Consider the following 111,390-nt stretch of genomic DNA (forward strand, 5'->3'; position numbering starts at 1 on the left):
CCACCGGGAGCCGGTCCGGTCGGGGGCGTGGGGCAGGGGCCGGCGCCGTTCCCCGGCCCGGGGGGACGGCGGCACGGGCGCGGGCGGGGGGTGGTGCCGCTGGCCGCCGGGTTGTCGGTGGTCGTGGCCGCGGCGCTCGTGGGCGGGGTCGTCTGGCTCGCCCCCTGGTCGCACCTCCCCGGCCTGTCCGCGCTCACGGCCCCCTCCGCCACCCCGACGCCTCCCACCCCCACCCCCCGGAAGTCGCAGCGGAAGAGCACCCCGAAACCCGCCACCACCAAGAAACCGACCTCCCGCCCCACCACCCGCCGCCCTACGGAGTCAGCCACCCCCCGCCCCACCGTCACCCGCACCACGACACGTCCGACTCCCACCCCCACCCGCACCACCAAGAAGCCGGTCACCACCGCCAGGGCCAGCGTCGGGGAGATCACCCTGTCCGGCGGCCCCGGACAGTCCGCCGGAAGCGGCTGCTACATGCCCCCCTTGCACTTCCAGGGCCGCGTGGAGTCCACCAAGCGCGAGATCTGGGTCTCCTACGCCTGGCTGATCGACGGCAGGAGCGTCGAGCGCAGCAGATCCTGGGTCTCCGAGGACGACTACAGCGCCTACATCACCGCCGGCCAGTACATGCTGAAGGCCGGCCCCCACACCGTCACCCTCCGGGTCACCGCCCCCAGCGCCGCGACCAAGAGCGTGTCCCTGACCATCTGCACGATGGACGACTGATGACGATGCCGCCGGCCATCGGCCCGTACCGGCTGGTCAGGCAGCTCGGCGAGGGCGGCCAGGGCGCCGTGTACCTGGCCGAGGCCCCCGACGGCGCCCAGGTCGCGATCAAGGTCCTGCACGAGGGCGCGACCGGCGACGGCCGCTTCGCCAAGGAGGTCGCCGCCGCGCGGCGGGTGGAGCCGTTCTGCGTCGCGCAGGTGCTGGACGCCTCGCTGGGCGGGCGGCCGTACATCGTGACCGAGTACGTCGAAGGGCCCTCGTTGCAGCAGGCGGGCCGCCATGCGGGGGCCGACCTGCAACGGCTCGCCGTCGCGACCGCGACCGCGCTGGCCGCGATCCACCGGGCGGGCGTCGTCCATCGCGACTTCAAGCCCGCCAACGTCCTGCTGGGACGCGACGGGCCGCGGGTCATCGACTTCGGCATCGCCCGCGCCGCCGACGCCTCCGCCACGGTCACCAGCAGCATCCTGGGCACGCCGTCGTACATGGCTCCCGAGCAGTTCGCGGGCGCCACCGTCGGCCCCGCAACCGACGTCTTCGCCTGGGCCTGCGTCATGGTGTACGCCGCCACCGGCGTCCCGCCGTTCGGCAACGACTCGGTGCCCGCCGTACTCGGCCGCATCCAGTACGGCGAGCCGCACCTCGCCGGCGTGCCCGAGCCGCTGCGCTCCATCGTGGCCGCCTGCCTGGCCAAGCACCCCGACGCCCGCCCCACCATGCAGGACGTGCTCTTCCAGCTCATAGGCGGCCCCCGCCCCGCGCCGCCGCCCTCCCCCGGCCACCCGGCCCTCCCCCAGGTCTGGACCGGCCCCTCCGGCCGTCCGCCCGGCGGCCCCACGCACCCCTCCGCCCACGGGCACCCCCGCCACCCGCCGGGCGGACGTCCCCGGGCCGGGCTCGCGCTGCTGGCAGGCGGCGTGGCGCTCGTCCTCACGGCCGCCACCGCGACGGCCGCCTGGGTGTGGTGGCCCACCGCCCCGGGCCGGAACACCACGAACACCACGAACGCCGCCGCACCCCCCACCACGCACGTCCCCGACAGCCGCAGGTCCGGCACCCGCCGATCGACCACCCGCAAGCCCGCGAAACCCACCAGGTCCCCGCACCCCCACACCACCAGGCCGACGCCCACCACCAAGCCGACGACCGCCAGGCCGACCTCCACCACCAGGCCGACGACCTCCACCAGGCCGACGACCCCCGCCGAGGGCGGCGTGACCTCGGCGGCCCTGACCTACCAGGGCATCCGCGTGGGCGACTGCTGGCGCTACGACCTCAACGTCTACGCCGACGTGACCGCCACCGTCGGCTACGACTACCAGTGGCTCGTCAACGGCCAGAGCCAGGGCAGAAAGGTGGCCACCGCCTCGACCAGGCCCGTCCTGCCCTCGATCACCTGGAAGGGCAAGGGCAGCTACACCGTGGTGTTCCGCGTCCTCACCCCCACCAGCCTCCGCCGCAGCGCCACCGTGAACATCTGCGACGTCGACAAAGGCTGGTAGCGGCCCCCGTCTGGTGGCCGGCCGGTCAGCCGAGTTGCGCGGCCGTGCGGAGTGAGCGGTAGAGCAGGCGCGGGTCGCCCAGGTGGTGGCGCAGCAGTTTCTCCAGGCCACCGATCGGGACCAGGTTCTGGGGGGCGCGCGGGTCCTTGTAGTCGACCCCGGCCAGCGCCGGCAGGGCCAGCGTGACCGCGTCGGCCAGCTCCACGACCTGCGCCGGGTCGAGGTCGGCGCTGGCCTCGCAGCGGGCGATCCCGGCCCACGGCGCCGACGACTGCACCGGGAGCCGCAGGTACCAGGCGTGCCTGCGCCAGCTCGTGCCCATGAGGAACACCGGCGTACGCTGCCCCGGCGTGAGCGCGGCGACCACGGCCGACTGCGGCGGCGGCAGGTACGCCGCGTGGTGCGTCTTGATGTAGCCGATCGTGCGCGGCAGATGGGTACGCCCCCGCAGCGGCCCGTCGACCAGCAGCAGGTCGTCGCCCAGCGACCGGTGGCGGACCGCGAGGTCCACCTCCAGCTGGGTGACCTGGCGTTGCAGGGCGAGCGACAGCTCCTCGAAGCTGGAGTCGGCGGCCTTGTGCGGCCGGTAGGAGGCGTGCGCGGTCTTGACCTCGGGCGCGTACGGCGAGGCCGAGATGAGCGCCCTGTCGACCTCGATCGCGGCCAGCTCGGCCCCCTCGCGCCCGCAGCGCACGATCCCGGCGGCGTAGGAGGCGGCGATCCCGGGGACGGGCATCGGCAGGTCGGAGTCGTGCACCCACACGCGGGCGTCGATCCGGCGCACGCCGTCGGCCACCAGCAGCGTCTCGGGGACGGCGGCGCCGGGGCCCGGCGTGACCGGCTTCCAGTCGGCGGCCGGCCGCTCGACGTCGAGGACCAGCTCGGCACTGGTGGCGCCCAGCTCGGACAGGGCCTCGACGGCGACCGCGGCGGCGTAGCCCGGGTCCCAGGGGTCGACGGTGAAGCCCGACGCCCCCTGGACCCCCGACGTCATTGCCCCACCTTCCGGACGTGCGAGCCCTTGGCGTCGCGCAGCACCTCGAACCGGGCGGGCACCCGGTCGGCCAGCGCCGGGACGTGGGTGACGACGCCGATCATGCGTTCCTGCCCGGCGGCCAGACGTTCGAGGGTGGTGGCGACGGTGTCGAGGGTGGCGGGGTCGAGCGTGCCGAAGCCCTCGTCCAGGAAGATCGAGTCGAGCCCTCTGGCGACGGCCCCCGACAGCGCCAGGGCCAGGGACAGCGCGGCCTGGAAGGTCTCGCCGCCGGACAGCGTGCGGGCGCTGCGCCGCAGGCCCGCCTCGCCGTGGTCGATGACCTCGATGTCGCCGGTGCGTTCGCCGAGCGCCAGCTCGTACTGGCCGTCGGACAGCTCCATCAGCGTCTCGGACGCCGTGGCGACCAGCACGGCCAGGGCCTCGGCGCACAACCACCGCTCGAAGGCGTTGGCCCGCAGGCGCAGCGCCAGCTCGTGGGCGACCTTGGCCTCGTGCTCCTTCTCCGCGACGGCGGTCTCCAGCTCGGCGGCCCGCCTGCGTTCCTCGCGGACCCGTTCGAGGGCGCCGTCGGCCCGCGCGACCGCGCCGGCGACGGCCGCGCCGAGCTGGTCGGGGGTGGCGTTGCGCGGGACGGTGACGCCGTGCTCGGCCAGGCGTTCGGTCAGCTTGTGGCGTTCGGCGGCGAGCCTGGCGGTGGCCTGGGCGAGCTCCTGCTCGCGCTCGGTCAGGGCGGCGCGGGCGGCCTCGGCGGCCCGGTCGCGCCAGCCGAGCAGCTCGGTCCAGGCGCGGTGGAGGTCGTCGCGGGTGAGCGGCGGCGGCGCGTCGCCGGAGGGCGCGAGCACGAGCAGCCGGTCGCGGGTGGCCCCGAGGGTCTGCCAGGCGCTCTCGGCCTGCCGTTCGACCTGCTCGGCGGTGGTACGGGCGCGTTCGAGCTTCTTGCGCGCGTTGCGCACGGCCGTACGGGCCTCGGTGGCCAGGGCCTCGGCCTTGGCGATGGCGGCCAGGCGGCCTTCGATCTCGTTGCGGTCGCCGGGGGCGGGCAGCCCGGCCAGCTCGGCGTCGATCCTGCCGGACTGGGTGGCCAGCATCGACGCCGACGTCTCGGCCTTGGCCAGGGCGGCCCGGCCACGGCTCGCGTGGTCGCGGGCGGCGGCCAGGGCGCGGTCGGCGGCGCCGAGATCGGCGGGCGTCTCGTGGCGGGGCAGCTCGGCGAGCGGACGCAGGCAGACCGGGCACGGCTCCCCCACGGCCAGCCGGTGGGTCAGGCCGGCCGCGGTGTGGGCGTCGCGCAGCCGCTCGCGTTCGTGTTCTGCGTCGGTCAGCGCGCGTTCGGCGTCGGCGACCGCGGGCGTGAGGCGGTCGAGTTCCGTGGCGGCCTCGGCCGCCGCCTTCCGGGCGTCGGCGGCCTGGGCGGTGAGGCGTTCGCGGGCGTCGAGCGCGGCCAGCGCCGCCACCGGCTCGGCGCGGTCGCCGAGCGCGGCCAGCGCCTCGAACGCCTCGTGCTCGTCGGTCTCCGCGGCCGCCGCCTCGACTTCCAGCGCGGTGATGGCGTCGGCGGCCTCGCGGCGGGCCGAGGCCAGCGTCGGCACCGCGGGCGGCATGCGCAGCGCGGCCAGCGCCGACTGCCGCTCGGCCACCGACGCGCGTTCCTGCTCGGCCCGGCCGATGTCGGACTCGCGGGAGCGCAGCAGGTCGAGGTCGGTGTCGATGGTGCCGGCCAGCCGGTGCAGCGCGGCCAGCCGGTCGGCCAGCTCGCGTTCGGCCTCGTCGGACGCGCCGGCCAGCTTGGCGAGCTGGTCGCGGGCGAAGGCGGCGGCGTTGCGCGCGGCCTCCTCGTCGCGGGCGGCCCGCTGCCTGATCAGCTCGTAGACGTCGGCGTCGAGGAGCTGCACCAGCAGGTCCTGGCGCTCGCGCGGCGCGGCGTGCAGGAACTCGGCGAACCGCCCCTGCGGCAGCACCACGCACTGGGTGAAGAACTTGTACTCCAGGCCGGTCACCCGCTGCACCTCGGGCGTGACGTTCTCGCCCTCGGCCAGCGGCTTCAGCACCATCTCGTACGCCTCGCCGAGCGGGGCCGCCGGGTCCAGCTCGTCGATCCTGGCCTCTTTGGTGCGCACGGTGCCCTTGGCGTCGCGGACCAGCGAGCGCACCACCCCGTAGCGCCGCCGGTCGCTCTCGAACACCAGCGCCACCTTGCCCGAGCTCGCCGACGGCGCCAGGGCGTGCGCGATGACGTTCTCCTTGCCCCAGCGCGGGACGGTGCCGTACAGGGCGAAGCAGATGGCGTCGATGATCGTGCTCTTGCCCGCCCCGGTGGGGCCGACCAGGGCGAAGTACTCGGTGTCGGAGAAGTCGACGACGGCCGGCTCGCGGAAGCTGCCGAAGTGGTCGAGGTGCAGCAGCAGGGGACGCATCAGCCGGTCACCTCGTCGTAGAGCCGGTCGAACAGGGCGGCGACCTGGTCGTCGTGGCGGCCGGTCGCGGTCAGGTACTCGCGGAACAGCTCGCGCGGGCTGCGCGCGGCCGACCCCGTACGCCGCACCGCCGGCACCGGCCGGAACCGCTCGTCCAGGACGACGTCGACCGAGCCGGGCAGCAGGTCGCGCACCTGGTCGGACAGGCCGACGCGGGGTTTCTCCTCCACGATCACCTTGAGCCAGTCGTCGCCCGCCTCCAGGCCCTCAAGCTGCTCCAGCGTGCCCCGCACCGTACGCAGCCTGCGCGCCGAGGCGAACGCCAGCTCGCGCACCACGGCGGGCCGCCCGGGCGTGACCTCCACCAGCAGCGCGCCGGGCGTGTTGCCCTCCTCGCCGAAGTCGACGGCCAGCGGCGAGCCGCTGTACCAGATCGGGCACGGGCCGGGGATCTGCTGCCTGCGGTGGAGGTGGCCGAGCGCGGCGTACTGGGTGGAGACCGGGAAGGCGTTGGGCTCGAAGTAGTAGGAGAAGATCGACTGGGCCTCGCGCTCGCCGCCGCCGAACGCGCCGCCCGGCAGGGTGCCGTGGGTGGTGATCAGGTTGACGGTGTCGCTCTGGAAGCCCGCGGTCAGCGCGCCGACCAGCTCGGAGATGCGGGTGGCGTAGTCGCGGTTGTGGTCGGCGGCGGTGCCGGTGAGCACCTCCGCGGCGCGTACGACATAGCGGTGGGACAGGAACGGCAGCACCCCCAGCCGCACCGGCTCCCCCGAGCGCGCCGTGAAGGCCAGCGTGCCGCCCGCGTCGGGACGGCGGAAGACGCCCACCACGTGCATGCCGAGCTTGCCCAGCACCGGGCGGTAGACCTCGAAGAGCTGCGGGTTGTCGTGGTTGCCGGCCAGCACCACCACGTCACGGCCGTCGCCGCGCAGCGCCATGAGCGCGTTGAGCACCAGCGACTGCGCCTCGGGCGTCGGCGCCGAGGTGTCGAACAGGTCGCCGGCCACCACGACCGCGTCGACGTCGTGGGTGCGGGCCGCCGCGACCAGCTCGCGCAGCACGGCCCGGTGCTCGTCCATGCGGGAGCGGCCCTTGAGCACCTTGCCCACGTGCCAGTCCGCGGTGTGCAGGAATTTCACCGAGCTCCCTTCAGAACGGCGGAATGTCGTCTTCGACGCCCGGCAACCCCTGGAACGGATCGGCGGCCGACGAACTCGCCCGGGACGCCGCCTCGGCCGGACGGGTCGCCCAGGCGGGGAACGGGAACGCGACGGCCAGCGGCACCGGGATCTCCGGCTGGGCGACGAACATGGTGCCCGGTTTGGCGATCGTGGCGCGTTCCCTGACGGCCGGGGGCAGCCAGCCGTACTCGGAGCGGGCGGCCTCGGCCGGGTCGAGCCGGCCCGCGACGCGTACGGCGCTGTTGGACACGATGCGGCGTTCCACCTCGGAGGCGGTCTGCTGGGCGCCGATGAGGATCACGCCGAGTGAACGGCCGCGCTCGGCCACGTCGAGCAGGATCTCCTTGATCGGGGAGTCGCCCTCGCGCGGCGCGTACTTGTTCAGCTCGTCGAGCACCACGAACAGCAGCGGCTTGGCCGTGCCCGAGGTCTCCTTGCGGTGGAACTCGCCGCGCAGCACGACGCCCACCACGAACCGCTGGGCGCGTTCGGGCAGGTTGTGCAGGTCGACGATGGTGACCTGGGCGTCGGACGTGCGCACCGAGTGGGCCCGGAAGAACGGCAGGTCGCCGCGGACGATCGGGGACAGCGGCTTGACCGCGCTGCGCAGCCTGCGCAGGAAGGCGTTGACCGTGCCGAGCGGGGTCTGGGCGCCGGTCCACTCGATGCGGGTGGCCTCGTCCTGCAACTGGTCGGACAGGAGCTCGACCAGGTCGCCGAAGGTACGGCAGGCGGTGCCCCTGATCATGACCGCGCCGCCGTCGCCCACCGGCTCGGCCCACGACTTCAGCCGGGCCGCGACCTGGCCCACCAGCAGGGAGTATCCGGCGCGCTCGTCGTCGGCGTCGGCGAAGACGAACCGCAGCAGCTCCTCCTCGCACAACTCGACCAGCGTCCAGAAGAACGAGCTGACGCCCTGGGTGCGCGCGGACACGTGCGGCACGCCGTTGGGGTCGCCGGGCCGCGGCGGCGCGAACACGTGCACGCTGCCGAACGGCTGGGCGGGCAGCCCGAGCCGGGCGTACGCGGCCCGCGCCCCGTCGTCGAGCCGGACGTTGTCGTGGTCGAGGAAGAGCAGGTCCTCGCCCTTGACGGAGAAGATCAGGGCCTTGGTGTTGGCCGACTCGGCGTCGAGCACGCCCGAGTTGAAGATCGAGTAGAGCAGGAACGTGGCGAAGGACGTCTTGGTGGCCACGCCGGAGACGCCGGAGATCGACACGTGCGCGCCGCGGGTGCCGTCGAGGAAGTCGAAGTTGACGTAGAGCGGCAAGCCGTCGCGGCCCGTGCCCATGGGGACCCGGCGGTCCATCACGTCGAAGTAGAGCGCCTGGTCGCGGTCGCCGGCCCCGGCCAGGAAGACCTGGGAGCCCGGCAGCGGCGGCACGAACACCTCGGGCTCGACCCTGGTGACCCGCACCTCGGCCACCTCGACCACGGCCGCGGGCAGCGCGCCCTCGGCGATGAGGAACACGTCGGAGTCGTAGGCGGCGCCCTCGTGCCTGGCCTCGACCGTCGTCACCACGCCCGCGACCAGCACCGGGCCGTGGCCGGGCACCTCGCGCCTGGTGACCACGACGTCGTCGAGCTGCAACACCTTGCCGGGCTCCAGCCCGACCCAGAACGACAGCGGCGAGGCGGCCTGGGTGCCCAGGACCCGGCCGACCGCCTCACCGGACGCCGCCGCAGCAGGAGACGTCTCGCGGTTCGCAGCCCCGTTGACCGTCACGAATCCCTCCACCACCAGACATGCCCTTCCAAAGGAGAGTAGTCGGGGCCCGGGGGTGCGTCCGGCTCATCGACGCCTTCGCCGCGCCGCGTCAGAGCGCGAAGGCCGCCTTGGTCCAGGCGTGCTGGGCGTCGAGCACCTCGCCCAGCAGGCCGGCCAGCATGGCGTCGGGCTCCTCCGCGGGCCGTCGCGGCCCGATGCGGCCGCCCTCGGCGCTCCGACCGGCCACCAGCAGCACCCTCGCGCCCTCGCGGTCGACCGCCAGGGCCGCCGCGGGCTCCCACGCGCCCTCCCGGTGCGCCGCCGCGGGCCTGCGCGGCCCCTCCCGGTACGCCGGAGGTCTCCACGCGCCCTCGCCCTCGGCGGGCGCGAGGGCATGCGCGGGGGCGACGACCACCAGCGCGTCGACCCGCATCGCCGTCGCCACCCGCCGCCGCGACTCGTCGAAGGCGTCCTCGGGCGGGACGGGCTGGGCCCGCATCGACTCGGCCATCATGCGCAGCAACGCGGGCAGGCCGAGCCCGCCCGGCTGCGCCAGCTCGTACTGCAGGTAGCCGACCAGCGGGAACGGCGGGTCGGGGAGGGTGTTGTAGCCGAGGAACAGCCTCGGCCACCCGGCCGACTCGGAGGGGCCGGTCAGCGCGCCGTGAGCCACCCGCCCCAGCTCGCCGGCCCCGTGGTGGGGCAGGCCATTGACTGACCGCAACATCGCCATGCACGAATTGTTGCAGACCGATTACCTTCAGTTGCGCGTTCTCCACGAGAGCCCGGGGCCTCCGCCGTCCAGCGTGATCATCTTGATGGGAGCCATGGATACCAGCCGGGTCCGACAGAACCGGCTCCGCACAGCACGCGTTGTCCGGATGTGGACGGTCCGGTCAACCTGCCGCCGCCGTCCGCCGTCCCTTCTGTGTCACATCCGCCACAAAGGGACAACGTCGTGCGCCTGCCACTGATCCTGCCCTTGGCCGTCCTGCTGTTCGCCACGCCCGCGCCCGAGAGCGGCACGGTGACGGCGTACACGTGCAAGACCGCCGGCACGAACGAGACGCAGGTCGTCAAGATGACCATCACCCTCACGGTGCCCGCCACCGCCCCCGTGGACGAGCAGCTGACGATCGGCTGGCGCGGCTCGTACGTCGAGGGCGCCGAACTGCGCGCCCCCGCCACCGGCCTGACCGGCGAGATCAAGCTGTACGCCTACGCCGCCGTCAGCGGCATCGACCGGCTGACCTCGGCGACGGGCGTCGGCAGCCCCGGCCTGATCGTCCCGGGAGCGGTCATCCCCCTCCCTGCGGGCACGGTCGACCTGCGGACCACGCCCCGGCATCCGGGGACCGGCACGGTCCGGCCCGCGTCCGTCAACTTCGGGCCGACCCCGCAGCAGCGCCTGATCGAGTGCGAACTCCAGGACAAGGACGCGCCGGCGTCGTACCCCCTGACCGTCACCACCGCTCCGGGCGCCACCGACGCCACAGACACCCCGGCCACCGAAAGCACGCCCCCGGCCGAGACCCCGGAGAAGACACCCGCCGCGACGCCGACGGGCGGCGCGGACACCGGCGGCGGGGGCGAGGCGGGCCCCGACGGGCGGGCGCTGGTGCTGGCCGGCTCGCTGGTCCTCGCCGCCGCCCTCACCGGCTTACGCCTCCGCCGCCCGTCCCGCCCGTAGACGATCCGCGCCCGGTATGTGACTCGGCCGTACGGGCCGGGCCACGTGTCACGCGTGGAGGTACGTGCTCCTATGATCCGATGCGTGGCCAAGTACTTCGACCTGCACCCTGACAATCCCCAGCCTCGCCTGATCGGCCAGGTGGTCGAGACCCTGCATGCCGACGGGCTGATCGCGTACCCGACGGACTCGTGCTACGCGCTGGGGTGCCGGCTGGGCAACAAGGACGGCCTCGACCGGATCAGAGAGATCCGGCACCTCGGCAGCGATCATCACTTCACCCTGGTCTGCAAGGACTTCGCGCAGTTCGGCCAGTTCGTTCATGTGAGCAACGCGGTGTTCCGGCTGGTCAAGGCGGCGACTCCGGGCGGGTACACGTTCATCCTGCCGGCGACCAAGGAGGTGCCGCGGCGGTTGCTGCATCCCCGGAAGAAGACCGTCGGCGTCCGGATCCCCGATCACGTCGTCACCCAGGCGCTGCTGGCCGAGCTCGGCGAACCGCTGGTGTCGAGCACGCTGATCCTGCCCGGCGAGACCGAGCCCTCGACGCAGGGCTGGGAGATCAAGGAGAGCCTCGACCACATGGTGGACGCCGTCATCGATTCGGGGGAATGTGGCGCCACGCCGACGACCGTCGTGGATCTCTCACAGGATGCGCCCGAGATCCTTCGTCGCGGCACCGGAGACCCGTCCCTCTTCGAATAGGCGGCAGACGGCCCACCCGGCCGAGCCCGCTCTCACCCTGGGCGGTCGGGAGCGGTGACCAGGGCGCTCTGTCCCGGTGCGACCTGCGTGACCACGGCGGGGGCGTCCGGGAAGCGGGCCTCCCAGCGGTAGGTGGTGTCGCTGGAGGTGTTGGTGAGCGTGGTGGCGGTCCTGCCGTCGTGCCGGACGGTGATCGTGCCGTCGCCCAAGGGGATGCCCGAGACCTCGGCCCAGGCGATGTCGTCGGGCAGGTGGGACAGCGTGGTCACGGCGTTCACGTCGGGCGTCACGCCGAGCAGGCCCTCGACGACCTGGCTGACGAGCGTGAAGGACACCTCGGGGTAGTCGCCGTTGAGGCCGCCCGCGACATGCGGTTCCGCACGCCGGTCGAAGACGTGCCGCATCCAGCGCCAGGCGGCCGCGTTCCTGTCGTGGCGGAAGAAGGTGTCGGGCAGGTACGTGTAGGCCTCGATGTTGCGGGGACGATCGGGGCCGGCGGCCTGGCCGTCGATGAAGTCGAGGTAGGCCTCGTTGCGCGGACCCGGCTCGATGAGGTCCTTGAGCGGCATGAACCAGCTGTTCTCACAACCCCATCCGGTGACGGGGGCGCCGTCCACGGTGTAGCCGCGCACCAGGTCCGCGGGGTTCTCGCCGACGCTCCAGACCTCGTTGAAGTGTCGCCTCAGCTCGGCGGCCCGGCAGGCGAAGTCCTCGCCGTCCAGGCCGCGGGCCCGGCTCAGGGCGCTCATCGCCAGGTATGCCTGATACCGGGAGCCGACGGAGTCTCCCGCCTCCGCCAGGTGCTCGCCGGCCAGCTCGTTGTAGCTGGCCACGCCCTGGAAGATCCCCCTTCCGGTGGCACGCGGCACGATCTCCGTCACCGCGTTGCGGTAGTAGGACCACAGCACGGGATCCTCGACGTAGGCGCGGTCCCAGGTCCATCGGTAGGCGGTCCCGGCCTTCTCCACCAGCTCGTACACCGCGGGCAGCTCGCGGACGAAGGAGTCGGGGCCGCGGTAGTCGATGGACAGGTAGGAGCCGTCGAAGTTGAACGCCCACACCGGGTGGAAGCCGTGCTCGGGGGTGGCCGAGGCGGCGAAGCAGCGCAGCATGGTGAGGTTGGCCTCGGCCATGCCGAGCAGGTGCGCGCCGACGATCTGGTGGGCGAAGTCGCGGGCGTAGAAGCCGCTGCGGTGTGCGTAACCCGCCCAGTAGGAGGGCAGGTAGCGGCTCTGTCCCGTCCCCGCAGGCCGGTGCTCGTCGACGTCGACGGGGCCCTGCGAGCCGCCCTCGTGCCGCAGGCGCAGCGCCCTCGCCCCGGCCCACTCGAACATCGCGACCAACTCGGAGCTGGCCGAGCCGATGCGCATCATGGGCCGATGCTGGGACGGATCACCAGCTCCCCGGGCAGCAGCAGCCCCGCCTGAGGGGTCGCGCCGTCCTCCACCGTCTGGATCAGACGGCCGATCAGCGCCCGCGCGATGCGCTGGAGCGGCAGCCGTACCGTGGTCAGGGCGGGATGGAGGAACGCGGTGAGGGGAAGGTCGTCGAAGGCGGCCAGAGCGAGATCGGCGCCGATCTCGATGCCCTCCTCCCTGGCCGCGGCGTAGACGCCGAGCGCGAGCCAGTCGCCGGCGGCCACGACGGCCGTCGGGCGGTTGCGGCCGCGCAGCAGCTCACGGGTGACCGTGACGAGCTCCGCGGGGCCGTCGCCCGGCGCGGAGAACTCCTGCCCCACCAGGCCGTGCCTGCGGACGCCGGCGCGGAAGCCGTCTCTGCGGTCCTCCATCCACGGTTGCGCGCCGACGGAGGCCAGGAAGGCCACGCGCCGATGCCCCCTGGCGGCCAGCAGCCCGACCAGCTCGATGACCGCCTGAACGCTGTCGACGTCCACCCACGACTGCGGCTGGTCCGGCATCGTCCTGCCGAACGCGGCGAACGGGAACCCCGCCGCGGTCAGGTGCGCGACTCTGGGGTCGTCACGCATCACGTCCGACAGCAGGAAGGCGTCCACGGTGCGGGCCGCGATCACCTCGTCCAGTGCCTGCTCCTGACTCTGGCCCGGGCGCGGCCGCAGCAGCAGGATCCGGTAGCCGACCTCACCGGCCGAGGCCACCACGGCCTCCAGGAACCCGCCCATCAGCGGGTTGGGGTTGGCGGGGTCGTCCACCGGCGTCGGGTAGGCGATTATGCGCCTGGTGCCCGACTTGAGGCTGCGCGCCGACTGGTCGGGCCGGTAGCCGAGCTCCTCGATCAGCCGGGTCACCCGTTCCAGCGTCTCCGGCTTGAGCCGCTGGGGGGCGTTGAGCGCGTTGGAGATCGTCTGGCGGGACACGCCCGCCGCGCGGGCGACGTCCTCGATGGTGATCCCACGGCGTGCCGCCACTCAGTCTCTCCTCACCGTCAGCAGGCCCCCCACGGGTACCTCGACCACGCTCGCGCCGGAGGTGAAGCGCAGCTCGCTCTCGCTCACGAGCCGCCCGCCGCAGTCGCGGACCTCGGCCGTCGCGACACCCCGCCCGTGCAGGACGACGCGGGTGTCGGGGGCGGCGTTGGCCACGAGCAGCTCTGCGATCTCCGGCACGTCCACAGGCAGGGCAGCGTACCGGGCCACGACCTCGTTCTCCTCACTGTAGGCCCGCACCAGCGGGTATCCGTGCTCGACCCCGTGCGGTTCCAGCACGCCGAGCTGCAGCGTGGCGAGGTGGCGCCGGAAGACGCCCAGCCAGAACCGGATGGCGGCGAGCTGGTCGGGCCGCTGGGCCGCCAGGTCCACGGAGATCTGCGGCACCGAGAAGAGCACGTTGATCAGGTGTACCGCGACCTGCTCGGCGGACTCGTCCGGATGCCAGAGGATCATGTCCGAGTGCACGGCCTGAGGTCCGGCGGTCAGCCGCAGGTCGATCGTCCGCTGCCGGTTCTCCTGCGGGCTGAGCGGGCAGTCCACCGCCCTGACCATGTTCGCGTACGGCCACAGACCCGGGCTCGTGTACGGCTGGCGGTGCTCGATCAGCACGTCCGGCTTCGCCGCCCGGAGCCTGACGTCGAGCTCGCGCAGCAGCTCCGCCACCCCTTCGTCGGTGCCGAAACGGTCGATGAAGTCGATCTTCAGGCCGTCCGCGCCCCACTCCTCCACCGCTCGCGCCAGCTTGTCGACGAGGAACGCGCGCACCTCGGGGTGACGCGGGTCGAGGACGGCCGCGTCCATGTGGTCGAGGTAGCGCAGGAACTTCCCCTCGAAACGCTCGAACGCGGCGTTGTCCTTGCCCACGAACGGCAGCGCGTACCACAGCAGGTAGGCCATGCCGTCGCTCTGGACCCGCTGGATGTGCTGCCCGATGTCGGAGATGTTGGGCTCCCAGTCGCCGCAGAAGGCGTACCCCCGCGACCGGTCGGCCGTCTGCCACCCGTCGTCCACGATCATCGTGGCGCAGCCCAGCTCCTTCGCCAGACGGGCCTGGAGCTCCACCGACTCCCGCGAGACCTCCTGGTGCATGCTGTACCAGGTCGAGTACACGGGCAGCCTGGCCTGACGCGGCGTGGGCGGCAGGTCGCGGCCCTCCTGCCACCATCCGGCGACCTCGGTCAGCGCCGCGGAGAACTGCCGATCCGACAGGTCCAGCCGGATCCGCAGCCCCTCGCCCTGCACGGTGAAGACGAACTCGCCGGTCTCCTCGATCACGCCGCCGGTGAAGCTGCCGGTCACCGAGGCCAGGGCCACCGTGCACAGGTTGGCCCCCGCCGTGCCGACGAGGCTGACGACGGGCGCGCCGGAGATCAGCCCGGCCGCCGTCGGAGAGCTCCAGATCGGCGGGATCCAGCGGGTGCCCGAGCCCGGCGTCCAGAAGGCCGCGGCGTTGACGCACGGCAGTTTCCACTGCGCCGCGTTCCCTTCGGGGGCGTCGATCAGCCAGACGTCCGGCGCGACCGGGGTGACCGTGATCGCCTCCGTACCGGCTATCGCCACCTCGACCTCGCCCGCGCGGACGACGGTCGTCTCCCCGAGGGCGTGCGGCTCCCAGATCTGCATGGTCAACCTTTCGTGGCCCCGGCCAGCAGGCCGGAGATGAACTGTTTCTGAAGGATGAGGAAGAGGATCATCATGGGCAGCGCGGAGATCGCGGTGCCCACCATGACCTGGCCGAAGTCGGTCCTGGCCAGCCCCTGGAGGGTGGCCAGCGCGACCGGCAGGGTGAACATCTCGGGCGTGCGCAGCGCGATCAGCGGCCACAGGAAGTCGTTCCACGCGCCGAGGAACAGGAAGACCGCCAACGCCGCGAGCGCGGGCCGCATGACCGGCACCACCACCCGCCACAGCACCCGGAGCTCCCCCGCCCCGTCCACGCGCGCCGCGTCGAGCAACTCGTCGGGTACGGCCTGCAGCGACTGCCGGATGAGGAAGATCCCGAACGGAACGGTCAGGTTCGGCAGGATGAGCGCCGGGAAGGTGTCGATCAGCCCGAGGTCGTTCATCATCTCGAAGATCGGGATGATGGTGACGCCGCCCGGGATCACCAGCGTCGACAGCAGCAGGACGAAGAAGACGTTCCTGCCACGGAACTCGAACTTGGCGAACGCGTAGCCCGCCAGCAACGCCACGACCAGCGCGATCGACGTCTGGACGGCCGCCACGAGCAGCGTGTTCCCCAGCACGTGGAGCAGGCCGATGGACTCCTCCAGCTTCGCGGTGTTCGCTCCGAGCTGGTCGCCCGGCGAGAACGTGGGCGTGGCGCCGAAGATGTCGGCGTTGGCGTGCGTGGCCGCCATGGTCAGCCAGTAGAACGGGCCGACGCACAGGGCGAAGCACGCGGCGAGCGCGAAGGTCAGCAGCCAGCCCTTCATTTCCTGCCTCCGGTGAGCTTGAGCTGCACCAGCCCGAAGCCGGCCACGATCAGCGTGAGCGCGTAGGCGATCGCCGAGGCGTAACCGAAGTCGAAGTAGCGGAAGCCGTTCTGGTACAGATAGAGGGAGATCGTCAGGGTGGAGTTGTCCGGGCCACCGCCGGTGAGCACGAACGGCTCGTCGAACAGTTGCAGCGTGCCGATCGCCGACAGCACGATCGTCAGCAGCAGGATCGGCCGCAGTTGCGGGACGGTGATCGACCAGAAGCGGCGGACCGCTCCCGCGCCGTCGACCATCGCCGCCTCGTACAGCTCCTTCGCGATGCTCTGCAGCCCGGCCAGGTAGATCACCGCGTTGTAGCCGCAGTAGTGCCAGGTCAGCGCGATGACGATGGCGATTCGCGCCCAGAAGGGGCTGCCCAGCCAGTCGATCGGGCTGACGCCGAAGAGGCCGAGCAGCCAATTGAGCAGGCCGGAGTCCTTGCTGAGGATCACCGAGAACATCACGCCGTAGGCGACCAGGCCGGTCAGCGAGGGCATGAAGACGCCGAGCCGCCACAGGGCGCGCAGCCGTACGAGCTTGGAGTTGAGGCCCAGCGCCAGCAGCAGCGCGAGGATCAGCATGATCGGGACCTGGACGACGAGGATCAGCGCCGTGTTCCCCAACGACGTCCAGAACAGCGGGTCGTTCACCAGCCTGACGTAGTTGTCCAGTCCGGCGAAGGAACGCGCCGCCCCGGCGCCGGTCGTCAGGCTGATGTAGGCCGCCGCCAGGATCGGATAGGCCTTGAAGCAGACGAAGCCGAGCAGCGCGGGCAGCACCAGGAAGTACGGAACGTTTCTCCTGGTGAGCAGGCGGGCGGTCATCCCGCGAGCTTCCTGCCGGACTGCTGGGACAACTGCTGGGCCGCCTGGCTCAGCGCGGCGGCCGGGTCGGCGCCCTTCAGCAGGACCTGGGTCTGCGCGTCACTGGCGATCTTCAGCGCGCGGGCGTAGTCGCCGGAGTAGTAGGTGGCGTCCGCGCCCTCGCCCAGCGCGTCCACGAAGGTCTTGAGCGCGGGCTGCCCGCCGTAGTAGTCCGTCCTGGCGGTGAACCGCGGGTCGGCGTAGGCGGCGGTCAGAGCGGGGAAGACCCCGCCGTCCTCGAACATCTTGTTGATGACCTCGGGCCTGGTCAGCGCGTACTCAAGGAACTTGAACGCCTCCGCCTTGTGCGGGCTGGTTCCGGAGACCGACAGGTACGTGGAGTTGACGATCGCGGTGCGCTTGCCGCCCGGCACGACGGCCGGCGGCTGCATGACGCGCCAGAGCCCCTTCTGCTTCGGCCACGTCTCGGGGATGTAGCCGACCCCCCAAGCCGCCCATGGCAGCACCGCGACCTTGTCCTCGCTGATCAGCTTCTTCCGCGTCCCCTCGCCGGAGGTGTCGGCGACGATCCCGGCGTCGTTCATCTTCTTGATCAGGGTCATCGCCTGCACGGCGGGCGCCGAGGAGAGCGTGACCGCTCCCTGACGGTCGAAGTAGAAGGCGCCCTGCTGCTGCAGCAGCGACTGGAAGAGGTCCATGTCCACGCTGCCGGCCGCCGGCTTGTTCAGGCCGATCAGATAGGCGCCCGTCTTCTCCTTGAGCTTCTTGCCCGCCTCGATCGCGTCGTCCCAGGTCCTGATCGCCGCGGCGTCGAGGCCTGCCTTGTCGAACAGGTCCGAACGGTAGAAGAACCCGACCGGGTTGACCTCCCACGGCATCGCGTACGCCTTGCCGTCCTTGCCGGTGACCGTCGGCCACAGGCCCTCGGCGAAGGCGTCCTTGTACTTGTCGGCGCCCAGCTCGCTCAGGTCCGCCAGCCCGCCGGGGAACTTCTCCATGTATCCGGGCAGGTAGTCGATGCCGATGTGCAGGACGTCCCCCAGGCCCTTGCCTCCCGCGGCCATCCCCACCGTGATCTTCTCCCAGATCGCGGGGTTCCCGACCACCTGGACGTCGACCTTGATGCCGGGGTTCGCCTGCTCGAAGTCCTTGGCCACCGAGGCCAGCCCGTCGGAGGCGGGCTTCCAGCTCCAGACCGTGATCTTCACGGGACCGGTGGACTTCTGGTCGCTCCCGCCCCCGCCGCCGCAGGCCGTGACGGCCAGAGCGAGAGTCGCGGAGACGACCATGACGAGAGGTCGGTTCATGACGATTCCTTTCTCGGGGGGTGCAGGGCGGCGGCCAGACGCTGTACGGCCTCGCCCGAGGTGGTGGCGTGGGGTGAGAGACGGATCCACTCGCCCCGCAGAGTCGTGGTGAGCCCGGCGGCGGCCAGCGCGGCATGGACGGCCGCCGGATCCCGGCCGGGCATCGTGAAGGACCCGATGCCGCTCCACTCCGCGGCGCCACGTCCGGGGCCGGGCCTGGCGCCGGGCGGCGCCGGCCCGCCGGCGCCGGCGGGCGCGTCCAGCAGTACCCGTGCCCCGGCGGCGCGGGCCGTGTCGAGCAGCTCACCCAGCCGATCGGCCGTCCTGCGGCCGATCTCCGCGACGCCGGCCTCCAGGACCAGCTCGATCGCGACGCCCAGGGCGGCGACGCCGGAATAGTCGGGATTGGTCATCGTGTGCGCGGCCGCTCCCGCGAGCGGCGGCCGGGGCGCGGGCCCCGCCAGCGGGCCCTCGACCCCCGACCACCCGCCGAGCCCCGGCGCCATCAGCCCGGCGACGCGGTCGCGGGCCAGGAAGAGCGCCGCCCCCCAACCGGCGCGCAGCCACTTCTGCCCGCCGCAGACCAGCACGTCGGCGGCCTCCACCTCCAGCGGCACGGCGCCCAGCCCCTGGATCGCGTCCACGACCAGCACGCGTCCCGGCCCGAGCACCTCCTTCAGCGCGCCCAGCGGCGCCGGGTAGCCGGTGAGCGCGTCGACCGCGCTGACCGCGAGTGCCCGCACCGACGCGTCCAGATGCTCGGCCAGCACCTGGGGGGTGAGGCGCACTTCGTCGATCCACCGCACCCGGAGCCCGCCGCGCCCCTCGAACCGCAGCCAGGGGTAGACGTTCGCGGGGAACTCACCCCGGGGCAGCAGCACCACGCCCTCCCCAGGCAGCGCGGCGGCGGCGGCGAACAGCCCGTGGCTGGTGGAGGAGACGAACGCCACTTCGTGCTCGGCCGCCCGCAGCAGCCGCGCCGCCGCCGAGCGCGTCCGCGCCGCCTGCTCCTCGAACCAGGCCAGCGGCATGTCGCCGACGCGGCGGTGGGCCGACTCGGCCAGGACCGCCGCGACCGTGCTGGAGAGCGGCCCCAGCCGGGCGAAGTCGAGGTAGCCGGATGGCTCGGCGAAAATTTGAACGTTCATATCCTCTGACGGCTCATCTAGGCATGACGAAGGGGGGAGTATGCGGCTGACGGGGGATAACAGGGCTCAGCAATATGAACGTTCATATTACGCAGCTTCCTCATGGCCGCAAGCAAAGATTGCATAACGGGCCCGGGGAGGCAGGCGACTCACACCTTCAGCGGTTCGACCAGAGCCACGAGGAAAACAAGAAAACCCCAGCTCAGCGTACTGAACTGGGGTTTTCGTGCGGTGCGCCGCCAGGGACTCGAACCCCGGACCCGCTGATTAAGAGTCAGCTGCTCTAACCAACTGAGCTAGCGGCGCTTGCAGAGAGGAATATACCGGTGATCCGCATGTTGGTCGAATCGACCTCGGATGGACTCCTGCCGCTAGAATAAAGTTCGGCCTGCAGACAGGGAGCATCGATGTTCGACTCGCCCGCCGACGTGACGGCGCGGCTCGCCGCCGTGGACTACCTCTCCGACGACGCCATCTCCACCTCGGTGTTCCTCGCCGCCGCGCTGGGCAAGCCGCTGCTGGTCGAAGGGCCCGCCGGCGTGGGCAAGACGCAGCTCGCCAAGGCCGTGGCCCAGGCGACCGGGTCCGAGCTGGTCCGCCTCCAGTGTTACGAGGGGCTCGACGAGGCCCGCGCGCTGTACGAGTGGAACTACAAGAAGCAGCTGCTCCGCATCCAGGCGACCAGCGCCGACGACGACATCTTCACCGAGGAGTTCCTGCTGGAACGCCCCCTGCTGAAGGCGATCAGGTCGGCCGACCCCACCGTGCTGCTGATCGACGAGACCGACAAGGCCGACGTCGAGGTCGAGGGGCTGCTGCTGGAGCTGCTGTCCGACTTCCAGGTCACCATCCCCGAGCTGGGCACGATCGCCGCCACCCGCAAACCGTTCGTGCTGCTCACCTCCAACGCCACCCGCGAGCTGTCCGAGGCGCTCAAGCGGCGCTGCCTCTACCTGCACATCGAGTACCCGACGCCGGAGCGGGAGCGCGACATCGTGCTCGCGCAGGTGCCGACCATCCGGGCCGACCTGGCCGAGCAGCTCGCCAGGACGGTCGCGACCATGCGGGCGCTGGAGCTGAAGAAGGCGCCGTCGGTCGCCGAGACCGTCGACTGGGCCAACACGCTGCTGGCCCTCGGCCGGGAGGAGCTGGACGAGGCGACGGTGGCCGGGACGCTGGGCGTGGTGCTCAAGCACGCCTCCGACCAGACGCGGGCGATCAAGGAGCTGGGGCTGCCGGATGCCTGAGCGCATGTCGCTGGTGGACCGGCATGTCGGGTTCGTGCACGCGCTGCGCGAGGCGGGCCTGCCGGTGTCGCTCGCCGAGGGGCTCGACGCGGCCCGCGCGCTGCGGGTGATCGACCTGAGCGAGCGCGAGTCGCTGCGCGCCGCCTACGCGGCCACGCTGGTCAAGAAGCCGGCCTACCGTCCCGGCTTCGACGTGCTGTTCGACCTGTGGTTCCCGTCGTCCACGACCGGCATGCACGCCCCGCGCCCCGGCGACGCGGGGCTCGACCCGCGGACGGCCCCGGTGACCGAGCTGCGCGACCGCCTGGCCGGGCTGCTCACCGGCAGCACGGACGCCGAGCTGCGGGAGTTCGCCCAGGCCATGGTCGAGCGGTTCGGCCGCCAGCAGACCACCGGGCCCGGCCGCCAGAACTGGTTCTCCTACAGCGTCCTGCGCGCCCTGTCCCCCGAGACGCTGATGGCCCGCATCCTGGCGAACGTGCTGGCCGGGCAGGAACGCGGCGGGCTGGCCGAGAAGACCGTGCGGCAGCGCGTCAACGGCAACATCCGGCGGTTCGAGGAGGCCGTGGCCACCGACGTGCGCCGCCGCATCGCCGAGGACTCGGGCATCGAGCGCATCGCCCGCTCGGCCGTGCGCCCGCCGCTCGACCAGATCGACTTCCTCCGCATCACCAGGGCCGACCTGGCCAGGCTGCGCAAGGAGGTCTACCCGCTGGCCAGGCGGCTGGCCGCGCGGCTGACGATCAAGCACAGGAAGGGGCGCAGGGGGCGGCTGGACTTCCGGCGGACCGTGCGGGCCTCGCTGCAGAGCGGCGGCGTGCCGCTGACCACGCACTTCAAGCCGCCCCGGCCGCACAAGCCCGAGCTGGTCATCCTCTGCGACACCAGCGACTCGGTCTCGTCGTTCGCCCACTTCACGTTGCTGCTGACGTACGCGCTGCGGGAGCAGTTCACGAAGGTGCGGGCGTTCGGGTTCGTGGACCGGGTGGACGAGATCACCCGCTTCTTCGTGCCCGGCGCGGACGTGGTGGAGGCCATGACGAGGCTGGCGGACGAGGCCGACATGGTGCGCTTCGGCCGGACGAACTACGGCCACGCCCTGGAAGGCTTCGCCGAACGCCATGCCGACGCCATCGGCCCGCGGACCTCGCTGCTGATCCTCGGCGACGCCCGCTCCAACTACCAGCCGCCCGCCCTCGACGTGCTCAGGCGCCTGACGTCGGGGGCCCGCCACGCCTACTGGCTCAACCCCGAGCCCAGGCCGCAGTGGGACACCGGCGACTCGGTCGCGAGCGAGTACGGCACCGTGGTCGAGATGCACGAGTGCCGGAACGTCGCCCAGCTCACCGCGTTCATCGAGACCCTGGCCTGACGGCGGTCAGACCTTCTGCAGCTCCCTGGCCGCGGTGCGGGTCAGCAGCTCGACCTGCTGCTCGGTGAACACCACGCCCTCGACCGCCCTGATCCGCCGGGAGACCAGGCGCGGCTTGATCAGCGCGAGGCCCTCGCCGACCACGACGCCGCCGCGCGGCAGCAGCCCGCAGTGGACGGCCAGCATGGGCGAGATCGTGACCTCGATCCCGGTCTCGCGGGTCAGCAGTTCGGCGAACGCCTCGGCGGTGTCGACGAGCGGCTTGGCCCATTTGCTGCCGTACTTCTCGCTGAAGAACAGCCTGCCGTTGTAGCAGCCGATCTCGGTGTCGGGGCTCCAGGACTCGTTGTCGATGACCCAGATGCCCGTCGGGCCGATCACGAGGTGGTCGATGGAGGCCTGGTCGCGGATCGCGCGGCCGTCGAGCACCTGGTAGCCGCGCCTGGCGAGCTGCCTGCGCAGCAGCCGACCAGTGATCAGCTCGCCGCGCCGGGCGCCGCGCCAGACGGCCGTCGCGCGGAACGAGCGCCAGTCGATGAACCAGTCGACGGCGGCCACCAGACCGGCGGTGACGGCTCCCCAGAACAGGATGAACTCCGAGCCGAACCGCAGCGCGAGCAGGACGCCGGCCACCGCGCCCACGCCCGCCTTGACGTACCGGGACCGGCGCCGGTTGGGCGCGTCCTCACGCCAGAACTTCTCGTACCACCACTGCGGGGATGAGCCTGTGTACTTCTCGTCCTGCTGCACGTAGATAGAGCCACCGGGCACGGCAAACTCCCCGAGTCAGTAGAAACCTTCAGGATCTGCCACTCCGAAGATCCTCACCGGTCTAAGTGATACCCATGCTTGAACCAAGGCGAGCCTAAGGTGACGTAAATAGAACCCGCAAGACCGTCAACCGACCAGTCGGTATGCTATGGCGGTGACAAGGGGGACGAAGTGAAGGAAGAACCCGTTCGGCAGCGGTTGCTCGCCGAGGCTACCCGGCTGTTCGCGGCCCGCGGATTCGAGGGGACCTCGGTCCAGGAGATCGTCCTGGCGGCCGGCGTCACCAAGGGCGCCATGTACCACTATTTTGACTCAAAAGACGATCTGCTGCACGAGATCTACGCCCGCCTGCTCCGCATGCAGATGGACCGCCTGACGCGCATCGCCGACGGTCCGGGCACGGTCCGCGAGCGGCTGCACCGGGCCGCGGCCGACGTCGTGGAGACGACGACCGCGAACCTGGACGACTCCAAGATCTTCTTCAGGTCGATGCACCTGCTCGCGACCGAGAAGCAGAAGACCGTGCGCGCCGAGCGCCGCCGCTACCACGAGCGCTTCCGCGGCCTGGTCGCCGAGGGGCAGCGCACGGGCGTCCTCAGCGACCGGGTGCCCGCCGAGCTGGTCGTCGACTACTTCTTCGGCTCGGTGCACCACCTGGGCACCTGGTTCCACACCGACGGGCCGCTGACCGGCGCCCAAGTGGGCAGGCACTTCGCCGACCTACTGCTGAACTCCCTCGGGGCCGGGGACGCCGGCGAGTGAGGCCAGCGCCTCCCGGTGGTCTCCGGGGGTGCCGAGCGCGATCTCGGTGGCCTTGGCGCGCTTGAGATACAGATGCACGGGATGCTCCCAGGTCATCCCGATCCCGCCGTGGAGCTGGACCGCCTCCTCGGCGGCGTGCACCGCCACCCCCGCGTTCCACGACTGCGCCACCGCGACCGCGATGTCCCCGGGATCGGCGGCCGCGGCGCGGGCGGCGGCCCTGGCCCTGACCACGTCCAGCCAGAGGTCGGCCAGCCGGTGCTTGATCGCCTGGAACGAGCCGACCGGCCGGGCGAACTGGTGGCGCTCCTTGACGTAGGCGAGCGTCGTGTCGAGACACCACTCGGCCACGCCGACCTGTTCGGAGGCCAGCAGCCCGGCCCCGAACCTCAGCACGCCGGCCAGGTCGCACTCCCCCACGTCGCGGGCCGGCGCCCCGGCGAGGGTGACGGTGGCGACCGGCCTGGTCAGGTCGAGCGAGGGCACGACCTCGACGGTGGCGCCCTCGACCTCGTACAGCCTGCCCTCGAAGGGCACCAGGAGCACGTCGGCGACGTCCGCTCCGGCCACGCCGGTGACGGTCCCGGACAGCCGCCCGCCCGCCGGCCGCAGCGACGACCCGCGCCCCGGCCGGTACGGCGAGGCCGCGAACGACACGACCAGCGCCGCCGTCCTGCGCCCCTCGGCCAGCTCGCCGAGCAGGGCGTCACCGGTGGGCAGCAGCGCCCGCGTGGCCAGCACCGCGCTGGTCAGGAACGGCACGGGCGCCACGGCCCGGCCCAGCTCCTCCAGCACGACGGCCACCTCGCTGGCCGACGCGCCCGCGCCGCCCAGCTCCTCGGGGACGAGGAGGCCGGCGACCCCGATCTCGCCCGCCAGCGTCTTCCACAGGTCCAGGTCGTAAGGCTCGGACTCGACGCGCCCGAGCACCGCGGCCGGCGGGCAGCGGTCGGCGAGCAGGCCGCGCACGGCCGCGCGCAGCTCCTCCTCGACCTCGGAGTAGAGCAGGGTCATCGCGGCAGGTCCTTCCAGGGCACGTCCTTGTCGACGCGGGGCTCGGAGGGCAGGCCGAGCACCCGTTCGGAGATGATGTTGCGCAGGATCTCGGACGTGCCGCCCTCGATCGAGTTGCCCTTGGCCCGCAGGTAGCGGTAGCCGGGGCCGCGGCCGTAGAAGTCGACGTCCTCCGAGCGGCGGAACGTCCAGTCGTCGTAGCCCAGGTCGCGGCGGAGCTCGACGTCGAAGCCGGACAGCGCCTGGTTGAGCCTGGCGAACGACAACTTCATGCCCGAGCCCTCGGGACCGGGCTGCCCGGCGGCGAGCTGCTCGCGCAGCCGGGCCCCGGACAGGCGGGTCACCTCGGCCTCCACCCACAGCGCCAGCAGCCGCTGGTGCAGGTCGTGGGTGCGCAGCTCGGGGTGCTCGCGCCAGGCCGCCAGCACCGCGCCGACCATGCCGCCGCCGCGCCGCACGGGCGCGCCGCCGATCGCGACGCGCTCGTTCATCAGCGTGGTCTGCGCGACCCGCCAGCCGTCGCCGACCTCGCCCAGCCGCAGGTCGTCGGAGAGCCGCACGCCGGTCAGGAACACCTCGTTGAACTCGGCCTCGCCGGTGATCTGCCGCAGCGGCCGCACCTCGACGCCGGGGGCGTGCATGTCGCAGACGAAGTACGTCATGCCGCGGTGCTTGGGCACGTCCGGGTCGGTGCGGGTGACCAGGATCGCCCATCGCGAGTGGTGGGCGCCCGACGTCCACACCTTCTGGCCGTCGACCACCCACTCGTCGCCGTCCCTGACCGCGCGGGTGGCGAGGGTGGCCAGGTCGGAGCCGGCGCCGGGCTCGCTGAAGAGCTGGCACCAGATCTCCTCGCCGGTCCACAGCGGGCGCAGGAAGCGCCGTCTCTGCTCCTGCGTGCCGAACGCCAGGATCGTCGGCGCGGCCATGCCCAGGCCGATGCCCTGGACGCCGCTGTTGATCTGCGGCGTGCCGGCCAGCTCGTGCTCGACCACCTGCTGCAGCTCCCTGGCCGCGCCGAGGCCGCCGAGCCCTTCGGGGAACCAGACCCAGGCCAGCCCGGCGTCGAACCTGGCCCGCAGGAACTCCAGCCGGTCCCCGTCGGGGTCGTGCTCGCCCAGGAACGCGCGCACGCGCTCCTTGATCTGCGCTTCGTTCACATGAACCTCTTCAGCTCGCGATAGGCCAGGGACCGCTTGTGGACCTCGTCGGGGCCGTCGGCCAGGCGCAGGGAGCGGGCGCCCGCCCAGAGCGCGGCCAGCGGGAAGTCCTGGGAGACGCCGCCCGCGCCGTGCACCTGGATGGCCTTGTCCAGGATCCATTCGACGGTGACCGGGGTGGAGATCTTGATGGCCTGGATCTCGGTGTGGGCGCCCTGGTTGCCCACGGTGTCCATGAGCCAGGCGGTCTTGAGCACCAGCAGGCGGAGCTGCTCGATCCTGATGCGGGACTCGGCGATCCAGTCCTGGACCACACCCTGCTGGGCGATCGGCTTGCCGAACGCCGTCCTGGCCAGGGCCCGCTCGCACATCAGCTCGACCGCGCGCTCGGCCATGCCGATCAGGCGCATGCAGTGGTGGATGCGGCCGGGGCCGAGCCTGGCCTGCGCGATGGCGAAGCCGCCGCCCTCCTCGCCGATCAGGTTGTCGGCCGGGACGCGCACGTCCTCGAAGATCACCTCGGCGTGGCCGCCGTGGTCGGCGTCGGTGTAGCCGAAGACGTGCATCCCGCGCTTGACGTGCAGCCCCGGGGTGTCGCGCGGCACCAGGACCATGCTCTGCTGCCGGTGCTTGGGCGCGTCGGGGTTGGTCTTGCCCATGACGATGAAGATCTTGCAGTTGGGGTTCATCGCGCCGGAGATGAACCACTTGCGGCCGTTGATGACGTACTCGCCGCCGTCGCGGACGATCGAGGTGGCGATGTTGGTGGCGTCGGAGGAGGCGACGTCGGGCTCGGTCATCGCGAAGGCCGAGCGGATCTCGCCGTCGAGCAGCGGGCGCAGCCACTCGTCGCGCTGCCACTCGCTGCCGAACATCGACAACACTTCCATGTTGCCGGTGTCGGGGGCGGCGCAGTTGGTGGCGGTGGGGGCGATGCTGGGACTGCGGCCCATGATCTCGGCCAGCGGGGCGTACTGGAGGTTCGTCAGGCCGGCGCCGTGCGCGCCCGGCAGGAACAGGTTCCACAGGCCGCGCTTCCTCGCCTCGTCCTTGAGGTCGTCGAGCAGCGGTGGCGGGCTCCAGCCGGCGGCCGCGGCCTGCTCCTCGAAGGCGGGCTCGGCCGGATAGACGCATTCGTCCATGAAGCGGAGCAGGCGCTCGCGCAGGTCCTCGGTGACGGTGTCGAAGGCGAAGTCCATGCCGGTGAGCCTACCGACCGGCCGGTATGGCTGTCGACAGGTGGTTCCCCGCAAAAACCGCCAGGTGGCCGTCAACCTGCGACGGGACCGCGTCCTATCGTGGCGGCATGACCGCCAAGCTGCCCGCGCCCGTGGTGCTGGAGAACGACGTCGTGCGCCTCCAGCCCCTCACCCTGGAACACGTTCCGGACCTGTTCGCCGCCGGAGGCGGGGACGACGAGCTCTGGCGCTGGCTGCCCGCCGCCACCCCGCGCACGCAGGAGGACCTGGCGAGGACGGCCCGCGCGCTCATCGACGACGACCGGCACATCCCGTTCGTGGTGATCCCCAAGGAGACCGGGCTTCCGGCCGGCTGGACGACCTACATCGACGTGCCCGGCTTCGACGACAGCGTCGAGATCGGCTGGACCTGGTACGGCCAGGCCCACTGGCGCACCGCGCTGAACACCAACTGCAAGCTGCTGCTGCTCGACCACGCCTTCGGCCTCGGCTACAACCGCGTCCTGCTCAAGACCGACGTGCTGAACCTGCGTTCCCAGGCCGCGATCCGGCGCATCGGCGGCGTGCACGAGGGCACCCTGCGCCGCCACCGCAGAAGGCCCGACGGCACCTGGCGCGACACGGTCTATTTCGGCATCCTCGAAGAGGAGTGGCCGGAGCACCGGGCTCGACTGAACCGCTGAACGGAAGGCGGCATCTAATCCCGCATGACTGATCGGCTGGGAGGCTACTGGCTCGGCGCCCGGCTCGACGGCGGCGGGCGGACGACCGTCCGCGAGGCCTACGACGAGTCGGGCGGTCGCCATGCGCTCCACCTGCCCGGGCCGGGCGCGTACGCACAGGTCAGGGAGGTGCGGTCGGTGCACGCCGCGCGGCTGGTCGAGGCGTGCCCGCAGGGCGATCCGCCGTATCTGGTCAGCGAGTACATCGAGGGGCCGACGCTGCGCCAGGTCGTCGACCGGCACGGCCCCTTCGCCGGCGACGACCTCTACCGCCTGGCCGCCGCCACGGCCACCGCGCTGGCCGCGGTGCACGAGGCGGGGGCGGTGCACGGGTCGCTCACGCCCGACAAGATCATCTTAGGCGCCGACGGGCCGCGCCTGGTGGGGCTGGGGCTGGCCGACGCCGAGGCGGGCCCGGCCGGTGACGTCCAGGCGTGGGGGCGGGTCCTGCTGTTCGCCGCGTACGGGCTCACCGAGCGATTAGGCAACGGGGAGCGCCTCGACCGGCTGTTACGCGGCCTGGTCGCCGCCGCGCTCCACGACGACCCCGAGCAGCGCCCGGACGCCCGCGGCCTGCTCATGTCCCTGCTCGACGCCCCTCAGTCGCAGCTCGGCCGCCTGCTGCCGCCCGAGCCCGTCGACGACCCGCCGCTCGGCGCCCGCGCCGAGGCGATCTACCTCCAGCTCTGCCGGGCAGACCAGGATCTGGTGCCCGAAGTCTTCCTCCGCCTGGTCGGGCTCGACGACTCCGGCTGCGACACCGTGGCCCCCGCACTCCGCGACGACCTGGTCGCCGGACGCGCCCCCGACGAGGTGGCCGCGATCGACCGGGTCCTGGAGACGTACGGGAAGGCCGGCATCCTGACGATCGCCGACCGGGGGCCCCTGACGATCACGTACGCGGCGCTGCTGCGGGCCTGGCCGCGCCTGCACGAGTGGCTGGACAGCGAGCGGGACGGCCTGGCCGTGCACCGGGAGCTGGCCCGGGCGGCGCGGGCCTGGGACGCGGGCGGGCGCCGCGAGTCCGACCTCTACCAGGGAGAACCCCTCGACCGGGCGCTGGCGTGGGCGGCCGGCGGGCGGCGGCGGGTCACCCTGAGCGCCGGCGAGCAGACCTTCCTGGACGAGGGCCTCGGACGGGCCCGCGGCGGGGCGCGCAGGCGGCGGGCGCTCATGGCGGGGCTGCTGTCGGTCGCGGTGCTGGCGGCGCTGCTCGCGCTGTGGCAGCGCGGGGCCGCCGACGGGCGGCTGGAGCAGGCGATGGCCAAGGTGGCCGCGTCGCGGGCGGAGGCGCTGCGGGTGGCCGACCCGGTGACCGCGCGCCGGCTGAGCCTGGCGGCCTGGCGGCTGGCCCAGGTGCCGCAGGCGCGGCGGGTGCTGACGGCGGCGGCGGCCGACCCGGCCGTGGACGTCTTCACCGCCCCGGAGGCCGGGCCGCACTCGTTGTACGCGATCAGCGACGACGGCTCCCGGCTCGCCACGCTGACCGGCGCCACGGTACGCGTCTACGACGTCCCCGGGCGCCGCCGGCTGGCCGAGACGAACGGTCCCGAGCAGAGCGTGCGGGCGATGGCCTGGTCCCCCGACGGGCGCACGCTGGCGTTCGTGGGCGTGGACCGGTCGTACCTGTGGGACACCGCGTCGGGGCGGGGCGTCGGGCCGCCGTTCGGGAGGGGGCTGGGCGCGCCGGGCGAGCAGTCGGCCTGGTTCAGCCCGGGTGGCGGGCTGCTGTTCGCGGCGGCCCGGCAGTCGGGCGAGCGGTGGGCCTGGGACCTGCGGGCCCGCCGGGCGGCCTTCGTCGGCGAGTACGCCGTGGCCGGTCCCGGCGACCGGGTGGCGCTGACGTTCGAGGGCCGGCGTTCGGCGATCAGGCGCGGCGGCCGCGTCACCCCCGCGCCCTGGCTGGACCGCATGCCGTGGGAGTACACGACGTTCGCGCCCGACGGCGAGCGGGTGGCCATCGCCGAGGAGACCGGCATCCAGATCTACGACCTGGACGGCGTGCCCGTGCTCGGCACCCGCCTGCGGCCCTCCCCGGGGCACCTGCGCTTCAGCCCGGACGGCCGGCTGCTGGCCGGGACGGACAACGACCGGGTGCGGGTGTGGCGCGTGCCCGACCGCACGTTGCTGGCCGAGCGCCAGGTGCCGGTGGGCGGCGCGGACCAGCCGGCGCGGGCGGTGCTCGCGGGCGACGGGCGCACGGCGCGCGTGCTGGCCGCGGGCGGGACGGTGCTCACGCTGGACCTGGCCCGATCGCCCGCGTCCGGTGACCCGGCGTCGGCGGTCTGCGCCCGCTACGGGGGCCTGTCGGCGGCGGACTGGGCCCGCCACCTGCCCGAGGTGCCCTACCGCGCGACCTGTCCCGGCTGATTTCCGGATATACGCGAATATTTCTCGAATTCGTGCCGTGGATCGTGAACCAACCCCTTGCCGGGCACGTAACTGTAGTCATACGGTCACCGTGAGCTGTTGTTCGACGAGAAGGAGAGTTCCCCCCGTATGGGCAGGCATGAGGCACCCCCCAAGGACGAGTCGCCCGAGGCCGGCGCGGCCGACGACCACCGGGAGCCTCGCGGCGGCAAGCACGCGAGGGACGGCCAGGACGCGGGCGGCGACGACTAGGCCGCCGGCAGGTCGCGCACAGACCGCGGCACAGGCCATGAACAGGCCATGAACCGGCGATGCAGGCGCCGGCGGTCCTATCCGCCGGCGCCTTCGCCACGCAGACCGGCACCTTCGCCACGCAGGCCGGCGCCTTCCTCACGCAGACCGGCGCCTTCGTCACGCAGCATTCCGGCGAGCAGGTCGGCCATCGCGAGGGTGAGCTCGTCGAGGGTGGGCACGGCGCCCGCGCCCGCGATCGCGTCGAACATCAGCCCCTCGCCGAAGGCCACGAGCTGGCGGGCGTGGCGCACCGGGTCCTTCGACCCCAGGGCGGCCAGCATGGCGAGCGCCGGGTCGCGGAACCGGCGGCCCGCCCGGTCGTAGATCTCGCGCAGTTCGGGACGTCTGGTGGCCTCCAGGGCCAGTTCGTAGCGGGCCAGGGTGCGCCGGCGGTCGTCCAGCTGCACGCGCAGCACCTCGGCCATCCGGGCGGGCAGGCCGTCGAGGGTGAGCGGCCCCGGCTCGTACGCCGGGGCCATGACCTCCATCTCCAGCTCGGTGAGCCGGGACAGGGTCAGCTCCAGCAGCGCGGCCCGGGTGCGGGCCAGGTTGGACGTCGATCCGGGCGGCAGCCCGGCCGCCTCGTCCACGGCGCGGTGGGTCAGGCCGCGCATGCCTCGCTCGGCCAGCAGGGTGATGGCCGTGTCGGCGACGGTCTCCGCTCGTTTCACGGACCGAATACTACAGGGGTAGTGTCACCGAACTACAGATGTAGTACGGTGACACTACAGACGTAGTAACCAAGGAGGCGATCATGCCCAAGGCTGTGGTGATCGGCGGCGGCATCGGAGGGCTGGCCGGCGGCGTGGCGCTGCGCCGCAAGGGGTGGGAGGTGAGCGTCCTGGAGCGGGTGGCCGCCGTCGAGCCCGTCGGATCGGGGCTCGCGATCGCCGCCAACGCCCTGAAGGCGCTCGACACGCTGGGCCTGGGCGACCGGGTGCGCGAGCTGTCCACGGTGGAGGGCCCGCTCGGCGTGCGCCGGGCCGACGGCCGCTGGCTGACGCGCACCACCACCGACCACGCCGACGCCCGCTACGGGGACTCAGTGGTCGTCATGCTGCGGGCCACGCTGATGGACGTGCTCGCCGACGCCCTGGGGCCGGGCGTCCTGCGGCTGGGCACCACCGTGACGGGCGTGGACGCCGGGCGGGGGATCGTGCGCACGGACGCGGGCGAGATCGAGGCCGACCTCGTCGTGGGCGCCGACGGCATCCACTCGGCGACGCGGCGGGCGCTCTTCCCCGGGCATCCGGGACCGGCGTACGCGGGGGTCACGGCGTGGCGGGCGCTCGTCCCGCGCGGCGATCTGGCGATCCCCCGGTCGGAGAGCTGGGGAAGGGGGCTCGTGTTCGGCGTCCACCAGCTCGCCGACGACCTGGTCTACCTGTACGCCACCGACCTGTCACCGGCGGGCGCCACCCACGGGGACGAGCGGGAGGAGCTGCTGCGCAGGTTCGGCGGCTGGCACGAGCCGATCCCGGCGCTGCTGCGGGCCGCCGACCCCGCCCGGATCATCCGCAACGACGTGTACTACCTCAAGACGCCGCTTCCCGCCCTCCACCAGGGCAAAGTGGCGCTGGTGGGCGACGCCGCCCATCCGATGACCCCGAACCTGGGCCAGGGCGCCTGCCAGGCGCTGGAGGACGCCGTGGTGCTCGCGCACCTGGCGGGCGGCGACCTCGCCGCCTACACCGCCGCCCGGCTGGCGCGCACGTCGGCCGTGGTGCGGCAGTCGATGACGATCTGCCGGGTGACCAAGGTGCGCAACCCCGTCGCCGTACGGCTGCGCGACCTCGCCGTGACCGTGGCGGGCCGGGTCAGCCCCGAGCTGATGCTGCGTTCGATGGACGACGTGCTGTCCTGGCGTCCGCCGGTGGAGGCGGTCACTGACCGGACGCGGGCCGCTGACCGGTGACCGCGCCCTCGGAGTCAGCCTTGGACGCCGCCTGGGACGCCGCCTGGGACGCAGCCTCGGCGGCCACCGTCGCCGAGGTGAGCACCGGCGGCACGGGAGCGGGGGCGGGGGCGGGCTTGGAGTGGTCGGGGGTGAGGCGGCCCAGGGTGATCGTGCCGCCGATGGTGAGCGCCCCGGCCAGCAGGGCGGGGATCGCCGTGGACGGGCTGGTGGGCAGCGGTTCGCCGAGCAGGATCGCCCCCGCCAGCACCGACGTGATCGGGTCGATGACCTGGACGCCGGCGTAGGCGATGCCGAAGTAGCCGACCGCGTACGAGCGCTGGAGCAGCACGACGGCGCAGACCAGCAGCACCGGCACGGCCAGCGTGAACCAGTGGATCAGCCGGCCCCACTCCCCCTCCAGCCCGCCGCCGACCACCCGGACGAACGTCGAGACGCTGGCCGTCACCACGCCCGCGCCCACCGAGAGCAGCAGCGCCCGCGCCGGCCCGTGGAAGCGCCGCGCGAGCAGCTGCGAGACCAGCGCGACCGCCGCGATGACGCCCAGGAAGCCGAGCGCGGCGCCGCTGCTCAGCCGGGGGACGACGTTGTGCTGCGGCACCAGCAGCATGAGCCAGAGCAGGCCCACCGCCACGGCGATCGAGCCGAGGATCTCCGCCCGGTACGGCTTGCGCCCGTACATGAAGGCGGCCAGCGGCACCGCGAACACCAGGGTGGCCACGCTGATCGGCTGCACGGCCACCAGGGGCGCGAAACTGAGCGCCACAGCGTGCAGGCACGCCCCGGCGAAGCCGATCACGCCGCCGATCCACCAGCGGGGACGCCGGACCAGCTTGAGGGAGGCGCCCGCCGACACGGCCTCGTACTGTTGGAGGGCGGCGCCGAGGGCGTATCCCAGCGCTCCGGCCAGCGCGATGAACAGTCCGACCCAGGTCATCGGCGCCCGCGCAGGGGCAAGGATCCGTGCAGGAGCATTGCTCCAGCTTAGGAGCCGAGCAGAGCACTACCATCCTTCTTTAGGCTGATTAATCACCTAAATGCGGCTGTCACCTGCACGAACATGTTGCTGATCCTTGGCCCTCCGCGGGGGCGTCACGGCGCTTACGATTGCTCGGGAACCACGCAGAACAGGTGCCCCTCCGGGTCCTGCAGCACGATCCAGCGCGTGCCCTCCTCCGTGACGCCCGGCTGGAACTCCGGCTTGACCGCCCCGAGCGCGATGTACTCCTCGACCGCCTTGTCCAGGTCCGGGACGCGGAAGTCGAAGTGGAACTTCTTGTCCGGGCTGGGCCAGGTGCCCGGCTTGTAACCGGGGACGCGGCCGAAGTAGATGTTGGTGGAGCCGTCGCCGATCGCCGCGTACTCCTCCTCCGAGTACTGGATCTCGAAGCCGGTCACCTCGTGGTAGAAGGCGGCCAGCTTCCGGGGGTCGTCGCAGTCGATGGTGAAGGCGATGAGCTTGGCTTTCGTCGTCATGTGTCCACGCTGGCAGGCGTACCTGTCATCTTCTGTCAGGTACGCCCGGCGGGTTCAGCCGCGACGTGTGGCGGCGGTCACGCGCTTGAGGATCCGGTCCCATTCCGTGCCGAACGGGTTGTCCTGCACCAGGTACGTCCACGTGGCCGACGGGCGCTTGAGGTCGGGCTCGGGGGCCTCGAAGGACTCCAGCGAGCGGCGTTCGACCTCGGCCTGCAGCGCCTTGTACTCGGCCACGGCCTCCCGCTGGAACTCGTCGACCGGGCTCATCCGGCCCAGCGCGCGCAGGTGGATGCCCTCGCGCAGGTCGTTGAGGAAGGCCAGGTGCTCGGTCCAGCAGGTGTCGATGGCGTGCAGGACGATCTGGCGGGCCGTCTCGTCCCTGGTGTCCTCGGGCAGCTCGGCCCAGCGCCCGGCGTCGGCCTCGGCCAGCGCCTTGGCGGCGGCGTCGCCGTGGAGGACCTTGTCACGCCATTCGAGGATCAGCTCACGCTGGTGTTCGAGCAGGCGGGTGTAGCGCCAGGTGTTGCGGTGGATCTCCAGGTTGACGCCCTCGGCGACCCGCTGGGCGTGACCCACGATGTACGCGCCGCGCCGGTGGCGCACCAGGCCGTCGGGGTCGGCGGCGGGCGGGCGCTCGTCGGGGACGAACTGGGTGATCAGGTCGTCGGTCATGCTGACGAAGAAGACCGAGCCGCCGGGGTCGCCCTGGCGGCCGGCCCGGCCGCGGAGCTGGTCGTCGAGGCGGCTGCTGGCGTGCCGGCCGGAGCCGATCACGTAGAGGCCGCCGAGCTCGGCCACGCCCTCGCCGAGCCGGATGTCGGTGCCGCGGCCGGCCATCTGGGTGGAGACGGTGATCGCGCCGCGCTCGCCCGCCCTGGCGATGATCGTGGCCTCTTCGGCGTCGTTCTTGGCGTTGAGCACGACCGGTTCCATGCCGCGGCGTTGCAGCAGCTTGGCGAGGTTCTCCGACTCGGCCACGTCGAGGGTGCCGATGAGGATCGGCCGGCCCGTCTCGTGCACCTCCTGGATCTCCTCGACCAGCGCAGCGTCCTTGTCGGGGACGGTCGGGTAGACGCGGTCGGGCTCGTCCTGCCGCACGCACGGCCGGTTGGACGGGATGACCGCGACCTTGAGGCCGTAGAACTCGCCGAGCTGCTCGTTGACCGCGACGGCGGTGCCCGTCATGCCGCAGATCTGCGGGTAGCGGCGGATCAGCCCCTGGACGGTGATCGAGTCGAGGATCTCGCCCTTCTCGCTCGGCGGCAGCGCCTCCTTGGCCTCCACGGCCGCCTGGAGCCCGTCGGGCCAGCGCTGGAGCAGCGCCACCCGGCCGCGCGAGGGGTTGATGAGCTGCACCCTGCCGTCGCGGACGATGTAGTCGACGTCGCGGGCGAGCAGCGCGTGGGCGTGCAGCGCGAGGTTGAGCTCGATGAGGGTGCCGGGCTCGTGCTCGTCGTAGAGCTCGACGCCCAGGATGTTCTCGACGCTGTCGGCGCCCTTGGGGGTGAGGTAGACGTTGCGCGCCTGCTCGTCGATCTCGTAGTGGTAGCCGCGGACCAGCGTGCGGACCAGCGCCGCCATCTCCGGCACCGCGCTGCCGGGGTCGGCCGCGCCGGCCATCACCAGCGGCACCCTGGCCTCGTCGACCAGAACGGAGTCGGCCTCGTCGATCAGCGCCACCTCGGGCGCGGGCACGATGATCTCGGCGGGGTCGGTGCGCAGCCGGTCGCGCAGCACGTCGAACCCGATCTCGCTGACCGGCCCGTACGTGACGTCCTTGGCGTAGGCGGCGCGGCGCTCCTCCGGGGTGGAGTTCTGGTCGATCCAGCCCACGGTGACGCCGAGCGACTCGTAGAGCGGGCCCATCCACTCGGCGTCGCGCCTGGCCAGGTAGTCGTTGACGGACATCACGTGGACGCGCTTGCCCTGCAACGCGTAACCGGCGGCGGCCATGGCGCCCGACAGGGTCTTGCCCTCGCCGGTCGCCATCTCGGCCACCTTGCCGTCGAGCAGGGCGAGCGTGCCCAGCAACTGCACGTCGTACGGCCTGAGCCCGAGGGTGCGGTCGGCGGCCTCGCGCACCACGGCGCAGAACTCGGCCAGATCGTCCATGGCCGGCGTCGGCAGCTCTTCGAGCTTCCCGATGCGGCCGGCGCGCTCGTCGGCCGCCTTGACGATCTTCAGATAGGGGGTCAGGTTCACCCCGCCCGGACGATCCAGGAGGTTCCTGAACATTCCCTTTATCGAGGCCACAGTTCCTCCAACGCACGTTTCGCCGGCGCCGTTCCCTTAAGCCGAAATGAGGGAGCGGAGCGACGATACGGCAAGCGTCGCCGTACCGGACCTTAACTCATCACGGGCCCTGGACCTCACATCTCCGTGTCCGCTTTCAGCGCGAGAACCGCGACGGCGGCGAGCAGCAGCGCGCACCCGCCCCACGCGAGCGGCGTGAGCCGTTCACCGAACAGCACGACGCCGATCAGCGCCGCCCCGGCCGCCTCGCCGAGCGAGATGATCGAGACCGTGGTGGCGGGCAGCCCGGTGAGCGCGCGGAAGAACAGGCCGTAGGCCAGGGCCGTGGGGACCGCGCCCAGGTAGAGCAGCAGCGCCGCCGACGACACGCTCAGCTCGGGCAGCACGCCCGCCGGCAGGGCGAAGGGCGCCAGGCAGGCCGCCCCGACCACGAAGCCGCCGACGGCCGTGCCCTGCGGGTCGGTCCTGTGGCGCCGGGAGAAGAGCGTCACGCCGGCGTACCCGGCGGCCGAGAGCAGGGCGTACCCGATGCCGGCCCCGGCCTCGGCCCGGACGACGGACTCCCAGGTGAGCAGGACGAGCCCGGCCGGCGCGGCGGCCAGCGCGGCGCGGGCGACCGGTCCCAGCGGCTCGCGCAGCAGCAGGCGCCCGCCGATCGCGGTGAAGATCGGCGTGGCGCCCATGGTCACGACGGTCGCGACCGCGACGCCGGAGCCGGCGATGGCCGCGAAGTACGCCGTCTGGTAGACGGCCATGCCGGCCCCGACCGGCAGCACGTGCCAGGTGAGCCGCCGCGGGCGCCGGGTGAGCGCGAGGAGGAAGGCGGCGCCGAGCAGGTAACGCCAGAAGGAGACGCCGACGGGACCGAGATGGCCGGACTCGAACAGCAGCGCGCCGGCGGCGCCGCCGGTGCCCCAGGCGGTGGCGGCCACGGAGACGTAGACGGCGCCACGGCGAGCGGAGACAGGGGTCATGACAGGAGTTCTCCGGATGGAGTGGTCGGAATGGGCCCGTGTGCGGGCAGCAACCACCCCCGGATCCGTCAGACCCGGAAATTCCTGGAACGCCGCCGCCCGCTAGAGGGCGGGCGGCGGGGAGCAGATGAGGAGACGACGCGGCATGGGCGACACCCTAGCCGTCACCGGTCGTGAGGCGCACCGGGATTACGGCTTGCGGGCCACGCCGCCCAGCAGCAGTTCCTCCCAGGGGGCCAGCGGGCCGGGCAGCCGGTCGTCGGGGTGCCATTCCGGGAAGTGCACCACCCCGGGCTCGACCAGGACGAGCCCGTCGAAGTACGCCTCGATCGCCGTCCGGTCGCGGAAGTGGCCGGTGCCCATGGTGGCCTGGAGCAGGGTCTCCAGGGCCTTGGCCTTGGGGTTCTCGGAGGCGAGCATGTTGGAGACGGCCAGGTGGCTGCCGGGGGCGAGCTCGGCGACGTACCGCCGGACCAGGCCGTGGGGGTCGTCGGCGTCGGGGAACAGGTGCAGCAGCCCGACGGCGAGCAGGGCCGTGGGCTGGTCGAGGTCGATCAGGCGGCCCAGCTCGGGGTGGCCGAGCACGGCCTCGACGTCGCGGGCGTCGGCGGTGATCGCGGTGGCATTGGGGTTGCCGCTCAGGATGGCGCGGGCGTGCGGCTCGACCATGGGGTCGAGGTCGACGTAGACGACCCTGGTACGGGGGTCGGCGAACTGGGCGACCTCGTGCGTGTTCTCGATGGTGGGCAGCCCGGCGCCGAGGTCGATGATCTGCCTGATGCCCGCCTCGCGGACGAGGAAGTCGACGACCCGCCCGATGAAGGCCCGGTTGCACCAGACCAGGTCGACCACCTCGGGCACGGCGTCCTTGAGCCGGCGCGCCACCGAACGGTCGACGGAGAAGTTCTCCACGCCGCCCAGCAGGCAGTCGTGCAGGCGGGCCACGCTGGGACGCGTGACATCGACGCCCGCGGGGGCCCACTCCTGCGCTTCGCCGACAGTCATCCGGCCCCCTTTCCAGTCCGTGACGCGGATCGTATCCGCCACCACCGACGCTTTGTGGGGGGTTTACCGGAGTCTGTCCGGGTAGCGGAGGTCTTGCCCGAGAAAAGACGGAAGAAGAGAGGAAGAGAGCCCAATGGAGCTCTGGAACTATCGTGCTGACGTCTATGACCGGGGTCAGAGTCTGGATCTCGTGGGGTACCACGTCCAGGCGACCGACGGGAAGATCGGGTCCGTCGACGAGGCGACGTACGAGGTCGGCGAGAGCTACATCATCGTCGACACCGGTCCCTGGATCTTCGGCAAGAAGGTCATGCTGCCGGCGCAGGTCGTCACGCGCATCGACCCTCAGGAGCGCAACGTGCACGTCGCGCGCACCAAGGCCGAGATCAAGGACGCGCCCGAGTTCGACGAGGGCAGGTACAAGGAGCCCGAGTACCGTACGCGGCTGGGTGACTACTACGGCCGCTACGGCGGGTGACCCTGGACGTCCGCCCCAGAAGGGCAGTTCGTCCTAGAAGGAGGGCCGCGTCCGAAAAGGACGCGGCCCTCCGCCCGTTCCGGGCCACCTCCGTCAGGGCCACCGGCTCTCGCCGCCGGCCACCACCGGCTCGCTCAGCACGCCCAGCCGCTCCAGCAGCGTGACGAACGTCGTCGCGTACGGCGAGTCCGCCGTCACCGCCACCACCCTTGACCAGTCGACCTGCTCGCGCAGCGCCCGCACCTGGGCCAGCAGCGCGCCGTAGTCGCAGGCGTGCTCCGACAGCGGCAGCAGCCACGAGATGACCAGGTCGGTGGCCTCCAGCACCGGCACGATCACCGCCGACGCCTTAAGCGGCTCGGCCCGGTCCAGCAACTCCTCGGTGATCTCGTGGTCGGAGACCCGGAAGATCAGATCGACCAGCCGGCCCTCGTCGTACGCCTTGACCAGCCAGTCCTCCGGCGGTTTGGCCGTCTGGAAGCCCAGCCCGCGCAGGGCCTCCAGCGCGGCGGGCACGTCGTGCTCGGTGAGGACGAAATCGACGTCGTGCAGGGAGGGGGCGGCGCCTCTGGCGTAGGCCGCGCAGCCGCCGGCCAGCGCGAACTTCACCCCGGCGTCCTTCAGCCCGGAGCTCGCGCGCTTCAACGTGTCAAGGATGGCGTCGGTGACCGCATGGCCATGGCTGCTCATGGTTCCGGGCTACCCGCACGATCGTCATGTAGGCGTTGCGGACAGCGCGTAGGGACAGGGCGTAGGGACGGGGGTTGAGGGTAGCGCCACACCCTATGACCGAGATGCTGGAGAAGACGGAACGGGCGTACGGCAACGGGCACGATCGGCCGCTGGGCGGCTACATGGGCATCCTCGCCACGTACGGGGCGGGGGTGGCCGGCGCGGTGGTGGCCACCGTGCTGACCAAGAGGAAGCTGCCCGAGCGGGTCGGGGTCCTGGACCTCGCGCTCATGGCGGCCTGCACGCACAAGGTCTCCCGGCGCCTGGCCAAGGACCCGGTCATGAGCCCCCTGCGGGCGCCCTTCACCAGGTACGAGGGCCAGGGCGGCCCCTCCGAGGTCCAGGAGGAGCCGCGCGGGCCGATGGGCGAGCTGCTGGCCTGCCCGTTCTGCCTGGCCCAGTGGGCGGCCACCGCGTACGCCGTCGGCCTGGTCTTCGCCCCCAGGGTGACCAGGCTCGTCGGCGCCACGATGACCGCGGTCGCCATCTCCGACTGGCTGCAGCTCGGTTACGCCAAGCTGATGAAGTCGGCCGGCTAGCGCACCCTCGGGAGCACTTCGCGCTCGTAGAAGTCGAAGAAGGCGTCCTGCTCGGGGCCGATCTGGTTGACGTAGACCTCGTCGAAGCCGGCGTCCACGTACTGCCTGATCGCCCGCGCGTGGACCTCGGGGTCGGGGCCGACCGGGCTGCCCCCCACGGCCTCGTCCTCGGTGACCGACTCGGCGAGCTGCTCGAAATGGCGTGGCAGCGGCAGGAGCTGCGACGCCTCGCCCTTGATCCCCTGCGTGGGCCACAGGCGGTGGACGGTCTTGCGCGCGGTGGCCTCGTCGGCGGCGTAGCAGGCCTTGAGCCCGCCGAGCGCCGGTTTGTCCCCGCCGCCGGCCTCGCGGAACATCGTGACCGACCCCGCGTCCGGCGCGGTGGAGATGTAGCCGTCGGCCAGCCGTCCGGCCAGCGTCGTCGACTTCTCGCCGAACCCCGACATCAGGATGGGCGCGGGCTCGTCGGGGAGCGTGTAGAGCCGGGCGGTGTCCACGCGGTAGTGCGCGCCCCGGTGGGTCACCAGCCTGCCGGTGAACAGCTCGCGCATCAGCCCGACGGCCTCTTCGAGCATCTCCAGGCGTTCGTCGAGCGGCGGCCAGCGGGACTCGACGACGTGCTCGTTCAGCGCCTCGCCGGTGCCCACGCCCAGCCTGAAGCGTCCGCCGGTGAGCGCCGCCGTGGTGGCGGCGGCCTGCGCGATGACGACCGGGTGCGTACGGACGAGCGGGCAGGTGACGGCTGTGGTGATGGGCAGGGAGGTCGCCTCGGCCAGCGCGCCTATCACGGACCAGACGAAGGGCGCCTGGCCCTGCTCGTCCAGCCAGGGGTGGAAGTGGTCGGAAATCCACAAGGCCGTGAAACCCGCGCGTTCGGCGGCCTTGGCCTGGCGTACCAGTTCTTGGGGGCTGTGTTCCTCGCACGACAAGAAATAGCCGAATGTCGTCATGAATCCCCACCTGCCCGTTACTGCGGAGAAAAACATGTTATGGAGTCGCGCGTGGGGGCAGTTGCCGTGGCATGGCTACTTTGCTTTGGATCATCGCCGTAATCCTCGTCATCTCCGGGATCTACGTGATTCTGGCCCGGCGCGACCTCCTCTGGGGGATCGTGCTCATCGTCCTCGGCTTCCTCGTGGGGCCGGGTGGGGTCAGCATCTTCAATGTCTAGGGCGGACGCCGCCCTGGACCCCGTCCGCGACCGTCCGCTGGGCCGAACCTCGAGAACGGCCCAGCGGAACACCTAGGTTTACCGAAATATCAGCAGCATCAGCCCTCAATCCCGATTGATCGGGCATGGGGAGCGAGTGAGCAGATTTCCGCCGTTCAGCCGCTACGAAATGAACGCGGCTTCGGCAAGGGTCCGTGAGCAGCTCGCTCACCTGCGCCGCCACCTGCGTACCCAGGCCATCCTCGACGAGGCCACGGCCCGCCTGGCCACCCGGCTCAACATCCGCCCGGGCGAGGCCGCCGAGCAACTCGCCAGGATGGCCCAGCACAGCGGTCTGGAGCTGACCGAGGTCGCCAGGGGCATCGAACCGCTGCCCGAGCAGGAGCTCGAACAGCCCGAGGTGCCCCAGTCGGTGCACGGCATGCTGGCGGGCGTGCATGCCTCGGCCATCTTCCTCACCCCCGTCCAGGACGACGCGGGCCGCGTCGTCGACTTCCTGGTCCTGGCCGCCAACAAGCACGCCAGGACCCCGGCCGGACGTACGGCCGACGACCTGGCCGGGGGCCGCCTCCTGGCGGTCAGCCCCGGCGTGGCCGGTTCGGGCCTGCTCGACGACTACATCGCCGTGTACGAGACGGGCGAGCCCCTCCACCACATGCCGATGGAGTTCGTCGAGGCCATGGACTACCGGCTGTGGCCGGCGACCCTGAGCGTGCGTGCCTCGCGCGTGGACGAGGGTCTGCTGGTGACCTGGCGCATCCTCGACGACGAGGAACTGCTGGTCTCCGGCTGGGAACGCGCGCAGCGCCTGGCCGAGCTGGGCTGGGGCGAGTGGAACCTGGCGACCGAGCGCACACTGTGGACGCCGCAGATGTACGAGATGTTCGGCCGCGACCGCGCCGACGGCCCGATGGCCCTGGAAGAGCTGCCCAGCGTGGTGGTCGCCGACGACCTGCCGCTCATGGACGAGCAGATCCGCACGCTGCTGGAGTTCCGCGAGGCCGTGGAGAACGAGTTCCGCATCCAGCACCGGCACGGCGTGCGCCACCTGTGCGTCTACAGCGAGCCGATCCTCGACGGGGACGGCGTGCCGATCAAGGTCCGCTCCCTGGTCCAGGACGTCACCAAGAACCGCCGCAGGGAACGCGCGCTGGCCGTGGCGCACGAGCAGGCGACCAAGGAGAAGGAACGGGCCGAGCAGGAGCACCGGATCACCGTCCAGCTCCAGGACACGATCCTGCCGATCCGCCGGGGGCTCATCAGCCTGCCGGGGCTCAGCGTGGGCGTGCGCTACCTGCCGGGCGAGGAGCTGGCCAGTCTCGGGGGCGACTGGTTCAAGGCCCGTCTGATCACCGACGGCCGCGTCCTGCTGGCCATCGGCGACGCCATGGGCCACGGCCTGACCGCCGCGAGCATCATGCTGCAGATGCGCTCGGGGCTGGCCGGCCTGGCGTACACGGGGGCTCCCGCGGGCCGGCTCGCCACCTGGCTGAACGACCTCATCGTGCACTCCAACGAGGGCATCACCGTCACCGGCACCGCGATCATCGGCCACTTCGACCCCGAGCGGCGCACGTTCGCCTGGACCAACGCCGGGCACCCGCCGCCCGTCCTGATCAGGGACGGGCAGGGGAAGCCGATCGAGGGGGTCACCGGCACCCTGCTGGGGGCCTTCGACGCGGCCGAGTTCGGCATGACCGTCACCCAGCTCGAACCGGGCGACACCCTGCTCATGTACACCGACGGCGTCGTCGAGCGGCGCGGTCAGGACCTGGACGCGGGGGTCGCCGCGCTCGTCCGGGCCTCGCACGCGTGCGAGGGGGACGATCCCGAGCAGATGATCGACTGCGTGCTGCGGCGGCTCGGCGCCGACAGCGCCACCGACGACGTGTGCGTCATCGCCGCACGGGTGCTGTGAGGTCCGTCAGTCGTCGTAGTCGTTGCCCGGCTCTTCCAGGCAGTAGACGCCGTACGCCTTGCCGAGGACGGGCTGGGCGACGTTGCGGACGCGGATGCCGCCCGAGGTCGTGCCCTTCTCCGTGCCCTTGTGGGCGTGCCCGTGCAGGATGAGGTCGGCCCCCGCCGTGTCCACCGCCTCGGCCAGCAGGTAGCTGCCGAGGAAGGGGTAGATCTCCAGCGGCTCGCCCTCCAGCGTCTCCTTGATCGGGGAGTAGTGGGACAGCACCACGCGCTGGTCGGCCACCAGTTCCTTCAGCGCGATCTTCCACGCCTCGGCGATGTAGCGCGTGTGGGAGATGAAGTTCTTGATCTCGCGCTCGCCGAACTCGCTCGCGCTCTTGCCGGCGAACCCGCCGCCGAACCCCTTGCCGCCGACCACGCCCAGCTTCCGGTCACCGCACTGGATCACCGTGCCATTGTCGTCGAGCACGATGACGCCGGCGTCCCGCAGCTCGGCGGCGATCTCGTACTGCAGGTCGGAGTGGTAGTCGTGGTTGCCCAGGACGGCCACGGTGGGGATGGGCAGGCCGCGCAGCTCGTCGGCCACGAGCCGCCCCTCCTCCAGCGTGCCGTGCCGGGTGAGGTCGCCCGCGAGCATGAACACGTCGGCGCGTTCCTCGATGCCCTCAAGCCTGCGCCGGTACTGGCCTCTGACGTCCTCGCCCAGGTGGATGTCGCCCACCGCCGCTATTCGCAGGTCAGTCAAGATGCTCATCCTCCCCCGGCACCGAGACGTCGACCACGCGTATCTCGTTGTGCAGGTGCAGATCGGGCGCGATCTCCCGCGCCACCTGGCCGAGCCTGTCGCGCTGCTCGGCTCCGCTCACCTGACCACGCAGGAACAACTGGTCGCCGCGGACGTCGACCCGTATGCCGAGCTCGTTCGTGCGTCCGTCCTCGGCCAGCGCCCGTTGGACGCGGGCCGCGACGTACTGCGGAGCTTCCATCGTTCTTCTCCTTCCATTGTCGCCGCATGCCCGGGGATTAACGGCTCAAACAGCGCGAATCAGGTCTATGACCGCCCGTTCCACCGTCCCGTGCGTGGCGAGCTGGCCGTAGTCCGTGTCGGCTCCGAGCTCCGTCAGGGCCGCGGCGATCGTCCTGTTCTGGTCGTACGCCTCTACCACCCGCGGGTCCACGTACGACGCCCGCGCCACGGTCGGCGTGTTGCCCAGATACTCGGCCACCTCCCGCATCACCCGGGTGACCGCCCGCTTCCTGGCCGTGCCGCTCCCCCGGGCGTGTCCGGAGACCGCCAGGCCCACGGCGGCCAGGACGGTCGCGTGCCAGGTGCGGAAGTCCTTGGCGGTGACCTCGTACCCGATCAGTTCGCGCAGGTAGTCGTTGATGTCCTCGCTCCTGACGTCCTCCCACCCGCCTTTCGGACGGCGGTAGCGCAGCAGCTCGCCCTCCGCGCCGAGCGCCTTGAGCGAACGCAGCACCGTGCACGCCCCCGGATCGGCCACCTCGACCTCGCGGGAGATGTCCCCCTTGGCCTGGTAGGCACAGGTCACGATGCCGTTCCGGCACGTCACGTGCTCCATGCGCAGGGTGGCCAGGCCGTAGGTGTCGTAGCTCTCGCCGCCGATCCTGAAGAACCCGATGTCCAGCAGGCGGGCGGCGGCGGCGAGCACCCGGTCCCTGGTCAGGCCGCGGCCCTTGAGGCGGTCGTCCACGGCCTTCCTGAAGGCGGGCAGGCGCTCGGCCACCTCCAGCACGTGGTCGAACGACTTCGCCTTGTCCTGCTGCTCGCGCCAGAGGTGGTGGTAGCGGTACTGCCGGCGTCCGGCCGCGTCCGTGCCGACGGCCTGGAGGTGGCCGCGCGGGGACGGGCAGATCCACACGTCCTTCCACGCCGGGGGGATGACGAGCGACCGGATGCGCTGCAGTGTCGCGCTGTCGCGCACCGGCCGCCCGTCCGGTCCTTCGTAGCTGAAGCCCCGCCCGCGGCGACGCCTGACGATCCCCGGCTCACTCTGATCACTCGGACGCAGCTCGGGCACGCAGGGCGGCTACCCAGGACGTTAGGCAACAAACAGGACGGGCAGGTGAGCGGCATGCCTGAGAACACGGATGACGGTAGATGGTACGAGCAGGGTGACCGGAAAGGGCACCCCATGGTGCCCGCCACACCGCGCGACGTGGTGCACATCAGGGTGGGGTCGTTCATCCTGGTGTTCCTCTTCGCGTTCACGGTGCTGGGGCTCATAGCGGGTGCGCCGGTGATGGCAGGAATCGCGATCGTGTTGTTCATCGTCACGATCATCGACATCGCCCTGGCGATCCGGCGGCAGAAGGAACGAGGAACGGGAGAGGCAGGCTGACGGTCGACATGGCATCCCTTCGAGGACGCGTGGTAGTGGTGACGGGCGCGAGCGGCGGGGTCGGACGGGCGGTGGTGCGCGAACTCGGCGCCCGCGGCGCCCGCGTGGCCCTGGTCGCACGCGGCGAGGCGGGCCTCGGCGCGGCCGCCGTGGACGTGGGGACCGCGGGCGGGGACGCGCGGGTCTACGAGGCGGACGTGGCCGAGTACGAGCAGGTGAAGGCGGCGGCGGAACGCGTCGAGGCGGAGATGGGACCGATCTCCGTCTGGATCAACTGCGCCTTCTCCTCAGTGTTCGCCAGGTTCGCCGACATCTCGCCGGATGAGTACGCCCGTACCACTTCGGTGACGTACCTCGGCTACGTGTGGGGCACCAAGGTCGCCCTCGACCTCATGGGCCCCCGCAACGCCGGGACGATCGTCCAGGTCGGCTCGGCCCTGAGCCACCGCGGCATCCCCCTGCAATCGGCGTACTGCGGGGCCAAGCACGCCATCAAGGGCTTCACCGAGTCGCTGCGCACCGAGCTCCTGGCCGACCGCAGCGGCGTCGAGGTCACGCTGGTCCAGCTCCCGGCGGTCAACACCCCTCAGTTCGAGTGGGTCCTGTCCAAGCTGCGGCGGCACCCCCAGCCCGTCCCCCCGATCTACCAGCCGGAGGTCGCGGCCCGCGCCATCGTCTACGCCGCCGAGCACCCCGGACGCAAGGAGTACTGGGTGGGCGCCAGCACCGCGGCCACCCTCCTGGCCCAGCGCGTCGCCCCCGCCCTCGTGGACCGGTACCTGGCCAGGACCGGCATCAAGTCCCAGCAGACGGACGAGAAGCAGCCGAGCGGGGTGTCCAACCTCTGGGAGCCGGCCGACGAGGACAAGGACTACGGGGCGCACGGGACGTTCGACCAGCGCTCACACGGTCACAGCCCCCAGCTGTGGCTGTCCCAGCACCGGCGCGCGGTGATGCTGGCGGCGGGGGGCGTGGTCGCGGCGGTCACGGCGGCCCGCCGACTCAACCGCTGACCCGGCGGCGAAGGCGGGCCACCTGGGAGCGCCGAGCTATGCGTCGTCACCGTCGCGCAGGGAGTGAATCATGCTCCGCAGGATCCGGAAGGCGTCCGACTGCTCGGTCTCGTTCATCCCGGCCAGCATTCTGACCTCGACGGACCGGACCGCCGCGCTCGCCTTCTCCAGGCTCCGCCGGCCGCTGGGCGTGAGCCGCGCCGGAAGGGCCTTCCCGACCGGCGCCGCCGCGGGCCTGGTCACGTAGCCGTCTCGCTCCAGGGCCTGGAGCAGCACGTTCATCGACTGCCGGGTCACGAACGCGCCACGCGCGAGCTCGGAGTTCGACAGGCCCGGCCGTTGGGCCAGCAGTTCCAGGCAGGAGTAGTGCGTCACGGTCATCCCGAGCGGCCGCAGCACCTCCTCCATGGCTGCGCGCAGGGCGCTCGAAGCCTCTTTCAGCAGGTAGCCCAGCGATTTGTCCAGGTCGATGCCGCCACCGCTTTGACTCATGTCAGTATTCTGACATACATTGCTGCGTGTCAGTATCCTGACATGAAGAGAAGGAGCATCACCATGCCCGTCACCGGCCCCGACTTCATCTCGCTCCAGGCGCGCGACCTCGGCGCTTCACAGGCGTTCTACGAGCGCTACCTCGGCCTCGTCCGCTCGCCGGCCGGGCCTCCGCACGCCGTCGTCTTCGAGACGAAGCCGATCGCGTTCGCCCTGCGCGACGTCGTCCCCGGCACCGATCTCGCGTCCGTGGCCCAGCCCGGCATCGGCGCCTCGATCTGGCTGCACGCCACCGACGTCCAGGCCATCCACGACGCCCTCGTCGCCGACGGCCACACCATCGTCTCCGCACCGATCGACGGCCCCTTCGGCCGCACCTTCACCTTCGCCGACCCCGACGGCTACCATGTCACCCTCCACGACCGCGCCTGAAGGCGGCCGTCCTGGCGTAGAAGCGGCGTGCCTGCGACGCCGGGGATCGGGTCCCCGCCCTCGGCCAGAATGCCGTGCCACTTGCCGCACCGCTCCTCGATCCCGGCCTCGGCGACCTTCGGCGCCTCCGGCATTGCCCGGTCAGGGGAGGAGGGCGGTGGCTTCGATCTCGACCAGGTGGTCGGGGACGGCCAGGGCGGCGACTCCCAGCAGGGTCGCCGGTGGGGTCGACGTCACCCCCAGCTTCGCCTTCGCCCGGGAGATCCCCTCCAGGAGGGCGGCCATCCGGTCGGGGGTCCAGTCCACGACGTGGACGGTCAGTTTCGCCACGTCGTCGAACGAGCCGCCCGCTCCGGCCAGGGCGGCGGCGAGGTTGAGGTAGCACTGCTCGACCTGCGCGGTGAGGTCGCCGGCGCCGATCGTGGTGCCGTCGGCGTCCCAGGAGACCTGGCCGGCGACGAAGACCAGCCTCGTCCCCGACGCGACCGCCACCTGGTGGTAGACGTCGACCTCGGGCAGCCCCTCGGGGTTCAGCAGGGTGACGGGCATGGTGGTGCGCCTCCTCGGAACACGGGCGGCCGGAACGCGTGCGCGGCCGCCTCACAGTCTCTTGTGGTTACTGAGGAACTGTAGGAGAGTGTCCGCTGACGTGGAAGAACGCACTTTTCAGTGACTGGGGAACCTCATGGTGACCAAGCAGTTCAAGGGCCCGGACGGCGAGGCGGACCTGAGACGGGCCGACTCCCTGGCACGGGAGATCTTCTCGGACGTCGCCAACAAGTGGGCGTTCCTGATCATCGAGGCCATCGGCGAGGGCACCCTGCGGTTCGGCGAGCTGCGCGACCAGGTCGAGGGCATCAGCCACAAGATGCTCACCCAGAACCTGCGCATGCTGGAGCGCAACGGGCTGGTCGAGCGGGAGGTGTATCCGACCGTGCCGCCGCGGGTGGAGTACACCCTCACCGAGCCGGGACGGGCCCTGCGCGCGACGGTCGACGCGATGTGCCACTGGACGCAGCGCCACCTCGGCGAGATCGAGGCGGCCCGCCGCCGCTTCGACACCTGACACCCCGACCCGGGCCGCCCCACGAGGGATGTTTCAACTGTGGATAAATGGGGTCAGGTGGCGTCAAGCCCGAGTTAAGCCGCGCCCAGGGGGTAGGCGGCGTGAAACTCACGAGGAGGGTCTTGATGCCTGAACGCGATCTCCAGTATTTGACCGAACTGGCCGCGCAACTGCGCGTCGACTCCGTACGCGCCGCCGCGGCGGCCGGTTCCGGGCACCCCACCTCGTCCATGTCGGCGGCGGACCTGATGGCCGTGCTGTTCGCCTGCCACCTCAGGTACGACTTCGACCGCCCCGACAACCCCGGCAACGACCACCTGATCTTCTCCAAGGGCCACGCCTCCCCCCTTCTCTACTCGCTCTACAAGGCGGCGAAGGTCATCGACGACGAGGAGCTGCTGTCGTTCCGGCGCAGGGGAAGCAGGCTGGAGGGGCACCCCACCCCCCGGCTGCCCTGGGTCGACGTCGCCACGGGCTCGCTCGGGCAGGGGTTGCCGGTGGGCGTGGGCGTGGCCATGGCGGGACGGCTGGAACGGTTGCCGTACCGGGTGTGGGTGCTGTGCGGTGACAGTGAGCTGGCCGAGGGGTCCATCTGGGAGGCGGCCGAGCACGCGGGGGCCGAGGGGCTGGCCAACCTGGTCGTGATCGTGGACGTGAACCGGCTGGGACAACGCGGCCCGACCAGGCACGGATGGGACACGGGGGCGTACGCGCGCCGCTTCGGCGCCTTCGGCTGGCACACGATCGAGATCGACGGGCACGATCCCGGGCAGATCGACTTCGCGCTCGGGGACGCCTGCAACACCCGCCGACGTCCCACCGCGATCCTGGCCAAGACCCGCAAGGGCGAGGGGGTCACCGAGGTCGAGAACCGGGAGGGCGCGCACGGCAAGCCGCTCAAGGATCCCGACAAGGCCATCGACGAGCTGGGCGGCCCGCGCAGCGTCCGGGTGGACGTGCACCCCCCGGAGGGCGAGGCGGAGCCGTACCACTTCGACACGCGACCGGCGACGGTGCCCGAGTACGAGGTCGGCGGGAAGGCCGCGACCAGAAGCGCGTTCGGCGCGGCGCTGGCGGCGCTCGGCGCGGCCCGCGGCGACGTGGTGGCGCTGGACGGCGAGGTGGCCGACTCGACCAAGACCCAGGAGTTCGGCGAGGCGTTCCCCGAGCGCTTCTTCGAGATGTACATCGCCGAGCAGCAGCTCGTGGCGGCGGCCGTCGGCCTGTCGGTACGCGGCTGGACCCCGTACGCGGCCACCTTCGCGGCGTTCCTGACCAGGGCGCACGACTTCATCAGGATGGCCGGCGTGAGCCAGGCGTCGATCCGGCTGGTCGGCTCGCACGCCGGCGTCTCGATCGGCGAGGACGGCCCCTCGCAGATGGGCCTGGAGGACCTGGCCATGATGCGGGCGGTGTACGGCAGCACGGTGCTGTACCCGTGCGACGCCAACCAGGCGGCGGCGCTGACCGTCGAGATGGCGGACGTGTCAGGGGTGTCCTACCTGCGCACCACGCGCGGGGAGACCCCGGTCATCTACCCGCCGGGCGAACGGTTCCCGGTGGGCGGCTCGCGGGTGCTGCGGCGCTCGCCCGACGACCGGGCCACGATCGTGGCGGCGGGCATCACGGTGCACGAGGCGCTGGCGGCGGCCGAGGAACTGCAGGCGGCCGGCGTCCCGGTCGGCGTGATCGACCTGTACTCGGTCAAGCCGGTGGACGCGGCGGTGCTGGTGGAGGCGGCCACGACGACGGGCAACCTGATCACGGTCGAGGATCACCGGCTGGAGGGCGGTCTCGGCGACGCCGTGCTGGACGCCGTCAGCGAGCTCGGCCCGCGGGTGGTGAAGCTCGCCGTGACCGGGTTGCCCGGGTCGGCGACGCCTGAGGAACAGCTCGCGGACGCCCGCATAGACCGCCACGCGATTGCCGCGGCGGTCAAGCGGTTGCTTTGAAGGAACTAGCGGGCCTTCGCCGTGGCCTTCCTGTTGGCCTTCTTGATGGCGTCCACCAGTTCCTTCTTGGTCATCCTGGATCGGCCGCGCACCCCGAGCCTGGACGCCACGCCCTGCAAGTGCTCCTTGCTGGCGTTGGCGTCCACGCCCTCCTCGGTCCGGCCGGAGCGGTCGGTCGCCCCCTTGTCGGACGGCCCCTTCTGCCCCTTCGCCTCCCAGTGGTCTCCGACCTTCTCGAAGGAGTGCTTGAGGGCGGCGAACGCGGTCATGTGCGCGCGCCGCCCCTCTCCGTACTCCTTCACGGCGGAGTCGTGCGCCTTGATCCACGTGTTCTGCGCCTTCTTGGGCGAACGCTTGATGGTCGACGGCAGCTCGTCAACGGCTGGCATGTCGATTCACCTCCTACAGCGGCGGTTCGTCGTAGTGGCGGCGCTCCTCGTACACCGTGGTCCTGCGGGTCTCCGGCTCCTCGTAGATCTCGTGCCGGTGCACCGGCTCGTCGATGGGGCCGACCGCCCTGCGGGTGACGCTGATCCGGTAGATGCCGAACAGCAGCCCCGCCAGGCCACCGAGCATGAGGATGACGCCGACGACGTTGATGTCGAGACCGGCGAGATCGAACTCGACGGCCCAGGTGAGGATCGCACCGAGCATGATGAGGATGATGCTTCCGGCGATGGTCATCAGATTTACCTCCTTGACGCGAAGGAACCTCTATCCACATGTCGAAAAACAAACCAGTCGTGGTAATCGGGCTGATGGGATCGGGTAAGACGACCGCGGGCCGCCTCCTGGCCACGGCGCTGGCGATGCCGTTCACCGACAGCGACCCGTTCCTGGAGAAGGAGTACGGCGGCACGGCGGCGCAGATCGCCGCCCGCGAGGGCGCGGACGCGCTGCACCGGTACGAGGCCGAGCACGTGCTGGCGGCGCTGGCGGACGAGCCGAAGGTGATCGCGGCGGCGGCCAGCACCGTCGAGGACCCCCGGGTGCGTGCGGCGTTGCGCGACGCGTTCGTGGTCTGGGTGGACGCCGCCGACGCCGTCCTGGCGCAGCGCATGAGCTCGGGCGCGCACCGCCCCGAGTTCCAGCCGGCGGAGATGCGGGCCCGGCGCGAGCGGTATTTCGAGCAGGTCGCGGACCTGACCTGTGACGTCGGCGTGCTGACCCCGGAGGAGGTGCGCGACGCGGCGCTGAGGAAAATGGGTTTGCCGGTCGATGACCAGGGCTGATAGCCAGAGGGGATGTTCGCCGAGAAACCCACTCTGACGGGGAAGCTGGTCAGGTTGCTGCCGGTCGGCCCCGAGCACGTCGAGGGCCTGCTCACGTTGGTCGGCGACCCGGAGGTGACCCGGCTGACGGGCAGCCACGGCGAGGCCGACCCCGAGGTGGCCCGCCAGTGGTACAGCACGAGAGGCGAGCACGCCGACCGGCTCGACCTGGCCGTCATGGCCGGCGACGAGTACGTGGGCGAGGTCGTGCTCAACGAGCTCGACCGGCACAACCTGTCGTGCAACCTGCGGATCGCGCTGATCGGCGCCCGGGTCTTCGGCAAGGGCTACGGCAGCGAGGCGATCGAGCTGGTCCTCGACCACGCCTTCGCCACCACGCCGCTGCACCGGATCAGCCTCGACGTCTACTCCTTCAACGACCGGGCCCGGCACGTCTACAAGAAGGCCGGGTTCGTGGAGGAGGGCGTGCAACGCGACACCCTGCTGTGGGAGGGCGAGTGGCACGACTCCGTGACGATGTCGGTGCTGCGTCCGGAGTGGCAGTCAAGATCCGGGAACCTGGCATAATGATCATGACGCATGGGTCCCCCGAGGCGCGCGGGGGACCTGTGGTCGTTCTCCCACAACCAACGGCCGCTGCGGCGCATCTAAGCATCAGTGACGATGCGCTTGGTGCCTGGTGATCCCGAGAGGCTGGGCGGCTTCTGGCTGGCCGCCCGGCTCGGCGCGGGCGCGCGCGGAGTGGTCTACGACGCCTACGACGACGACGGCCGCCGCTACGCGGTCAAGGTGCCGCGGGTCGAGGTGGAGCCGGTCGCGCGGGTGACCTGCCCGCATCTGGCGGAGGTGGTCGCGTCCGGGGTCGATCACGGCGTCCCCTACGTGGTGAGCGAATTCGTCGACGGGCCCGACCTGCGGCAGGCGGTCGAGCGGCACGGGCCGTACCGGGGAGAGGAGCTGGCGGCGCTGGCCGGGGCGCTGGCGGGGGCGCTGAGCACGCTGCACGCGGCCGGGCTGACACACCGTGACCTGCGGCCGGAGAGCGTGCTGCTGGCGGCGGGCGGCCCCAAGGTCATCGACATGGGGGCGGCGGTCGGCGGGTCGCTGGGGGCGACGTGCACGTACCTGGCCCCGGAGATCCTGACCGGCAGCGGCCACGAGGCGGCGACCGACGTCTTCTCCTGGGGGGCCGTGGTGCTCTACGCGGCCACGGGCGGCGATCCGTTCTCCGGACGCAGCCTGGGCGTGGTGCTGCACCGGCTGCTGACCGTCGACCCCGACCTGAGCGCCCTGCCCGAGGGGCTGCGCGAGCTGGTCGGACGGGCGCTGGCCAAGGACCCCGCCGCCCGGCCCGCGGCGCACGAGCTGCTGGTCGAGGCCGACCCCGCCGCGCTGCGCCCGCCGGACGGAGTGGCCGGCCACCGGTCGCTCGGCGAGCTGGCCGAGGACGTCTACGCCGGGCTCACGCCGCGCCAGCAGGAGGCGGTGCCGGGGCTGCTGCTGCGCCTGATGGACGGCGACGAGCCCCACGACGAGGGCGGCGTGCTGGCCCCGCTCATGGCGGCCGGGCTGCTCGTACGCCGCAGCGTCCGGGTGCCGCCCACCGAGACCCCGGTCGGCAAGCTCGTGGCCGTGCGCGACGACCGGGTGGGGCCGGCCAGCGCCGCGCTCTACCGGGCCTGGCCACGCCTGCGCGGGTGGGTGGCCGACGAGCGTGACGGCCTGGCCGTCCACCGGGAGCTGCGCCTGGCGGCCGACCGGTGGTCGCGCCACCGGCGCGGGCAGACGTACCTCTACCGGGGCGACCGGCTCGACACGGCGCTCGGCTGGGCCGCGGCCAGGCGCCGCCACCTGCGCCTCAACCAGCTCGAACGCGACTTCATCGGCGCGAGCGTGGCCATGTCGAAGCAGCGCAGGCGGCTGCTGCGTCCGTCGCTGGCGACGCTGGCCGCCGCCCTGGCCGTCGCGGTGTCGATGTCTGCCCTCTCCCTGAACGGCGAGCAGCAGCTGCGGGGGCAGCTCCTGGAGGCCAACGCGCGGGCCGTCGCCGCCCGTGCCGAGGCGCTGCGCTCCTCCGACCCGCGTACGGCGATGCGGCTGAGCGTGGCGGCCTGGCGGATGTCGCCGGTGTTCGAGGCGCGGGCGGCGTTGCAGGCCTCGCTCGCGCAGCCCGAGCTGGGCGTGTTCACCGACCCCGCAGCCGACGAGCGGGCCGGCTACCTGCTGCGCGGCGACGAGCTGGTCAGGTGGGGCGACGGCACGCTGACCGTCTGGGACGTCCGCGGCGGCCGGCAGCTCGCCACGCGCGCGCTCCCCGAGGGCAGCGCCGCCCTGAGCGAGGACGGCCGGTACGCCGAGGGCCCGGACGGCCGGCCCGTCGAGGTCGCCACCGGCCGTACCCCCGAGACCGGGACGTACGCGATCACCAGCGGGAACCGGACGAAGGTGTACCGGGGCGGCGAAGTGCTGTTCGACGTGAGCGACCGCCGGGTGGCGGTGTCCCGCGACGGGAGCCGGGCCGCGTTCTCCGGCCTGGACGGGCGGGTCGAGTTGTGGGCGCTGCCGGGCCGGACCAGGGAACGGGTGATCACCGTACGGCCGCAGTCCGGGCCGGACCGGTCGGCGCCGCCCCTGGCGTTCAGCCCCGACGGCCGCACCCTGGCCGTGGCGGGCCGCGACGGCGTGACGCTGGTCACGCCCGGCGCCGAGCCGCCGAAGGGCGCCCCCGCCGCCGACCCGGCCCCCGCCCCCGTCGCCGCCTTCGCGGCGGAGGCGGGCGACGGTGAGAGGCTGTCGGACACCTCCGCCGGCACCCCCGTGTTCAGCCCCGACGGCACCCTGCTCGCCCTCCCCGGCCGGGACGAGGTGCGCGTCTGGAGCGTGGCCGACCGACGGCTGGCCGGGGCCTACCATTTCCGCGGCGACCAGCATGGCGGCCTGGCCTTCTCCGCCGACGGCCGCACGCTGCGCTACCTGAGCGGGCTGGGCTCGGTCGTCTCGCTCGACGTCCCCGGGCTGCCCGCGCCCTCCCCCGGCGTCCGCACCGCCGCGCTGTCGAGCGACGGCCGGGTCGCGGCCAAGGACGTGGGCGACGCCATCCGGCTCACCGACGTGGTGGCGCGCAGGCCGCTGGCCGAGATCGCCGCCACCGGCGACGTGACCTTCGACGCGGCGGGCAGGCTGCTGGCGGTGGCGGGCGACCCGGTCACCGTCTGGCAGGCGTCCGGCGGCAGGAGGGTGAGCGCCGTCGACGCGGGCGGCGACGTGTCGGCCGTGGCCCTGTCCCCCGGCGGCGACACGCTGGCCACCGCCCGCGGCCGCCTGCTGGAGACCTGGGACGTGCGCGCGGGCCGCCGGATCAAGGTCTACGAGGGGGCCGGCGACCTGGCGATGGCCTTCAGCCCCGACGGCTCGACGCTCGCCTCCGGCACGAACCTGCTCGACCTGCGTACGGGCGAGGTCACCCCGCTCGCCCCGGCCGCCGACCGGCCCACCGCGCTCGCCTTCTCCCCCGACGGCCGCACCCTGGCCCTCGGGCTGGGCAGCGGACGCGTGGAGCTGTGGGACGTACGGGAGCGCGAGCGGGCGGGTATCGTCGAGACCGGCCCGGCCCCCGTACGCGACCTGCGCTTCTCCCCCGGCGGCGACCTGCTGGCGATCGACGCAGAACGCACCTCCCTGTGGGACGCCGGCACGCTGCGCGAGGTCGGCCAGGTGGGTTCGTGGGCCGAGGGGCTGGCCTTCAGCCAGGACGGCCGCACGCTGCGCGGCGTGGCGGCCGACGGCAGCGTACGCGAGAGCCCGGTCGACCCGGCGCTGACGGCGCAGGAGGTGTGCGCCCGCGCGGGCGGGCCGCTCAGCCAGGACGAGTGGAGCCGCCTGATCCCGGAGAGCGGCTACCAGGGCGGCTGCTGAGCCGCCCGGCCGGTCAGGAGGCGCGGTAGGTCTTGAGCACCCTGCCCTGCGGGTCGGCCACCAGGTAGCCCGTGCGGTAGGCGTCGCCCAGGTAGACGAGCAGGACCTGCTTGGTGCTGGTGAAGACGAAGTTGGGATCGACGACGAGGTAGCGCGAGGTGGGCTTGCGCACGCCGAGGACGCCCTCGGCCTTCTTGAGCAGGCCGGGCATGGCGTCCCAGTCGTACTTGGCCAGGTCGACGGTGGGGGTGCGGACCGTGGAGCCGGCGCCCTCGCGGGAGGCCACGCCGTCGCGGTAGACGTAGCGGTCGTAGATGGTCGGGTCGCCCTTGACCGGCGCCTCGGCGGAGACGTACGTCGGGTAGACGACCATCCGGACGACCTTGGTGCCGCCCATGACCGGCTTGAGCGCCTTGATCGCGGCGCGGATGCCGTCGGCGGTGAGCAGGTTCTCCGGCTGCGGCTTCGGCTCGTCGGTCTCCGCCGGCTCCTGGGCGTCGGTGGTCTCCATCGGGGTGGCCCGCGGCGTCTGCTGCTGCTCCGGCTGCTCCGCGCCGCGCACGCCCGGGAGCAGCGTGTAGACCAGCACGCCGGTCACCGCCAGCGCGCCCACGGAGGCCGTCACGGCCGCGACCGGCGAGCGGCGGGAGCGGCGCGACGACATGGTCCCGGCGTGCGAGAACGACGGCTCCGGCCCCCAGGGCCGCGGCCCCCCGGGCGGCACGGTGGCCCCTGGCGGCGGCCCGTGGTGGAGGGGGCCCGAGGATGGGGAGGGGTGGCCGGGCTGGAAGGGGGCCGGGGGTGGGGGGAGGTAGGCGTGCGGGGCGGAGCCCGGGTCGGCGACGGCGGCGAGCAGGCGGTCGAGGGTCTCGGCGTCGGGCCGGCCGGCCGGGTCGCGGCGCAGCAGAGCGCCGAGCACGGGCGCGAGCGGCCCGGCCCGCTCCGGCGGCGGCACCTCCTGGTTGAGGACGGCGGCCAGCGTCGCCAGCGTGGTGCTCCTGCGCAGCGGGTGGCGGCCCTCGACGGCCACGTACAACATCATGCCGAGCGACCACAGGTCGGAGGCGGGGTCGCCCTCGTGCCCGTTGATGCGCTCGGGCGCGATGTACTCCGGCGAGCCGATGAACGACCCGGTCGCCGTCAGGCTGGTCGACTCGCGCACGGCGGCGATGCCGAAGTCGGTGAGCACCGAGCGGCCGTCCTCGCGCAGCAGCACGTTGGCGGGTTTGACGTCGCGGTGCTGGATGCCGACCGCGTGCGCGGCGCGCAGCGCGGACAGCACCTCGCGGCCCAGGCGGGCGGTCTCCCAGGGCGTCATCGGCCCGCGGGTGAGACGGTCCTGGAGCGAGCCGCCGGTGACCAGCTCCATGACGATCCACGGGTAGCCGTCGGCGCCCGGATCGACGATGTGGTGGATGGTGGCGACGTGCGGATGGTTCAGCCTGGCCAGCGCGCGGGCCTCGCGCAGCACCCGGGCGCGCAGCTCGCGGGCGCCCTCCGGATCGTGCTCCTCGAACGACGGGTCGGGCGGCCGGACCTCCTTCAGCGCGACCTCGCGGTGGAGGGCGGTGTCCCAGGCGCGCCACACCAGGCCCATTCCACCGCCGCCGAGCCTCTCGGTCAGCTCGAAGCGGTTGTCGATCACGCGTTTGTGCATGAGAAGCAGCGTAGGGCCGCGTCACGGTCGCCGTCATCAGGGCCGTCATCAGGGCCGTCATGAGGGCGGTCGGCACGGCCCCCGGAGGGCGGGACGGGCTGGTTGGATGGGAGCCATGAACGCAGGCGATCACCAGCTCGGCATCTACCTGACGGGCATGCTCGAAGGCCGTGCGCCGGAGCTGACCACCGACCTCTCCGCCCTGGAGGCCGCGGCCGGGCGGGTGCTCCCGCCCGAGGCGCTCGGCTACATCGTGCCCAGCGCGGGCAGCGGCTCGACCGCCCGCGCCAACCTGGAGGCGTTCGAGCGGCGCCGGATCGTGCCGAGGATGTTGCGCGGCGTCCGGCGGCAGCGTGACCTGTCGTGCGAGGTGCTGGGCACCCCGATGGCGGCGCCGGTGCTGGTGGCGCCGATGGGCGTGCAGACGCTGGCCCACGAGGAGGGCGAACTCGCCACCGTGCGGGCCGCGGCCGCGGTCGGCGTCCCGTACGTGCACTCGACGGCAGCAGCCCACGACTTCGAGCAGGTGGCGGCGGCGGGCGGGGACGCGCCGCGCTGGTACCAGCTCTACTACCCGACCGACCGGGACGTGTGCCTGAGCTTCCTGCGCCGGGCCGCGGCGACCGGCCATTCGGTGCTGGTGGTCACGCTGGACACGACGCTGCTCGGCTGGCGTCCGGCCGACCTCGACCGCGGCTTCCTGCCGTTCCTGGCCGGCACCGGCATCGCCAACTACCTGAGCGACCCCAACTTCGCCGGGGTGGAGAACCCGGTCGCCCATTGGGCGGGCATGTTCCCCAACCCGGGGCTGAGCTGGGACGACCTGCCGTTCCTGCGCGACCACTGGGACGGCCCGATCGTGCTCAAGGGCATCATGAGCACCGAGGACGCGCGGCTGGCCGCCGAGCACGGCGTCGACGGGATCGTGGTGTCCAACCACGGCGGCCGCCAGGTCGACGGCGCCCTGGCCGCGCTCGACGCGCTGCCCGGCATCGCCGAGGCGGTCGGCGACCGGCTGACGGTGCTGTTCGACTCGGGCGTGCGCACCGGGGCCGACGTGGTCAAGGCGCTCGCGCTGGGCGCGCGGGCCGTGCTGGTCGGCCGTCCCGTGCTGTACGGGCTGGCGCTGGGCGGGCAGGCGGGCGTCGAGCACGTGCTGCGCTGCCTGCTGGGCGAGCTGGACATCACGCTCGCCCTGTCCGGCTACTCCTCGCCGGACGAGCTGGGCCCCGACGCGCTCGCCTGAGGGCACATCGAGGTCGGGAAGTGACCGCGATTGCCCCTACCGTTGTCCCCATGGATCCCCTCATCTCCCAGCGCGCGCTCAACCGGGCCACGCTCGACCGGCAACTGCTGCTGCGCCGCGGTGGCGGGAGCGTGCAGGAGGTCGTCGAGCAGCTCGGCGGCCTCCAGGCGCAGACCCCCCACACCTGGTACGTCGGCCTGTGGAACCGCTTGGAGGGGCTCAAGCCCGAGGACGCCTCCGCCCTGCTGGCCTCCCGCGAGCTGGTGCGGATCGCGTTGCAACGCTCCACGATCCACCTGGTCACCGCCCGCGACTGCCTGGCCATGCGGCCGCTGTTGCAGGTGGTCACCGAGCGCATGACCCGGACGACGTTCGGCAAGCGGCTGGCGGGCGTCGACCTGGACGAGCTGGCCGTGACCGGGCGGGCGCTGCTGGAGGAGCGGCCGATGACCTTCGCCGACCTCGGGCGGGCGCTGGCCGAGCGGTGGCCGGAGCACGACCAGCACGCGCTCGGCCAGGGCGTGCGCTGGCTGCTGCCGCTGGTCCAGGTGCCGCCGCGCGGGCTGTGGGGCAGGAGCGGGCCGGTCGCGCACACCACCGCCGAGTCGTGGCTGGGCCTGGGCGAGGTGCCGCCGATGACGGCCGCCGAGCTGGTCCGGCGCTACCTGGCCGCGTTCGGCCCGGCCTCGGTGCAGGACGCGCAGACGTGGTCGGGGCTGACCAGGCTGGGCGAGGTGGTCGAGTCCATGGACCTGGTCCGTTTCAGGGACGCCTCCGGCCGCACGCTGTACGACCTGCCGGAGGCCGTCCGGCCGCCGGAGGACGTGCCGGCCCCGGTCCGGCTGATGTACGACTTCGACAACCTGTTCCTGTCGCACGCCGACCGCTCCCGGGTGATCAGCGAGCGCGGCGCGGCCGTCATGCAGGGGTCGTTCATGGGCACGAACGTGATCCCCCGGATCATCCTCGTGGACGGCGTCACCGCCGGCGACTGGACGGTGACCAGGGCCAAGGGCGTCTCCACGCTGAACGTCCACCAGTGGACGCCGATCGGCGAGCTGGACGAGGTCGAGCGGGAGGCGCGGCTGCTGCTGGAGTTCCTGGCCCCCGGCGACCGGCACGACGTCTCAGTCCTTGACCGCCCCTCCAAGCCCTGACACGAGCCGCCGCTGCACCGCCACGAAGAAGATCAGCACGGGGATCGTCATCAGCGTCGAGGCCGCCATGATCCCGCCCCAGTCGTTCTCGTTGGGCTTGAAGAAGACGAGCAGCGCCGCGGGCAGGGTCTGGTTGTCCTTGGCCGAGATGATGAAGGTCCGCGCGAAGACGAAGTCGTTCCAGGCGGTGATGAAGGAGAACACGCTGGTCGCCACCAGGCCGGGGGCGACCAGCGGGAACAGCACGCGCCACAGCACGGTCGCGCGGCCGGCCCCGTCGATCATCGCCGCCTCCTCCAGCGCCTCGGGCACCGCGGCGACGAACCCGCGCAACATCCAGATCGCGAACGGCAGCGTGAACGCGAGCTGCACCACCACCAGCGAGGCCAGCGTGTTGAGCAGCCCCAGGTCCCTGACCACGAAGAACAGCGGGATCGTCAGCGCCTCGACGGGCACCATCTGCGCGACCAGGAACATGATCAGGACGGTCGTCCTGAACCGGAAGGCGAACCTGGTCACGGCCACCGCCGCGAGGAAGGCGAGCCCGGCCGACAACACGACCACGACCAGCGCCACAATCGCGCTGTTGAGCAGGTAGCGGGCGAAGTTCTCACCGGTCAGCACGCGGACGAAGTTGTCCAGCGTCGGGTGCGACGTCCAGGGCCTGACCTCCAGCGACTGGATCTCCCCCGCGGGCTTGAACGCCGACAGGGCCATCCAGTAGAGCGGGAACGCGGTGAGGACGGCGACCACCAGCGCGACCGTGTTGGGCAGAAGACGTCGTCGGTTCACAGGCGTTCCCCACTGCGCCGCAGCGCACGGATGTAGAACAGGGTGATCACGAGCAGGATCAGTGTCATGACGACCGCGACGGCCGAGCCGAGGCCGTACTCGGAGGAGCCGAAGGCGATCTGGTAGGCGTAGACGTTGAGCACGGTGTTCTGCCCGGCGACGCCGCCGCCGTTGGTCATCACGTAGATCTGGGTGAAGATCTTGAAGTCCCAGATGACCGACTGGATGACCACGATCGTGACCAGGGGCCGCAACATCGGCACGACGATCCGCCAGAACCCCTGCCAGGCCGAGGCGCCGTCGAGCGCGGCGGCCTCCAGCACCGAGGACGGGACGGCCCGGATGCCCGCGTACAGGGTGATCATGACGAGCGGGAACGAGTGCCACACGACCGTCGCGCCGACCACGCCGAAGGTGACCCACCGGTCGTAGAACCAGTTGAACCCGTCGATCCCGAGCACCTGGTTGACCAGGCCGAGGTCGGCGTCGAACAGGAACATCCACACGGTGGAGCCGGTCATCGCGGGCGCCGCCCACGCGCCGAGCGCGGCCAGCGACAGGGCCGCCCTCGGCACCGGCCCGGTCCTGGTCAGCAGCACGGCCAGGGCCGCGCCGACCGCCAGCGTCGCGACGACCAGCGCCGCCGCGAACCCCACGGTCTGCGCCAGCACCTCCCAGAAGCGCCCGTCGCCGAGCAGCGTGGCGTAGTTGCCGAACCCGACGAACGTGCTCGGCTGCCCGCCGCTGACCTGCGCCTGCCGGTAGTCGAAGACCGACAGCAGGCCCAGCATGTAGACCGGGTAGCCGAACATCGGGACCAGCACGGCCGCCGCGGGCAGCAGGTACAGCCACGGACGCCCGCGGCGGACGGTCGTACCTCGGCTCACGAGCGGCCGAAGGCGGTCTTGACGGCCGCGGCCGCCTCGGTGGTGGCCTGGTCGACGGTGGACTGCCCGGTCGCGACCTTCTGCAACATCGTGGGGATGACCTTGCCGTTGTCGATCTTCACCCAGGCGGGGTCGATCGGTACGAACCGGGTGCCCTTGGCCACCGTGTCCAGGAACGGCCTGACGAACGGGTCCTTGGCCGCCAGCTCGTCGCGGGCCGAGGTGAGCGTCGGCAGGTTGCCCATCGCGTCGTACATCTTGGCCTGGTACGCCTTGCCGCCCAGGAGCTTGACGAAGTCCGCGGCCAGGGTGCGGTGACCGGCGTTCTTCAGCACGCCCAGGTTGTTGCCGCCGGCGAAGGCGGGCGCGATCGAGCCCTCGGCCGCGCCGGGCAGCGGCACGACCGCGTACTTGCCGGCCGCCGCGCCGGCGTCCACGGCCGAGCGGTTGAAGTTGCCCAGGATGCCCATCGCGGCCTTGCCGCCGGCGAACAGCTCGACCGTCTTGCCGCCGGTCAGCGAGACGCACGCCTGCGGCGGGCAGACGTCGTCGGTCAGCAGGTCCGTGTACGCCTTGACGCCCTTGCGCGACTCGGGCGAGTCGAGCGAGGTGATGTCGCCGCCGGCGTCCCAGACGAAGGGCAGGGCGCCGAAGGTGTACTCGCCGCCGACGGCGATGCCGTACAGGTCGGGCTTCTTCTTCCGGATCGTGCGGGCGGTCTCGGTCAGCGCGGCGACGGACGTGGGCGGTTTCAGGCCCAGCTCGTCGAAGACGTCGGTGCGGTAGTAGAGGGCTCGGATGCCGATGAACCAGGGCAGGCCGTACTGCTTGCCCTGGACGGAGGCCGACTTGACCAGGTCGGGGGTCAGGTCCAGGCCCTTCAGGTCGGCGGTGAGGTCGGCGAAGCCGCCGGCGGCGGCGTACTCGGCGAGGTCGGTGTTGCCGTACTCGGCGACGTCCGGGGAGCTGGCGGGGTCGTTGAAGGCGCCCTTGAACTTCTCGTGCCGGGCGGGGGTGGTGGGGATGTAGGTGACCTCGACCTTGACGTCCGCGTGCGCGGCGGTGAACTCCTTGATCGCCTCGTTGACGACTTTGTCCTTGGGGGCGCGGTTGGGCTCGTCGAAGAGCCAGACGCGCAGCGTCCCCGTCCGCTCGTCGCCGCCGCCGGAGGCGGGAGCGGTCGAGGGTGCGCAGGCGGCCAGCGTGAGCAGGGCCGTTCCGGCCGCGGCAAAGTAAAGAAACTTCACTATTACCTCCTGAGCGCAGACACTAGGAATTCGTCCAGGGGTCGAGAAGACTTGTCAGAAGATGTTGTGCAGTGCACAACAGCGTGCTGCATTTCGCGAAATTTCATCGAATATGGTGACGTTCGTGCCCGAACGCAACCAGTCCGCCTCGCTCCGGCGCGCCCTGGCCGTCCTGGACCACGTACGCGGCCACACCGGCCTGTCGCTCACCCAGCTCGCCGAGGCCGTGGGCCTGTCCAAGAGCACGGTGCTGCGGCTGACCGTCCCGCTCGTGGAGGCCAGGCTGCTCGAACGCGACCGCAGGACCGGGGCGTACCGGCTGGGGCACGGCACCCTCCAGCTCGGGCAGGCGTACCTGGCCACGCTCGACCTGCGCGCGGTCGCGGCCGAGGAGTCGCACCGGCTGATGAGCGAGGTGCGCGAGACCGTCCACCTGGTCGTCTACGATCACCCCCACGTCGTCTACATCGACAAGGTGGAGAACGAGACGAACGTGCGGATGGCCTCGCGCGTCGGCAGCCGCGGCCCGGTGCACGCCACGGCGGTCGGCAAGGCGATCCTGGCCTGGCAGCCGGAGGAGGCCCTGGCCGGGCTGACGCTGGAACCGATCACCAAGCACACCATCACCGACCCCGACCGGCTGCGCGCCGAGCTGACCCACATCCGGCGGCGCGGCTACGCGGTGGACGACCGCGAGAACGAGCCCGAGGTGCGCTGCGTCGCCGCGCCGATCTTCAACCACAATGACGCCGTCGTCGCCGCCGTCTCGGTCTCCGGGCTCACCTCGCGGATCACCGCCGCGCGGGTGCGGGAGCTGGGGCCGCTGGTGGCCGGGGCGGCGTCACGGATCTCCAGAAAGCTGGGCAGGCCGACCACATGACCGAACTGGTGACCTTCGGCGAGACCATGGCGCTGTTCGCCGCCCGGCGTACCGGGCCGCTGCGCTTCGCCCGCGACTTCGACCTGGGCCTCGGCGGCGCCGAGTCGAACGTGGCGATCGGCGTGGCCCGGCTCGGCCACCGGGCGACGTGGACCGGGCGGGTGGGCGACGACGAGTTCGGCGACCTGATCCGGGCCACGCTCGCCGGGGAGGGCGTGGACGTGCGCGCGGTCACCGACCCGGACGCCCCCACCGGCCTGATGATCAAGGGCAGGCGCACCGCCGACCTCGTGGACGTGCGCTACTACCGCAGGGACAGCGCCGGGTCCCGGCTGCGGCCGGACGACCTCGATCCGGCGCTGATCTCCTCGGCCCGCGTGCTGCACGTCTCCGCGATCACCCCGGCGCTGTCGCCGTCCGCCCGCGAGAGCGTGGCGCACGCCATCGCCGTGGCGCGGGCGGCCGGCGTGCTCGTCTCGCTGGACGTCAACTACCGCCGGGCCCTGTGGGCGGCGGAGGAGGCCGGCGCCTGGCTGCGGGAGACGGTCGGCGGCGTGGACGTGCTGTTCGCGACCGTGCCCGAGGGCCGCCTGATCGCCGACGTCGGGGACCCGGCGGAGCTGGCCAAGGCGCTGGCCTCGCTGGGGCCCTCGTACGTGCTGGTCAAGTCGGGGGCCGAGGGCGCGCTTGAGCTGTCGGACGGGGTGCTGCGGCGGGCCCGGCCGTACCGGGTGACGGAGGTGGACCCCGTGGGCGCCGGGGACGCGTTCGCGGCCGGGTGGCTGGCCGACTGGCTGGCCGGGGCCGAACCGGAACGGCGGCTGGACACCGCCTGCGCGGCGGGCGCGTTCGCGGTGACCTCGCAGGGCGACTGGGAGAGCCTGCCCCGCCGGTCCGACCTGGGCCTGCTCGGCCGGGGCGCCGACGACGTGAGCAGGTAGCCGCCCCGAGGACGAGGTTTTGCCCGTTTCCGATCCGGCCTTGAGGGCAGCCGGGGAAGATCTCGTCCGGGGAGAGGAACGGTGCGATGACAGACGTCTCCAGCAAGGGACCGCAGTCGGGCGACGAGCGCGAGGTGCTCACCAACCGGCAGGGGCATCCCGTCTACGACAACCAGAACCAGCGGACGGTCGGCCCGCGCGGTCCGGCCACGCTGGAGAACTACCAGTTCCTGGAGAAGATCAGCCACTTCGACCGCGAACGCATCCCCGAACGGGTGGTGCACGCCAGGGGCACGCTGTCCTACGGCTACTTCGAGGCGTACGGCAAGATCGGCGACGAGCCGGTCAGCCGCTACACCAGGGCCAAGCTGTTCCAAGAGGCCGGCAAGCGCACGGATGTGGCGCTGCGCTTCTCCACCGTGATCGGCGGCCGGGACTCCGCCGAGACCGCCCGCGACCCGCGCGGTTTCGCGATCAAGTTCTACACCGAGGACGGAAACTGGGACCTCGTGGGCAACAACCTGGCCGTCTTCTTCATCCGGGACGCCATCAAGTTCCCCGACGTCATCCACTCGCTCAAGCCCGACCCGGTCACCTTCCGGCAGGACCCGAACCGCATCTTCGACTTCATGTCGCAGACGCCCGAGTCGATGCACATGCTGGTCAACCTGTTCAGCCCGCGCGGCATTCCCGCCGACTACCGGCACATGCAGGGATTCGGCGTGAACACCTACAAGTGGGTCAACCAGCAGGGCGAGACGTATCTGGTGAAGTACCACTGGATGCCCAAGCAGGGCGTGCGCAGCATGACCGAGGCGGACGCGGCGGTCATCCAGGCGGGCGACCTGGGACACGCGACGAAGGATCTGCGCGACGCCATCGAGCGCGGCGACCACCCCGAGTGGGAGCTGCTGGTCCAGCTCATGAGCGACGAGGAGCACCCCGAGCTGGACTTCGACCCGCTCGACGACACCAAGGTGTGGCCGGAGAACGAGTTCCCGGCCAGGCCGGTCGGCCGCCTGGTGCTGAACCGCAACGTCGACAACCAGTTCGCCGAGAACGAGCAGGCCGCCTTCGGCACCGGCGTCCTGGTGGACGGCCTCGACTTCTCCGACGACAAGATGCTGGTCGGCCGGACGTTCTCCTACAGCGACACCCAGCGCTACCGGGTCGGCCCCAACTACCTGCAACTGCCGGTCAACCAGGCCAGGAACGCGCCCATCAGGACCAACCAGCGCGACGGCCAGATGGCGTTCTTCGTCGACACCGGCGGCGAGGACCCGCACATCAACTACGAGCCCTCGCTCCGCGGCGGCCTGCGCGAGGCCGAGTACCCGACCCTCGACGAGGAGGGCCCGGTCATCAGCGGCCGGCTCATGCGCAGGCGCATCCCGCGCACCAACGACTACAAGCAGGCCGGCCAGCGCTACCTGCTCATGGAGCAGTGGGAGCGCGACGACCTCGTGCGCAACTTCGTCGACGCGCTCAGCCAGTGCGACCGGCGAATCCAGGAGCGCATGGTCTGGCACTTCCTGCTCGTGGAGGACGACCTCGGCCTGCGCGTGGGCGAGGGCCTCGGCCTCACCCCGGACGACGTCTCCCAGCTGGAGCCGCTGGCGGGCCAGGACCTCACCGACGAGGACCGGGAGCGCCTGGTCAAGCTGGGACGCAACGGCCCTCGCGACGTGGAGGGGCTGAAGATGACCCATTGCGTCCCCAACGAGCGGGCCGCCCACGCCGAGGGCCTCTGAGCAGCGGCCACTGAGCAACGGCCGCTGAGCGGCTACAGCAGCCCGGCGGCGGCCAGCAGCTTGCCGATGCGGCCGGTCTCGTCGTCGTTCAGCGGGATCTGCGGCAGCGCGGTGAGCGGGCAGTCGATGACGCCCCGCAGGTGCAGGGCGGCCTTGAACGCGCCCAGCCCCGCCGAGCTGCCGCCCATGCGGCCCGCGCCGACCCGGACGATCTCGAACAGCCTGACCAGGCGTTCCTGCTGGATCCTGGCCGCCTCCCAGTCGCCACGGGAGGCGGCCCGGTACAGCTCGGCGTACCCGTGGGGGTCCACGTTGCCGAGGCCGGGCACGACGCCGTCGGCGCCCATCCACAGCGCGGAGTCCACGGTCACCTCCGACCCGGTGAGCACGCTGAACGGCGCCCGGCGGCCCATGATGACCTGGCGCAGGCCGCCCTCGTCGCCGCTGGAGTCCTTCACCCCCGCCAGCGCGCCCTCGGCGGCCAGTTCGAGCAGCAGGTCGGCGCCCAGCTTGGTGTGCACGCTGACCGGCAGGTCGTAGGCGTAGACGGGCAGGCCGCCGCGGGCGGCGATCGTCCGGAAGTGGGTGCGGATCTCGTCGGGGTGGGTGCGCGTGTAGAACGGCGCGGTCGCCACCAGCGCGGACGCCCCGGCCTCCACCGCGACCCGGGCGTGTTCGAGCACCCGCGGCGTGGTCATGTCGATCACCCCGGCGAGCACCGGAACCTGGCCGCCCACGTGCCCGACGACCGTGTCCAGCACCACCCGCCGCTGCGCGTCGGTCAGATAGGCCACCTCCGAGGAGGAGCCGAGCACGAACAGCGCGTCCACCCCGCCCTCCAGCAGGTGGTCCACCAGCCGGGTCAGGGAGGCGGCGTCCACCTCGTGGCCGGGGGTCAACGGGGTGCAGACCGGGGGGATCACGCCGGTCACCGTCGCGGACCCGGCGACATCGGGATCTGTCGCGGACCCGGCGACATCGGGATCTGTCGCGGACCCGGCGACGTCGGGATCTGTCATGAGTGCTCCTGGATCAGCTCTAGGTCGGTGGCTCCGGCCGCCACCGGGTGGTGGCAGTGGAAGAGGTGGTCGTCCCCGGCCCGGGTGGCGGGGGGCGGCTCGGCGGCGCACAGGTCGTCGGCCCGCCAGCACCGGGTGCGGAACGGGCAGCCGCTCGGCGGCCTGGTGGCCGACGGCACGGCCCCCACCAGCGGGATCGGGTTGATGGGCGAGATCAGCCCCGGGGTGGCCGAGAACAGCGCCCGCGTGTACGGATGCCTGGCCCGCCCCGGAACGGACTGCGCGGGCGTCTGCTCGACGATCCGGCCCAGGTACATGGTGACCACGCGGTCGCTCATCCTGCGCACGGTCTGGATGTCGTGCGAGATGAACACCAGCGCCAGCCCGAGCCGTTCCTTGAGGTCGAGCAGCAGGTTGAGGATCTGGGCGCGGACGGACACGTCCAGGGCGCTGGTGGGCTCGTCGGCGACGACCAGCCCGGGTTCGAGCGCGAGCGCCCTGGCCACGGCCACCCGCTGCCGCTGCCCGCCGGAGAGCTGGCCGGGCAGCGCGCCGGCCACGCCCGCGGGCAGGCCCACCAGGTCCAGCAGCTCACGCTCGCGGGCCTCGCGCTGGGCGGGGGTGCCGCGGCCGTGCACGTCGAGCGGGTCGCGCAGGATGCGCCCGACCGGCAGCCGCCGGTTGAGCGCCGTGGACGGGTCCTGGAAGATCAGGCCGACGCCGCCGCCGACGAGCGCGCGCCGCTCGCCCTGCGTCAGCGTCCACAGGTCGCGGCCGTGCAGGCGCACGCTTCCCAAGGTCGGCCGCTGCAGCCCGACCAGCACCTTGGCCAGCGTGGACTTCCCGCAGCCCGACTCCCCCACGATCCCGACGGTCTCGCCGGGCGCGACGGTCAGCGAGGCGGCGGTCAGGGCGTGCACCCGGTCGCGCGAGAACAGCCCTCCCGACCGGGCCTTGTGCACGACGTGCACACCGTCCAGCTCAAGCATGTCGCTCACTCCCCACGAGTTCGACCGCCGGGTGGTGGCAGGCCACCGCGTGCCGCCTGGCCTCTCCGGTCAGCACCGGGGCCTGCGTACGGCACATGTCGGTGGCCATCGGGCATCGGTCGGCGAACCTGCACCCGGCCGGGAAGTCGGCGGGCGCGGGCACCACGCCGGGGATCTGCGTCAGCCGCTCGGCCCCCGACTCCAGCGACAACACCGCGCCGAGCAGCCCACGGGCGTAGTGGTGGGCGGGCTCGCCGACCAGGGCGGCGGTGGCGCCGGTCTCGACGATCTGGCCGCCGTACATGACGACGACGCGGTCGGTGACGTCGGCGACCAGGGCGAGGTCGTGCGAGACCAGGATCAGCGCGAACCCCAGCTCCTCGCGCAGCCGCAGCAGCAGCTCGATGACCTGCGCCTGGACGGTCACGTCGAGCGCGGTCGTCGGCTCGTCGGCGACGATCAGCTTGGGCTCGCGGGAGAGCGCCATCGCGATCAGCACCCGCTGCCGCTGGCCGCCCGACAGCTCGTGCGGGTAGGCGGACAGGGTGCGGCGGGCGTCGAGGCCGACCAGTTCGAGCAGCTCGGCGGGGGTACGCCGGCCGCCCCTGCGGGTGACCTGCCTGAGCTGGGCCCTGATGGTCATGGCCGGGTTGAGCGAGGACAGCGCGTCCTGGTAGATCATCGCCATCTCGTGACCGAGCAGGCGGCGGCGGGCGCCGCGCGGCAGGGCGAGCAGCTCCTTCTGGTCGAAGCGCACGTGCCCGCTGACGTGGGCCGCACGTGGTTGCAGGCCCATGACGGTCAGTGCGGTCAGCGACTTGCCGCAGCCGGACTCGCCGACCAGGCCGACGACCTCGCCGGGCCACACCTCGAAGCCGATGCCGTCCACGATGTCGATGTCCGGCTCGAAGCCGATGCGCAGGCGTTCGACGCTGAGGATCGGCTGTCCTTGGGGCAGCGGGCGGGCGCGTTCGGCCAGCCGGCGCGCCGCCTCGGCCAGGCCGGGCAGTTCGAGCACCTGGCCGGTGCCGGGGGTGGCCTGCTCGTACGCGTCGTCCTTCTTGGGGGCGGCTCTGCGTACCGGGGCGGCCCAGGCGTCGGAGATGCCCTCGGACAGGATGTTCAGGGCCAGCACGGTGAGCAGGATCAGCAGGCCGGGGAAGACCGTGGCCCACCAGCCGCCGAGCAGCACCAGGTTCTTGCCGTCGGCGATGACGCTGCCCCACGACGGGTTCGGCGGCCGTACGCCGGCGCCGATGAACGACAGCGACGCCTCGAACACGATCGCGTCGGCCACCATCACCGTGCAGAACACCAGCACGGGCGCGGCGCAGTTGACCGCGACGTGCCTGACCACGATGTACGGCGTGCGGGCGCCGATGACGCGTTCGGCCGCCACGTAGTCCTCGCCGTACTGGGCGATCACGTTGGCCCGCACGACCCTGGCCACGGACGGCATGTAGAGGAAGGCCATGGCCATGACCAGCACCGGGATGCTGCCGCCGAACACCGCGACCAGCACGGCGGCCAGCGCGATGCCGGGGAAGGCCATGATCACGTCGAGCACGCGCATGACGGTCTCGTCCACGATCCGGCGCGAGGTGGCCGCGACCGCGCCGACGACCGCCCCGGCCACCAGGGCGAGCCCGGTGGCGCCGAGCCCGATGATCAGCGACCAGCGGGCGCCGTACAGGAGCCTGGACAGGATGTCGCGGTTGGCGCTGTCGAGGCCCATCCAGTGCGCGGCCGACGGGCCGCCGCCGGCGGCCTCCTGGAAGTACGGCGAGTGCGGCGCGATCAGCGGCGCGAACAGGGCGGCCAGCACGACCAGGACGATGACGCCGACCGCCGGCCAGGACGCCAGGGGCAGCCGCCGGAAGGCGACGCCGGGCCTGGCCAGGCGTTCGGTGAGTCCGCTTCTCATCAGGCGGCACTCCTCAGGCGGGGGTTGACCAGCAGGTAGAGGATGTCGACGACCAGGTTGACCACCATGAAGCCGATCGCGATGGTGAGCACGACGCCCTGCACCACGGCCGGGTCGCCGTCGCGCACCGCGTTGATCATGAGCTGGCCCATGCCGGGCAGGCCGTAGATCGTCTCGATGACCACCGTGCCGCCGATCAGGTAGCCGATGCGCAGGCCGAGCACGGTCAGCGGGTTGATCAGCGCGTTGCGCAGCACGTTGCGTCCGACCACGACGATCATCGGCAGGCCGCTGCCGATCGCGGTGCGCACGTAGTCACGGTCCAGCTCCTCGACCATCGACGTGCGGATGATGCGGGTGAGCTGGGCGGCGATCGGCAGCGACAACGACAGCGCGGGCAGCGTCATCGACTGCAGCCAGCCGGTGACGGAGTCGGCGGGGTTGATGTAGCCGCCGGTCGGGAACAGTCCCTCGCCGACCGCCAGCCACTGGATCATCAGCAGCGCCAGCCAGAACGCCGGGGCCGCCACGCCGACCAGCGACACGACCCGGATCGCCTGGTCGGGCCAGCGGTCGCGGAACAGCGCCGCGGTCACGCCGAACACCAGCGACAACACGACCGCCACGGCCAGGCCGAGGAACGTGAGCTGGAGGGTCAGCGGCAACGCGGTCGTCACCGACTCGATGACCGGCTTCTTGGTGAGCACGCTGGTGCCCATGTCGCCCTGGGCGAGGTCGGCGACGAAGCGCACGTACCGCAGCGGCAGCGGGTCCAGCAGGCCGTTCTCCTCCTGGAAGCGGTGGATCTGTTCCGCCGTGGGGTTCGCGCCCTGGAAGTAGGCGTACTCGGGTTTGACGCCCGAGAAGCGCATCACGACGAACACGAACGCGACCACGCCCAGGACCAGCGGGATCAGGATGAGGAGCCGCCGCAGCAGCATCCTGAGTACGAGCGTCATGTCCTCTTGGCCTGCAGCAGGTTGATGCCGGGGTAGGGCTGGGCGCGGATGCCGGAGATCTTCTTCGGGTCCCAGGCGGTCATCAGCTCGTTGTGGACGACGGGGTAGAGCACGGCCTCCTCGGCGACCAGGTCCAGATATTTATGGATCTGCTCGGTCTTCTTGGCCTTGTCCGTCTCCTTGCCGGCCGCGTCCATCATGGCGAACAGCTTCTCGGCGTCCTTGCTGCCGTCCCAGTGGCTGTACTTCATCCACAGGCCGCCGGGCACGTAGTTGTAGTGCAGGATCAGGTCGGCGTCCATGCCGAACTGGTTGGGGTTCGAGGCCGCCGCGACCACCTGGTAGTCCTGGAACTGGTCCATCTTGGTGAACAGCGCGGCCGTGTCCTGCGGCTCCAGCGTGGTCTTGATCCCGACGGCCTCCCAGGAGGCGGCGATGGTGGGCAGGCAGTCGGCGATCCAGCTCACGTTGACGGCCATGAGGTTGACCGTCAGGTTCGTGACGCCCGCCTCCTTCAGCAGCGCCTTGGCCTTGTCGGGGTCGTAGTCGTAGACGACCGAGGCGCGGCGGTGGTCGGGGTGGCCCTCGTTGAGGAAGGAGCTGGAGGCCGTGCCGTGGCCCTTGAGCGCCACGTCGATCATCTTCTGCTTGTCGATGGCGTAGTGCAGCGCCTGGCGGACGCGTACGTCGTCGAAGGGCTTGGCGGCGGTGTTGAACATCAGGAACATGTGGTTCATGCCCTTGCCGCCCTCGACCGTGAGCCCCTGCTGCTTGAGCTGTTCGACGTTGGCGTACGGGATGTTGTCGGCGATCTGCGCCTCGGCCGAGCCGCCGGAGATCTTGGCCACCCGGGCGGAGGCGTCCACGATGGTCAGCCAGTTCATCTTCTTGACGGTGGCCGGGCGCGGCCCGTTGTAGCCGTCGAACGCCTCGAAGGAGGTGTTGGATTTCGGGTTGTGCGCCGTCTGCTTGTACGGCCCGGAGCCGACCGCCATGCCGCTCTTGGCCTTGTCCCACGCGCCCGCCTGGCCGAACACGTGCTTCGGCATGATCTTGGCGATGGTCAGCCGGGGCGCCGCGTCGGGGAAGGGGAACTTGAAGACCAGTTCCACGTTCCGGTCGTCGACCTTCTTCACCTCCTGGAGCCAGGACTTGAAGAAGTTGCCGGTCAGCACGTTGTCCGGGCCGAGGATGCGCTCGAACGTGAAGACCACGTCGTCGGCGGTGACCGGCTGCCCGTCGTGCCACTTGGCGCCCTCGCGCAGGGTGAACGTCCAGGACGTGGCGTTCGGGTCGGCGGGCAGCGCCGTGGCCAGGGCCGGGTACGGCTCCCGGGTGACCGGGTCGGTGTCGAGCAGTCCTTCGTAGACGTGGCTGATCCCGGCCATCGCGAACGCCGACGCGGTCTGCGTCGGGTCCCAGCTCTGGTCGTTGCCGTAGCCGATGACGGCGGTGATCAGGTCTTTGTTCGATCCGGCGCCGACCGAGCCGGTCGAGGCCGGGCCTCCGGAACAGGCGGAGAGGGTGGCCGCGATGAACGCCGCCGCACCCGTGGCCCCGCTGTAGCGCAGGAAGTCACGGCGGCTGAACTCAGAGCTCACGGATGCCTCCTGGGGGGGAAAGGTAGAACGTAGGACATCCCATGTCCTATCTTGTGCGTAACGTGGACGCTAAACGCCAGAGCGTCTTGAGGTCAACAGAGGATTTCCGGAATGTTACCTACGATGAAAGGAAGCTTCATGACCGCAGTCCCGCGTCCGGCACGTCCCAGCCGGGCCGTCGAGGCCCAGGAGGGCGTCAAAGACCTGATCGTCAGGCGCGGGCTGGTCGCGGGCGACCCGCTGCCCACGGAGTCGGAGCTCATGGAGGAGCTCCAGGTCAGCCGCAACTCCGTCAGGGAGGCGCTGAAGGCCCTCCAGGCGGTCGGCATCGTGGACATCCGCCACGGCTTCGGCATGTTCGTCGGCCGGATGTCGCTGTCCGGCCTCGTGGACGAGCTGGCCTTCCACAGCCGCATCACCCTCCAGAACGGCCGCAACCACCTGGCGCACCTCATCGAGATCCGCGAGATCCTGGAGAGCGGCCTCGTCCAGCGGCTCATCGACCTGGGTCCGGAGGCCGACCTCGCGCCGGTGGCCGACGTCATGGCCCGCATGGACCACGAGTCACAGGTCGGCGAGGTCTCCCCCGAGACCGACCGGCTCTTCCACGACCTGCTCTACCGGCCGCTCGGCAACCCGCTGGTCAGCCAGCTCCTCGGCGCGTTCTGGGACGTCTACCACCAGCTCCGCGACCACCTCGGCGCCCCCGACGAGCCGCCCGGCGACGTGGCCAGGCGGCACCGCGACATCTACGCCGCGGTGCTGGCCGGCGACCGGGCCGCCGCGGTGTCGGCCGTGTACGCGCACTTCGACGGCGTACGCAACCGGCTGGCCCGGCTGGGAGGCTAGTCCGGGAAGCGGGCCACGCGCCTGGCCCACGGCCGTCGCCATTCCTCGTACCACTCGGCGAACCAGGGGTGGGGCGCGGCCAGCGGCACGATGGAGGAGACGGTCTCCTGGTAGCAGTGCTTCTGGAACCGCCAATGGAGGCGCTGCAACTCCTGCACCTTGCTCACCCCGACGGCCAGCTTCACGAGCACGGCCTGCGCCGGGGCCTTGGCCAGCGCGGCCAGGTGGTCGGCCCCGGCCTGCCCGGCGGGCCTGGTCACCCAGCGGACGAGCCCGGTCACGTCCGCGCCGAACCGCCGCGCGAGCTCCCGCTCGGTGCACGCCGTGTCCTCCAGCACGTCGTGCAGCACGACCGCGGTCAGCACGTCGGGGTCGCGCACCTGTGCCCCGGCCACCGCCACCTCCAGCGCCTCCAGCAGATGCTCCACGTACGGCCGCCCGGTGGGACGCTGCCGCACGCCGTGCTGCGTCCGCGCGAAGCGCACCGACTCGCGCAACCTCGTGACGGCCTGCGACGGGAGCGCCTCGGCCAGGGGTCCGGCGGCCTGGCCCCACGACATCCAGCTCGTGAAGATCTTCATCGGGCTCCTCTCGACGTCCTAGGCTGAGAATATGACCGAGATCGCCGTTCTCGACGGCTCGTGGACGTTCAACGGAGAGATGCTGCGCGTGGTCCCAGGCGGCGACAAGAACGTCCATGAGCTCCGCAAGGTGCTCGGCGAGGTCGCCGTGCCGCTGGAGGCCATCGCGACGTGCGCGTTCGAGCCCGGCCGCAAGGGCGGCCAGCTGCGCCTTCGCCTGCGCTACGGCGCCGACCCCCTGTCCGACCTCGTCGCCGGGTCGCTGGCCGCCCCCGCCGACCCCTACCGGCTCGCGGTGCCCAAGGAGCGCGCCGGCGCCGCCCAGTACTTCGCCGACGAGGTCCGCGACACCCTGGAGATCAACCAGACGCCGACCGGCCCCTGCGAGCACTACCTCCTCCCCGGCCCCGCCATCCCCGTCTCGGCCACGGCCGGCGACGGCACGGCCGTCTTCGACGGCGAGCGCGTCCGCCTGGAATGGACGGGTTTCGCCAGCTCGGAGAAGGAACGGGCCGGGTCGCAGGAGTTCCCGCTGGCCGACCTGGTGGGCGTGGAGTGGAAGCCGCAGTCCGGCCTGGGCTACGGCACGCTCCGCTTCCGGCTCAAGGGCGACGGGCCCGGGGTCACCCCGCAGAAGGACCCCCACTGCGTCTCCTGGGGCATCCAGCGCTTCGGCGGCGCGACCGCGCTGGTCGGCGCCGCGGTGCTGGCCCGGCTGCCGCGCGAGGAGCCCGCCGAGCTTGAGCCGCCGGCCGCCCCCGGCGGTGACGCGCACGACGCGGTGCTGCGCCGCCTGGCCGAGCTGGGCGAGCTGCACCGCTCGGGCGTGCTGACGGACGACGAGTTCGCGGCGGCCAAGCAGGCCATGATCCGCCGGCTCTGACCTGTTGCCTTTATCCGCTTGGCGGCCGTCCGTACCCTGTGGGACGGTTGAGCCGTGTCCGACCAGCTTCCCCGTACCGTGGACGAGGCCGTCGCGGCGGAGCGGAACGGCCGCCGGCCGCGTTACCTCTACTTCTGGGGCCACCGCCCGTCCCGCGACGGCGGCCCCGGCCGCGGCTGCCTGTCGCAGTGGTGGCCGGCGACCTTCACCGAGGACGGCCACACCTTCGCCTCGGCCGAGCACTACATGATGGCCCACAAGGCGTGGCTGTTCGGCGACCACGACATCGCCGGCCGCGTCCTGCGCGCGGCGACCCCGGCCGAGGCCAAGAAGCTCGGCCGCACCGTACGCGGCTTCGACGAGGCCGTGTGGGACGCCCACCGGCTCGACATCGTCACCCGGGCCTCGCTCGCCAAGTTCGGGGCGCACCCGGACCTGCGGGACTTCCTCGTCGGCACCCGCGCGCACGTGCTGGTCGAGGCCAGCCCGCTGGACCGGGTCTGGGGCATCGGCCTGGCCGCCGACGACGAGCGCGCCACCTCCGCGGCGACCTGGCGGGGGCTCAACCTGCTGGGTTTCGCCCTGATGGCGGCCCGCGACGAGCTGGACGCCTGATCAGGTCAGCACCTTGGTGATCTTGGCCAGGTCCAGCAGCCGGAACTCGGCGGGCTCGTGGCACCACACGTCGAGGTCGGCGCCGCGTACCTCCGGGCCGCTGACCGTGAGGTCCTCGCCGTCGTAGGCGATCCGGGCCGTGCCGTGGTACTGCAGCTCCATCGCCACCCGTTCGCGGGCCTTGGGGGGCAGGGCGGTGGCGTACCGGCTGAAGACGTCGCGCAGCCCGTGGAAGACCGGGGCCGGCTCACCCGCGGTGGCGACCAGCCAGGCGGCGGCGCGTTCGGGGCTGAGGACCGCCTGCTCCCGGCGGGCCGGACGGGCGGGCGCGCGCCTGGAGGTGCGGCCGGTCACGGCGAGCGAGCCGTCGGCCTCGCGGGCCACCGGCGCGTACCCGGCCTCCCTGAGCAGGGCCAGGGTCTGCGCCGGATCGAGGGCGCTGGCCAGGACGGTGGGGGCGAGCAGGCGCGGACGCAGCTTCGCCAGCCTGCGATGCGCGGCCACCTCGGCCAGCAGGGCGCGGTCGCCCACCACGCAGCAGCCCACCGGGACCACCTCGACCTCCCCGTGCCGCCGCGCGACGTCGTGGACGAGATACGTCAGAGGCTGCGGCAACGGGCCGGAGGCCACCTCGGCCAGGGCGGCGACGAGGTCGGCCGGGGTGTGGCCGGCGTCGAGGGCGCGGCGCACCGAGGCCGGGCCGAACCGCCACGTGCCGCCGGGCTCGCGGTCGGCGGCCCGGTCGAGCACCTCGGCCAGGGCGGCGGCGGGCGGGCCGGTGACCACGGCGGTCAGGTCGGTGCCGAACAGCGCCTGCTGCCGGGCCGCGGCCAGCAGCCCCGCGGCGGCCTCGCCCGCCTGCGGAGCCGAGGGCGACCGGAGGGCCAGGCCGGGCGGGCTGAGGGCGTCCGCGCCGACCAGGCCCAGCAGCCTCGACTCGGCCAGCACGGCCAGCACGACCTCGCGGCAGCTCGCCCGCTGCACGAGGGGAAGGTGCCAGCTCGCGGCCGCCGCCACCTCCTCGGCGTCCGGGACGGCCGCGCCCTCTCCCGTGGCGGTCGCGTCGGCGAGCAGCTCGAAGACCACCTCCCGGATGACGCTGGACGGCGTCCCGGTTCCGGCGGGGGCCAGCGGGGTGCGCGGTTTGCCGTCGTACCGGCGGGTCGGGCTGATCGGCAGCCCCCACCATGCCTCGACCAGCGCGGTGTAGCGATCGGCCGGCTCCAGGCGCATCCACGCGTCGTAGCCCTTGGTCGGCGAGACCCCGGTACGCCGCGTCTCGGTCGCGCGCCGGGTGCGCACCTGCGTGACCGGGTTGGCGGCCAGCAGCCCGGCGGCGTGCACGACGTCCAGCAGCAGGCGGACCTCGTCCTCGGCGCAGCCCAGCCGGCCGGCCAGGCGGCGCACCTCCTTGACCCCGACGCCGCCTCCCTTCAGCTCGGGCAACGGCTCCGCCGCCGCGGCCTCCAGCAGGGCCGCGGCCCGGTCCAGGAGGCGGAGGGCGGCCACGGACGCCTCGTGGGCGACGAGCTCTCCGGCGACCGGCCGCGTACTGATCGCCGGTCGCTCGACCGGCAGGTCGATCCGGTGGTCGCGCCCGCGCAGCGCGAGCGCGACCTCCATGGGCATGACGTACGTGCGCTCCCAGTCGACGCTCCAGACGAGACCGTGGTCGCGGGCCCACCGCGCCGGGGTCGCCGCACGCCGTGGCTGGTGCTGGCCGCGTGGCGGGAACTCGTCGAGCACCCGCGCGGGCCCTCGCTCGACGAAGTCGTCCAGCAGCTCTCGGGTGCCCGCCGGGGCGCGGGCGACCAGCCGGGCCAGCCGGTCGGGGTCGCCGAGCGCCGCCGTGACGGACTCCATCAGGATCGCCTTGCGCCCCGCGCCGGTGCCGCCCAGCCGCCGGTCCACCTCGGTCAGCTCGGCCATGGTGACCTGCGGGAGGATCGCGGCCAGGTCGGGACCGAGCCCCAGGGGCGTGGGCAGCACCGCGGGCAGCCCGGCGGCGAAGCTCAGCGTCCCGTCCTCGTCGCGCCGGACGAGCGCGGCGCGTTCGAGCCGGTCGATCAGCCCGGAGAGGTCGGCCCCGGAGGCCACCAGGCCGGACAGCGGCCGCCCGGTGCGGGCCGCCACCAGGATCGCCTCGGTCAGCAGCAGGCAGGGCAGCGGCGTCCGGGACAGCGCCAGGTGCACGGACTCGGGCGCGTCGAGCCGTTCGGCCAGCTCGACCAGCCGCCGCGGCGGCACGGGCCGCAACACGTCCGGCCGCGACGTCAGCACCTCGGCCAGCCTCTCGCGCCCCAGCCCCGCCAGCCACTCCAGAAGCGTCTCGTCCACCCCCTGATTGTCGCAGCGCCGGGGTGCCACCATCCCGATGGTCATCTTCCTGGACGGCCGTTCCTGAGCGGCCCGGCATGGGAGCGGCGGGCCACGGGTGACGCCGAGCGGCTCGGGGGCGTCCACAGGGTTCCGGGAAAGCAGAAACCCCAGGTCAACACGGTGACCTGGGGTTTCTCTAGGGTGCGCCGCCAGGGACTCGAACCCCGGACCCGCTGATTAAGAGTCAGCTGCTCTAACCAACTGAGCTAGCGGCGCAACAGGGTTAACTGTATCAGCCGCCGGACGGTGCCCGCACATCAGCCGAGCCGCTCCCCCAGCCTCCCGTACGCCCCCAGCACCAGGTCCCAGAACCCCTTCACGTCCACGGACGTCGCCACCAGCGCGTTCGCCTGCCGTCCGCGCAGGTCGAAGTCGGTGACGGTCATCCCCCGCGTGTACGTCCCGACGGTCTCCACGTTCACCACGGCCGGCACGCAGGTGAACAACGACGGGTCCAGCACGTACGCCACCGCGCAGGCGTCGTGGATCGCCGGGCCGCCCTCGGCCGTCACCACGCCGTAGAACTGCGCGGCGGGCACCAGCAGCTCCGACAGCCGGCCGAGCGGGCGCATGCGGTCGAGCACGTCCGTGGTGACCAGGGCGGACAGGGTCACGTCGAGGCCGAGCTGCCGTACCTGCCAGCCAGCCTCGAAGACGATCGCCGCGGCCTCGGGGTCGGCCAGCATGTTGAACTCGGCCGCCGGGTTGTGGTTCCCCCGCGTGTACGAGCCGCCCATGATCACCAGCTCGCGGGCCCACTCGACGACGCGGGGCTCGCGGCGTACGGCGAGGGCGATGTTGGTCAGCGGGCCCACCGCGACCAGCGTGATCTCGCCGGGGGCGGCACGCAGGGCGTCCACGATGAAGTCCACCGCGTGGCCGTCCGACAGGGGGCGTACGGGGGCGGGCAGGACGACGTCCCCCAGGCCGGTGGCGCCGTGGACGTGGCCGGCGCGGACCATGCGGTGCAGCAGGGCGCCCGCGCTGCCGGGTGTGACCGGCACGTCACCGAGGTCGAGGAACTCCCTGAGCGCCAGCGCGTTGGCGGTGGTCAGCTCCAGGTCGACGTTGCCGCCCACGGTGGTGACGCCCACCACTTCGAGATCGGGAGAGCCGGCCGCGAGGGCCAGGGCGAGCGCGTCGTCGATGCCGGGGTCGCAGTCGATGAGAACTTTCTTCACACCACAGGACAATACGCATGCCCTGCCACCTGTGAGCCAAAGGCGGAGCGGCGGGGAGTGGCAGGGGGTGGGCATGGATCGAGGCCGGGCAGTTTCCCCCAAATCTGCCCGGCCTCGATCGGTGGCGGTCCAGGCCGACGTCTTCCCCCAAAAACGTCGGCGGTCCCGCACTCGCGGACCGCGGTCCCCCTCCGCGTCCGCATCGGTGAAGGTCTGTTGTGGCCTCTCGACCTGCTACAACGCTACCGAGACGAATGCAACGGTCGCGTCATAACGGGGTCGAATAAGCGTTTAATCCGACTAGGGAAGCTCCAATCGAACCTCTGTACCGTCCTGCAACGATCTGCTCACCGTGCAGTACTTGTCGTGCACCCGCCCGGCGACCGCCCTGAACACCTCGTCGGCCTCCTCCGAGGGCAGCTCCACGTCGTAGGTGACCGTCACCGGCCCGAGCTTGTTCGGCTCGACCTTCTCCGACTCCACCGTCATGGCCAGGCGCACCAGCCGGTGCCCGCGCTTGGCCGTGAGCGGCTCGACGGTGACGATGTTGCATCCGCCCACCGCCGCGAGCAGCAGCTCGACCGGGGTGAACACGCCCTCCTCGTCACCGCCGCCGATCCTCACCTCGGCGCCACGGGCGTTCGTGGCCCGGAAACCGCCGTCTTCTGTCCGCTCAACACGCACGTTAGCCATGTTTCAGACCTTACTCAGAAAGCTCTCATGTTCCTTCAGCATCGTCATAGGCATGGCTAGTGAGGTGAATGCGAGTCACGGTCCCATCCTCTTCTGGTGCGGGGTCGCGGTCGCCGAGTTCGGCGCGATCCAGCCGGGGTTCGGCTACCCCTGGCGGCCCACCGCGTACGCCGCCGCGGCGCTGCTCGTCGCGCTCGGCTTCGCCATCGTCAAGGCCGCCGACCTGCTCCGGACGGAACAGGCCAGGCAGCGGCTGCGGCTCGGCGGCTACCTGGCCGGTGCGCTGCTGGTGGCCCACGAGTTCAGCTCCACCGCGTACGTGACGGCGCCCAGCCGTCTTGGGTCGCTCCTCCTGTACACGATGGCGGCCGTCATGGCGGTACGCAGCCACACGGTGACCCCCGAGACCAGGGGCAAGGTGCTGATCGCGTCCGGCATGGACGCGGAGACCCTGCGCGCCCGGCTGGCCCTCGCCACAGGACCCGGCGCCGTGCCCGACAGCACGCCGAACATCGTGGCCGTGTACCGGACCGAGCGCGCCAGCAACGAGCTGCGCGACCTGGAGGCCAGGTACGGCCTCATCCTCGTCACCGGCGCCGAGCACGACCCGAGGGCCAAGGAGCGCATCAGCGCCTCCGGCCTCAGCCGCCAGATCCCCGACATCGCCGAGCGCGAGGTGGTCGTCGAGGGCCCGCGCCCGTTCACCCGGTACGTCGGCGGCGCGTTGTCACGCCTTGCGATCCCCAGATCACAGGTTCATTTCAAACCGGAGCAAAAGGTTTAGCCCCACGTTACGGCCGACGTGAGAGCGTGGTCTGCGGACAAGGAGGCCAGGTGACGATTTTCCCCGGAAGCGCCCGTGTCGACACGGTCATGGGCATGCCCGTCAGTGTGGACATCCGCACGGCTCTGCCGGCCAGAGAGCTCACCCCCCTGCTCGACGACGCCTTCTCCTGGTTGCGCTGGGTGGCCGACACCTTCAGCCCGGCCAAGGAGGACAGCCAGATCTGGCGGCTCAACCAGGGCCTGACCATCAGGCAGATCCCCGAGCTCGTCGAGGTGCTGCACCGCTGCGAGGAGCTGAGCGAGGCGACCGGCGGCTGGTTCGAGCACCGGATCAACGGCGTGATCGACCCCTCCGGCTACATCAAGGGCTGGGCCCTCGAACGTCTGTCGCGGGCGCTGTGCAACGCCGGCGCCGGAGACCACCGCATCAACGCGGGCGGCGACATCAGGGTGCGCGGCTCGGCCGCCCCGGGCAAGGCCTGGCGCGTCGGCATCCGCGACCCGCGCACCGACGTCGTCAGGAAGGCACTGTTCGCCCACGACCTCGGCATCGCCACCTCGGGCGGCGCGGCCGTGGTGGACCCGCGCACCGGGGAGCGCCAGCAGACGCTGGGCTCGGTCACCGTGATCGGCCCCGACCTCGGCGTGGCCGACGCCTACGCCACCGCCATGTACGCCATGGGCCCCACCCTGGCCCCGCGCTTCGCGGCCGACCTGGCCGCGGCGGGCGCGTACGACACCATGATCGTTCTGCGGGACGGGCAGGAGGTCAGCACGCCGGGCATCTCGGGGATCGACGCGGGGGCGCGCCTGGCCGGCTGAGCACGGCTCAGGCGTCGGGATGATCCCGCAGATACTCCAGGTAGATCGGGCGCAACGCCTCGCCCAGTTCACCCTCGCCCGCCGCCAGCGCGTCGCTGAGCAGCGCGGAGACCCGGCTGAGGTCGTTGGCGGTCTCACTCTCGTGACCACTGGCGGCCTCGGCGGCGGGGATCACCTTGAGCAGGTTCCACAGGAAGCCCAGATCCCCATGGCGTACGGCGTACCGCACCGCTCGGTCGTGCAACTCCGCCGCGGGCAACGAATCAAGACCATTAGCGTCCATCTCGCTCCCTTTCCCGACAGGAGTCACAGGTAACCGCCACCACCGACAGTGATCGATCGACGTCCCTCCGTCCGTCTATCGCGCCGGCGATCGCGAAGTGGGAGGATCAACCAGCGTGAGATTCATCATCAGAACCGTGGCCGCGGCCGCCGCCCTCTGGGTCGCCATCCAGTTCCTCGACGGCATCAAGATCACAGCCCCCGAGAACTCGGCCAAGTACTGGGGCGTCCTGCTCCTCGTGGCCCTGATCTTCGGCGTCGTCAACGCCATCGTGAAGCCGATCGTCAAGGCACTGGGCTGCGCGGTCATCGTGCTGACCCTGGGGTTGTTCCTCCTCGTCATCAACGCGGCCATGCTGCTGCTGACGAGCTGGATCGCCGGTCAGTTCGACATCCCCTTCCACGTCGACAACTTCTACCCCGCCGCCTTCTGGGGCGCGATCATCATCAGCGTCGTCAGCTGGCTGCTCGGCCTGTTCATCTCCGACAACGACTGACCCCCTCCCCATGCAGCTCAACGGCGCGGGCCTGACCTGCGCCCAGGTACACGACGCCGCCCACGGCCGGGCCCGGGTCACGATCGGCTCCCTCGATCGGGCCCGGGCCTCGTGGGCCACCGCCCAGGGGCTGACCGGCCCGGTCTACGGCCGCAGCACGGGCGTGGGCGCCAACCGGGACGTCCGGCTCGACTCCCCCGGTCTCGATCTGCTGCGCAGCCACGCCTGCGGAGCAGGCCCCCTGGTGGAGGCCGAACGTGCGCGGGCGATGCTCGTCGTGCGGCTCAACCAGCTCATGGCGGGCGGTTCGGGCATCGACCCGGCCGTGCTGCCCGTCCTGGCCGACGCGGTCGCCGGGGGGTTCACGCCGCCGGTCCGCACGTACGGCGCGATCGGCACCGGCGACCTGACCGCGCTCGCCACCACGGCCCTGTGCCTGCTGGGCGAGGTGCCCTGGCGGCGGGCGGGCGAGGAGGCGGCCGGGCCGCGCTTCGCGCTCGCCTCCGGCGACGCGCTGCCCTTCATCAGCTCGGGCGCGGCCACGCTGGCCGACGCCGCCCTGGCCTGCCATCGCCTGGGCGAGCTGCTGGAGGCCACCGTGGAGGTGGCCGCGCTGTCCTTCACCGCCGTGGACGCCTCCGCCGAGCCCCTGGCCGCCCCCGTCCAGGAGGCCAGACCGCACGCGGGCCAGTCGCGCGTGGCCGGACGCCTGCGCGGCCTGCTCGCCCACGAACCGGCCCCCCGCGTCCAGGACCCGTACGGCTACCGCGCCTTCGCGCAGGTGCACGGCGCGGCCGTGGACGCGTTGGAGCGCGCCACCGCGACCGTCGAGACCGACCTGAACGCCGCCACCGAGAACCCGCTCGTCACCGGCACCCTGGCCTGGCACAACGGCAACTTCCACTCGGCCCCGGTGTCCCTGGCCCTCGACGCGCTGCGGGCCGCGCTGGCCCATACCGCCCAGCTCAGCACCGCCCGCCTGGCCACCCTCATGAACCCCGCCTACACCGGGCAGCTCCCGTTCCTGGCCGACCGGCCGGGCGCCTCCGGCCTCATGATCCTGGAGTACGTGGCCCAGGACGCCCTGGCCGAGCTGCGCCACCTCGCGGCCCCCGTGACGACCGGGACCGCGGTGATCTCGCTGGGCACCGAGGACCACGCCGGTTTCGCCACCCAGGCCGCCCGCCATGCGCTGCGCTGCCTCGAACCGCTGGAGATCGTGCTGGCCTGCGAGCGCGCCGCCGCCGTACGGGCCCGCAAGGGGGCGCGGCCCGACGGCCGGCTCACCGACGAGCTGGACGAGGCGCGGGCGGCGCTTGCGCGACCGAGCCACGCTCCCTGAGCGTCGGCTCCTGGACGACGCGGCGGCGCCGGGTGCCGCCGTCGGCCGCGGCCGCGATGAGGCGCACCGCGGCCCTGACGATGCCGTCGATGTCCCAGTCGACGGTGGTCAGGCCCGGGGTGAGCAGCCCTGACATGGGATGGTCGTCGTAGCCCATGACCGACACGTCGCCGGGGATGGACAGGCCCAGCTCCTTGGCCGCGGCGTAGACGCCGTAGGCGATGGAGTCTGCGAAGCAGAAGACCGCCCCCGGCCTGGACGTGGAGAGGATCTCGTGGGCCGCCGACGTGGCCGCGGCCAGGTCGTGGGGGGCCGTGACGACCTCGATGTCGAGCCCCAGCCGGTCGGCCTCGGCCAGGACGTGCACGTCGGCCGGACGGTCGGGCGTGCTGGCCTGGGTGGGCGTGAGCACGGCGACCCGGCGGTGGCCGAGCCCGGCCAGATGTTCGAGGGCCAGCGTGACGCCCCGGCGGTTGTCGAAGACGACCTCGCCCGCCGTGCCCGCCAGCGCGTCGCCGATCGCGACGACGGGCAGCGACTCGCACAGCTCGGCCCAGAACGGCGCGGCCGGATCGACCGGCTGCACGATCAGACCGTCGACGCGCTGGTCGCGGAGCTGCTGGGCGAGCACGCGCTCACGCTCGGGGTCGCCGACCGCGTCGAGGATCAGGGCATAGCGGTCTTTCTCCCGCAGGCCCCTGCTGATGCCGACCGCCAGCGACTGCTGCCACAGGTCTTCGAGCGAGCCGCAGAGCAGGCCGATCATGCCTGTGCGGCCGCTGGCCAGGGCCCTGGCGATGGGGTCGGCCTCGTAGCCGAGCTCGGCGGCGGCGGCGCGGACGCGCTCCATCGTCTCCTCCGAGACCTGCATGCCGCGCAGCGCATAGGAGACGGCCGCCGGAGACAGACCGGTCGCGCGGGCCACTTCCCGAATCGTCGCTCTCTTCCGCGGCATCCAGCCAGCCTATTGCCTGCCACCGACAGAAGCCGGGTTCCCGCTCGGGCTCGCGTCCTTCTTCTTGGTCCGGTCTCGACGTGCGAAGCGTTGACAAATAGGACAGTGAAGCGGTTCACTGAACCGTATCACTGAAACGGTTCACAGGTTTGATTTCGCAGTACAGTTCGTTTACCTGTAATCTCAGTAGGAAATAGAGGGAGGTGTGATCGTGAGCATCGACGTGCATCAGCATCTGTGGACGGACTCGTTCGTCGCGGCGCTGCGCGCTCGCACCGCCCCTCCCCGGCTCGACGGCTGGACGCTGCTCCTCGACGGCGAGCCGCCGTACGAGGTCGATCCGGCCGACCACGAGCACCGGGACACGACCGGGCTCGACCTGGCGCTGGTGTCGATGTCGAGCCCGCTGGGCGTGGAGTTCCTGCCGCCGGAGGAAGCCTGGCCGCTGATCGACGCCTACCACGAGGGCGCGCTCGCGCTGGGCCGGCCGTTCGGGGTGTGGGCGGCGACCTGTCACAGCGAGCCCGATCCTGAGCGGCTGGCCAAGGACCTCGACCGGGGGGCGGTCGGGTTGCAGATCCCGGCCACCGCCGTACCGGACGACCGGCTGCTCGACGTGCTCACCGAGCGGGATCTGCCGCTGTTCGTGCATCCCGGCCCGGCCGCCGTGCCGCCGCCGCCGGGGGCGCCGTCGTGGTGGCCGGCGCTGGTGCCGTACGTGCAGCAGATGCACGCGTCCTGGCACCACTTCCACGCCGTGGTCAGGCCCCGGCATCCTCGGCTGCGGGTGTGCTTCGCGCTGCTGGCGGGCCTGGCGCCGCTGCACTCCGAGCGGCTCATCGCCCGGGGCGGCACCGGGCGCGGCCTGGTCGACCCCGGCTTCTACGTGGAGACGTCCTCGTACGGGCCGCGCGCCATCGACGCGATCGTCCGCGAGCTGGGCATCGACGTCGTCGTCAACGGCTCCGACGCCCCGTACGCCACCGCCCCCGACCCCGGCCTCGGCGCCGCCGCCCTCCACGCCATCCGCTCCACCAACCCCCGCCGCCTCCTCTCCCTCCCGAACCCATGACCCCCGCGAGAGAGCGCCGGCACCTGGCCATCAACCCCACCCCACGCAGTGGGGCGGTTGACCCCGCGAGGGAGCGCCGGCCTGCGGGCGACCGAGCCGCCTCACGCAGTGAGGCAGTTGAACCCGCGAGGGAGCGCCGGCGCCTGGAGGAGCGGCGGGAGCGAAGCGACCAGAGCGGGGGAAGGCGCCGGCATTCAGGCGACCGAGCCGCCGCACGGAGTGCGGCCATGAGATACAGAAAGGAGACTCGTACGTGAGTGACATCCAGACCCAGGGCGGCGGCGTGTGTGCCGGGCTGCCGGAGCGCGCGCTCGACCGGCGTGAGCTGCGCGACCTGGTCGACGAGCTGGCCGCCAACCCGCAGGAGTGGCGCGAGATGGTCGACTTCCCGACCGACGGCGGACGGCACTACGCCTCCCTGTACCGGGACGCCTACGTGGACGTCTGGGTGCTGTGCTGGCGTCCCGAGGACGACACGGGCTGGCACGACCACGACATCTCCTCGGGCGCGGTGCACGTCGTGCAGGGGGCGTTGCAGGAGAGCAACCCGCGCATCGGCGGCGAGCACCTGGAGACCGTGGTGCCCGCCGGGCAGTCGTTCTCGTTCGGGCCCGACCACATCCACCGGCTCGGCGGCGCGGAGGGCGAGAGCGTCTCGATCCACGCCTACTCGCCGCCGTTGTGGCGGCTCGGCCAGTACTCGATCGACGACAGCGGCGTCATGCGCCGCGTCTCGGTGAGCTACGCCGACGAGCTGCGTCCTATGGACGAGCCTGTCGCGGTGGCCTGAGCACGCAGCAGCTCCCGCACGCCTCGACGTCGGGCAGGGTGATCCACAGGCAGCACGTCCTGCGGAAGTAGCCGTCGTCGGCGGGCTCGACCAGCCCGTCGACCGGCCTGCCGATCTCGGTGAGCAGGGCCATGTAGTCGCCCTCGACGATGGTGACCAGCGGATGGGCGAACGCCTCGGCGGTCGAGCCCCACAGCGTGCGCTCGCCGACCTTGGCGAGCACGCTGATGGCCTTGACCAGCGGCTGCTGCGCCTCGGCCAGCGACTCACGGATGGGCTCGACGCCCGTGCCCCAGGTCACCCGGCTGGCGGCGATCGTCACGCCGGCGTCGGAGACCTTGAAATAGGTGTCGGCCAGCCGCATGACCGGGACGCGGCCGTCGAGGGCCCAGCCGAGCGCCATGGGCAGGCTGTGCCAGTAGCCGAAGGTCTTCCAGAACAGCGCCGCGCCGACGTGCCTCGGCGCGTTCCAGCGCGCCGCCGTCTGCGCGACCAGCTCTTCCAGCAGCGTGTACGGCTCCCGCACGAGATCGGCGGCGGCCGTCCAGCTCTCGTCGGGGTCGATCACGAGGCCGGGCTCGACCCCGATGACGCCGCCCCGGCCGTCGGCCAGGCGCTGGAGAGCCTCGGTCAGCACGCCGCGAATCCCTTCTACAGGTTAGCCTTACCTAAGGTAGCAGGGCGTCCGGCCAGCCATCCAGCCACCAGCTGCGCTCCGAGGACGCCCAGGCCGACCGTCAGCGGCAGGGTCCAGCCGCCCGAGAGCTCCCTGAGGTAGCCGAACAGCAGCGGGCCCAGCGCGGCCACCAGGTACCCCACCGACTGGGACACGGCCGACAGCGCGGTCACGCCGGCGGGATCGGCCGGGCGCAGCGCGATGATCAGCAGCGCCAGCGCGAACGAGGCCCCCTGGCCGACGCCGAGCACGATCATCCACAACCACGGCACGGTGGCCGGGGCCAGCAGCACGCCGAGGTAGCCGAACACGGTCAGCACGCCCGCGCCCACCACGTACGGCACCTGCGAGGCCCGGCGGCCGGCCAGCACCGGCACCGCGAGCGAGGTGGCGACCTGGACCAGGTTCGTCAGGCTGAGCAGGTAGCCGGCCTGGTCGGCGGGCAGGCCGGCGTCGAGGAAGATCGTCGGCAGCCAGGCCAGCATGACGTAGAAGGTGAGCGACTGCAGGCCCATGAGGGCGGTCACGTACCAGGTGACCCGGCTGCGCAGGATGGCGCCGAACGGTCTCGGGCCGCCCTGCTCGGCCGCCCTCCCCCGGACCGCCTGCGGCAGCCAGAGCAGGGCCGCGACCAGCGCGGGCACGGCGAGCAGCGCCGAGACGCCGCGCCAGTCGAAGCCGGTGGCCCGCTCCAGCGGGATCACCAGGGCCGAGGCCCCGGCCGCGCCGGCGACCACGGCCGAGACGTAGACGCCGGTGAACAGGTTGACCCGGGTCGGGAAGTGCTGCTTCACGATGCCGGGCATGGAGACGTTCATGACGGCGATGGCGGTGGCGGCCAGCGCGGAGCCCAGGTAGAGCATGGGAACGCCGTCGAGCCCGCGCAGCATCTCGCCCGCCGCGACCACGAGCAGGCCGGCCAGCAGCGTCCTGTCCAGGCCGATGCGCCGCGCGAGCAGCGGCGCGAGCGGGCCGAACACGCCCAGGCAGACCACCATGACAGTGGTGATCGCGCCGCCGGCCGACGGCGACAGCCCCAGGTCCTTCATGATCTCGTCGAGGAGCGGCGACAGGCCGGCGATGGCGGGCCGCAGGTTGAGCGCGGCCAGCACGAACCCGGCCACCAGCAAGGCGTGTCTCAACGGCATAGGGCACCTACTCTGGCACAGGCGTCTGACAGCGTTGTCCGCCTGGGTGGAGTAGGACATGATCCATGCGTGAGACCGACGATGAAGGACGTCGCGTCGGCGGCGGGCGTGGCGCTCAAGACCGTCTCGCGCGTCGTCAACGACGAACCCGGCGTCCATCCGGCGACCGCCGAGCGGGTGCGGGCGGCCATCGACCGGCTGGGCTACAGCCGCAACGAGAGCGCCCGGGGGCTGCGCACCGGCATGACCGCCACGATCGGGCTGGTCATCGAGGACGTCGCCGACCCCTTCTACGCCGGTCTCAGCAGGGCCGTCGAGGACGTCGTCATCGACCACGGCTGCCTGCTGCTCAGCGGGTCGTCGGGCGAGGAGCCGGGCCGGGAGCGCGAGCTGGTCCAGACGTTCTGCGCGCGCAGGGTGGACGGGCTGATCGTCGTCCCGGCGGGTGACGACCACGCGTACCTGCGGGGTGAGCTGGAGACCGGTACGCCCGTGGTGTTCGCCGACCGGCCGCCCGAGCCCGGGATCGACGTGGACACCGTGCTCGCCGACAACGCGGGCGGGGCCGAGCAGGCCGTACGGCACCTGCTCACGTACGGGCACCACAGGATCGCGTTCCTGGGGGACGATCCGGCGATCTACACGGCGGCCGAGCGGCTGGCGGGCTACCGGCGGGCGCTCGGCGGGCTGTTCGACCCGCGGCTGGTGGCGATGCGCACGCCGTCCCCGGACGACGTACGGGCCGACCTGCGGCGCATGCTCGCCCTCGACGCGCCGCCGACCGCGCTGTTCACCGGGAACGGGCGGCTCACCGTGACCGCGCTGCGGGTCCTGGAGGGGCGGCGGCTCGCGCTGGTGGGGTTCGACGACTTCGAGCTGGCCGACCTGCTGCGGCCGGGGGTGAGCGTGGTGGCGCAGGATCCGGCGTGGATGGGCCGGGTGGCGGCCGAGCTGCTGTTCCGCCGCCTGCGCGGTGACGGCGGGCCGCCGGAGCACGTCGAACTGCCCGTACGTCTCATCCCACGCGGTTCCGGCGAACTCCCGGCGACGTAACCCCACCAGACGTGGCGGAACCGGACGACGCAGCCTCACCGGACGACGCGACGTGACCGGCCGGCGCGGCCGGGTTTGGCGGGGCCGGGTGCGGCGGGCGCAGGGCCCCGAGCAGGGCCAGCGCCCCCAGGACGCCCGCCGCCCCCGCCACCACGATCGCGGGCCCCGGCCCGATCGACTCGCCCAAAACGCCGACCAGCGCCGCACCGGCCGCCTGGCCCGTCATCAGCCCCGCCGACTGCAGCCCGAACGCCTGCCCGCGCCCCTCCTCGGGCACCGCGTCCACGAACCGCCGCTGCAACCCGAGCTGGTACGCCAGCCCCGCCGCCGCGCACGCGGCCAGCACCGCGGCCCACCCGATGCCCGGCCCCAGCGCGAACGCCAGCCACGGCACCCCGAGCAGCACCGCGAGCGGCGCCGACAGCCGCTCCCGCAGCGGCGGCGCGGCGAACCGGCCCACGGCGAACTCCCCCACCGCCATCCCGGCCGCCGCCGCCGCGAGCACCACGCCCGCCCGCCCCTGACCGCCCAGGTACGGCACGATCATCGCCTCCGCCCCGGCCAGGAACATCGTCGGCACCCATCCGGCCAGCAGCAGCCCGCGCACCCGGGGATCGGCCAGCAGCGACCGGTTCACCCGCAACGTCTGCCGCATGGCCCCCGTCCCGCCCCTTCCCGAGGCGGTCCGGGCCGGCCGGTCGGGCAGGCCGAGGCGGAGCACCACCGCGCCGGCCACCGCCAGCGCGGCGGTGGCGGCCAGCGCGCCGGGCGCCCCGGCGAAGGCGAGGAAGGCGCCCCCGGCCGCGAGCCCGCCGACCTGCGAGGCCGCCGAGGCGACCCCGAGCACCGACCGCCCGAGCACGAACGCGTCCCCCGGCAGCACGTCCGGCAGCGCCGCCGACCTGGCCGCGCCGAAGACCGGCGAGAACAGCCCGCTGACCAGCACCAGCGCCAGCATCGCCCACACCGGCAGCCCGGCGTAGGCGAGCAGCAGGCACACCGCCGCCCTGACCAGCTCGCCGGTCACCATCAGCGCCCGGGGCCGCAGCCGGTCGGCCAGCGACAGCAGGAACATCCCGCCCACGATGTACGGCAGCCACCCCGCCATGTACGCCGCCGCCGACAACCCCGGCGACCCGGTACGCGCGTACACCAGCACGGACAGGGCCAGCATCTTGATCGAGTCCCCGGTGACGAGCAGCGCGAAGCTGCCGAACAACACCCGGAACTCCTTGACGGCGAACACGTCGCCGTACGTCGCCGCTCTCACACCCCCGATGCTGCTGAACCGGCTCCCGGCAGGGCCATAGTTTCGGATATAACCGAAAGATGGCAGTGAAGATCCAGGTGTCCCCGCAGGACCTGGTGGCCAGCCGGTTCGCGATCTCGCCGCTGATCGAGACCATGCACGCCCACTGGACGCTCGACGGCAGGAACGAACCGGGCGTGCACCGCCGGTGGGTGGAGCGGTGGCGTGGCCCGTACCTCGACCTGGTGCGACGGCATCCGGCGCTGCGCGCGCTCGCGGCGGTCAGCGGCAACAAGGGCGACGCGAACGTCGACTTCATCGCGCCGCCCCCGGCCGGGATGAGCGTGCCGTTCGAGACCGAGCTGGCCTCGATGCGCCGGACCCCGGTGGCCCAGGCCCACAAGGAGGTCACCAAGGTGCTGGCGGGACTTCCGCCGCTGCCGGAGCAGCTCCGGGACGTGCTGTTCTCGCCACGGGTGGTCCAGGTGCTGGCGGACGCGTACGAGGCCCTGTGGCGGGAGATCGTCTCGGTGAGCTGGCCGCGCTTCCACACGATCCTGGAACGCGACGTGATCCAGCGCGCCGGACGCCTGGCCGCCTACGGCTGGGCCGCCGCGCTCGACGACCTCAGCGACCAGGTGCGCTGGCGCCAGGACGGGCACATCGAGGTGCGCCTGCACACACGGCACGGCCTGCACGTGCTGGGCGGCAAGGGCCTGCTGTTCCTGCCGACGGCCTTCTCCCGTTCGGTGGGGGCGTACCTGGAGGAGTCCTGGCCCAACGCGCTGGTCTACCCGGCGCGCGGCACCGGCGCGGGGGTCGGCGTGCCGGACGGCGACCTGGCGCTGCTGATCGGGCGCACCCGGGCGCGCGTCCTCACCGAGCTGGCCGTGCCCGCGACGACCACGCACCTCGCCGCCCTGCTCGGCCAGAGCCTCGGCGCCACCGGAGGCCACCTCGCCGCCCTGCGCCGGACGGGTCTCGTCGTGGGCACCCGTACGGGCCGTTCCGTCCTTTACGCACGTACGCCGCTGGGGGACGCGCTGGTCGGCCAATCGCTGGCGTAGCGGGCCCGCCGCGGACGTCGCCCAGGCACGTCCGCGGCGGGCCGGCTAGCCCTTCAGCGCCCCCGCCATCAGGCCGCGCATGAAGAACCGGCCGAGCAGCACGTAGATCAGCATCGTCGGGACGGAGGCCAGGACGGCGGCGGCCATCTGCTGGCTGTAGGGGGTGGCCTGGGCCCCGGCGATGTTGTTGAGCATGACGGTGGTCGGCCAGCTCTGCGGCCCGGTGATGAAGACCGCGAACAGGAAGTCGTTCCACAGCGAGGTGAACTGCCAGATGATCACCACCGCGATCGCGGGCCACGACACCGGAAGCACGACCGACCAGTACGCGCGCAGCATCCCCGCGCCGTCCACCCGCGAGGCCTCGATCAGCTCGTCGGGGATGGTGACGTAGTAGTTCCGGAAGATCAGCGTGCAGATGGGGATGCCGTACACGACGTGCGCGAGCACCAGGCCCGGGATGCCGCCGTAGAAGACGCCCTGCAGCCCGGTCTGCTCGTTCAGCCAGACCATGAGCTTGACCAGCGGGATCATCACGCCCTGGTAGGGGATGAACATGCCGAACAGGAACAGGGTGAACAGCACGTCCGCGCCGGGGAAGCGCCATTTGGACAGCACGTAGCCGTTCATCGACCCGAACGCGCACGACAGCAGCGAGCCGGGGACGGCCAGCAGCACGCTGTTCCACAGGCCGGGGGCCAGCTTCTCCCAGGCCACCCGCCACGCCTCGGTGGTCCACGTCTTCGGCAGGTTCCACGCCTGGCCGGGGTCGGCCTCGGTGAGCGGCTTGAAGCTGGTGGCCAGCAGCACGTAGATCGGGACGAGGACGACGACCACCAGGGCGAGCAGCAGGCAGAACCGCACCACCCCGAACCTGCTCCGGCGCCCGCCGGCGACGGCCGTCATGGCCTGTGCTCCTTGCGCACCGACCAGATCAGGTACGGGATCACGAACACCGCCACGCTGAGCACGATGTACGACGCGATCGTGGCCCCCTTGGCCGGGTCGTGCGAGTCGTAGACCGCCACCCACATGAACACGGCGGGCACGTCGGTGATGATCTGCTTGCCGGACACCGCCACGATGAGATCGAAGACCTTGAGCGAGATGTGTCCGAGGATGATCAGCGCCGACAGGGTGACCGGCCTGAGCATGGGCAGCACCACGTGCCGGTAGACGCCCCACTCGCCGGCGCCGTCCACCCGCGCGGCCTCGCGCAGCTCCTCGGGCACGCCACGGAACCCCGCCAGGAACAACGCCATGACATATCCGGACATCTGCCAGATCGCGGGGAGCGCCATCGCGGCCATTCCCCAGTCCGGATCCCTGAACCACTGCCACTGCGGCAGCCCGATCGCGTCGAACAGCCGGTTCAGGCCGACCGCCCGCTCACCCGTCCCCGAGTTCATCAGCCACCGCCACACGATGCCGGTCGCGACGAACGACACGGCCATCGGGAACAGGTAGATCGCCCGGAACGTGCCCTCCCCCCAGATCCCCTTCTCCATGAGGAACGCCAGGAACCAGCCCAGCACCAGCGCCCCCACCACGAACGTGATCGTGAACACGATCGCGTGGTTCACGGAGAGGCGCCAGCGCGCCTGGTCCCAGATGTCGATGAAGTTCTTCAGCCCCACGAACGTGCCCTCGGACACCTCATCGTGCTGGTCGGTCATGGCCAGGCGGAAGTTCCAGCCCAGCATGCCGTACACGAACACGCCGATCGCCACGATCGACGGCGCGACGAGGAGGAGTCCGGGCAGCCAGGTGCGTGCCCGCCTCACAACCGTTTCCCTTCGCGCGGGTACGGCGGGAGCGCCCCGCCGTACCCGCATGCGTCACTGAGCGTTGGCCTTGGCCGCGTCGGCCAGGCCCTGCTGCAGGCCCTTGACGTCCTTGCTGCCGATGAACAGCCCGACCGCCTCGTTGATCGAGGCCAGCCACGGCTGGCTCACCGAGACGCCGTGCTGGATGGAGCCGGCGAGCTTGTTGCCCGACCAGTCCTTCAGCGCGTCGGCCAGGTAGTCGGTGTAGAGCGACTGGTCGGCGTCCTTGCGGGCGGGGATGGAGCCCTTCTTGGGGTTGAAGGCGTCCTGGCCCTCCTTGCTCGCCGCGACCTTCAGCCACGCGACGGCCCCGTCCCGGTTCTTGGCGCCCTTGGGCAGCGTGAAGCTGTCCGACAGCCACATGTAGGTGCCCTCGGTGCCGGGCGCGGGCGCCCAGTCGAAGTCCGTCTTGGACGTCTTGCCGAGGCCGCCCTCCGGCGGGTTGTGGAAGTAGCCGTAGGCCCAGTCGCCCATGATGTTGAACGCCGCCTCGCCGTCGGCCACCTGCTTGGCCGCGGGCTGCCAGTCGTCCTGCGGGTCGCCCGCGTACGACATGATCTTGGCGTAGTTCTCCAGCGCCTTGGTCATCTGCGGGCCGCTCCAGTCGGCGCCCGGCTTGAACAGCGCGTTGTAGGCGTCGGTGCCGAGCGAGCCGAGCAGCACGTTCTCCAGCAGGTGGGTGGCGGTCCACTCCGAGCCGACGGAGATCGGGATCTTGCCCTTGGCCTTGACCTTCTCCAGGTCGGCGATGAACTCCTCGATCGTCTTGGGCGCGGCCGCGATGCCGGCGTCCTTGAGCACCTTGGGGTTGAACCACAGGACGTTCGACCGGTGGATGTTGACCGGCACCGAGTAGATCTTTCCCTCGACGCTGATCTGCTCGACGAGCTGGGCCGGGAAGACGTCCTTGAGCTTCAGTTCGTCGTACAGGAACGTCAGGTCCTCCAGGTTGCCCGCCTTGATGTAGCCCTGCAACTCGGCGCCGGCGTGCCCCTGGAAGGTGTCGGGCGGCGTGTTGGCCTGCAACTTCGACTGCAACAACGCCTTGGCCTTGTCACCCGAGCCGCCCGCCACGGCGGCGTCGAAGAACGTGTAGTTCGGGTTCTTGTCCTCGAATATCTTCTTCATCGCCTGGAGGCCGTCGGCCTCGCCGGGGCCGGTCCACCAGGAGAAGACCTCCACCTGCTGCTTGCCGCCGCTGCTCGGCGCGGCCGACTGGGAGGCCTGTCCGCCGCTGCCTCCGCCGCAGCCCGCCAGGCCGAGAACGCCCGCCATTGTGATCGAGACGGCCGCTAACCACCGTCGCATCGCACACCATTCCCTTCGATTCCCCCGAAGTTGGTGACCTTTGACAACGTTGTCAACAACGGATATCAACCCACTTCGCGCGCGCCGACGTCAAGGGCGGAGCAGGTAACAGGTCCGCATACTCAGCCGACGCGCTCCAGCGTGCCGTCCGGGCCGGTGAGCACGGTGACGCCCGCGTCGTAGCCGTGACCGGGCAGGTCACCGCGGCCCGCGGCCACGATCAGCGCCCCCTTGGACAAGGCGAGGCCGACCAGCGCGGGCAGGTCGGCGCCGTCGCCGGGCGGCCACGTGCTGAGCACGACGTCGGACTCCTTCAGGCCGACGGGCACGTCGAGCTCGTCCATCCTGGCCAGCAGGTCGGCGTGGGTGAGCCGGGCGCCGCCGGGGAACGTCAGCGCGTCCTGCCGCTCGGCGTCGAGCGCGGGCAGCGCGATCGGCTCCAGCACGAGCAGGCCGCGGAAGTCGAACGTGTCGAGCGCCGGGCCGAGGCAGACCACCTGGCGCACGCGGGAGCCCTCGGCCGCCGCGAGCGCCGTCCCGGCCAGGTCGGGGGTGGTGATCAGCGTGCGGGCGTCGCACTCGCGCAGCAGCCCGGCCACCTCGTCGGCGCCGAGCCCGGGATCGATCGGCGCGGCCACCCCGCCGGCCGCCAGCACGGTGTACAGGGCCACCGTCTGCGTGCCGGTCGTGGGGACGAGCACCCCCACCACCTGGTCGCGCCGCGCTCCCCTGCGCACCAGCCCGGACGCCGCCCTGGTCACCTGGGTCACCAGGCTGCGGTAGCCGTAGACGTGGCCGCCGCGCAGATCGATGAGCGCCGGCCGCTCGCCCCGCTCGTAGGCCCGGCGGAACACCTCGTGGATCACGGTGCCGGAGGACGAGGCGGACGGCGTCATGCCCGTCAACGTACGGTCGCCCGCGCGCCGGCCGCATCCACCGATCTATGTAGAGCGGTGTGCATTTCCCCAGCCCAGGGGCGAGGTGGGCGGGCCCGAGCCCTGCGCGACTCGAGCCCGCTGTCACGCGTCCGGGAACCGGGCCCCCACCCCTCCGAGAAGGCCCGGCTCCGTCGGGACGCGTGACGTCCCTCGGTCGACCGGCCGCCGCGGCCCCCGGCGCGAGGACGGGGAGCGCGGAGCGCGTTCGATCACAGGCAGAACGGTAGGCGTCAGGGCCCCGGCGGCACATGCGCTGACATGGCCATTCGACGATGTAAGCGCCGGACGGCGCCGATGTGTAGAGAACCCGCCGGGATCAGCGTCCGCCGATCATCCATGCGGCAATCTGTGTACGCGTGGAGAAGCCGAGCTTGCCGAGGATGTTGGCGACGTGCCGCGCGGCCGTGGCCGGGCTGATCACCAGTTCGTCGGCGATGGCCCGGTTGCTCAGCCCGCGGGCCACCAGCTCGGCGATCTCGCGTTCCCTGGCCGTCAGCCTGCTGTCCCGGACGACCGGGGCGACCGGCTCGACCGGCAGCTCGGGCAGCGGGCCGCCGAGCGCGCAGGAGACCGCCTGGTCGGCCGTCATCGTCAGGCCCTCGGCCCACAGCAGCGCCACCACGGCCTCGCCGAGCCGGTCGCGGGCGGGGGCCAGCAGCTCTTCGGCGCGGGCGTCGGGGCGGCGGCCGCGCAGCCCCAGCGAGGCGGCCGACAGCAGGACCGCGCGCCGGGCGTCGCCCTCGGCGGCCACCAGGCGCGCCCAGGCCGCCAGCCGCCGCGCGATGCCGTCGCGCAGGCCCGCGTCGCGGCTGAGCACCAGCGCCTCGGTGAGCCGCGTGCGCGCCTCGGCCAGGTCGCCCTCGTCGAGCGCGACGCGGCCGAGCCCGGCCAGGCAGCTCACGATCTGCTGCCGGGCGTCGATGTGCCGCACCAGGCGCAGGCCGGCCTCGTAGTGCCGTCTGGCGCCCACCCGGTCGCCGGTGCGCCGGGCGATCTGGGCCAGGCCGACGTGGCCGTAGGACTGGCCGAGGTGGTTGTCCAGCCGCTCGCTCAGCGCCAGGACCTCCTCGAACGCCCGCCGCGCCTCGTGCAGGCGGCCGGTCCGCAGGCCGAAGTCGGCCCGGGTGCCCTGGGCGAGCGACTCCAGGATCGGGTCGCCGCGCCGCCGCGCCGCCTCCAGGGCCGGGGTCAGCGGCTCCTGGTCGCCGGTCGCCTGGGCCAGCATGATCAGGCCCACGGCCTCGCCGTAGGCGTCGCGGGCGTCGACGCACAGCGCCAGCCCGATCTGCACGCACCGGGCCGCGAGCTCCGTCTCGCCGGCCGCGAGCGCCAGCTCACCGCGCAGGATCATGGCCTGCCCGCGTAATCCCCCGGACACCTCGGGGGCGTCGAGCGCGAGCAGCCGGTCGAGCCGGTCGGCGATGTCGAGCCGGCGTCCGCTGGCCATGAGCAGGTAGCGCACGTCGGTCAGCAGTCGCAGGGCGGTCTGCGGGGAGCCGCTGGCCGCGGCCCAGTCGCAGGCCGCGCCCACCTCGGCCTTGAGCCCGTCGAACAGGTTGACGAAGCGCTCGACCACGGGCCACGACGTGTGCGCGCCCGGCGCGAGGACGTCCTTGAACCGCCCGGCCAGCCCGGCGAGGGCGGACAGGTGCGCGCGCCGCAGCGTCACCTCCTCCCCGGACTCGGCGAGCTGCTCCAGCGCGTATTCGCGGACGGTCTCCAGCAGCCGGTAACGGGCCTGGCCGGCGATCTCACCGTCGAGCACGACCAGCGACTTGTCGACCAGGTCGCACAGGCGTGGCAGCACGTCCTCCTCGGGCAGGCCGGAGCCCGCGCACACCGCTTCGGCCAGGTCGAGCGTCCAGCAGGAGCGGAAGGCCGCCACGCGGCGCAGCAGCAGGCGTTCCTGGGCGCTGAGCAGCCGGTAGCTCCAGTCGACGGCGGCGCGCAGCGTACGGTGCCTGGCGTGGGCCGTACGGGCGCCGCCCGCCAGCACCCTGAACCGGTCGTCGAGCCGCTCGACGAGCTGCCTGACCGACAACACCCGGACCATCGCGGCGGCCAGCTCGATCGCCAGCGGCAGCCCGTCGAGCGCCTGGCACAGCTCGACCGCGAGCGGCAACGTCTCCTCGGTCAGCTCGAAGCCGGGACGCGCGGCGCCGGCCCTGGTCACGAACAGGCGCACGGCCTCGCTCTCCTCGCCGACGAGCGAGAGCGGCGGCACCCGCCAGACGGTCTCGCCCGGCACGCGCAGCGGCTCGCGGCTGGTGGCCAGCACGGTGAGCCTCGGGCAGGCGCCGAGCAGGTCGCGGCAGAGCTCGGCGCACTCGCCGACCACCGGCTCGCAGTTGTCCAGCACGAGCAGCACGCGACGGCCGCCGACGGTGTTCGCCAGGTCCTCGGCGACGCCGAGCGCGGCCGCGACCCGCTCCCGCAGCTCGCCCTTCTCCAGGTCGGCCAGCTCGACCAGCCACACGCCGTCGGGGTGCTCGGAGGCGACCCTGGCGGCCAGGCGCAGGGCGAGGCGCGTCTTGCCGATGCCTCCGGCGCCGCACAGCGTCACCACCCGCGACACCCGGCTGAGGTGCACCAGCTCATCGAGATCGGACTCCCGGCCCACGAACAGGTTCGGCTCGGCCGGCAGGTTGCGGAAATCGGCGGTTCGCAGCATCACTGTGAGTGTGGCATCAACTACCGTTCGCGCCCAGACTCAAATCTGTGGAGAACTCGGCCGACGGCGGTCAGGCGAGCGCCGCCTCCAGCACCGCGCGGGCGACCCCGGCCACCGCCGCGGCCCGGGGGCCCGGGTCCTCCAGCACCACGCCGACGGCCACCTCGGGGGCCCGCACCGGGGCGAACGCCGTGGCCAGCGCGTGCTCTCCGTCCGCCACCGCGATCTTGGCGGCCACCTCGACGCCGGGGACGGCCACCGCCGCGCCCGGCCCGCCCGTGTGCGTCACCGTGGTCATCATCGCGGCCAGGTAGCGGGCCTGGGCGGGGGTCATGGTGGTGCGGTACGGCGTCGACCCCGCCTGGCCGAGCATCGAGCCGTCCGGCAGGCTCACCTCCTCCACCAGGTACGGCCGCATCAGCACGCCGTTGTTGGCCACGGCCGCCGACAACATCGCGACCATCAGCGGGGTGGCCCGGTCCTGGTCGTGGCCGACGGCCGACAGGGCGGTCCGGGCCCGGTCCATGCCCTGCGGGAACGTGCTGGGCGTCGCGGCCAGCGGCACCCGCAGTCCCCTGTCGCCGAACCCGAACGCCTCGGCCTGGTCCCTCAGGATGTCCTGGCCGAGCTGCACCCCGATGCCCGCGTACGCGGTGTCGCACGAGGTCTGGAAGGCGCGCAGCAACGTGGGACGGGCCCTGCCGCACGGCCCGGCGAGCGGGGCGGGCAGCCGCAGGCGGACGGCGGCGTCCACGGGCGCCGTGGGCGTGTACTCGCCCGAGGCCAGCGCGGCGGCCGTCGTCACCAGCTTGAACGTGGCCCCCGGCGGATAGACCTGGTTGAGCGCCCGGTTCAGCAGCGGCCGTCCGGGGGCCTCCCGCAGCCGGCCGAGCGTGGCGTCGAGCCGGGCGGGGTCGAAGGTGGCCAGGGCGTTGGGGTCGTAGGACGGGTAGCTGGCCAGGGCGAGGATCGCGCCGGTCGCCGGGTCGAGGGCCACGGCCGCGCCGGGCACGCCGGCGGCCTCCAGCGCGTGGTAGGCGGCCCACTGGGTGCGCTGGGCGATGGTCAGCCGTACGTCGGCGCCGGCCACGTCGCCGTCGCTGACCATCGAGCGCACCTTGACCTTGGCGTCGTCGCCGGACAGGACGCCGTCCTCGGCCTCCTCCACGCCCGTGGAGCGGTAGAGGGACATGTAGCCGGTGACGGGGGCGTAGAGCTCGCCGTCGGTGTAGACCCGCTGGAACCGGTACGGGCTGCCGGCGGGCGCCGGGCGGCTCCTGGCCATGGTCGCGCCGTCGTAGGTCAGGATGTCGCCGCGCGGACGGGCGAACCGGGCGATGAGCGAGCGTTCGTTGCGCCGGTCGGCGTTGAGCGCCCGCGTCCCGAACGCCTGGACGACCGTGATGTGGGCCAGCAGGACGAACAGCATGGCCGCGCAGGAGGCGGCCAGGTGGCGCAGCGGGACGTTGATCCGCTTCGCCCTGGTGACGGCCATGGTCTTTGGTCTAACAACCGGACCACCAAGGCAGGGCTACAGGACGCTGCGGTAGTAGGAAATCTTGCGGTGGATGTAGTCCTGGCGCTCGGTCAGGTTGGCGATCTGGGCCTGGACCTGCCGGTCGTGCTCCTCCAGGAGCCTGATGCGGTCGGGGATCGTCCGGTCGCCGCCGCGTACGAGCTCGGCGAAGCGCAGCAGCATGGCGATGGGCATGCCCGTGTCGCGCAGGCATCGGATCATGCCGAGCCAGCCGACGTCCTCCTCGCTGAACCTGCGCTGACCGGCCGCGTTGCGCTCGATGCGCTCCAGCAGGCCGATCTTCTCGTAGTAGCGCAGAGTGTCGAGGCTGAAGCCGGTCTCCTCGACGACCTCGGCGGGTGTGTACACGCTCACGCTCCCCAGTCTTCCACCTGGAGCGCACTCCAGGTCAACGGCTTGACATGGAGTGCGCTCCAGGTCAGAGGGTCTGGCCCATGAACATCGCACTCGGCACGATCCCGTTCGGCACCGGCGTCGGCCTGCGGGAGACCTTCGCCATCCTCGACCGCTTCCAGGACGCCGGCGGCACCATGCTGGACACCGCCAACAACTACCCCTTCTGGGACGAGGGCCGCACCGGGGACGAGAGCGAGGAGGCCGTCGGGGCCTGGCTGGCCGCGCGCGGCAACCGGGACCGGATCTTCATCGGCACCAAGGGCGGGGCCCGGCCGACCGTGCCCGGCGACCGCACACTCGGCTCGGCCGAGGGCCTGTCGGCCGCGGCCGTCACGCGGGCCGCCGAAGGCAGCCTCCGGAGGCTGCGGACGGACCACATCGACCTGTACTGGTCGCACATCGAGGACCGTTCGGTGCCGCTGTCGGAGACGCTGGGCGCCCTGAACACGCTGGCCGAGCAGGGCAAGGTCCGCGCGCTGGGAGCGAGCAACATCGCCGCCTGGCGGCTGGAGCGGGCCAGGAACGTCTCCGGCGCGCGCGGCTGGCTGCCGTACGGTCATGTGCAGCTCCGCCACACCTACCTGCGCCCGCGGCCCTTCACCCGGCTCCCGGAGGGCGGCCACACGCTGGCCTCGGACGAGACCCTCGACTACGTCGCCGCCGAGCCGGACGTGACGTTGTGGGCCTACAACACGCTGATGTCGGGGGCGTACACGCGGGCGGACCGGCCGATGCCGGAGATCTACGACCACCCGGGCACGGCCCGCCGCCTGGCCGTGCTGCGCGAGGTCGCCGGCGAGCTGGGCGCGACGCCCAACCAGGTGGTGCTGGCGTGGCTGATGGCCGACGGCCACGTGCCCGTGGTGGGCGTGTCCACGACGGCCCAGCTCGACGAGGTCGTCGGCGCGGCGGACGTCAAGCTGGACGCCGAGCTGCACGCCCGCCTCGGCGCGGTCGCCTGACGGGGTCAGGGCAGGTGGTCGGCGAGATAGCGGCGGACGAGCTGCTTGCACTCGGCGATCAGGTCGGCGTCGCCGTCGGGATCGACCCGGAAGGCGAGCTTGAGCACGGCGTCCGTGGCCTCGACGGCCACCACGAGCGCCCGGTCGAGCCCGGGGCCGGCGGGCGCGTGGAGCAGGGCGAGGGTGAGCGCGCGCAGCCGGTCGGCCACGATGACGTTGTTGTCGAGGGCGCTGTCGAGCGTGCGCTTGGTGCCCTCCAGCGGCGGCCCGCCGGGGGTGGGCAGCACCTCGCCGAAGTCGACCACCCCGAACCCCGGGGTGGTGCGTTTCATGTCGACGAACTCGTCGATGGCCAGGTCGACCAGGTCGGTCCAGTGGCCGAGGTCGGCCTCGGCGATGCGCTGGGTGACCCGCTGGAGGAACGCCTCCAGGTTGCGCAGCGCGAGGGCGCGCACCAGGCCCTGCTTGTCGCGGAAGAACTGGTAGAAGGTGCCGATGGGGACCTCGGCGCGGCGCGCGACCTCCTTCGTGGTCAACGCCTCGTAGCCGACCTCGTCGAGCAGGAGCGCGCACTCGTCGAGCATCCGCTCCACCCGCTCCACGCTCCGGCGCTGGGCGGGACGGCGGCGCAAGGTACTCGTCATGCTCCCCATCCTGGCTTATTACCAGCAGGTACAGACCGGCCTCTTTGCCGTCCGTTAACATGAGCCATACTCGCATAAAGGAGCCGAGATGTTCTTATGGGGTACGGCGACCGCCGCCTACCAGATCGAGGGCGCGGTGACCGAGGACGGCCGGGGCGCGTCCGTCTGGGACACCTTCGCCCACGAGCCCGGCCGCACCAGGGACGGCCACACCGGCGACGTGGCCTGCGACCACTACCACCGCTGGCCCGAGGACATCGGGCTCATGTCCGGCCTCGGCGTGAACGCCTACCGCTTCTCCATCGCCTGGCCGCGCGTGCAGCCCCTCGGCGCCGGCGAGGTCAACCCCAAGGGCCTCGACTTCTACGAACGCCTGACCGACGGCCTGCTGGCGGCCGGCATCCAGCCCGTGCCCACGCTCTTCCACTGGGACCTCCCCCAGGCCCTCCAGGACGAGGGCGGCTGGACGAACCGCGACACGGCCGGACGCTTCGCCGACTACGCCGCGATCGTCGCCGAGCGCCTGGCCGACCGCATCCCCCTGTGGATCACCCTGAACGAGCCCTTCGTCCACATGGCCTTCGGCCACGCCATGGGCATCCACGCCCCCGGCCAGGCCCTCCTGCTCGACGCCCTTCCCGTGGCCCACCACCAGCTCCTCGGCCACGGCCTGGCGGTCGGGGCCCTGCGGGCGGCGGGCGCGCGGCAGGTGGCCATCACCAACAACTGCACGCCGGTCTGGGCCGCCTCGCAGGAGGAGGCGGACGTCAGGGCCGCCGACGCCTACGACGTCCTGCACAACCGCCTGTTCAACGAGCCCGTGCTCCTGGGGAGCTATCCAGACCTCTCGGCCTACGTCCCCGCTCTGGACTTCCTGCGCGACGGCGACCTGGAGACCATCTCCGCGCCCCTGGACGCCCTCGGCATCAACTACTACAACCCCACCCGGATCGCCGCCCCGCCTCCCGGCGAGGTGCTCCCGTTCACCGACACCGGCCTCACCGGGTATCCCACCACCGCGTTCGGCTGGCCGGTCGTCCCCGACGGCCTGCGCGAGCTCCTGACCGGCCTCAAGGCCCGGTACGGCAGCGCGCTCCCGCCGATCCACATCACCGAGAACGGCTGCTCCCAGCCGGACGAGCTCACCCCGCGGGGAACCGTCGAGGATCAGGCCCGCATCGACTACCTGCGCGCCCACATCGACGCCGTCATGGCCGCCCGGGCCGAGGGCGTGGACGTGCGCGGCTACTTCGTCTGGTCGCTGCTGGACAACTTCGAGTGGGCCGAGGGCTACCACCAGCGCTTCGGCCTGGTGCACGTGGACTTCGCCACGGGCCGCCGCACCCCCAAGGCGTCCTACGCGTGGTACCGGGAGCGCGTCGCTCAGAACACCGACACGTGAACGTGGTCGTAGTGGTTGGCGGTCACGCCGCCCCGGTCGGACATGGGGTCCCAGCCCCCGCCTGACCGGATGTCGTAGTACCGCTGCTTCCAGATGATGTACATGACGCCGAGCCGCGAGCCGTTCTTGATGAGCCATTCGGCCAGGGCGTCCCCGCGGTCGGCGTCGGCCCCGGCGGCCATGGTGCCGCCGGGGGACATCATGAAGTCGCAGGCCCGGCCCTTGCCGTGCTCGCCGGGGTCGCCGGGGCGCAGGCAGCCCACGCCGTACTTCATCGGGAAGTTCTGCATGATCTCGGCGCGGACCGCGATCAGTCGCGGGGTCAGGCCGTCGGCGCCGCCGGGCTGCTGGAAGCCGTACTTGGCGAGCATGCGCTCGATCTCGCGCCGCTTGCCCTGAAGGGTCTTGATCTCCTTCTTCAGCTTGCTGATCTTGTCGTTGGCGTTGAGCTTGGCCTCTTTGGACTTCGCGATGAGCTGCTGGATGCTCTTGACCCGCTCGGTGCGCTCGGTGGCCATGTACGACATGTTCGCGGCCTGCCCGAGCGCGATGGCCGGGTCGACGCTCAGGCCGAAGAGCTGCACGCCGTCGAGGGGGCCGTTGACGTAGGTCTGCCGCGCGATGTCGGCCACGTCGGCCTGGGCCGCGGCCAGGCGTGCCGCCAGGTCGCCGGAGGTGTCGGTGGCGTTCTTGGCCTGGACCCTGATCTCCTCCAGGCTCTGGATCTGGCCGCGGTAGAGGTCGTTGAGCCGGGACGCCTGTTTGGTGAGTCTGCGCAGCTCATCGATGTTGGGATCGGCCGACGCCGGCTGCGGGAAGGGAAAGCCGAGCAGCCCGGAGAGGACGACGACGACCGCGGCGAGCCGCCAGATCCTCACACCCGTCCCCTCCTCGCATAGACGGACCGAAACTATAGAAGATGATCTTGATGGCTGTCATCCGAACGTGCCAAGTGGCGCACCTTTGGCGAAGTTCATGGTCTTGTGTCGGAAACAGCGAGGACCACTTGCCGGCGCCCGGAGGGTTGCGGCCCGCCCCTCTTGCGTGTACGGACAGAACATGGTTCGGTCGCCTTGAGGCGTACGGCCAACAAGCAAGCATTCGGTCAAGCAGGAGGCTCACGACATGCGCCAGCACGACAAGCTGTTCATCGGGGGCGAATGGGTGACCCCCGCGGGCACCGGGACGATCGATGTCATCTCCCCCCACACCGAGGAGGTCGTGGGCCGCGTCCCCGACAGCACGGCCGAGGACGTGAACCGCGCGGTGGCCGCCGCCCGCCAGGCGTTCGACCACGGGCCGTGGCCGCGCATGACGTTCGCCGAGCGGGCCGCCGTGATCGAGCGGCTGGCCGCGATCTACAACGAGCGGCAGGGCGAGATGGCCGCCCTGATCACCGAGGAGATGGGCTCGCCCATCACCTTCTCCAACCTCGCCCAGGCGCCGCAGCCGCTCGGCATGCTGCAGTTCTACGCCGGGCTGGGCAAGGAGTTCGCGCAGGAGGAGGAGCGTCCGGGGCTGTTCGGGCCGATCACCGTGCGGCGTGAGCCGGTCGGCGTCGTCGCGGCGATCGTGCCCTGGAACGTGCCCCAGTTCGTGACCATGACCAAGGTCGCGCCGGCGTTGCTGGCCGGGTGCGCGATCGTGCTCAAGCCCGCGCCCGAGACGCCGCTGGACGCGTACCTGCTGGCCGAGTGGGCGGCCGAGGCCGGGATCCCGGCGGGCGTGCTCAACATCGTGCCCGCCGGACGCGAGGTGGGCGAGCACCTGGTCTCGCACCCCGGCGTCGACAAGGTGGCCTTCACCGGCTCCACCGCCGCGGGCCGCCGCATCGCCTCCATCTGCGGCGAGCAGCTCAAGCGGGTCAGCCTGGAGCTCGGCGGCAAGTCCGCCGCGATCATCCTGGACGACGCCGACCTCCAGGCCGGCATGGGCTTCCTGGCCATGGCCACGCTGATGAACAACGGCCAGGCGTGCGTCGCCCAGACCCGCATCCTGGCCTCGCGCAGCCGGTACGACGAGGTCGTGGACGCCGTGGCCGCCATGGTCAACTCCCAGCCCGTCGGCGACCCGGCCGACCCGGCGACCGGCATCGGCCCGCTGGTGGCCAAGCGCCAGCAGGAACGCGTCGAGGGCTACATCAGGATCGGCATGGACGAGGGCGCCAAGGTCGTCGTCGGCGGCCTCGACCGTCCCCGCGACCGCGGCTGGTACGTCGCCCCCACGGTCTTCGCCAACGTCAGCAACGACATGCGCATCGCCCGCGAGGAGATCTTCGGCCCGGTCCTGGCGGTGATCCCGTACGAGGACGAGGCCGACGCCCTCCGCATCGCCAACGACAGCGACTACGGCCTGGCCGGCACGGTGTGGACGGCCGACACCGAGCGCGGCATGAACGTCGCCCGCCAGGTGCGCACCGGCACCTACGGCGTCAACTGCTTCATGCTGGAGTCGAACGCGCCCTTCGGCGGCTACAAGGCCAGCGGCATCGGCCGCGAGCTGGGCCCCGAGGGCCTCAACGGCTACCTGGAGTACAAGACGATCGCCCGGCTGGGCTGAGAACGGCGGACGGGAGGGGCCCCGCGCGCCGCGAGGCCCCTCCCGGGCCGGGAAGGCACCCAGCGTGCCCCCGCGACGCTAGGTGCCGGATCGGCCGCCTACAGTGGGCGACTGCCCGACTACTGAAGTATGTCCCACGGCCACCGCACAGGCGGTTTCCTTCCCCAGGGACTTTTCTCCCGGCGGATCCTTTCCATCCGCCTTAGGTAGACGCGTATTACTCACGAAAGGTTCGAGGAGATCCATTTACCGATACGCCGGATGAGTTCGGGGCTGGCGGCCGACTCCGCGTGCCCGTAGCCGGGCTCGATCCACAGCTCCTTGGGCTCGCGGGCGCCGTCGTAGAGCTGGTGGGCGTGGTCCAGCGGGAAGAAGGCGTCGGCGTCGCCGTGCACGATCAGCAGCGGCGCGGGCGAGACCAGGGCGGCGGCCTCGTGCGGCGGCATCGGGATCGGGTCCCACTGCCCACTGGCGATCCTGGTGCGCTTGGCCACCCGCGCGGCGAACCTGCCGAACGGCTGCTCGATGGCCCAGTGGACCTGGCGCATGGGCTTGGTGCCCCGGTAGTACCAGCGGGCCGGGCCGCTGACGGCCGCCACCGCGTCCACGCCCCGGCGCAGCGCCGCGTGCCGTACGGCCACCGCCGCGCCCATGGAGAAGCCCACGACCGCGATCCGGCGGTAGCCGACCACCCGGGCATGCCGTACGGCCGCCTCCACGTCGAGGATCTCCAGGTCGCCCACGGTCGTCTCGCCCCCCGAGCGGCCGTGCCCGCGGAAGTCGAACGCGAGCACACCGCCGTAGCCGCTGAGCACGTGCGCGATGCGGCGGGCGGTGCGCTCGCGCCACGATCCGGTGAAGCCGTGCGCCATGACGATCCCGATGTCCCCGGCCGCCGAGGGCGTGTGGACGGCGTCGATGCGCACACCGTCCTCGGTTCTGAGCATCACCGGGAAATTGGGCGCGAAAGGCATGAATACCAGCTTATGTGGGGTGCGATTCGAGGCCGTGCTCGGTGGCCCACACCGCGATCTGCGCCCGGGAGGCGAAGCCCAGCTTCTCCATGATGTTGGCGACGTGCCGGGCCACGGTGGCCGGGCTGATCACCAGCTTCAGCGCGATGGCCCGGTTGCTCAGCCCGCCCGTGAGCAGCGCGGCGATCTCCAGCTCCCGGCCGGTCAGCCCGCTCTGCCAGGAGCCGTTCACCGGCCGGGGCCCGCCCGCCGGGACGGCCTGGCCGGGGTCGAGCACGCGCCTGGCGACCTCCTCGGGCGACTGCCGGGCGCCCTTGGCCCACAGCAGCGACACCCGCCCCTCGCCGAGCCCGCCCCTGGCCCGCGTGAGCAGCTCCTGGACCGGGCCGGGGACGCCGTACTGGCCGATGGCCTCGCGCAGCGCGGTCGCGGCGGCGGCGGCCAGCACCGCGCCCTCCAGGTCGCCCTGCTCGCCCGCCAGCGCCGACATGGCCATCAGCGCCCGCACCACGCCCCTGCGCTGGCCGGTGCGGGTGCTCAGCGCCAGGCTCGCGGCCAGATGCAGCCGGGCGGCCGGATAGTCGTGCATCCGGGCCGACACCCGGCCCAGCTTGGCCTGGCAGCGGGCCAGCTCGACCCGGTTGCCCATGTCCTCCAGCAGCGGCAGGGCCGAGGTGTGGCAGGTCACGGCGGCCTCCAGGTCGCCCGCGGCCTCGGCCACCGCGCCCAGGTGGGTCAGCGCCCTGGCCAGCGTCCAGTGGTGGCCGGCCTCCCTGGCCAGGGCCAGCGCCTCCTCGCCGCGCCGGCGGGCCTGGCGGAGCTGGCCGCGGAAGAGCGCCAGGTTGAGCTGGGCGATGCGGACCGTGGCCAGGTTGAACGGGTCGTCGTGCGCGGTGGCCGCCGCCTCCAGCTCCTCCAGGTAGCGCAGCGCCTTCTCGCTCTGACCGGTGCGGAAGAACACGGCCAGCGCGACGCTGTAGGTGACACCCAGCCAGTGGGTGTACGGATGCCGCTTCTGCTCCTCGACGCCCTGCACCACCAGCTCTTCCGCACGGGCCAGCTCGTCGCAGATCTCCAGCCCGTACGCCAGGCCGCCCTTGGCCACGGCGACCACGTCGGAGGGCACCCGTGACAGGTCGAGGGCGAGCAGCCGCCGGTGCCAGCCGACGGTCTCGCCCAGCTCACCGCGTACGGCCAGGATCGCCAGGGCGGCGCGGGCCAGGCGCAGCCCGAGCACCGGATCGGCCGACTCCACCGCCCGCTCCACCGCCGCCCGGCAGTCGTCCATCAGCGCGCGGCCCCTGGCGAAGTGGGGGACGCGGGCGGCCCAGGGCATGCGCGGGTCGAGCGCGCCGGCCTGGTAGCAGAACTCCATCTCCTCGCAGATCACCCGCAGGTGCCGGTCGCGCAGCCGCGTCAGCTCGCCCGCCTCGGCCAGCCGCTCGGCGGCGTACTGCCTGATGGTCTCCAGGAGGCGGTAGCGCCCGTCGTGGTGGAGCACCAGCGACTTGTCCACCAGGCCGCTGAGCAGGTCGAGCAGCTCGGCCCTGCGCACGATGCCGCCGTCGGCGCACACCCGCTCGGCCACGGCCAGGTCGAACAGCCCGGCGAAGACCGACAGGCGGCGCAGCAGCACCCGCTCCTTGGGCCGCAGCAGGTCGTGGCTCCACTCGACGGTGGCCAGCAGCGTGCGCTGCCGGGCGGGCGCGGTACGGTCGCCCCTGGTCAGCAGGGTGAACCGGTCGCCGATGCGGTCGGCGATGCGGCCGGGGCTCATCAGGCTCGTCCGGGCCGCCGCCAGCTCCAGCGCCAGCGGCAACCCGTCGAGCGCCCGGCACAGGCGGACGACGTCGTCCATGCTGCCGGTCACCGAACGGGCCCCCGCCGCCAGCGCCCGCTCGACGAACAGCAGCACGGACTCGGCGTCGGGGTGGTGGTCGTCGGGCAGTTCGAGCGGCGGCACCCGCCAGACCAGCTCGCCGGGGATGTGCAGCGGCTCCCGGCTGGTGAGCAGGAAGCGCAGCTCGGGGCAGTCGGCGATCAGACCGGCGACCAGCTCGGCACACCGGTCGACCAGATGCTCGCAGTTGTCCAGCACGATCAGCGCCCTGGCCTCGCGCAGCCGTACCCGCAGGCCGTCGAGCAGCCGCCCTGGGGCCTCGTCGCGGACGCCGAGCACGCCGGCCATCTCGTTGACGATCAGCGCCGGGTCCGCCACGCGGGCCAGCTCTACCAGCCAGACGCCGTCGGCGAAGCCCGGCGCGGCCCTGGCCGCCACCCGCAGCGACAGGCGGGTCTTGCCGATGCCGCCGATGCCGCTGAGCGTGACCACGCGTTCGTCGTGGACCAGCGTGCTCAGCTCGATCAGGTCGCGCCCGCGGCCGACGAAACGGTTGGGCTCTGCGGGCAGGTTGTGCGGAACTGGCGGAGTCATGTCGGTGCCCAGGGTCAGCGGAGGATCACATTTCCGCTAAGTCTCCACCTCCGGCCGGGTCCGCGCGATCACTTTCCGTGGACTGTCCGCGACTGTTCGGATACGGATGCCGTCCGTTCAGCTCGGCGACGCTCATCACGATCCGCACCCGTGACTCCTCGGCCGCCTCCAGCGCCGCCGGCACGTCGGAGATCATGACCCGCGCGCCGCTGGCCCGGATGCGCTCACCCAGCCCGGCGCGGTCGAGGTCCACGGGCACCGGCCAGACGACGCCGCCCGCCGCCATCACCGCGTCGGCCGCCACCAGCAGGTCGGGCCCGACGGGCAGGCAGACGAGCACCGTGTCGCCCGCGCGCACGCCTCTGCGCCGCAACTGGACGGTCGCGATCGCCGACCGCTCGTCCAGTTGCTTCTCGGTGAGCTCCAGGCCCGTGCCCGCGTCCACCATGACGATGTGCTCATCCATGGCGTCCACGGTAGGGAGGGGGTCACGTGCCTACATGGGGCGGAATATGCAGATCCCTATGCAGAAGCGCTGGGGTGCTCGGCGGCCCACACCGCGATCTGGGCGCGGGAGGTGTAACCCAGCTTCTCCATGATGTTGGCGATGTGCCGGGCGACCGTCGCGGGGCTGATCACCAGCTCCTCGGCGATGGCCCGGTTGGACAGCCCCCGGGTGAGCAGGCCGGCGATCTCCAGCTCGCGCGCGGTCAGCAGCGAGTGCCTGACCGGCTCGGCCGCCACGGGCGGCGGGGACGCCGGCCGCTCCCCCGCCAGCACCTGCAGGGCCGCGGCGTCGGGGCTCATCGCCCGGCCGCGGGACCACAGCGAGGCCGTGCGGCCCTCGCCGAGCTTGGCGCGGGCGCGCGAGAGCAGCTCCTCGATCCTGATCGTGGCCGAGTGCTGGCCGATCGACTCGCGCAGCGTGGCCGCGGCGGCGGCGGCCAGCACCGCGCCGTCGAGGTCGCCCTCGTGCTCGGCCAGCACCGACAGGCCGGCCAGGCAGCGGGCAACCCCCTGCCGCTGGCCGCTCTGCCGGCTCAGCGCGAGGCTGTCGGCCAGCCGCTCCCTGGCCGCGGCGAACTCGCCCAGCATGGCGGCCACCCGGCCGACCCTGGCCAGGCAGCGCGCCAGCTCCGAGTCGCTGCCCAGCTCCCACAACCACGGGACGGCCTGCTCGTACTGGGACCTGGCGGTCTCCAGGTCGCCGCGGGCCTCGGCGACCGCGCCGAGCTGGGCGGCCATCCTGGCCATGAGCCAGCGGTGGCCGTGCTCGCGCGCCCGCGCCAGGGCCTCGTCGCCCAGCCGCTGGGCCTCGCGCAGCCGGCCCCTGGTCAGCGCGACCGCCGACAGCCCGGCCAGCCCCGCCGCCTGGTTCCAGGCGTCGCCCGACTCGGTGGCGTCGGCCAGGCCCCGCTCGGCGTGGTGCAGCGCCTCGTCGATCCGGCCCATGCGCAGCAGGAGGATGACCACGAGGCTGTGCATGACGCAGCGCGTGAACGCGTTGCCGCCGTCGCCGCCGAGGCCCGCCAGGCTCTCGGTGGCCACCTCCAGCGACCGGCTGAGCTCGTCACGGGCCTCCAGCCCGTAGGCGAGGTACGCCTTGCCCTGCGCGACCTGCGCGTCGGGGACGAGTGACAGGTCGAGCGAGAGCAGCCGCTCGGTCCAGCCGACGATCTCCGTCAGGTTGCCGGAGATAGGCAGCAGGGCCGTGCTGGCGGCGCACAGCCGCAGGCCGAGCCGCGCGTTGCCGGACTCGGCGGCCCAGTCGAGGGCGGCCCGCTGGTCGTCGAGGAGCTGCTTGCCGGCCATCAGGCACTCCAACCGCTCCGGCCAGGGCACGCCCGGCCGGACCATCTCGGTCGTGAAGTGGCGTTCCTGAAGGTCGCACAGGACGCTGAGATGCCGCTCGCGGACGGCCTCGCGCTCGCCGGCCCGGTCCAGCCGCTTCATCGCGTACCGCTTGATCGTCTCCAGCATCCGGTAGCGCCTGCGTTCCTCGTCGCACAGCACGAGGGACTTGTCGACCAGCCCGCCGAGCAGGTCGACGATCTCCGCCCGCGCGATGGGCGGCTCGGCGCAGACCTGCTCGGCCAGGTCGAGGTCGAAGTCGCGGGCGAAGACCGACAGCCTGCGCAGCAGCACCTGCTCCTTGGCCGACAGCAGGTCGTAGCTCCAGTCGACGGTGGCCAGCAGCGTGCGCTGCCGCGCCGGGGCGGTACGCCCGCCCGTGGTCAGCAGGGAGAAGCGGTCGTCGAGCCGGTCGGCGATCTGCCCGGGGCTGAGCAGGCTCGTACGGGCCGCCGCCAGCTCCAGGGCCAGGGGCAGCCCGTCGAGCGCCTGGCACAGGCGGACCACGTCGGGCAGGGTGTCGTAGCCGAGCCGGGTGCCGGCGGCGGCGGCGCGGTCCATGAAGAGCTGCACCGACTCGGCGTCGGCGTACCCCATCTCGGGCAGGTCGAGCGGCGGCACCCGCCAGATCAGCTCGCTGGCGATGCGCAGCGGCTCCCTGCTGGTGGCCAGGATGCTCAGCCGGGGGCAGCAGGCGACCAGCTCGGCGGCCAGCTCGGCGCACCCGTCGATCAGATGTTCGCAGTTGTCGAGCAGCAGCAGGCAGCGCAGGTCGCGCAGCCGGGCGGTGACGGTGTCGAGCAGCGGGCGCCCGCTCTCCTCGCGCACCCGCAGCACCCGGGCGATCTCCTGGACGATCTGCTCGGGGCGGCCGACCCGGGCCAGCTCGACCAGCCACACCCCGCCCGGATAGCCGCCCACCAGCCCGGCGGCCACCCGCAGGGCCAGCCGGGTCTTGCCGATGCCGCCGACGCCGCACAGCGT

At 72.2% G+C, this 111,390-nt stretch carries 104 protein-coding genes and 2 tRNA genes (2 of these 106 running past the window's edge); 42 read left to right on the forward strand and 64 right to left on the reverse strand.

Features of this window, described 5'->3' with window-relative positions; genetic code table 11:
- Both ACWCSU_RS31400 and ACWCSU_RS31405 read left to right on the forward strand, forming a co-directional pair.
- A protein-coding gene (locus ACWCSU_RS31400) for a serine/threonine-protein kinase (protein WP_449939835.1) crosses the window boundary here: on the forward strand, positions 1-729 show its 3' portion. Its footprint begins 858 nt before the window's first position; the window shows 729 of its 1,587 coding nt (coding positions 859-1,587); its start codon lies beyond the left edge, outside the window; the stop codon is at positions 727-729.
- Positions 729-2,234, forward strand: coding sequence for a serine/threonine-protein kinase (locus ACWCSU_RS31405; RefSeq protein WP_449939836.1), 1,506 nt, complete (start codon positions 729-731; stop codon positions 2,232-2,234). Before ACWCSU_RS31400 ends, ACWCSU_RS31405 begins: the two co-directional genes overlap by 1 nt.
- A gap of 25 nt (positions 2,235-2,259) precedes the next feature.
- Here the strand turns inward: ACWCSU_RS31405 and ACWCSU_RS31410 are convergent, their stop codons facing one another.
- The 5 genes from ACWCSU_RS31410 to ACWCSU_RS31430 all read right to left on the reverse strand — a co-directional run bounded on the left by ACWCSU_RS31410 (position 2,260) and on the right by ACWCSU_RS31430 (position 9,267).
- Positions 2,260-3,228 (reverse strand): hypothetical protein, encoded by a 969-nt coding sequence (locus ACWCSU_RS31410; RefSeq protein ID WP_357699111.1) that lies wholly within the window; start codon positions 3,226-3,228, stop codon positions 2,260-2,262.
- A complete protein-coding gene (locus ACWCSU_RS31415; RefSeq protein WP_449939838.1) occupies positions 3,225-5,645 on the reverse strand; it encodes an AAA family ATPase in 2,421 nt (806 codons plus the stop codon). Before ACWCSU_RS31415 ends, ACWCSU_RS31410 begins: the two co-directional genes overlap by 4 nt.
- On the reverse strand, positions 5,645-6,784 hold the full coding sequence (locus ACWCSU_RS31420; protein WP_357699107.1) for an exonuclease SbcCD subunit D: 1,140 nt from the start codon (positions 6,782-6,784) through the stop codon (positions 5,645-5,647). The genes ACWCSU_RS31415 and ACWCSU_RS31420 overlap by 1 nt, the downstream gene beginning before the upstream one ends.
- A gap of 10 nt (positions 6,785-6,794) precedes the next feature.
- On the reverse strand, positions 6,795-8,552 hold the full coding sequence (locus ACWCSU_RS31425) for an ATP-binding protein (protein ID WP_449939840.1): 1,758 nt from the start codon (positions 8,550-8,552) through the stop codon (positions 6,795-6,797).
- A 91-nt stretch (positions 8,553-8,643) separates the two neighbouring features.
- Positions 8,644-9,267 carry a hypothetical protein gene (locus ACWCSU_RS31430; protein WP_449939842.1) on the reverse strand — a complete coding sequence of 208 codons (624 nt, stop codon included), beginning with the start codon at positions 9,265-9,267 and terminating at the stop codon, positions 8,644-8,646.
- Positions 9,268-9,492: 225 nt separating this feature from the next.
- On the opposite strand from ACWCSU_RS31430, the gene ACWCSU_RS31435 reads away from it, so the two are divergent.
- Both ACWCSU_RS31435 and ACWCSU_RS31440 read left to right on the forward strand, forming a co-directional pair.
- The gene (locus ACWCSU_RS31435) at positions 9,493-10,224 is read left to right on the forward strand and encodes a hypothetical protein (protein ID WP_449939845.1); all 732 of its coding nucleotides are present in this window, start codon (positions 9,493-9,495) and stop codon (positions 10,222-10,224) included.
- An 84-nt stretch (positions 10,225-10,308) separates the two neighbouring features.
- A complete protein-coding gene (locus ACWCSU_RS31440) occupies positions 10,309-10,929 on the forward strand; it encodes an L-threonylcarbamoyladenylate synthase (RefSeq protein WP_357699099.1) in 621 nt (206 codons plus the stop codon).
- Positions 10,930-10,961: 32 nt separating this feature from the next.
- Here the strand turns inward: ACWCSU_RS31440 and ACWCSU_RS31445 are convergent, their stop codons facing one another.
- The 8 genes from ACWCSU_RS31445 to ACWCSU_RS31480 all read right to left on the reverse strand — a co-directional run bounded on the left by ACWCSU_RS31445 (position 10,962) and on the right by ACWCSU_RS31480 (position 19,398).
- The gene (locus tag ACWCSU_RS31445; protein WP_449939846.1) at positions 10,962-12,302 is read right to left on the reverse strand and encodes a hypothetical protein; all 1,341 of its coding nucleotides are present in this window, start codon (positions 12,300-12,302) and stop codon (positions 10,962-10,964) included.
- Complete coding sequence (locus tag ACWCSU_RS31450; RefSeq protein WP_364084755.1) at positions 12,299-13,315, reverse strand: LacI family DNA-binding transcriptional regulator; 1,017 nt, start codon at positions 13,313-13,315, stop codon at positions 12,299-12,301. Before ACWCSU_RS31450 ends, ACWCSU_RS31445 begins: the two co-directional genes overlap by 4 nt.
- Positions 13,316-14,959, reverse strand: coding sequence for a glycoside hydrolase family 36 protein (locus tag ACWCSU_RS31455; protein WP_357699093.1), 1,644 nt, complete (start codon positions 14,957-14,959; stop codon positions 13,316-13,318). It lies immediately after the preceding gene.
- Between the two features lie 2 nt (positions 14,960-14,961).
- Positions 14,962-15,771, reverse strand: a complete 810-nt coding sequence (locus ACWCSU_RS31460) for a carbohydrate ABC transporter permease (RefSeq protein ID WP_357699091.1) — start codon at positions 15,769-15,771, stop codon at positions 14,962-14,964.
- Complete coding sequence (locus ACWCSU_RS31465; protein WP_357699089.1) at positions 15,768-16,637, reverse strand: carbohydrate ABC transporter permease; 870 nt, start codon at positions 16,635-16,637, stop codon at positions 15,768-15,770. The genes ACWCSU_RS31460 and ACWCSU_RS31465 overlap by 4 nt, the downstream gene beginning before the upstream one ends.
- Positions 16,634-17,944: an ABC transporter substrate-binding protein gene (locus tag ACWCSU_RS31470; RefSeq protein ID WP_449939850.1), complete on the reverse strand. Its 1,311-nt coding sequence runs from the start codon at positions 17,942-17,944 to the stop codon at positions 16,634-16,636. The genes ACWCSU_RS31465 and ACWCSU_RS31470 overlap by 4 nt, the downstream gene beginning before the upstream one ends.
- Positions 17,941-19,092 carry an aminotransferase class V-fold PLP-dependent enzyme gene (locus ACWCSU_RS31475; protein ID WP_449939852.1) on the reverse strand — a complete coding sequence of 384 codons (1,152 nt, stop codon included), beginning with the start codon at positions 19,090-19,092 and terminating at the stop codon, positions 17,941-17,943. Before ACWCSU_RS31475 ends, ACWCSU_RS31470 begins: the two co-directional genes overlap by 4 nt.
- 232 nt (positions 19,093-19,324) lie before the next feature.
- A tRNA-Lys gene (locus ACWCSU_RS31480) sits at positions 19,325-19,398 on the reverse strand.
- A gap of 101 nt (positions 19,399-19,499) precedes the next feature.
- On the opposite strand from ACWCSU_RS31480, the gene ACWCSU_RS31485 reads away from it, so the two are divergent.
- Both ACWCSU_RS31485 and ACWCSU_RS31490 read left to right on the forward strand, forming a co-directional pair.
- Positions 19,500-20,339: an AAA family ATPase gene (locus tag ACWCSU_RS31485; RefSeq protein WP_357699083.1), complete on the forward strand. Its 840-nt coding sequence runs from the start codon at positions 19,500-19,502 to the stop codon at positions 20,337-20,339.
- Positions 20,332-21,711, forward strand: a complete 1,380-nt coding sequence (locus ACWCSU_RS31490; RefSeq protein ID WP_357699081.1) for a vWA domain-containing protein — start codon at positions 20,332-20,334, stop codon at positions 21,709-21,711. Before ACWCSU_RS31485 ends, ACWCSU_RS31490 begins: the two co-directional genes overlap by 8 nt.
- Before the next feature lie 6 nt (positions 21,712-21,717).
- On the opposite strand, the gene ACWCSU_RS31495 is transcribed toward ACWCSU_RS31490, so the two are convergent.
- Positions 21,718-22,482 carry a nuclease-related domain-containing protein gene (locus ACWCSU_RS31495; RefSeq protein WP_357699079.1) on the reverse strand — a complete coding sequence of 255 codons (765 nt, stop codon included), beginning with the start codon at positions 22,480-22,482 and terminating at the stop codon, positions 21,718-21,720.
- A 171-nt stretch (positions 22,483-22,653) separates the two neighbouring features.
- Here ACWCSU_RS31495 and ACWCSU_RS31500 point away from each other — a divergent pair, with 171 nt between their 5' ends.
- Positions 22,654-23,244 (forward strand): TetR/AcrR family transcriptional regulator, encoded by a 591-nt coding sequence (locus ACWCSU_RS31500; protein WP_357699077.1) that lies wholly within the window; start codon positions 22,654-22,656, stop codon positions 23,242-23,244.
- On the opposite strand, the gene ACWCSU_RS31505 is transcribed toward ACWCSU_RS31500, so the two are convergent.
- Genes ACWCSU_RS31505 through ACWCSU_RS31515 form a run of 3 tightly spaced genes read right to left on the reverse strand, consistent with a single transcriptional unit; the run spans position 23,203 to position 26,617 of the window.
- Positions 23,203-24,258 carry an acyl-CoA dehydrogenase family protein gene (locus tag ACWCSU_RS31505; protein WP_357699075.1) on the reverse strand — a complete coding sequence of 352 codons (1,056 nt, stop codon included), beginning with the start codon at positions 24,256-24,258 and terminating at the stop codon, positions 23,203-23,205. The two genes, ACWCSU_RS31500 and ACWCSU_RS31505, sit on opposite strands and share 42 nt — an antisense overlap.
- Positions 24,255-25,418, reverse strand: coding sequence for an acyl-CoA dehydrogenase family protein (locus ACWCSU_RS31510; RefSeq protein WP_357699073.1), 1,164 nt, complete (start codon positions 25,416-25,418; stop codon positions 24,255-24,257). Before ACWCSU_RS31510 ends, ACWCSU_RS31505 begins: the two co-directional genes overlap by 4 nt.
- The gene (locus tag ACWCSU_RS31515; protein ID WP_449939857.1) at positions 25,415-26,617 is read right to left on the reverse strand and encodes an acyl-CoA dehydrogenase family protein; all 1,203 of its coding nucleotides are present in this window, start codon (positions 26,615-26,617) and stop codon (positions 25,415-25,417) included. Before ACWCSU_RS31515 ends, ACWCSU_RS31510 begins: the two co-directional genes overlap by 4 nt.
- Before the next feature lie 107 nt (positions 26,618-26,724).
- Between ACWCSU_RS31515 and ACWCSU_RS31520 the strand changes: the two genes are divergently transcribed.
- From ACWCSU_RS31520 to ACWCSU_RS31530, 3 genes are all read left to right on the forward strand, one after another.
- Entirely contained in the window at positions 26,725-27,300 is a 576-nt protein-coding gene (locus tag ACWCSU_RS31520; RefSeq protein WP_449939860.1) for a GNAT family N-acetyltransferase, read from the forward strand.
- Positions 27,301-27,324: 24 nt separating this feature from the next.
- Positions 27,325-29,709 (forward strand): nSTAND1 domain-containing NTPase, encoded by a 2,385-nt coding sequence (locus ACWCSU_RS31525; protein WP_449939862.1) that lies wholly within the window; start codon positions 27,325-27,327, stop codon positions 29,707-29,709.
- A 129-nt stretch (positions 29,710-29,838) separates the two neighbouring features.
- The gene (locus tag ACWCSU_RS31530; protein WP_357699066.1) at positions 29,839-29,961 is read left to right on the forward strand and encodes a hypothetical protein; all 123 of its coding nucleotides are present in this window, start codon (positions 29,839-29,841) and stop codon (positions 29,959-29,961) included.
- 77 nt (positions 29,962-30,038) lie between these two features.
- Here the strand turns inward: ACWCSU_RS31530 and ACWCSU_RS31535 are convergent, their stop codons facing one another.
- Positions 30,039-30,674, reverse strand: a complete 636-nt coding sequence (locus ACWCSU_RS31535; protein WP_449939865.1) for a TetR/AcrR family transcriptional regulator — start codon at positions 30,672-30,674, stop codon at positions 30,039-30,041.
- An 83-nt stretch (positions 30,675-30,757) separates the two neighbouring features.
- Between ACWCSU_RS31535 and ACWCSU_RS31540 the strand changes: the two genes are divergently transcribed.
- The gene (locus ACWCSU_RS31540) at positions 30,758-31,918 is read left to right on the forward strand and encodes an FAD-dependent monooxygenase (protein WP_357699062.1); all 1,161 of its coding nucleotides are present in this window, start codon (positions 30,758-30,760) and stop codon (positions 31,916-31,918) included.
- On the opposite strand, the gene ACWCSU_RS31545 is transcribed toward ACWCSU_RS31540, so the two are convergent.
- The 5 genes from ACWCSU_RS31545 to ACWCSU_RS31565 all read right to left on the reverse strand — a co-directional run bounded on the left by ACWCSU_RS31545 (position 31,887) and on the right by ACWCSU_RS31565 (position 37,629).
- Positions 31,887-32,855, reverse strand: coding sequence for a hypothetical protein (locus ACWCSU_RS31545; RefSeq protein WP_449939868.1), 969 nt, complete (start codon positions 32,853-32,855; stop codon positions 31,887-31,889). The two genes, ACWCSU_RS31540 and ACWCSU_RS31545, sit on opposite strands and share 32 nt — an antisense overlap.
- Positions 32,856-33,019: 164 nt before the next feature.
- Positions 33,020-33,394 (reverse strand): VOC family protein, encoded by a 375-nt coding sequence (locus ACWCSU_RS31550; RefSeq protein ID WP_357699058.1) that lies wholly within the window; start codon positions 33,392-33,394, stop codon positions 33,020-33,022.
- A gap of 54 nt (positions 33,395-33,448) precedes the next feature.
- Positions 33,449-35,632 (reverse strand): accessory Sec system translocase SecA2, encoded by a 2,184-nt coding sequence (gene secA2 / locus ACWCSU_RS31555; protein ID WP_449939871.1) that lies wholly within the window; start codon positions 35,630-35,632, stop codon positions 33,449-33,451.
- Positions 35,633-35,766: 134 nt separating this feature from the next.
- Positions 35,767-36,624, reverse strand: a complete 858-nt coding sequence (locus ACWCSU_RS31560) for a DMT family transporter (protein WP_449939873.1) — start codon at positions 36,622-36,624, stop codon at positions 35,767-35,769.
- A 189-nt stretch (positions 36,625-36,813) separates the two neighbouring features.
- Positions 36,814-37,629: an SAM-dependent methyltransferase gene (locus tag ACWCSU_RS31565; protein ID WP_449939875.1), complete on the reverse strand. Its 816-nt coding sequence runs from the start codon at positions 37,627-37,629 to the stop codon at positions 36,814-36,816.
- A 190-nt stretch (positions 37,630-37,819) separates the two neighbouring features.
- Here ACWCSU_RS31565 and ACWCSU_RS31570 point away from each other — a divergent pair, with 190 nt between their 5' ends.
- Positions 37,820-38,107, forward strand: coding sequence for a PRC-barrel domain containing protein (locus tag ACWCSU_RS31570; protein ID WP_352352063.1), 288 nt, complete (start codon positions 37,820-37,822; stop codon positions 38,105-38,107).
- 93 nt (positions 38,108-38,200) lie between these two features.
- Here the strand turns inward: ACWCSU_RS31570 and ACWCSU_RS31575 are convergent, their stop codons facing one another.
- On the reverse strand, positions 38,201-38,752 hold the full coding sequence (locus ACWCSU_RS31575; RefSeq protein WP_364084808.1) for a nucleotidyltransferase: 552 nt from the start codon (positions 38,750-38,752) through the stop codon (positions 38,201-38,203).
- 140 nt (positions 38,753-38,892) lie between these two features.
- Here ACWCSU_RS31575 and ACWCSU_RS31580 point away from each other — a divergent pair, with 140 nt between their 5' ends.
- Positions 38,893-39,378 (forward strand): DUF1360 domain-containing protein, encoded by a 486-nt coding sequence (locus tag ACWCSU_RS31580; protein WP_357699048.1) that lies wholly within the window; start codon positions 38,893-38,895, stop codon positions 39,376-39,378.
- Here ACWCSU_RS31580 and ACWCSU_RS31585 read toward each other — a convergent pair.
- Positions 39,375-40,328 (reverse strand): TIGR03557 family F420-dependent LLM class oxidoreductase, encoded by a 954-nt coding sequence (locus ACWCSU_RS31585; protein ID WP_357699046.1) that lies wholly within the window; start codon positions 40,326-40,328, stop codon positions 39,375-39,377. The genes ACWCSU_RS31580 and ACWCSU_RS31585 overlap by 4 nt on opposite strands.
- A gap of 71 nt (positions 40,329-40,399) precedes the next feature.
- On the opposite strand from ACWCSU_RS31585, the gene ACWCSU_RS31590 reads away from it, so the two are divergent.
- Together ACWCSU_RS31590 and ACWCSU_RS31595 are read left to right on the forward strand one after the other, a co-directional pair.
- Positions 40,400-40,549 (forward strand): GPGG-motif small membrane protein, encoded by a 150-nt coding sequence (locus ACWCSU_RS31590; RefSeq protein ID WP_165959640.1) that lies wholly within the window; start codon positions 40,400-40,402, stop codon positions 40,547-40,549.
- A gap of 136 nt (positions 40,550-40,685) precedes the next feature.
- Positions 40,686-42,467, forward strand: a complete 1,782-nt coding sequence (locus tag ACWCSU_RS31595) for a SpoIIE family protein phosphatase (RefSeq protein WP_449939881.1) — start codon at positions 40,686-40,688, stop codon at positions 42,465-42,467.
- 6 nt (positions 42,468-42,473) lie between these two features.
- On the opposite strand, the gene ACWCSU_RS31600 is transcribed toward ACWCSU_RS31595, so the two are convergent.
- The 3 genes from ACWCSU_RS31600 to ACWCSU_RS31610 are packed head-to-tail and all read right to left on the reverse strand — an operon-like array spanning position 42,474 to position 44,511.
- A complete protein-coding gene (locus tag ACWCSU_RS31600) occupies positions 42,474-43,214 on the reverse strand; it encodes a metallophosphoesterase family protein (RefSeq protein WP_449939883.1) in 741 nt (246 codons plus the stop codon).
- On the reverse strand, positions 43,207-43,455 hold the full coding sequence (locus ACWCSU_RS31605) for a BON domain-containing protein (protein ID WP_357699040.1): 249 nt from the start codon (positions 43,453-43,455) through the stop codon (positions 43,207-43,209). Before ACWCSU_RS31605 ends, ACWCSU_RS31600 begins: the two co-directional genes overlap by 8 nt.
- A gap of 45 nt (positions 43,456-43,500) precedes the next feature.
- The gene (locus tag ACWCSU_RS31610) at positions 43,501-44,511 is read right to left on the reverse strand and encodes a DNA topoisomerase IB (protein ID WP_449939886.1); all 1,011 of its coding nucleotides are present in this window, start codon (positions 44,509-44,511) and stop codon (positions 43,501-43,503) included.
- Positions 44,512-44,565: 54 nt separating this feature from the next.
- On the opposite strand from ACWCSU_RS31610, the gene ACWCSU_RS31615 reads away from it, so the two are divergent.
- Together ACWCSU_RS31615 and ACWCSU_RS31620 are read left to right on the forward strand one after the other, a co-directional pair.
- Entirely contained in the window at positions 44,566-44,832 is a 267-nt protein-coding gene (locus tag ACWCSU_RS31615; RefSeq protein ID WP_357699036.1) for a hypothetical protein, read from the forward strand.
- Positions 44,833-44,840: 8 nt separating this feature from the next.
- Positions 44,841-45,845 (forward strand): SDR family oxidoreductase, encoded by a 1,005-nt coding sequence (locus ACWCSU_RS31620; protein WP_449939890.1) that lies wholly within the window; start codon positions 44,841-44,843, stop codon positions 45,843-45,845.
- A 36-nt stretch (positions 45,846-45,881) separates the two neighbouring features.
- On the opposite strand, the gene ACWCSU_RS31625 is transcribed toward ACWCSU_RS31620, so the two are convergent.
- Positions 45,882-46,337: a MarR family winged helix-turn-helix transcriptional regulator gene (locus ACWCSU_RS31625; protein ID WP_357699032.1), complete on the reverse strand. Its 456-nt coding sequence runs from the start codon at positions 46,335-46,337 to the stop codon at positions 45,882-45,884.
- Between the two features lie 63 nt (positions 46,338-46,400).
- Between ACWCSU_RS31625 and ACWCSU_RS31630 the strand changes: the two genes are divergently transcribed.
- Positions 46,401-46,769, forward strand: a complete 369-nt coding sequence (locus tag ACWCSU_RS31630) for a VOC family protein (RefSeq protein WP_449940070.1) — start codon at positions 46,401-46,403, stop codon at positions 46,767-46,769.
- 141 nt (positions 46,770-46,910) lie between these two features.
- Here the strand turns inward: ACWCSU_RS31630 and ACWCSU_RS31635 are convergent, their stop codons facing one another.
- A complete protein-coding gene (locus ACWCSU_RS31635; RefSeq protein WP_449939892.1) occupies positions 46,911-47,318 on the reverse strand; it encodes a RidA family protein in 408 nt (135 codons plus the stop codon).
- Between the two features lie 136 nt (positions 47,319-47,454).
- On the opposite strand from ACWCSU_RS31635, the gene ACWCSU_RS31640 reads away from it, so the two are divergent.
- Positions 47,455-47,835: a winged helix-turn-helix transcriptional regulator gene (locus ACWCSU_RS31640; RefSeq protein WP_364084836.1), complete on the forward strand. Its 381-nt coding sequence runs from the start codon at positions 47,455-47,457 to the stop codon at positions 47,833-47,835.
- 125 nt (positions 47,836-47,960) lie between these two features.
- Positions 47,961-49,787, forward strand: a complete 1,827-nt coding sequence (locus ACWCSU_RS31645) for a transketolase (RefSeq protein WP_449939895.1) — start codon at positions 47,961-47,963, stop codon at positions 49,785-49,787.
- A 5-nt stretch (positions 49,788-49,792) separates the two neighbouring features.
- Here the strand turns inward: ACWCSU_RS31645 and ACWCSU_RS31650 are convergent, their stop codons facing one another.
- Both ACWCSU_RS31650 and ACWCSU_RS31655 read right to left on the reverse strand, forming a co-directional pair.
- Positions 49,793-50,176: a ChaB family protein gene (locus ACWCSU_RS31650; protein ID WP_357699025.1), complete on the reverse strand. Its 384-nt coding sequence runs from the start codon at positions 50,174-50,176 to the stop codon at positions 49,793-49,795.
- Positions 50,177-50,189: 13 nt separating this feature from the next.
- On the reverse strand, positions 50,190-50,471 hold the full coding sequence (locus ACWCSU_RS31655) for a hypothetical protein (RefSeq protein WP_352319513.1): 282 nt from the start codon (positions 50,469-50,471) through the stop codon (positions 50,190-50,192).
- Between the two features lie 38 nt (positions 50,472-50,509).
- On the opposite strand from ACWCSU_RS31655, the gene ACWCSU_RS31660 reads away from it, so the two are divergent.
- From ACWCSU_RS31660 to ACWCSU_RS31670, 3 genes are all read left to right on the forward strand, one after another.
- Complete coding sequence (locus ACWCSU_RS31660; protein WP_364084843.1) at positions 50,510-51,019, forward strand: shikimate kinase; 510 nt, start codon at positions 50,510-50,512, stop codon at positions 51,017-51,019.
- A 12-nt stretch (positions 51,020-51,031) separates the two neighbouring features.
- Positions 51,032-51,586: a GNAT family N-acetyltransferase gene (locus ACWCSU_RS31665; protein WP_357699021.1), complete on the forward strand. Its 555-nt coding sequence runs from the start codon at positions 51,032-51,034 to the stop codon at positions 51,584-51,586.
- A gap of 105 nt (positions 51,587-51,691) precedes the next feature.
- Entirely contained in the window at positions 51,692-54,934 is a 3,243-nt protein-coding gene (locus ACWCSU_RS31670) for a protein kinase domain-containing protein (protein WP_449939897.1), read from the forward strand.
- A 13-nt stretch (positions 54,935-54,947) separates the two neighbouring features.
- Here the strand turns inward: ACWCSU_RS31670 and ACWCSU_RS31675 are convergent, their stop codons facing one another.
- Positions 54,948-56,591, reverse strand: a complete 1,644-nt coding sequence (locus ACWCSU_RS31675; protein WP_449939898.1) for a serine/threonine-protein kinase — start codon at positions 56,589-56,591, stop codon at positions 54,948-54,950.
- A gap of 115 nt (positions 56,592-56,706) precedes the next feature.
- Between ACWCSU_RS31675 and ACWCSU_RS31680 the strand changes: the two genes are divergently transcribed.
- A complete protein-coding gene (locus tag ACWCSU_RS31680; protein WP_449939899.1) occupies positions 56,707-57,837 on the forward strand; it encodes an alpha-hydroxy-acid oxidizing protein in 1,131 nt (376 codons plus the stop codon).
- 50 nt (positions 57,838-57,887) lie between these two features.
- A complete protein-coding gene (locus tag ACWCSU_RS31685; RefSeq protein ID WP_364084856.1) occupies positions 57,888-58,994 on the forward strand; it encodes a winged helix DNA-binding domain-containing protein in 1,107 nt (368 codons plus the stop codon).
- Here ACWCSU_RS31685 and ACWCSU_RS31690 read toward each other — a convergent pair.
- The 3 genes from ACWCSU_RS31690 to ACWCSU_RS31700 are packed head-to-tail and all read right to left on the reverse strand — an operon-like array spanning position 58,965 to position 61,920.
- Positions 58,965-59,786 (reverse strand): carbohydrate ABC transporter permease, encoded by an 822-nt coding sequence (locus tag ACWCSU_RS31690; protein ID WP_449939901.1) that lies wholly within the window; start codon positions 59,784-59,786, stop codon positions 58,965-58,967. The genes ACWCSU_RS31685 and ACWCSU_RS31690 overlap by 30 nt on opposite strands.
- Complete coding sequence (locus ACWCSU_RS31695) at positions 59,783-60,673, reverse strand: carbohydrate ABC transporter permease (protein ID WP_364084860.1); 891 nt, start codon at positions 60,671-60,673, stop codon at positions 59,783-59,785. The genes ACWCSU_RS31690 and ACWCSU_RS31695 overlap by 4 nt, the downstream gene beginning before the upstream one ends.
- Positions 60,670-61,920, reverse strand: coding sequence for an extracellular solute-binding protein (locus ACWCSU_RS31700; protein ID WP_364084863.1), 1,251 nt, complete (start codon positions 61,918-61,920; stop codon positions 60,670-60,672). The genes ACWCSU_RS31695 and ACWCSU_RS31700 overlap by 4 nt, the downstream gene beginning before the upstream one ends.
- A 124-nt stretch (positions 61,921-62,044) precedes the next feature.
- On the opposite strand from ACWCSU_RS31700, the gene ACWCSU_RS31705 reads away from it, so the two are divergent.
- From ACWCSU_RS31705 to ACWCSU_RS31715, 3 genes are all read left to right on the forward strand, one after another.
- Positions 62,045-62,800, forward strand: coding sequence for an IclR family transcriptional regulator (locus tag ACWCSU_RS31705; RefSeq protein WP_449939904.1), 756 nt, complete (start codon positions 62,045-62,047; stop codon positions 62,798-62,800).
- Entirely contained in the window at positions 62,797-63,741 is a 945-nt protein-coding gene (locus tag ACWCSU_RS31710) for a sugar kinase (RefSeq protein WP_449939906.1), read from the forward strand. Before ACWCSU_RS31705 ends, ACWCSU_RS31710 begins: the two co-directional genes overlap by 4 nt.
- Positions 63,742-63,827: 86 nt before the next feature.
- Positions 63,828-65,492, forward strand: coding sequence for a catalase (locus ACWCSU_RS31715; RefSeq protein ID WP_449939909.1), 1,665 nt, complete (start codon positions 63,828-63,830; stop codon positions 65,490-65,492).
- A gap of 32 nt (positions 65,493-65,524) precedes the next feature.
- On the opposite strand, the gene ACWCSU_RS31720 is transcribed toward ACWCSU_RS31715, so the two are convergent.
- From ACWCSU_RS31720 to ACWCSU_RS31740, 5 genes are read right to left on the reverse strand one after another with little or no spacing between them, the layout of a single operon-like run.
- Positions 65,525-66,511 carry a dihydrodipicolinate synthase family protein gene (locus ACWCSU_RS31720; protein WP_357699000.1) on the reverse strand — a complete coding sequence of 329 codons (987 nt, stop codon included), beginning with the start codon at positions 66,509-66,511 and terminating at the stop codon, positions 65,525-65,527.
- On the reverse strand, positions 66,508-67,500 hold the full coding sequence (locus tag ACWCSU_RS31725; RefSeq protein WP_449939911.1) for an oligopeptide/dipeptide ABC transporter ATP-binding protein: 993 nt from the start codon (positions 67,498-67,500) through the stop codon (positions 66,508-66,510). The genes ACWCSU_RS31720 and ACWCSU_RS31725 overlap by 4 nt, the downstream gene beginning before the upstream one ends.
- Positions 67,493-69,424, reverse strand: coding sequence for a dipeptide/oligopeptide/nickel ABC transporter permease/ATP-binding protein (locus ACWCSU_RS31730; protein WP_449939912.1), 1,932 nt, complete (start codon positions 69,422-69,424; stop codon positions 67,493-67,495). The genes ACWCSU_RS31725 and ACWCSU_RS31730 overlap by 8 nt, the downstream gene beginning before the upstream one ends.
- Positions 69,424-70,383, reverse strand: coding sequence for an ABC transporter permease (locus ACWCSU_RS31735; protein WP_357698994.1), 960 nt, complete (start codon positions 70,381-70,383; stop codon positions 69,424-69,426). Before ACWCSU_RS31735 ends, ACWCSU_RS31730 begins: the two co-directional genes overlap by 1 nt.
- Positions 70,380-71,984: an ABC transporter substrate-binding protein gene (locus ACWCSU_RS31740; RefSeq protein WP_357698992.1), complete on the reverse strand. Its 1,605-nt coding sequence runs from the start codon at positions 71,982-71,984 to the stop codon at positions 70,380-70,382. The genes ACWCSU_RS31735 and ACWCSU_RS31740 overlap by 4 nt, the downstream gene beginning before the upstream one ends.
- Before the next feature lie 138 nt (positions 71,985-72,122).
- Between ACWCSU_RS31740 and ACWCSU_RS31745 the strand changes: the two genes are divergently transcribed.
- Entirely contained in the window at positions 72,123-72,833 is a 711-nt protein-coding gene (locus tag ACWCSU_RS31745; RefSeq protein ID WP_357698990.1) for a FadR/GntR family transcriptional regulator, read from the forward strand.
- Here ACWCSU_RS31745 and ACWCSU_RS31750 read toward each other — a convergent pair.
- Positions 72,830-73,414 (reverse strand): HD domain-containing protein, encoded by a 585-nt coding sequence (locus tag ACWCSU_RS31750; protein ID WP_449939917.1) that lies wholly within the window; start codon positions 73,412-73,414, stop codon positions 72,830-72,832. The genes ACWCSU_RS31745 and ACWCSU_RS31750 overlap by 4 nt on opposite strands.
- 31 nt (positions 73,415-73,445) lie before the next feature.
- On the opposite strand from ACWCSU_RS31750, the gene ACWCSU_RS31755 reads away from it, so the two are divergent.
- On the forward strand, positions 73,446-74,297 hold the full coding sequence (locus ACWCSU_RS31755; protein ID WP_364084887.1) for a DUF4429 domain-containing protein: 852 nt from the start codon (positions 73,446-73,448) through the stop codon (positions 74,295-74,297).
- Positions 74,298-74,351: 54 nt separating this feature from the next.
- Complete coding sequence (locus ACWCSU_RS31760) at positions 74,352-74,912, forward strand: NADAR family protein (RefSeq protein ID WP_449939919.1); 561 nt, start codon at positions 74,352-74,354, stop codon at positions 74,910-74,912.
- Here the strand turns inward: ACWCSU_RS31760 and ACWCSU_RS31765 are convergent, their stop codons facing one another.
- The 4 genes from ACWCSU_RS31765 to ACWCSU_RS31780 form a co-directional block, all read right to left on the reverse strand.
- On the reverse strand, positions 74,913-77,249 hold the full coding sequence (locus ACWCSU_RS31765) for a helicase-associated domain-containing protein (protein WP_449939922.1): 2,337 nt from the start codon (positions 77,247-77,249) through the stop codon (positions 74,913-74,915).
- 184 nt (positions 77,250-77,433) lie between these two features.
- Positions 77,434-77,507: transfer RNA gene (locus tag ACWCSU_RS31770), tRNA-Lys, on the reverse strand.
- 41 nt (positions 77,508-77,548) lie between these two features.
- Entirely contained in the window at positions 77,549-78,472 is a 924-nt protein-coding gene (locus ACWCSU_RS31775; RefSeq protein ID WP_449939924.1) for a nucleoside hydrolase, read from the reverse strand.
- A gap of 300 nt (positions 78,473-78,772) precedes the next feature.
- Positions 78,773-79,165, reverse strand: coding sequence for an OsmC family protein (locus ACWCSU_RS31780; protein WP_357698978.1), 393 nt, complete (start codon positions 79,163-79,165; stop codon positions 78,773-78,775).
- A 52-nt stretch (positions 79,166-79,217) separates the two neighbouring features.
- On the opposite strand from ACWCSU_RS31780, the gene ACWCSU_RS31785 reads away from it, so the two are divergent.
- Together ACWCSU_RS31785 and ACWCSU_RS31790 are read left to right on the forward strand one after the other, a co-directional pair.
- Positions 79,218-79,949, forward strand: a complete 732-nt coding sequence (locus ACWCSU_RS31785) for a hypothetical protein (RefSeq protein WP_449939926.1) — start codon at positions 79,218-79,220, stop codon at positions 79,947-79,949.
- Positions 79,950-79,999: 50 nt separating this feature from the next.
- A complete protein-coding gene (locus tag ACWCSU_RS31790) occupies positions 80,000-80,773 on the forward strand; it encodes an FAD:protein FMN transferase (protein WP_449939928.1) in 774 nt (257 codons plus the stop codon).
- 7 nt (positions 80,774-80,780) lie between these two features.
- Here ACWCSU_RS31790 and ACWCSU_RS31795 read toward each other — a convergent pair whose 3' ends face one another.
- Complete coding sequence (locus tag ACWCSU_RS31795; RefSeq protein ID WP_352319467.1) at positions 80,781-81,056, reverse strand: hypothetical protein; 276 nt, start codon at positions 81,054-81,056, stop codon at positions 80,781-80,783.
- A 115-nt stretch (positions 81,057-81,171) separates the two neighbouring features.
- Here ACWCSU_RS31795 and ACWCSU_RS31800 point away from each other — a divergent pair, with 115 nt between their 5' ends.
- Positions 81,172-81,552, forward strand: coding sequence for a phage holin family protein (locus ACWCSU_RS31800; RefSeq protein WP_449939930.1), 381 nt, complete (start codon positions 81,172-81,174; stop codon positions 81,550-81,552).
- 10 nt (positions 81,553-81,562) lie between these two features.
- A complete protein-coding gene (locus ACWCSU_RS31805; protein ID WP_449939931.1) occupies positions 81,563-82,894 on the forward strand; it encodes an aromatic amino acid ammonia-lyase in 1,332 nt (443 codons plus the stop codon).
- Here the strand turns inward: ACWCSU_RS31805 and ACWCSU_RS31810 are convergent.
- Positions 82,836-83,819, reverse strand: a complete 984-nt coding sequence (locus ACWCSU_RS31810; protein WP_449939932.1) for a LacI family DNA-binding transcriptional regulator — start codon at positions 83,817-83,819, stop codon at positions 82,836-82,838. The two genes, ACWCSU_RS31805 and ACWCSU_RS31810, sit on opposite strands and share 59 nt — an antisense overlap.
- A gap of 241 nt (positions 83,820-84,060) precedes the next feature.
- On the opposite strand from ACWCSU_RS31810, the gene ACWCSU_RS31815 reads away from it, so the two are divergent.
- Complete coding sequence (locus tag ACWCSU_RS31815; protein ID WP_449939935.1) at positions 84,061-84,921, forward strand: amidohydrolase family protein; 861 nt, start codon at positions 84,061-84,063, stop codon at positions 84,919-84,921.
- Between the two features lie 253 nt (positions 84,922-85,174).
- Positions 85,175-85,711 (forward strand): cysteine dioxygenase, encoded by a 537-nt coding sequence (locus tag ACWCSU_RS31820; protein ID WP_449939936.1) that lies wholly within the window; start codon positions 85,175-85,177, stop codon positions 85,709-85,711.
- Here ACWCSU_RS31820 and ACWCSU_RS31825 read toward each other — a convergent pair.
- Together ACWCSU_RS31825 and ACWCSU_RS31830 are read right to left on the reverse strand one after the other, a co-directional pair.
- Positions 85,683-86,348, reverse strand: coding sequence for a hypothetical protein (locus ACWCSU_RS31825; protein ID WP_449939937.1), 666 nt, complete (start codon positions 86,346-86,348; stop codon positions 85,683-85,685). The two genes, ACWCSU_RS31820 and ACWCSU_RS31825, sit on opposite strands and share 29 nt — an antisense overlap.
- 14 nt (positions 86,349-86,362) lie before the next feature.
- Complete coding sequence (locus ACWCSU_RS31830; protein WP_449939939.1) at positions 86,363-87,529, reverse strand: CynX/NimT family MFS transporter; 1,167 nt, start codon at positions 87,527-87,529, stop codon at positions 86,363-86,365.
- A gap of 75 nt (positions 87,530-87,604) precedes the next feature.
- On the opposite strand from ACWCSU_RS31830, the gene ACWCSU_RS31835 reads away from it, so the two are divergent.
- Positions 87,605-88,588: a LacI family DNA-binding transcriptional regulator gene (locus ACWCSU_RS31835; RefSeq protein WP_397037722.1), complete on the forward strand. Its 984-nt coding sequence runs from the start codon at positions 87,605-87,607 to the stop codon at positions 88,586-88,588.
- On the opposite strand, the gene ACWCSU_RS31840 is transcribed toward ACWCSU_RS31835, so the two are convergent.
- Complete coding sequence (locus tag ACWCSU_RS31840) at positions 88,551-89,858, reverse strand: MFS transporter (protein ID WP_449939942.1); 1,308 nt, start codon at positions 89,856-89,858, stop codon at positions 88,551-88,553. The genes ACWCSU_RS31835 and ACWCSU_RS31840 overlap by 38 nt on opposite strands.
- Positions 89,859-89,917: 59 nt before the next feature.
- Between ACWCSU_RS31840 and ACWCSU_RS31845 the strand changes: the two genes are divergently transcribed.
- A complete protein-coding gene (locus ACWCSU_RS31845; protein ID WP_449939943.1) occupies positions 89,918-90,904 on the forward strand; it encodes an ArsR family transcriptional regulator in 987 nt (328 codons plus the stop codon).
- 45 nt (positions 90,905-90,949) lie between these two features.
- On the opposite strand, the gene ACWCSU_RS31850 is transcribed toward ACWCSU_RS31845, so the two are convergent.
- From ACWCSU_RS31850 to ACWCSU_RS31880, 7 genes are all read right to left on the reverse strand, one after another.
- Positions 90,950-91,810, reverse strand: a complete 861-nt coding sequence (locus ACWCSU_RS31850) for a carbohydrate ABC transporter permease (RefSeq protein ID WP_357697760.1) — start codon at positions 91,808-91,810, stop codon at positions 90,950-90,952.
- Complete coding sequence (locus ACWCSU_RS31855) at positions 91,807-92,688, reverse strand: carbohydrate ABC transporter permease (RefSeq protein WP_449939944.1); 882 nt, start codon at positions 92,686-92,688, stop codon at positions 91,807-91,809. The genes ACWCSU_RS31850 and ACWCSU_RS31855 overlap by 4 nt, the downstream gene beginning before the upstream one ends.
- 54 nt (positions 92,689-92,742) lie before the next feature.
- The gene (locus tag ACWCSU_RS31860; protein ID WP_364084932.1) at positions 92,743-94,038 is read right to left on the reverse strand and encodes an ABC transporter substrate-binding protein; all 1,296 of its coding nucleotides are present in this window, start codon (positions 94,036-94,038) and stop codon (positions 92,743-92,745) included.
- A 122-nt stretch (positions 94,039-94,160) separates the two neighbouring features.
- Positions 94,161-94,934 carry an AMP-binding protein gene (locus tag ACWCSU_RS31865; RefSeq protein ID WP_449939945.1) on the reverse strand — a complete coding sequence of 258 codons (774 nt, stop codon included), beginning with the start codon at positions 94,932-94,934 and terminating at the stop codon, positions 94,161-94,163.
- Between the two features lie 358 nt (positions 94,935-95,292).
- Positions 95,293-97,647 (reverse strand): ATP-binding protein, encoded by a 2,355-nt coding sequence (locus ACWCSU_RS31870; protein ID WP_449939946.1) that lies wholly within the window; start codon positions 97,645-97,647, stop codon positions 95,293-95,295.
- Between the two features lie 70 nt (positions 97,648-97,717).
- Positions 97,718-99,142 (reverse strand): penicillin-binding transpeptidase domain-containing protein, encoded by a 1,425-nt coding sequence (locus ACWCSU_RS31875; protein WP_357697750.1) that lies wholly within the window; start codon positions 99,140-99,142, stop codon positions 97,718-97,720.
- Positions 99,143-99,178: 36 nt separating this feature from the next.
- Entirely contained in the window at positions 99,179-99,538 is a 360-nt protein-coding gene (locus tag ACWCSU_RS31880) for a MerR family transcriptional regulator (RefSeq protein WP_357697748.1), read from the reverse strand.
- Positions 99,539-99,618: 80 nt separating this feature from the next.
- On the opposite strand from ACWCSU_RS31880, the gene ACWCSU_RS31885 reads away from it, so the two are divergent.
- Positions 99,619-100,542 (forward strand): aldo/keto reductase, encoded by a 924-nt coding sequence (locus tag ACWCSU_RS31885; protein WP_364084944.1) that lies wholly within the window; start codon positions 99,619-99,621, stop codon positions 100,540-100,542.
- A 5-nt stretch (positions 100,543-100,547) separates the two neighbouring features.
- Here ACWCSU_RS31885 and ACWCSU_RS31890 read toward each other — a convergent pair whose 3' ends face one another.
- Positions 100,548-101,186 carry a TetR family transcriptional regulator gene (locus ACWCSU_RS31890; protein WP_357697746.1) on the reverse strand — a complete coding sequence of 213 codons (639 nt, stop codon included), beginning with the start codon at positions 101,184-101,186 and terminating at the stop codon, positions 100,548-100,550.
- 88 nt (positions 101,187-101,274) lie between these two features.
- On the opposite strand from ACWCSU_RS31890, the gene ACWCSU_RS31895 reads away from it, so the two are divergent.
- Positions 101,275-102,588, forward strand: coding sequence for a GH1 family beta-glucosidase (locus ACWCSU_RS31895; protein WP_449939951.1), 1,314 nt, complete (start codon positions 101,275-101,277; stop codon positions 102,586-102,588).
- On the opposite strand, the gene ACWCSU_RS31900 is transcribed toward ACWCSU_RS31895, so the two are convergent.
- Positions 102,570-103,466, reverse strand: coding sequence for a coiled-coil domain-containing protein (locus ACWCSU_RS31900; protein WP_357697742.1), 897 nt, complete (start codon positions 103,464-103,466; stop codon positions 102,570-102,572). The two genes, ACWCSU_RS31895 and ACWCSU_RS31900, sit on opposite strands and share 19 nt — an antisense overlap.
- Positions 103,467-103,713: 247 nt before the next feature.
- Between ACWCSU_RS31900 and ACWCSU_RS31905 the strand changes: the two genes are divergently transcribed.
- Positions 103,714-105,147 carry an aldehyde dehydrogenase gene (locus ACWCSU_RS31905; RefSeq protein ID WP_449939953.1) on the forward strand — a complete coding sequence of 478 codons (1,434 nt, stop codon included), beginning with the start codon at positions 103,714-103,716 and terminating at the stop codon, positions 105,145-105,147.
- A 221-nt stretch (positions 105,148-105,368) separates the two neighbouring features.
- On the opposite strand, the gene ACWCSU_RS31910 is transcribed toward ACWCSU_RS31905, so the two are convergent.
- The 4 genes in view from ACWCSU_RS31910 to ACWCSU_RS31925 are tightly spaced (at most 56 nt apart) and all read right to left on the reverse strand, a layout consistent with a single transcriptional unit that may run on beyond the window.
- A complete protein-coding gene (locus tag ACWCSU_RS31910; RefSeq protein ID WP_397037742.1) occupies positions 105,369-106,121 on the reverse strand; it encodes an alpha/beta hydrolase in 753 nt (250 codons plus the stop codon).
- Between the two features lie 10 nt (positions 106,122-106,131).
- Complete coding sequence (locus ACWCSU_RS31915; RefSeq protein ID WP_449939954.1) at positions 106,132-108,555, reverse strand: LuxR C-terminal-related transcriptional regulator; 2,424 nt, start codon at positions 108,553-108,555, stop codon at positions 106,132-106,134.
- Between the two features lie 25 nt (positions 108,556-108,580).
- On the reverse strand, positions 108,581-109,021 hold the full coding sequence (locus ACWCSU_RS31920; RefSeq protein WP_397037746.1) for an AMP-binding protein: 441 nt from the start codon (positions 109,019-109,021) through the stop codon (positions 108,581-108,583).
- Between the two features lie 56 nt (positions 109,022-109,077).
- Positions 109,078-111,390 carry the 3' portion of a LuxR C-terminal-related transcriptional regulator gene (locus ACWCSU_RS31925; protein ID WP_449939955.1) on the reverse strand. Its footprint extends 108 nt past the window's final position, so 2,313 of the gene's 2,421 nt are visible here — the last part of the coding sequence; the start codon falls outside the window, past its right edge — the gene reads right to left on this strand; the stop codon is at positions 109,078-109,080.

The sequence above is a fragment of the Nonomuraea sp. NPDC001699 genome (genome assembly GCF_053596455.1).

What these genes read in the sequence shown, in the direction of transcription:
- ACWCSU_RS31405 (WP_449939836.1), top strand. Translation starts at nt 729, where the DNA reads ATGACGATGCCGCCGGCCATCGGCCCGTACCGGCTGGTCAGGCAGCTC.
- ACWCSU_RS31410 (WP_357699111.1), bottom strand. Translation starts at nt 3,228, where the DNA reads ATGACGTCGGGGGTCCAGGGGGCGTCGGGCTTCACCGTCGACCCCTGG.
- ACWCSU_RS31415 (WP_449939838.1), bottom strand. Translation starts at nt 5,645, where the DNA reads ATGCGTCCCCTGCTGCTGCACCTCGACCACTTCGGCAGCTTCCGCGAG.
- ACWCSU_RS31430 (WP_449939842.1), bottom strand. Translation starts at nt 9,267, where the DNA reads ATGGCGATGTTGCGGTCAGTCAATGGCCTGCCCCACCACGGGGCCGGC.
- ACWCSU_RS31445 (WP_449939846.1), bottom strand. Translation starts at nt 12,302, where the DNA reads ATGATGCGCATCGGCTCGGCCAGCTCCGAGTTGGTCGCGATGTTCGAG.
- ACWCSU_RS31455 (WP_357699093.1), bottom strand. Translation starts at nt 14,959, where the DNA reads ATGCAGATCTGGGAGCCGCACGCCCTCGGGGAGACGACCGTCGTCCGC.
- ACWCSU_RS31460 (WP_357699091.1), bottom strand. Translation starts at nt 15,771, where the DNA reads ATGAAGGGCTGGCTGCTGACCTTCGCGCTCGCCGCGTGCTTCGCCCTG.
- ACWCSU_RS31465 (WP_357699089.1), bottom strand. Translation starts at nt 16,637, where the DNA reads ATGACCGCCCGCCTGCTCACCAGGAGAAACGTTCCGTACTTCCTGGTG.
- ACWCSU_RS31470 (WP_449939850.1), bottom strand. Translation starts at nt 17,944, where the DNA reads ATGAACCGACCTCTCGTCATGGTCGTCTCCGCGACTCTCGCTCTGGCC.
- ACWCSU_RS31475 (WP_449939852.1), bottom strand. Translation starts at nt 19,092, where the DNA reads ATGAACGTTCAAATTTTCGCCGAGCCATCCGGCTACCTCGACTTCGCC.
- ACWCSU_RS31485 (WP_357699083.1), top strand. Translation starts at nt 19,500, where the DNA reads ATGTTCGACTCGCCCGCCGACGTGACGGCGCGGCTCGCCGCCGTGGAC.
- ACWCSU_RS31490 (WP_357699081.1), top strand. Translation starts at nt 20,332, where the DNA reads ATGCCTGAGCGCATGTCGCTGGTGGACCGGCATGTCGGGTTCGTGCAC.
- ACWCSU_RS31505 (WP_357699075.1), bottom strand. Translation starts at nt 24,258, where the DNA reads ATGACCCTGCTCTACTCCGAGGTCGAGGAGGAGCTGCGCGCGGCCGTG.
- ACWCSU_RS31515 (WP_449939857.1), bottom strand. Translation starts at nt 26,617, where the DNA reads ATGGACTTCGCCTTCGACACCGTCACCGAGGACCTGCGCGAGCGCCTG.
- ACWCSU_RS31520 (WP_449939860.1), top strand. Translation starts at nt 26,725, where the DNA reads ATGACCGCCAAGCTGCCCGCGCCCGTGGTGCTGGAGAACGACGTCGTG.
- ACWCSU_RS31525 (WP_449939862.1), top strand. Translation starts at nt 27,325, where the DNA reads ATGACTGATCGGCTGGGAGGCTACTGGCTCGGCGCCCGGCTCGACGGC.
- ACWCSU_RS31530 (WP_357699066.1), top strand. Translation starts at nt 29,839, where the DNA reads ATGGGCAGGCATGAGGCACCCCCCAAGGACGAGTCGCCCGAGGCCGGC.
- ACWCSU_RS31540 (WP_357699062.1), top strand. Translation starts at nt 30,758, where the DNA reads ATGCCCAAGGCTGTGGTGATCGGCGGCGGCATCGGAGGGCTGGCCGGC.
- ACWCSU_RS31545 (WP_449939868.1), bottom strand. Translation starts at nt 32,855, where the DNA reads ATGACCTGGGTCGGACTGTTCATCGCGCTGGCCGGAGCGCTGGGATAC.
- ACWCSU_RS31550 (WP_357699058.1), bottom strand. Translation starts at nt 33,394, where the DNA reads ATGACGACGAAAGCCAAGCTCATCGCCTTCACCATCGACTGCGACGAC.
- secA2 (WP_449939871.1), bottom strand. Translation starts at nt 35,632, where the DNA reads ATGTTCAGGAACCTCCTGGATCGTCCGGGCGGGGTGAACCTGACCCCC.
- ACWCSU_RS31560 (WP_449939873.1), bottom strand. Translation starts at nt 36,624, where the DNA reads ATGACCCCTGTCTCCGCTCGCCGTGGCGCCGTCTACGTCTCCGTGGCC.
- ACWCSU_RS31565 (WP_449939875.1), bottom strand. Translation starts at nt 37,629, where the DNA reads ATGACTGTCGGCGAAGCGCAGGAGTGGGCCCCCGCGGGCGTCGATGTC.
- ACWCSU_RS31580 (WP_357699048.1), top strand. Translation starts at nt 38,893, where the DNA reads ATGACCGAGATGCTGGAGAAGACGGAACGGGCGTACGGCAACGGGCAC.
- ACWCSU_RS31585 (WP_357699046.1), bottom strand. Translation starts at nt 40,328, where the DNA reads ATGACGACATTCGGCTATTTCTTGTCGTGCGAGGAACACAGCCCCCAA.
- ACWCSU_RS31590 (WP_165959640.1), top strand. Translation starts at nt 40,400, where the DNA reads ATGGCTACTTTGCTTTGGATCATCGCCGTAATCCTCGTCATCTCCGGG.
- ACWCSU_RS31605 (WP_357699040.1), bottom strand. Translation starts at nt 43,455, where the DNA reads ATGGAAGCTCCGCAGTACGTCGCGGCCCGCGTCCAACGGGCGCTGGCC.
- ACWCSU_RS31615 (WP_357699036.1), top strand. Translation starts at nt 44,566, where the DNA reads ATGCCTGAGAACACGGATGACGGTAGATGGTACGAGCAGGGTGACCGG.
- ACWCSU_RS31620 (WP_449939890.1), top strand. Translation starts at nt 44,841, where the DNA reads ATGGCATCCCTTCGAGGACGCGTGGTAGTGGTGACGGGCGCGAGCGGC.
- ACWCSU_RS31625 (WP_357699032.1), bottom strand. Translation starts at nt 46,337, where the DNA reads ATGAGTCAAAGCGGTGGCGGCATCGACCTGGACAAATCGCTGGGCTAC.
- ACWCSU_RS31630 (WP_449940070.1), top strand. Translation starts at nt 46,401, where the DNA reads ATGCCCGTCACCGGCCCCGACTTCATCTCGCTCCAGGCGCGCGACCTC.
- ACWCSU_RS31635 (WP_449939892.1), bottom strand. Translation starts at nt 47,318, where the DNA reads ATGCCCGTCACCCTGCTGAACCCCGAGGGGCTGCCCGAGGTCGACGTC.
- ACWCSU_RS31640 (WP_364084836.1), top strand. Translation starts at nt 47,455, where the DNA reads ATGGTGACCAAGCAGTTCAAGGGCCCGGACGGCGAGGCGGACCTGAGA.
- ACWCSU_RS31645 (WP_449939895.1), top strand. Translation starts at nt 47,961, where the DNA reads ATGCCTGAACGCGATCTCCAGTATTTGACCGAACTGGCCGCGCAACTG.
- ACWCSU_RS31650 (WP_357699025.1), bottom strand. Translation starts at nt 50,176, where the DNA reads ATGCCAGCCGTTGACGAGCTGCCGTCGACCATCAAGCGTTCGCCCAAG.
- ACWCSU_RS31655 (WP_352319513.1), bottom strand. Translation starts at nt 50,471, where the DNA reads ATGACCATCGCCGGAAGCATCATCCTCATCATGCTCGGTGCGATCCTC.
- ACWCSU_RS31660 (WP_364084843.1), top strand. Translation starts at nt 50,510, where the DNA reads ATGTCGAAAAACAAACCAGTCGTGGTAATCGGGCTGATGGGATCGGGT.
- ACWCSU_RS31665 (WP_357699021.1), top strand. Translation starts at nt 51,032, where the DNA reads ATGTTCGCCGAGAAACCCACTCTGACGGGGAAGCTGGTCAGGTTGCTG.
- ACWCSU_RS31675 (WP_449939898.1), bottom strand. Translation starts at nt 56,591, where the DNA reads ATGCACAAACGCGTGATCGACAACCGCTTCGAGCTGACCGAGAGGCTC.
- ACWCSU_RS31680 (WP_449939899.1), top strand. Translation starts at nt 56,707, where the DNA reads ATGAACGCAGGCGATCACCAGCTCGGCATCTACCTGACGGGCATGCTC.
- ACWCSU_RS31685 (WP_364084856.1), top strand. Translation starts at nt 57,888, where the DNA reads ATGGATCCCCTCATCTCCCAGCGCGCGCTCAACCGGGCCACGCTCGAC.
- ACWCSU_RS31710 (WP_449939906.1), top strand. Translation starts at nt 62,797, where the DNA reads ATGACCGAACTGGTGACCTTCGGCGAGACCATGGCGCTGTTCGCCGCC.
- ACWCSU_RS31715 (WP_449939909.1), top strand. Translation starts at nt 63,828, where the DNA reads ATGACAGACGTCTCCAGCAAGGGACCGCAGTCGGGCGACGAGCGCGAG.
- ACWCSU_RS31720 (WP_357699000.1), bottom strand. Translation starts at nt 66,511, where the DNA reads ATGACAGATCCCGACGTCGCCGGGTCCGCGACAGATCCCGATGTCGCC.
- ACWCSU_RS31725 (WP_449939911.1), bottom strand. Translation starts at nt 67,500, where the DNA reads ATGCTTGAGCTGGACGGTGTGCACGTCGTGCACAAGGCCCGGTCGGGA.
- ACWCSU_RS31730 (WP_449939912.1), bottom strand. Translation starts at nt 69,424, where the DNA reads ATGAGAAGCGGACTCACCGAACGCCTGGCCAGGCCCGGCGTCGCCTTC.
- ACWCSU_RS31735 (WP_357698994.1), bottom strand. Translation starts at nt 70,383, where the DNA reads ATGACGCTCGTACTCAGGATGCTGCTGCGGCGGCTCCTCATCCTGATC.
- ACWCSU_RS31745 (WP_357698990.1), top strand. Translation starts at nt 72,123, where the DNA reads ATGACCGCAGTCCCGCGTCCGGCACGTCCCAGCCGGGCCGTCGAGGCC.
- ACWCSU_RS31750 (WP_449939917.1), bottom strand. Translation starts at nt 73,414, where the DNA reads ATGAAGATCTTCACGAGCTGGATGTCGTGGGGCCAGGCCGCCGGACCC.
- ACWCSU_RS31755 (WP_364084887.1), top strand. Translation starts at nt 73,446, where the DNA reads ATGACCGAGATCGCCGTTCTCGACGGCTCGTGGACGTTCAACGGAGAG.
- ACWCSU_RS31780 (WP_357698978.1), bottom strand. Translation starts at nt 79,165, where the DNA reads ATGGCTAACGTGCGTGTTGAGCGGACAGAAGACGGCGGTTTCCGGGCC.
- ACWCSU_RS31785 (WP_449939926.1), top strand. Translation starts at nt 79,218, where the DNA reads ATGGCTAGTGAGGTGAATGCGAGTCACGGTCCCATCCTCTTCTGGTGC.
- ACWCSU_RS31795 (WP_352319467.1), bottom strand. Translation starts at nt 81,056, where the DNA reads ATGGACGCTAATGGTCTTGATTCGTTGCCCGCGGCGGAGTTGCACGAC.
- ACWCSU_RS31805 (WP_449939931.1), top strand. Translation starts at nt 81,563, where the DNA reads ATGCAGCTCAACGGCGCGGGCCTGACCTGCGCCCAGGTACACGACGCC.
- ACWCSU_RS31845 (WP_449939943.1), top strand. Translation starts at nt 89,918, where the DNA reads ATGGCAGTGAAGATCCAGGTGTCCCCGCAGGACCTGGTGGCCAGCCGG.
- ACWCSU_RS31850 (WP_357697760.1), bottom strand. Translation starts at nt 91,810, where the DNA reads ATGACGGCCGTCGCCGGCGGGCGCCGGAGCAGGTTCGGGGTGGTGCGG.
- ACWCSU_RS31860 (WP_364084932.1), bottom strand. Translation starts at nt 94,038, where the DNA reads ATGCGACGGTGGTTAGCGGCCGTCTCGATCACAATGGCGGGCGTTCTC.
- ACWCSU_RS31865 (WP_449939945.1), bottom strand. Translation starts at nt 94,934, where the DNA reads ATGACGCCGTCCGCCTCGTCCTCCGGCACCGTGATCCACGAGGTGTTC.
- ACWCSU_RS31870 (WP_449939946.1), bottom strand. Translation starts at nt 97,647, where the DNA reads ATGCTGCGAACCGCCGATTTCCGCAACCTGCCGGCCGAGCCGAACCTG.
- ACWCSU_RS31875 (WP_357697750.1), bottom strand. Translation starts at nt 99,142, where the DNA reads ATGGCCGTCACCAGGGCGAAGCGGATCAACGTCCCGCTGCGCCACCTG.
- ACWCSU_RS31885 (WP_364084944.1), top strand. Translation starts at nt 99,619, where the DNA reads ATGAACATCGCACTCGGCACGATCCCGTTCGGCACCGGCGTCGGCCTG.
- ACWCSU_RS31890 (WP_357697746.1), bottom strand. Translation starts at nt 101,186, where the DNA reads ATGACGAGTACCTTGCGCCGCCGTCCCGCCCAGCGCCGGAGCGTGGAG.
- ACWCSU_RS31895 (WP_449939951.1), top strand. Translation starts at nt 101,275, where the DNA reads ATGTTCTTATGGGGTACGGCGACCGCCGCCTACCAGATCGAGGGCGCG.
- ACWCSU_RS31905 (WP_449939953.1), top strand. Translation starts at nt 103,714, where the DNA reads ATGCGCCAGCACGACAAGCTGTTCATCGGGGGCGAATGGGTGACCCCC.
- ACWCSU_RS31910 (WP_397037742.1), bottom strand. Translation starts at nt 106,121, where the DNA reads ATGCCTTTCGCGCCCAATTTCCCGGTGATGCTCAGAACCGAGGACGGT.
- ACWCSU_RS31915 (WP_449939954.1), bottom strand. Translation starts at nt 108,555, where the DNA reads ATGACTCCGCCAGTTCCGCACAACCTGCCCGCAGAGCCCAACCGTTTC.
- ACWCSU_RS31920 (WP_397037746.1), bottom strand. Translation starts at nt 109,021, where the DNA reads ATGGATGAGCACATCGTCATGGTGGACGCGGGCACGGGCCTGGAGCTC.